Raw genomic sequence first — 115,343 nt, 5'->3', positions numbered from 1 at the left:
TCCTTCACTATCGCTGGCTGGTTCGCGATCCGATTAGCGACGTTTTCGACTAACTTGCGATTTAATACTCGCCCTTCTTCATCCTGCCATGGTTTGCAAGCCTCACTGGGCTTCCAGCGTGCGCGAATATCAAACGCCCCATTTTGGTCTTGATACGGGATCAATGCGTGCAGCGTGAAGTAATCTTTCGGAACAAAGTTTTCAATTTCTTCATCTCGACGGACGACAAGCCCTAGAACCGGAGTTTGCACACGCCCAACCGAGAGCACACCTTGGTAGCCAGCCTTTTGTCCCAGCAAGGTATAAGCGCGAGACATATTCATTCCATACAACCAATCCGCCCGTGAGCGCGCGAGAGCGGAAACAGACAGAGGAATAAAATCACGATTACTGCGCATTGAGTTTAGTGCGCGCTTCACCGCAGGTAAGTTCAAGTCAGAAATCAGCAAACGCTGTGTCGCTTCTTTCTTAGTTTTGGAAAGCTTGCAGTAGTCGAGAACCTCATCAACTAACAACTGCCCTTCACGGTCTGGGTCTCCCGCATGAATCACTTCAGTTGCTTCTTTGAGCAATTTACGAATCACGGTTAACTGCTTACTGGCACTTTTTCTCGGTCTAAGTTGCCATTGCTGAGGAACAATCGGCAGATCGGCCATGTTCCATTTTTTGTAGCGTTCATCGTAAGCGTCTGGCTCAACTTGCTCTAGCAAATGACCAATACACCACGTCACCACATCACCATTTCCACAACGGATAAAGCCTTGGTCTTTCTTTTGGGGATTAGGTAAAGCAGCCGCAATAGCACGACCTAGACTGGGTTTTTCAGCAATAAACAGACGAGACATAAGGATTTGGAAATCAAAATAATTAGGGCCACATTATCGAATGTAGCCCTAAGAAATCAAGGAAAAACTGTATAAATGAACAGTAATCGTTATCTAGGTATGTGTATTTATTGAAATTCAACAAACTTAGACAAATCGCGCTCTGGCACTTTCATTGGAGTACAACCTGGTGTACCAAGGTATAGAAATCCAACAATTTCATCTTCACCTTCTAGGCCAAATGCTTGATGTACCTCAGGGTGGAACATCCATTTACCTGAACGCCAAAAACCTTGGAAACCTTGCGCAACCGCCGCCATTTGCATTGCTTGAACAGCGCAGCCCGCAGAAAGATATTGTTCCAATGCAGGGACTTTCTCATGCTCGGTTACTTTCGCGATCACGGTAATGACCATTGGGGCACGAAACGGCGCATTTTTCACTTTTTCGATCACGGCTTCATCACTATGGTCTGCAATCGCGGCTTTCACCAAAATATCTGATAGCTTCTTCAAACCATCACCTTGAGCAATCACAAAACGCCAAGGGGTTAAGCCCGCATGGTCAGGAGCACGAAGACCTGCACGAATAATATTCTCCAACGCTTTGCCCTCTGGTGCTGGCGCAGATAATTTGGCGATAGAGCGACGGTTAAGCAAAAGATCGAGAGCTTCCATGAGCGAGTCCTTATTGAATCTAACTGTTATTTTCTTTGCTGCTCACTTTAGCATAATCCTCTCACTCGAATAACAATCTGTTTTTTAGGGATTATCGTGATAATTCACACAAACCGAGAGTGACAGAAACAAAAAAGCTGCGCATCACACGCAGCTTTTGGGTCATATCAAGCTCGATGTTATAGCTTCACAGCAAGTTTTACGCCTTGGCGAATTGCGCGCACTGCATCCAACTCACCGGCATGATCAGCGCCACCGATGATATGCAGTTTTTCACCAAGTTCAGACCACTTGTCTTCAAACGGACGTACTGATTCCTGTCCCGCACAAATAACGACTTTATCAGCCTCTACAAGCTGCGCTTTACCATCTATATGAATGTGTAAACCGTTGTCATCAATTTTGTCATAAGACACGCCACCAAGCAGATGCACTCCGCGTTTTTCTAATGTGCGTTTATGGATCCACCCTGTCGTTTTACCCGGTCCTTTACCAACACGACCTTTGCGACGTTGAAGCACCCACACTTCTTTGTCACTCACCGCGTCTGGGTAAGGATACAATCCACCTGGTTGCGACATTTCTTTATCAATGCCCCATTCATGCAGCCAATCATCCAACGTTTGCCCTGCTGGCTCGGTAATCATTGTTGCAACATCAACACCAATACCACCAGCACCAACAATGGCGACTTTTTCACCGACAGGCGTTTTGTCACGAATCAGCGTTTGGTAATCCACCACTTTTTCTGCATTATCAATACCTTCGATATTGACCTTACGCGGTTCAACACCAGAAGCCATCACAACCTCATCGTACTCTGTCAGCAAATCGTAGTTCGCTTCCGTAGACAAATGCAGATTTACACCCGTTTCATCAATTCGGTTGGCAAAGTAGCGAATCGTTTCTCTGAATTCTTCTTTACCTGGGATTTGCATCGCTAAGCGGAATTGCCCACCAATTCGGTCGTTCTTTTCAAACAGATCAACTTTATGACCACGTTCAGCTAAAGTCGTCGCACAAGCTAAACCAGCAGGGCCTGCGCCTACAACGGCAATATTTTTCTTCTTGAACGTTGGTTCAACCACAATTTCTGTTTCGTAACAGGCAAGTGGATTAACGAGACAGCTGGCGCGCTTACCTTTAAATACGTTGTCCAGACACGCTTGATTGCAGCCGATACAAGTATTAATAAGCTGCGCTTTCTCTTGTTCTGCCTTCGCGACAAAGTATGGATCCGCCAAGAACGGGCGAGCCATTGACACCATATCCGCCTGACCAGAAGCAAGGATTCGCTCTGCTTCATCAGGAGTGTTAATTCGATTACAGGTGACGATTGGCACAGAAACGTGCGGTTTCACCTTCTCGGTTACCCATGTAAATGCACCGCGAGGTACTTGCGTTGCAATGGTCGGAATACGTGCTTCATGCCAACCAATACCAGTGTTGATAATGGTGACGCCCGCGTCTTCCAATCCTTTGGCTAATTCAATCACATCTTCGAACGTGCTGCCCTGCTCGACGAGATCCAGCATCGAAAGACGGAAAATGATGATGAACTTCTCACCCACCGCTTTACGCACAGCTTTCACTATCTCCAACGGGAAGCGCATGCGTTTTTTGTAACTGCCGCCCCAATCGTCATATCGCATATTGGTGCGCTTACAAAGGAATTGATTGATTAAATAACCTTCTGAGCCCATTAATTCCACGCCGTCATAACCGGCAAGTTGAGCGAGTTCAGCGCTGTTGGCAAATGCATCGATGGTCTTTTTGATCTGACGCTCGCTCATTTCACTCGGCGCAAACTTCGCGATCGGCGCTTTAATGCCAGAGGCGCTCTGCGCAAACGGGTGCATCGCGTAACGCCCAGCATGTAAAATCTGTAGTGCAATTTTGCCACCATGCTTGTGCACCGCATCGGTAACTACTCGGTGCGCCTTTGCGTGTTTTGGCTTACTAAACTCCGCACTTAACGGGTGCAGACGACCGCGTAAATTCGGTGAAAAACCGCCGGTCACGATAAGCCCGACGCCACCTTTCGCGCGCTCTTCATAAAACGCGGCGAGCTTTTGCAATCCTTCCTTGTGCTCTTCTAGACCTGTGTGCATTGATCCCATCAGGACTCGGTTTCGTAATTGTGTAAAACCTAGGTCCAGTGGTTTTAATAAATTAGGGTACATGGCAGACATCACTAAACATCCATTTTTATTATCATGGTCTGACCAGACTACGTCCGGAAAACCAAAAAATCAAACAGGCGTTTACATTTTTGTAACACCGATCAATCTCGCGCGAAAATATGCCAATTGTTGAGTGAGCGTGATAAGCTAAAAAAATGTTATCTTTTGAGATCTTAGAGATAAGAACCCATACTTTGTAAGATTAGGGAAAGACTATCTCGTTATGGAGACAAGATGAAAAAACTCTTCAAATTTATTGGTTTGATATTTAAGGGGATATGGAAAAGCATCACCTTTATCAGACTCGCGTTGGCAAACCTGATCTTCCTTTTGATGATTGCCGTGTTTTACTTTGCGTTTACCTACACTGGCGAAGGACGACCTGTTATCGAGAAAGAATCTGCTTTGGTTATGAACCTTTCTGGTCCCATCGTGGAACAGCGTCGTTATGTCAATCCAATGGATTCAGTCGCAGGCTCTCTTTTAGGTAACGAGATGCCAAAAGAGAACGTTTTGTTCGATATCGTGGACACCATTCGCTACGCAAAAGACGATGCCAAAGTCTCTGGCTTGGTATTGGCACTGCGCGATCTGCCAGAAACGAACTTAACGAAACTTCGTTACATTGCTAAAGCGTTAAACGAGTTTAAGGCATCAGGTAAGCCAGTTTACGCGGTGGGTGACTTTTACAATCAGAGCCAATATTACTTAGCAAGCTACGCCGATAAAGTGTACATGGCGCCTGATGGTGGCGTACTGATTAAGGGCTACAGCGCTTACTCTATGTACTACAAAACTCTGCTAGAGAAGTTAGACGTATCCACTCACGTTTTCCGAGTCGGTACTTACAAATCGGCTATCGAACCGTTTATTCGTGACGACATGTCGGATGCGGCAAAAGAGTCTGCCACTCGCTGGGTCACTCAGTTGTGGAGCGCGTTTGTCGATGACGTGACGACTAACCGCAACATCAACGCCAAAGTGCTAAACCCAACGATGGAAGAACTGCTTACCGAGATGAAATCTGTGGATGGTGATTTGGCGCAATTGGCCGTCAAAATGGGGTTAGTTGATGAATTGGCGACACGCCAAGATATTCGTACCCTATTCGCCAAAGAATTTGGTAGCGATGGTAAAGACAGCTACAACGCCATTAGTTATTACGACTACCTAGCGACGATTCGCCCTGACTATACACTCGCAAACCATGATATTGCAGTTGTTGTTGCAAGTGGCGCCATCATGGATGGTCAACAACCTCGTGGAACAGTAGGCGGTGACACGGTTGCAAGTCTACTGCGTCAAGCGCGTAACGATGAAAAGGTAAAAGCAGTCGTGCTTCGCGTAGACAGCCCTGGTGGCAGTGCGTTTGCGTCAGAAGTGATTCGCAACGAAGTGGAAGCGCTAAAAAAAGCAGGCAAACCTGTTGTAGTTTCGATGTCGAGCTTAGCGGCCTCTGGCGGTTACTGGATTTCAATGAGCGCAGATAAAATCGTCGCACAACCGACAACACTGACAGGTTCTATTGGTATCTTCAGCGTTATTACGACGTTCGAAAAAGGCTTCAGCAAACTTGGTATCAACACCGACGGCGTTGGCACCTCACCGTTTTCTGGCGACGGCATTACGACTGGCTTGTCTGAAGGCGCGTCTCAAGCGTTCCAATTAGGCATTGAGCATGGCTACAAACGCTTTATCTCTTTGGTTGGTTCAAACCGAGATATGACGGTAGAAGAGGTAGACAAAGTCGCGCAAGGCCGAGTTTGGACAGGTCAAGATGCCTTATCGTTCGGTCTTGTTGACCAAATGGGTGACTTCGATGATGCCGTTGAGTTAGCAGCGAAGCTGGCGAACGTGACAGATTACGGTATTTACTGGGTTGAAGAGCCATTGTCACCAACAGAACTATTCCTTCAAGAGTTCATGAATCAGGTGAAAGTATCCCTTGGTGTTGATGCAACGAGCCTTCTGCCAAAGAGCCTTCAACCTGTGGCTCAACAGTTCGAACAAGATGCAAGTCTGCTTCAAAGCTTTAACGATCCGAAAGGACAATACGCTTTCTGTTTGAACTGCCAAGTACAGTAGATTTTCAGTAAGAAACACAAAGGGCATCTCTACGTGAGATGCCCTTTTTTATTGAGCTCAACATCTCCTCAGATGACTTTCATATGCTGTGCGCCGAGCCTCGCATCTCAAGGTTATTTAGGTATATAATCCCGCCTCTGTTCCCCTACATGAAAGAAAAAACGATGACTAGAAAACACATCTACATCGCTTACACCGGTGGCACCATCGGTATGCTAAAATCGGATCACGGTTACGTTCCTATCGCTGGCTTTATGGAAAAACAGCTTGCCAGCATGCCGGAATTTCACCGTCCAGAGATGCCGGAATACACTATCCACGAATATGATCCTCTTATCGACTCATCAGATATGACACCAGCAGACTGGCAACAAATCGCTGATGACATTCGTGACAACTACGACAAGTACGATGGTTTCGTTATTCTGCACGGCACTGACACGATGGCTTACACCGCGTCGGCTTTGTCTTTCATGCTAGAAAACCTGGGTAAGCCAGTTATCGTTACTGGTTCTCAAATTCCTTTGGCTGAACTGCGCTCTGATGGTCAAGCAAACTTACTAAATGCTCTGCATATCGCAGCAAACTACCCAATCAACGAAGTCACCTTATTCTTCAACAATCAGTTGATGCGTGGCAACCGCAGCACAAAATCTCATGCTGACGGCTTTAATGCATTTACGTCACCAAACTTGCCGCCACTGTTGGAAGCGGGCATCAACATTCAGATTAGCAACAGCATCAAGGTGAACGCGCAACCTGAAGGTGAATTCAAAGTTCACAACATTACTCCTCAACCAATCGGTGTGATCACAATGTATCCGGGTATTTCACATGAAGTTATCCGCAATACCTTGCTTCAGCCAGTAAATGCAATGATTTTGCTAACCTTTGGTGTGGGTAACGCTCCGCAAAACCCAGAACTACTAGGCCATCTTAAAGAAGCCTCTGAGCGTGGTGTTATTGTAGTCAACCTGACTCAATGTTTGGCTGGTAAAGTCAACATGGGCGGTTATGCGACAGGCTGTGCGTTGGCAGATGCAGGCGTAATTAGCGGTTACGATATGACGCCAGAAGCGGCGCTCGCAAAACTGCACTTCTTATTGAGCCAAAATCTGTCTTACGAAGAAGTAAAAGAGAAAATGCAGGAAGTACTGCGTGGCGAAATGAGCCTGTAATCGCTTCTTCGAATCTCTAACAATGCTTCGAATATAAAAAAAGCCCAATATTGATTGGGCTTTTTACTTTGGCATGAAGTGACAGAATCAATCGAGATTCGGGTTTACACGAACAATGTCACTTTCATCGGTATTGAACTGTTTTTTCAGTTCCTGTTTAGACTTAAAACTGATTTCACCACCAGCCGCAACCGTCATATGTTGCGCCTCGGTATTGTGTTTTGATTGATACAACATCACAGCTTGCATACACGAATCTCGCTGCTCTCTAGAAAGTGTTGTACCCTCAGGCCATCTTCCCGTTTCTACTGCATAAACCAAACGATCATAAACTTCTGGAGTTATCGCTTTTAATAGTTGTTCTGCGTCCATAATGTACCTTCTTATTACATTCTATTTACAGAACATAACGGGTTAAGAAACTGAGTCAAGAACACGAAAATGAATTGGTGTAACGGATCACAAGCAAAACCATGAAAAAAACATACTGGTTACTCGCCAGCCTCACTACCCTTACTTTGACGGGCTGTTTTGAAGGCAACGTTACAACAGAAGAGTTGTGTCAAAAAACGCCAGAGCTCCGTTGTGAAAACCTCAATATGGATGACGGCCAATGTCGAATTCCTAGAACCAAGTTAATTTGGCACCGTTTTGAGCTACTGAAAAACCCATCAGAAGCAAACCAAATTACCGAATACAGCATCGTTGCTGATTATCGCAAATGTTTGGAGCTCGCGTCTCAGATCACCCCTATCGATCAAAGTGAGCTAAAAAGGCAACGCTTTAATGCCTTGGTACACAGCATAGATGAACTCAAGCGTATCGTCGAAGAACTGAAAGGTTCTCAACAACCAGAGACACTCTATTTTCTTTGGTCACAAACGGGCGATACACAAGCACGTCGCCAATTTTTACAAATGGAAGGCACACCCCAGTTAAATACTGCAGAAATGCAGTATGCCTTAGCCACTTTCTATACCAATAGAGACGCAAAAAAAACGCTAGTCTTGCTCAATAATGCTTTGGCTCTGTCAAACAAAGACAACCTAAACCCTGTGATACTTAAATCACTGGCAAGCATTAACCAAGGTTTAGGCGAGAAAAAGCAGGCTTACTTATGGGCGATGGTTGCCAAACGATTTGATGTGCCTTTAGCGGATGAAAAGCAGTTGCAGCGTATGTACCACTTCGAGGATCCGAACCAACACGAAAAGTTAGATGAGTTGGCCGATACGATTGCAAAGGCAATACGCAAAGGCAGTTACTCGCCCGATATGGTCCCTAAAGACATGTAAACAAAAAACTCCCGCTTAGCCGGGAGTTTTTTTCCTATTGCTGGTGATTATGAGTGGTCTAACGGTACGATGAAAGGATAAAACACTCTTAACAGCAAAAATGTCATTATTCGTCAGATTTGTTGAAAATTAACGACACCGAATTTACACAATAACGCTCGCCAGTGGTCTTCGGACCGTCTTCAAAAACGTGACCCAAATGGCTATCACAGCTCGCACAACGAATCTCCGTACGAACCATTCCGTGACTTAGATCTTCCAAATAGCGTATTGCTTCATTATTAAGAGGTGCATCAAAACTCGGCCATCCACAACCAGAGTCGTACTTGTTATCCGAGATAAATAGAGGAGCATTACAGCACGTACAAGCGTAAACGCCCGTCTCTTTATTATGCAGTAACTTACCACTGAACGGCGGCTCTGTACCTTGCTCTCGACAGACACGGAACTCTTCGTCAGATAACTGCTCACGCCAATGTTCATCAGACTTCGTTACTTTTTTTCCGCTTTGTTCCACGAATTTCGGTTCCTTCTTTACTATTTTGGGCATTGACTTTTTTAGCAAAAAACTTGCTTCTCGTAACAGTTGTAGCACATACTTTCTCACCAGGACACCATGTGTAATGAATTTGATACGAGTACTTATCTCGCAAGTTATATTACGCCAACTGGACTACAGAAGATTCAGTAAAAGTTTAAAAAACGAACATTTGCGAAGAATTGTTAAAAAAAGCGTCGCTTTTTTTTGACTTTAAACAAGTTAAGTCCGATTATCTGTTGCAGATGTTTACTGGATTCTGTAATTTTACTACCAGTTATCTTTAATCAGAAATTAAGTTGTGGAGCAACTATAATGACTATCAAAGTAGGTATTAACGGTTTTGGCCGTATCGGTCGTTTCGTATTCCGTGCAGCGCAAGAGCGCGCAGACATCGAAGTTGTAGGTATTAACGACCTTATCGACGTAGAATACATGGCATACATGCTTAAGTACGACTCAACTCACGGCCGTTTCAACGGTACTGTTGAAGTTGAAGGCGGTAACCTAATCGTTAACGGTAAAACTGTACGTGTTACTGCAGAGCGCAACCCAGCTGACCTTAAATGGGACGAAATCGGTGTTGACGTTGTAGCAGAAGCAACTGGTCTTTTCCTAACTGACGAGACTGCACGTAAGCACATCGAAGCTGGTGCGAAGAAAGTTGTTCTAACTGGTCCTTCAAAAGACGCTACCCCAATGTTCGTAATGGGCGTTAACCACGCTACTTACGCTGGTCAAGACATCGTTTCTAACGCTTCTTGTACTACTAACTGTCTAGCGCCTATCGCTAAAGTTCTTAACGACAAGTTCGGTATCGAATCTGGTCTTATGACTACAGTTCACGCTACTACAGCAACTCAAAAAACTGTAGACGGTCCTTCTGCTAAAGACTGGCGCGGTGGTCGTGGTGCTTCTCAAAACATCATCCCATCTTCAACTGGTGCTGCTAAAGCTGTAGGCGTTGTTCTTCCAGAACTAAACGGCAAACTAACTGGTATGGCTTTCCGCGTACCAACAGCTAACGTTTCTGTAGTTGACCTAACAGTTAACCTAAAAGAAGGCGCATCTTACGAAGCTATCTGTGCAGCAATGAAAGAAGCTTCTGAAGGCGAACTAAAAGGCGTTCTAGGCTACACTGAAGACCAAGTTGTTTCTCAAGACTTCATCGGTGAAGTTCAAACTTCAGTATTCGATGCTAAAGCTGGTATCGCTCTAACTGATAACTTCGTTAAAGTTGTATCTTGGTACGACAACGAAATCGGTTACTCAAACAAAGTTCTAGACCTAATCGCACACATCTCTAAGTAATTAGAAATCGTGATTAGCTCTTAACTGAGTTGAAAAAGAGGCGGCTTGATAGTCGCCTTTTTTGTATCTGGAATTTGAGAAAAATCTCAGACGTACTTTCATAAATACTGAGAAGTGCGCCGAAATCTACCTCTTCCCCAGTGTAGGAAACAAGCACATGGATTTAAAAACTCTTCCTCCTCTAACCGTTCTTTCAGACAACGTAACTGTTGTCGAAATCGATAACGTAAAGATCGTTCGTATTATTCATGACAAAGCGACAGCAGGTATTGCTTTACACGGCGGTCATGTAGTCTCATATGCACCACAAGGTCAAGAAGACTTGATCTGGATGAGCGAAAAAGCCATTTTTGATGGCAAAGCAGCATTACGTGGTGGCATTCCTGTTTGTTGGCCTTGGTTTGGCCGTATTGCTGCACCAGCTCATGGCTTTGCGCGTACATCCGAATGGGAATTAGTTGAGCACCGCGAAAATGAAAATGGTGTCATCGTCGAGTTGGCACTGTTCCCAACCGAAGAAACACATCAAATTTGGCCACACATGTTTGATGCGCGTCTTCTTGTCGAAGTGGGTGACGAACTCAAAGTAACGCTGAAAGTTCTTAATATCGATGATGAAGCTTGGACGTTCTCAGGCGCATTACATACTTACCTAAACGTGAGCGATATCAAACAAGCGCAAACAACAGGTATGGGCAATGAGTACATCGACAGCTTGAAAAATAGCGAAGTGTATCAGGGTGGTGAGGTTCTTCAACTGACTGACACCATCGATCGCGTATACACGCAACCAGAAGCTCAAATTTTAGTGAAAGACCCTGTTCTTAACCGCACGTTGAGCGTAGCGAACCGCGGCCATAACTCCGCAGTACTATGGAACCCGTGGGCGGAAGGTGCACAAGGGATGGGAGATATGGCTGACAATGGCTATGAAACCATGCTGTGTGTGGAATCTGCCCTTCATGCGCCAAGTATTGAAGAAGGCAAGACTCTTGAGCCAGGCGAGAGCTACGAGCTCGTGACAGTGATTGCTGCACAATAATCTTCCTAGGCCGGCTCATCCGGCCTTTTTTTGAAATCATTTCCGTTCATCCTCGGTCACTTTCTAACTAACCCATTGGTTATCTGAGTTTTTTGACAATTTAATTAATAGATATCAAAAAAATTATTCATATAAACCGATAGCATGCCGATACAAAACTCATAAGTTATAAATATATCAGGAAGACATTCCATGTTAGAAAAGTACAGAAATCAAAGTGTTGGCTTTCAACTAAAGCTAGTCATCACTTTGTGCCTAGTAATTGCCTTTTCCAGCATTGCTGCGCTCGTTTATCGAAACGCATCTGGCGTGCTGCTAGAAAGTACGTTGAGAGAACATCAATCCAAAGTCGAGTCGATGGCAAAAACCATTGCCGGTCAGTTCGATGCTTACCTTCATACTGCTCAAGTACTCGAATCAACTTTTCGCAATGGTTACCTTGCAGGCGTTTATGTAGAAAACTACACGGTAGACTTCATGGGCCATGAAGTACCAAATATCACGCAATACAGCGAAAGTTTGATTAACGACACAAAGCTGGTCGACAGCTTCACACGTGATACCGGAGCAATCGCAACGTTATTTGCACCACTTGGTGATGACTTCATTCGCGTTTCAACATCATTAAAAGATCCGCAAGGTAAGCGTGCAGTAGGCACGACTCTTGGACGCAACCATCCTGGTTACCAACTCTTAAAGAGCGGAAAACCTTACTACGCGCAAATCAAACTATATGGCGAACGCTACATTACCTATTACGCGCCAATCAAAGACGCTAACGGTAACGTATCTGGCTTGTCATTTATCGGTTTGCCAGTAGACCAAGCCACACAAACTCTGTTTGATGCACTAGAAGAGATTAAGTGGGGCGACACAGGCTACACCATCATTGTCGATAACGACGAAAACAATCTTGGTAAGTACTTACTCCACCCGACTAAGAGCGCTACCGATCCTTCAATCGTAGAAGTTCGTGATTACGATGGTAACAAGCCTTTCCATAAGATTTTCGAACAAAAGAGTGGTCTGATCCGCTACCCATTCCAATACGGCTCAACCGTCGGTGAAAAATACTTAGTGTTCACCGAAGTACCCGGCTGGAACTGGAAACTACTGGGCGGTACATTCATCAAAGAAGTGACCAAAGGCAGCGACACGCTACTTAAACTGATAGCCATCATTTCTTCGGTAGCAGCGAGCATCACTTTTGTTGTGCTCACTCTGTTCTTAAACCGCAGCTTACAGCCTCTAACGGTGTTGAACTCTTACATGACGCGCCTAGCTAATGGTGAAGTCAGCTTACAAATTCCGTCGTCTCGTAAACGTTCTAAAAATGAGATTGTGAATTTGAATAACGGCGTTGCAAGCATGGCGAATCAACTGAATGAGTTAGTTGGCCAGATTCGTTCTACCAGCGATTTAGTCGAAAGTAACTCGACCAGTGTAGCAAGCGATGCTCATAGCAACTTAACCCAAGCGGATCGTCAGCAAGAAGAAGTTGAGCAAGTCGTAACAGCGATCGAAGAGATGGCCTCTTCCGCTCAATCGGTGGCGCAGCAAGTAGAAAGCATTGCTGAGAATGTCCGCTCAGCGAACTTAGATAGCCAATCTGGTTTGACGATTGTTGAAGGCGTATGTGTCGACGTGGCGCAGTTGAATGATCAATTGGATCAATCAGCCGAAGCCATCGAACAAGTCAACCGTGACAGTGAAAGTATCCAAACCGTCACAAGAATGATCGACGAAATTGCCGAGCAGACCAACCTACTCGCTCTCAACGCAGCAATTGAAGCGGCACGTGCCGGTGAGCAAGGCCGTGGGTTTGCTGTGGTCGCGGATGAAGTTCGCACATTAGCGCACCGTACGCAAAGCTCAGTGCAAGACGTAGTTGGGATTATCGAGAAGCTAAAAGGCTCAACACAAAATGCCGTAACCATGATGACTGACAGCCAACGCAGTGCGAATCAGGTGCTAGATAAAGCGCAAGACGCAGGCACCGCACTCGAAGCGATTGCCGTTCAGGTACAATCTATCGCCTCTCAAGCTGATGCCATTGCCGCGACCTCGGAAGAACAAGCTCAAGTTTCACAAGAAATTGCAGCCAACGCGCATTCAATCAGTGAGCTAAACCGAGAGAGCCGTAACACCAGCGCGAAAACATCACAAAGTGCTATCGAGTTACAGCAACAAGCGAGAAATTTAAAAGAGCAAGTGGACTTCTTCCATTAATCCCCAGCCCTTCTCCGCTTATCATTGTTCAAAACGTGTAAGAGGCACTCAAGAACCTAAAGAGCCGAAGATCTCGGCTCTTTTTGTTTCACTTAAAGCCACGCTTTTTGATAGAATTTGCCGCCCTACTTTCTGTTCGAGATCGTCATGAACTATCAATGCCCTCTATGTCACCAACCACTTTCGCTGACTGAAAAGACGTTTAAGTGTGAAAACAATCATCAGTTCGACCTAGCAAAAGAAGGTTATGTGAATCTGATGCCAGCACACCACAAACGTTCGAAAGATCCAGGTGACAACAAAGAAATGATGCAAGCTCGCCGCCGTTTTCTCGAAGGAAACCACTACGATCCAATGCGTCAAGAAGTGGCTCGACTATGTGCGAAATACACAGAAGGTACGACACACCAATTACTGGATATCGGTTGTGGTGAAGGTTATTACACCGATCAAGTGCAGCAATCTCTCTTCGAACAAGATCCACAAGCCACTGTTTTTGGTTTGGATATTTCTAAAGTGGCCATTCGTTACGCTTCTAAGCGCTACCCAAACTGCCAATTTAGTGTAGCGTCTAGCCATCGCTTGCCGTTTGCAGACCAATCACTGGATGCGATTTTGCGTATTTACGCGCCATGCAAAGCAGAAGAGTTGCAACGCGTCATCAAAGACAACGGCGTGGTGATCACGGTAACGCCCGCAGGTCGTCACCTTTACCAGTTCCGCGAACGCATCTATCAAGAAGTTCGCTTACACAATGAAGAACCAGAGAACATTGAAGGCTTTGAGCTAGAGCATCAACAAAAGCTGAACTACACCATGGACTTAGAAAATGGTGTTGCATTTGATTTGTTGCAAATGACTCCATTTGCTTGGAAGGCGACGGATGAACTTCGTGAAGAGCTAAAGTCCGCTACACTTTTCCTGTGTGAGGCCGACTTCATGCTACGCGTTTACCGCAAGAAGCCAGTTCAACAAGAGAATTAACAGAGAATAACGAAAATCATTCTCATTTATATTGATTCATTGCTCAGCCTCCATTAATATCACTCGGACATTTTTGGAGGCTTTTCAATGCGCTTTTCTATTTTAGGCCTTGCATTTGCAAGCGTACTTTCAGGGTGTGTTTCTACCACGCCAACCACATCGGCCCTTTCTTCAACAGACGTCACCACCTTTTACGATTACCAACTGCACTCTCCTTCTGGCAACGCCCTTGCTTTGCAGAACCTGCCAGATGAGTTAAAAAACGCTGACGTGATCTTGGTTGGAGAGTGGCACACTCATGCTGGTATTCATCGCTTCCAAACCGATCTACTGAGGCAGCTTTCTTCTGGCGAACGCCGTATTGCCTTATCTATGGAGCAAGTCACGCGTGACAAGCAATCGGTGCTAAACGCTTATCTAAAAGGCGAAATCGGTGAACAATACTTCATGTCACAAAGCAATGCGTGGCCAAACTATGAAAGCGATTACCGCCCACTCGTTGAGTTCGCCAAGCAAGCCAACTTACCTGTTATCGCCGCAAATGCACCCAAATACATCGTCCGCTGTATTGGTCGTCAAGGTGTTGATTACCTGAATAAGTTAGATGATGAAGAGCGCAACTTTGTGGCTGAAAACATCAATACCGCGAACAGTCCATATAAAGAAAAGTTCATGGCATCCATGCATCATGGCAAGCCAGAGCAAACTGAAAAGCAATACGCCGCACAAGTAACGTGGGACGAAACCATGGCGGAGTCGATTGTGAAATACCTCGCTCAAAACCCAAATGCTCAAGTTGTTCATGTCGCGGGGAAATTTCATACAGAAGCAGGTTTAGGTACCGCAGCATCCATTTTACAACGCAACCCTGAGCTTAAAGTGGTGGTGGTTAATCCAACGTCTGAAATCAGTACAAACAGCCCAGATTATCAGTTAGAAGTACTCGAACCGCCGGTTCGCTTCGTTCAAGACGTGAACCGAATGGCCGCGTATAAGCACCTATCTACACGTAATGACGATCTTCAATGTAAATAACGTGGCCTATCCTACATTTTAATCTACTTGTACGGTCTGTTTTTTGCTTTGCTATTTAAGAAACAATCTTGGCGGCAAAAACAGGCCCGTTTTCTCCTATCATGAGTTCCAACTTTTGATTCAGAATATCTGCGTCAAATTGGTACAAATTGATTCAAGAAATACCCTATGCCGTCGATATAGAGATAACTGCTTTTTACCCGCACTCAGTGAAAGAGTGTCGATGTTCCAAGGAGTATTCGATGAATCCAGTAGGAAGCAACCCAGTAAACTCTTATGCTAAGCAACCAGCAGTAGTGGTACAAAATCAAGACAATCACGTTGATACGGTTGCCGCGCCACTCAAAGTTGAGCAAAACAAAGTGACACTTTCTACGGAAGGTAAGGCACTGCTAGCGGCGTTGCAGCAAATTGACCATGAGAGTAAAAAGGTAGAAGCAGAAAACAAAACAATGGGTGAAAAAGTAGAATCTTTCACTCACGGTGCACTTGGCATGGATCATCCCGACAAGATTGAAGAAGAGGAAGACGGCTCATATTCTGCAGGGCAGTATCTTTCCGCGGCGCTCACTGTTGGTGGTATCATTTTAGCTCTCGTCTAGCCGCAAAATTCCTACTCGACACGATAACAAACCGTGTTTGAATCCGTACTGAAAAGCAGACCATAATTCCTTTCGCTTAAGAACAAGCCATCATACAACATGGATGAATCTTTCATCTATAAGGCATGGTTCTTACTGCATTCACTCGTTTATTGCTCCCTCAATCAAGTTTCTTATGAAGGCGCTAAATGGATGACTTTAGTCCATGCTTTCAACTCCTAAGCGTAATCCAAGCCCACTTCTGTGGGCTTTTTTATACCCCAACATCTGCGACCGAGTTGGCTAGCAACCCAAAATGACAATGCCGTGAATCTTTTATTACCGCCACAAAAGCGTCATAAACCGCTGCTTTAATTTCTGCGCTTTCAATAAACAAGGAAAATATAATGAAGCGTTTAGTTTCTCCGATTATTACTGCAGTGGCTGCATCTACACTTTCATTCAATGCGCTATCCGCTGAAATCAAAAACGTTATTCTGATGATTGGTGATGGTATGGGTCCTCAGCAAGTCGGCTTGCTAGAAACCTACGCGAACCACGCACCAAACTCGATTTACAAAGGCCAAACCACCGCGCTCTACAAGTTAGCGCAAGAAGGTGTGATTGGCTCATCTTTAACGAACCCAGAAGATGCAATCGTTGTCGACTCTGCATGTTCGGCAACAATGCTCGCAACAGGTATCCCAACCGCATCAGAAGTGATTGGTATTGACAGCCAAGGCAATCACGTTGAGACCATTTTGGAAAAAGCCAAAAGCAAAGGCAAAGCAACGGGTCTTGTTTCAGATACGCGCATGACTCATGCAACACCAGCCGCATTTGCTGCGCATCAGCCTCATCGCTCGCTAGAAAACAACATCGCTTCCGATATGCTAGAAAGCGGTGTCGACGTGTTGTTATCCGGTGGTCTGCGTCACTGGATTCCAAAATCGACTAACGACAAAGGTGAAACTTACCAAGCGCTAGAAAAACTTACGCAAGGCAGTGTTTACCTAAAATCTAAGCGTAAAGACGAACGCAATCTGCTTACCGAAGCGCAAGACCAAGGCTACAGCCTAGTTTTCAGCCGAGACATGTTGGCACAAGCAAAAGGCGACAAACTACTTGGCCTATTCGCTTACTCAGGTATGGATGATGGTATTGCTTACAGTAACAGCAAAAACGATCCAAAACGCACACAACCATCGTTGAAAGAGATGACGGTCAAAGCGCTTGATGTTCTTTCTAAAGACAAAGACGGCTTCTTCTTGATGGTTGAAGGCGGTCAAATCGACTGGGCTGGCCACAGTAACGATGCTGGTACCATGCTACATGAGTTGATTAAGTTCGACGAAGCGGTGAACTCTGTTTACGAGTGGGCGAAAGGTCGTGACGACACACTTATCATTGTTACCGCAGACCACGAAACAGGTTCTTTTGGCTTTAGCTACTCATCAGCAAATCTACCTAAACCAGAAAAACGCAAAGGTGAAGCCTTTGAAAAACGCGATTACGCGCCAAACTTCAACTTCGGTAAGTTTGAAATCCTAGATGGTTTATACAACCAGAAGAAAAGCTACTACGGCATGATCAGCGAGTTTGAAGCGCTAGATAAAGCACAGCAAACACCAGAAAAGCTAGCTGAAGTGGTGAATGCCAACAGCGATTTTTCTATCACACCTGAGCAAGCCGCTCATGTACTAGCAAGCAAACCAAACCCATACCGAGTTGCTGGCCACTCGTACCTAGAAGTAGAAACGGTACCAACAATTAACGACTTTGATGCGTTCTTCCCATACAACGACCGCGGTAACTTGCTCGCTCGCGAACAAGCGACCAAACAAAACACGGTATGGGGAACAGGCACGCACACTCATACACCAGTGAACGTGTTCGCTTGGGGGCCTGCAGAAACCATTCTTCCAGTTTCAAAAATCATGCACCACTCCGAGCTTGGTGAGTTCCTAAAGCAACAAATCAAATAATCATCTTGCACTTACTTCACGTCTTGTGATGTTCCAACGCTCTCTCACGAGAGCGTTTTTTTATCCGCAAAAACAGTTGACGTTTTAAGCAACAATACTCAATATTTGCACGTCTTAAATCATATCTACGAATACCATGTGCGAAATATTTGCTAAACAACCACAGGATAATTATCAGTTTATCACTCGTTCCATCCGCATTGACGGCCATGCCACCAGCGTAAAATTAGAGTCGAGTTTTTGGACGATTCTTGAAGAAATTGCCAGTGCGCAAGACATGACGGTTCCAAAGTTTATCAGCACGGTGTATCAAGAAGCACTGGAATACAATGGTGAAGTGAACAACTTTGCATCCTTACTGCGCTGCGCATGTCTCACGTATGCTCGCCAACCGGAAAACACACTCCATCAAGCTCTTGCCCAACTTAACGCTTAACACCTAACTATTCTTACCAAAATAATGGCATCGATGAGGCTTTACGCCTCAATCGTAAGCTATTGAGCTTATTCTTATTTGTCGTACTCTAGTACTACCCACACTCCTTTTGTACTCGCTAACCTATGCGGACAATTAAGGAGTACTCATGACAAAAATGATACACACCATGATCCGAGTACGCGATCTGGACCGTTCCCTACAATTTTACCGCGACGCACTTGAGCTAGAGATCAAAGACCAATACGTTTTTGATGGTTTCTCCCTAACCTATCTAGCAAATGAAGAAACAGGCTTTGAATTAGAACTTACCCACAACCACGACCAAAGCGAACCTTATACTCACGGTTCTGGTTACGGTCACCTTGCCGTTAGCGTGGACGACATCGAACAAGCTCACAAACGAATTAAATCTCTAGGTATTGAAGCAGGTGACATCAAAGCGTTTGACCACCAGCAAAAACACCTAGCGACCTTCTTTTTTGTCACCGATCCTGACGGTTACAAAATTGAGTTCCTGCAACGACAGGGACGCTACCTATAACTAAAACCGACAATTAAAACCGATAATTAAAAAAGAGTAAAAATTATGATTCACTTGACTGCTACCTTTCACGCACAACCGGGGAAAGAACAACAACTGAAAGAAGTGCTAACCCAAGCGCTTGAGCCAACTCGCAATGAAGACGGTTGTGTTCGTTATCAGTTGTTCCAAGATAAAGACAACGCGAGCCACTTCGTTTTTCAAGAGCAATTTAAAGACCAAGAAGCGTTCGAATTTCACGGTAAAACTGAGCACTTTGCACGTTTGATCAACCAGATTGAAAACTTGCTTGAATGCGAACCGAAGTTAGCGTTCTTTAACGAACTGTAAGACACAAAACTTACCGCAAATAAAAAGGCACTCTTTATCGAGTGCCTTTTCGTATTTGGATAACACGCAATTACGCGTCTTTTTTCTCCACCATGTGCAAATGCACATCTTGTTGTGGGAAAGGAATCGAAATGCCTTCGCGATCAAAGCGTAACTTCACTTCTTTCGTTACATCCCAATATACCTCCCAGTAGTCATCCGTTTTTACCCAAGGGCGAACGATGAAATCTACCGACGAAGTATTCAAAGTGTGCACTTTAATCATTGGCTCAGGCGCGCGAAGTACCGCAGGGTGTGAAGTCACGATATCCGTTAGTACCGATTCCGCTTTCAATAAATCGTCTGCGTAGCCAATACCAAACACCATATCCACACGGCGAATACGCTCATGGGTTACGTTCTTGATCACATCTCCCCAAATCTTACTGTTCGGCACAATGATGATCTGGTTATCGAAGGTGCGAATCGTGGTGTTCACTAAGCTCATGTGACTTACCTTGCCATCCACACCACCAGCGTAGACAAAATCCCCCACATCAAACGGACGGTAAATCAAAAGCATCATACCCGCTGCGAAGTTCGACAACGTATCTTGCAACGCGAAACCAATGATCACACCTGCAATACCGAAACCAGTCAGGATTGGCGCTAAGTTCAAGCCAATCTGCGACAGGCCAACCATAATACCAATCACCCACACCACTTTACCGGACATGGAGATAAAGAAGTCCTGCATTAGGTGGGAAAGTTTCAAGTTCTTAGAAGACACCGCTTTGCTCACCACTTTGCGCGTGAGTTTAGCTAGTGCACGAGCAATCAATAAGATCAGCGCGAACACGAATAGCTGGAAGATATGCTGTGGTGCGTTTTCCGCAAACCAATCCACCGCGGAGTTTGACCAGTGACTGATGATGGACCACACCACTTTGGTGTCTAGCAAGTCGTGCGTGATGCTGCCTGTGATTTCAAAGATCTGACGCTTGTACTCCGACGTCTCAATGCCCATTTTGTCGCCGATCGACATCAGGTTACGCAAACTTTCCGTTGCGATATTCAGTCTCTGCTTCACGATCAGCTGGCTAAGTTGCAAAGACGCTTTTTCTGATTCAGGGCTGGATGAAAGCTGCGTACCAATGATTTCTGCTTGTTGACGCAGATACGCCATCGATGCCGATAACAAACGCATGCGCTTATCTAGCTTGTCTTGCAATTCCGCTTCCGCACGCTCATTTTGAACGCCTAATTGCTTGAGCCATGCCAAATTCTGCCAGCTCGAATCAAAGCTCACATCCAAGTAATGTTGAAGCTCGCGGTAGTCGTTAATAAGTGCGAGCTTTTCTTCGTCTTTCGCTTTGTTTAACTCTTCAATGACTTCTTTGGTTTTGGTCGTCAGATAATCGGTCGCGTCTTTTGAATACTTTTCCTGCGTTTTGACGAGCTTAATCAGCTTGTCACGAGGGATGGACTCACGCTCAATCGCGGACGCTAATTGATTTCTCAACTCTTCATTTTTTTGGAAAAGTTGTAGCTGAAGCGCATCACGCTCGTCACCTGCCGTTTGAGATAGGCTTTGCGATAAATCGACAATGTCGATGTTCAAGCTATCTATAGAAGCTTCTGCTTCAGAGATAATAGGAGGCTCTGTGCTTTCTGTGGCTTGCACAAAAATAGGGGTCATCATCGTGATGAATAAAGCGAATATCGCTACCCAAGGTGTCTGGCGATTTTTCAGGGGGAAATGAAACGTCATTTTTACCTCGTAGGAAACGAATCCCGATCGGAGCGATCAAGAATCGGAATGTAAAGCCTTGAAATGATATGCCCTAAGTTTACATCACTAAATTGCAAACCGAGCAGCATTTAGTTAATTAAGCGTCAGAGTTCAACAATGACCGTCGTTTTGTCATCACTTATGAGAATCCGGTCTTTTATTGACCCTAAAAGCAAACAAGCCTTTCACTGTTGGTAAAAGGCTTGTTTCAATTTGGCTATGGGCGATTTGGGTGATTCAAAATGTGGTCTTCCCAATCCACCACATCAATTTCGTACACCACTTTGTTTCGGACACTTTCGCCCGCCGCGTGCATTGCGGATTTCGAGCCCGTAATCAACGGGTGCCATTCTGGTAATGGCTGATTTTCGGCTAACAGACGGTAAGCACACGTGTGCGGTAACCAAGTGAAATCGTCGATGTCTTCGCGTGTCAGCTTGGTGCACTCTTCGCCAGAGGTAAAGCGATTTGGGTAGTCCTTACATGAACATGTTTTGCTGTTCAGCCAGCTACACGCCACATTGGTGTAGTAGATTTCATCGGTATCTTCATCCATTAGCTTGTGCAGACAACACTTGCCACACCCATCACAAAGAGATTCCCATTCCTCTTCGCTCATGTGTTCTAACGATTTACTTTGCCAAAATGGAGTGCTCATACTTCAGGTCTCACCAAGGGAATTAGGGGCCGATTTATACTCTTCTCGCCGCAAAAGTTCAAGTTTTGAGACGATCTCCAATCGGCATCAAGTATCTAATACGATATTCAACCATTTTCAATTAACTGTTCTATCCTTATACGAGTTCGCATTATTTCATTGATCACGAAGGAATTAAGGAGTTTTCATGGGTATCATTTCTTGGATTATTTTAGGCTTGATCGCCGGGGCCTTAGCGAAATGGTTGATGCCAGGAAAAGATGGTGGAGGCTGGATCGCAACCATGTTGCTCGGGATTGCCGGTGCCTTTGTTGGTGGTTTCCTTGGCGGCATTCTTGGATTTGGTGGCGCGACAGGTGTAAACATCGGCAGCATCATTACTGCAACGCTGGGCGCGTTTATTCTGCTGTTTGTTTACAATCGCTTCTTGAGATGATCACAACGGTTTAAAAGCAAAAAGGAGCACTCTATTGGGTGCTCCTTTTTATTTTTTCTTAAGCGACTCTTCCAATCCACGTCAAAATGACCATAATTGCCCCCTCAATTTTTAAGAGGTTTACATTATGGATTGTCGATTAGGATGCGGAGCTTGCTGTATTGCGCCAAGTATCTCTTCACCGATACCTGGAATGCCCATGGGCAAACCAGCAGGTGTTCGTTGCGTGCAACTCAACGATGACAATTTGTGTAAGCTGTTTGGTAAGCCTGAGCGCCCTAAAGTTTGTCACGATTTTAAGCCGTGTCCGGTTGTGTGTGGCAAAACCAACCAAGAAGCGCTCGACAACATCACTGAGCTAGAGCAACTTACTTAATCTATTCAGAGCACCCGTTTAGTCGTTCCCAAGCTCTCGCAAATACAAGTAGATGGTATCGCGCGATATACCAAGATGGTTTGCAACCATTAAAACAGCGTCTTTGTATTTAAAAATGCCTAGGCCATGCAGGCGCGTCACCAGTTCACGGTTGCGTTTAGAAGGCGCAATGGCTTCATTTTCCCACACTTCTGTTTGCACGGTTTCTATCGTACTGATGATGGTTTCATCAATATTACGCGCAAACGTTTCTGGTGAGCGAGCTCCACCAACACAACACTCGGTGTGTTGCTGAGGCAACATTGCCTTTAAAAACGCCTGCATCGGTGCATCCATATCCACGTTGATACACAGCAAACCAATCGGTTTGTTTTTTGGATTTCTGACAATTGTCGTAATGGAGTGCAAGGTCTTTCCGTTCGACGTTTTCGTCAGGTACGAATCAGAAACGTCCTTGCCCTCTCTTAACTTCATTCTCGCTAAGTTGGTAATTGGGGCACCTTCACTGCGTTCCGTCACGTGCCCATTTGCGATTTTGATGATTTCCGGCGCTTCGGCATCTAAGCTGTGGAGAACCACTTCAGTGTGTTCACCATACATACGTGCAATGCCATCCACGACGTTTTTCATAGAGTTCAAAATATCGAGATCACTCTTGGTGAGTTTCTTTAGTAGCAATGTTACTTCCCTTAGCAAAAACTGGAGGTTAGGCCGACATAATATCGATAATAGATTTGTCAGTATACGGCATACCGAAACGAACCATTGAGCCAACATTTCTTATCGTTTGCTCAACTTCTTCGCCTACTATACCTTGATTCTTAACACTGTGGTTACCCATCGCCATCAAATATGAGCGCACCGCCGTTGTCGACGAAGTACACACTTTCATCGCACAAGAGGACTTCGCACCATCGCACACCATACCTGAACTGTCGCTGATGACGTTTTGAATGGCGTAGCATGATTGCTCGAATGTACCACCAGCTAAATATACCAGCGCCATAGATGCCGCCGCACTGGTAACAGTGTTGCCACAAAATGCGGATAACGGTGGGTAATAAGATTTGATGTAAATAGCCCCTAAATGGCTCATGATCAACGCGCGAGCCAACTGTTCTTCGTCGTTTTGGAATACTTCTGCCGCAACTACAACTGGCATTGTAGCGGCAATACCTTGGTTCCCACTGCCGAAATTGCTCATGGCTGGCAACGTCGCTCCTCCCATGCGAGCATCAGACGCCGCGGATGTCATCATCTGTATACGACTCATTAAGTCATTGCCCAATAAGCCTTGCTCGATGTTGCCTTTTAGCGTGCGTCCAATTTCGAGGCCGTAACCTCGGTCGATACCTTCTTGAGCCAGCAAGGTATTGAGCTCTGCAGCTTGGAGAATGAATTTGATCTCTTCAAAAGGCGCTTGAGTGGCAAACTCATAGATTTGTTTGATCGAAATATCCACACCTTCACAAACAGAAGCGGTTGCAACGCGTTGCTGCGGTGGAGCATCAAAAATCACGTCGCCATTGCGCATGATCTGGATAATGTTGGTGTGACCGCCACTGATCGTGACCGAAACAACATCGTCACCAGAGGTGAGCGTTACGCTGCAATAAATGAATTCTTGCGTATCCATGCGCGCTACAGTTACCCGCTCTTCATCTATCAATTGTTGCGCAGCAGCAACATCCTGCTTATTAATCCGAGCCAACACTTCCAGTTCTGCTGTTGGGTCACCGGCTAATGCACCAACTGAGGCGGCAATTTTGAGGCCTATCTTGCCCGTTCCAGGTACGAAAACACCCATCGAGTTTTTAAATAGGTTGTCTGAAACACGCACCTCTATCGCATCAATATCGGATGTGCCTAACTCTTTTCTAGCAACTGCTGCCGCGTACGCAGCAGCAATGGGTTCTGTACATCCTAATGCAGGTTTCACAACTTGCTTAATGATTTGGATATATTGTGTCCATTGCTGGTTCATGCTCTGTTCTCCGTATTACTTTTTATGAGCAATCGCTTCGACTTCAATTAACACGCCAAGAGGTAAATCTTTCACTGCGAAGCAACTGCGTGCTGGACAATCTTGTTGGAAAAACTCTGCGTAGACCTTGTTAAACTCGGCAAAGTCATTAATATTCGATAGGTAACACGTTGTTTTTAAAACAGTATCGATACTGCCACCACCAGCCTCTAAAACGTGCTTCAAGTTAGTAAGAGATTGATGACTTTGTGCACTGATGCCGCCTTCAACGACTTTTCCTGTTGCCTTATCAACGGGTAATTGGCCAGAAGTAAAAATCAAATCACCATAGCTAGTGCCATGTGAATAAGGTCCGATAGCAGCAGGCGCGTGTTCAGATGAAATCAATTCTTTCATTTTAAAATCCTCACATAAATTTTATTTTTTATTAAGAAGTTTCTAATTTAACTTCCGTATTAGCGTTATTTTTTCAATTAAATATGAATCAAACAACTAGAACAGATCACAAAATTCGTCAAAAAATCCAATTTGTTTGAACTTTTTCGCCAAGATCTCAAATTTATCTGAATTTTCCACAAAAAAATTGGTGATATATGTTTTCTCAATTAAATTTGAGAAAAATTCATACTAACAAGAGAAACAATAAAATGAGCGTGACAGCACCTACACAAACCTTACCTATCGGTAAAGAGCCACCGCACGTAAAAGCAGGCATGGCCCTAGACGAGTGGAAAGCCGCGACCAAGTTTGATAGCACAGACTGGGGATGGGTGATCATGAGTATCGGCATGGCAATCGGTGCCGGTATTGTCTTTTTACCAGTAAAAGTAGGCGTATTGGGCCTTTGGGTATTCTTGGCCTCTGCCGTGATCGGCTACCCAGCGATGTACTTGTTCCAACGCCTTTTCATCAACACTCTCTCAAGTTCACCAAAGTGCCAAGATTACGCTGGCGTCATTTCCGGTTACCTTGGTAACAAATGGGGGGCGTTATTAGGTGTGCTGTACTTCATCATGTTGGTGATTTGGGTCTTTGTTTACTCAACAGCCATCAACAATGACTCGGCATCTTTCCTACATAGTTTTGGCATCACAGAAGGTTTACTGTCTGAAAACCCGCTATATGGTCTGGCTTTAGTGTGCGCGCTGGTCGCTATTGCATCTCGTGGCGAAAAGATTTTGTTTAAGGTCAGTACTGGTCTTGTGCTGATTAAACTTTGTACCGTTGCATTACTTGGCGTCATGATGATCGAAAAATGGGATGTAGCGAATGTCGGTGCAATTCCAGAAACAGGCGCTGGTTTGAAAGATGCAATTGAGCTACTGCCGTTTACTCTAACGTCTATTCTCTTTATTCAAAGCTTGAGCCCAATGGTGATCTCATACCGCTCAAAAGAAAAATCGATTGAGGTTGCTCGCTTTAAAGCCATGCGCGCAATGAAAATTGCTTTCGGTATCTTGTTTGTGACGGTCTTCTTCTATGCGATTTCCTTTACGCTTGCGATGTCACATGAACAAGCGGTTAAAGCAGCAGAAGAGAACATCTCTGCTCTTGCGATGGTTGCGCAAGGTATGGATGGTACGACGCTAAAACTAATGAGTTTAATGCTGAATATTTTCTCAGTAATGACTGCGTTTTTTGGTGTGTACTTAGGTTTCCGCGATTCTTGCCAAGGTCTAGCGATGCTGGCTCTAAAAAAGGTCATGCCTGAAGAGAAGATCAATAAAGACTTGGTCACCAAAGGAATCATTCTCTTTGCGATTCTCATGGCGTGGGGTGCAATTGTATTGAATCTACCAGTTCTGAGCTTCACATCAGTATGTAGCCCTATCTTTGGTTTGATTGGCTGTTTGATTCCAGCTTACCTTGTCTATCAAGTGCCTTCTTTACACAAATACAAAGGCGCGTCGCTTTACTTGATTATTGCTACTGGTATTTTGCTGTGCGTATCGCCTTTCGTCGCATTTAGTTAAAACCTACGTTGCCTTGGCTGTTACTCAGGTAGTGATGGCCAAGGCAAACTGAAGATTCAACCTCTCTTCTCCCTGCTTTTATCTCATCCTTGAGAACTCTTGCCACATACCGTCCTATTTGCAGTTTTTACGCGATCTCCCTCACACTTTATTGACAATTCTCGACTATGTTCAGCGGGTCATTTAATTAGAAATTAGGAAATAACATGAACAAGTATTTGGCTGAGGCTTTTGGTACGTTCTGGCTAGTATTGGGCGGCTGCGGCAGCGCAGTGTTGGCTGCAGGTTTTCCAGATGTTGGTATTGGTCTGCTGGGTGTCGCTCTGGCCTTTGGTTTAACCGTTTTAACCATGGCATTTGCAATCGGTCATATTTCAGGTTGCCATTTGAACCCTGCAGTGACGGTTGGCCTTTGGGCTGGCGGTCGTTTTGATACAAAAGACGTTGCGCCTTACATCATCGCACAAGTGATCGGCGGGCTGATCGCTGGTGGCATTCTTTATGTCATCGCGACAGGACAAGCTGGATTTGATGTTGTTGGTTCTGGCTTTGCCGCCAACGGTTATGGTGAACACTCACCAGGTCAGTACTCAATGCTTGCTGCGTTAGTTTCTGAAATCGTGATGACGATGATGTTCCTTATCGTTATCATGGGGGCGACAGACAAACGTGCACCTCAAGGTTTCGCGCCTATTGCAATTGGTTTGTGTCTGACTCTTATTCACCTGATCAGCATTCCTGTGACTAATACCTCAGTAAACCCAGCTCGTAGTACAGCAGTCGCAATGTATGTAGGTGACTGGGCAGTTTCTCAGTTATGGCTGTTCTGGGTTGCGCCTATTGTGGGTGGCGTACTTGGTGCGGTTATCTACAAAAACCTGCTTGGTAAAGAATCGAACGATTAATCGTTCCCAACTCGTAAGATCAAAAAAGCCGCTGAATTCAGCGGCTTTTTATTAAATCTTATGTCGACCCAATAATGAGTGTGACAAGGTCGTGCCATCTACGAGCTCAAGCTCCCCACCTACAGGCACACCGTGCGCGATACGGCTAGCTTCGACTTGGTGCTCTCTGCACAACTCCGCAATATAGTGAGCAGTAGCTTCTCCCTCAACCGTTGGGTTGGTTGCAAGGATCACTTCAGAAATATCACCTCGACGTAGACGATAATCAAGCACGTCTAAACCAATATCACTTGGACCGATGCCATCAAGCGGAGACAAATGCCCCATAAGCACAAAGTATCGACCGGAGTATTGACCCGTCGCTTCAACTGCTGCGATATCTGCCGGGCTTTCTACTACACAAATTTGGCCGTTTTCTTGGCGTTTTGGGTTAGTACAAATGTGGCAAACTTCTTCTTCAGTAAAAGTTCGACATTCAGCACAGTGACCAATTTCGGTCATTGACTGACTCAGCGCATCTGCCAGTTGCAGACCGCCTTTTCTATCACGCTGTAACAAATGAAAGGCCATACGTTGCGCCGACTTGGGACCTACCCCAGGTAGACAACGTAAGGCCTCCATCAATTGTTCCAGCATATGACTGGTACGCATGAAAATCCGCTTAATTAGATGTCAGCAGATTAGAATGGCATTTTCATACCTGGTGGTAGTTGCATACCGCCAGTTACAGAAGCCATTTTCTCTTTTTGAGTTTCTTCAACGCGACGTGCTGCATCGTTGAATGCCGCAGCAATAAGATCTTCAAGCATTTCTTTGTCGTCTTCCATCAAGCTTTCATCGATGTCAACACGACGCACACTGTGGCTACCAGTGATTGTTACTTTAACTAGACCAGCACCAGACTCGCCAGTTACTTCCATATTCGCGATTTCTTCTTGAAGCTTTTGCATGCGCTCTTGCATTTGCTGGGCTTGCTTCATTAGGTTGCCCATACCGCCTTTACCAAACATGTTTATCTCTCTGGTTTAATTGGGTGTTGCATCAGTTAATGGGGTTCTCACTTGACGTTTTCAACCCCATTCCGTTTGTTAGTTAGATAGGGCGCACACTATCTTTATCAAGCTCTGCAGCAAAACGACGCTCGATAAAGTCGACATTCGGGTCGTTCTCCAAGCTGTTCAGCGCTTGTTGTAATTTCTCTTGATAGAGTCTGTCTCTCAGTTCAAGTGGTGTTTCGCCACTCTCTCCTACTTCGATACTCAAGTGACACTCTTCACCTAAAACCGTGTTTAGTGCGTTGAGCAGCTCACTTTGAGCTCTATCTGTATTTAAGTGTGCTTGGCTGCTTCTCAACTGTAAAGAAACGGTCGAGCCTTCTTTACTATAGTCAGAGTTTAGCGCAAGTTGTTCCACCAGCTTAGGCAGGTTCATCAAACTGATCATTTTCGCCCACTCGTTTTTTTCAAGTGACTCATCAATCAGCTTTTGTGCCATTTCTGGTGTTTTTTCATGCTCAAGCGCTTGCTTGAGCTGCGTAGGTGTCAGCTTGGTATTAACTTTCGTCTCAACAGGCTTACTTGGACGCCAGCGATACGCTTCTTCAACTTCTGGTTCAGTAGGCTTTGGCGTTGAGTTTGGCGACACCTGCGCAGAATTGCCATGCAATTGCGCTACTCGGTCGATGACCGATTCTGGTTTTGCAGATGCCGCTTTAGGCTTTTTTGTGCCACCATTTTGCGTTGTGTTTTGCTGTAAACCCTGCTTACGCTGTGAACGTAACTGATGACGTAAGCCTGCTGCTCCCATTCTTGATGGCGCAGGCGCGCTTTCTTGCTGAGGTTGAGCCTCTGGCGCTGGGTTTTCGCTCATTGGCGGAGCCATGTCGTACTGAGGAGGCGACATATCATAACCACCAGTCTGATAGTCTGGCTGATATTGTGGCTCTTCATTCATTGACGCAGGCTGATTCACTGACGGACGAACGGGCTGCGAAACAGATTGTTGTGCTTGCACTGGATTTGGGCGCGACTGCTGTTGTGCTACCGGAGCCTGCTGTGCTGGCGCTGAATTCGTTAGACTCGCATTTGGCATCTGACTCAACTGAGGTTGAGATCCTGCGGTAACGATATTTGCACCGTTATTCGCTGATGGACGAAAAGCCAACATACGTAAGACGATCATCTCCATACCAACACGGCCATTTGGAGACAGCGTCAGATCTTCACGACCTTTTAGCGCAATTTGATAGTAAAGCTGCACATCTTGTGGGCTGAGCGCTTTACTTAATAATTCGATTTTTTCTGCATCAGGCTGTGCTCGGTCTAGTGACGCAGGCAGTGCTTGATACATAGCGATGCGATGTAACTGCGTCGCGATTTGTTGCAATAAGCCGTCCCACTCAACACCATTCGCCGCCAATTGGTGGATTTTATCCATGGCTTGTTGAGGTTGTTTACTGCTGATCGACTCAAGCAAGTGAATCGCTTGATCCGTATCGATGGTTCCCAGCATGTGGCTAACGATGTCGGTTTGCACCGCACCATTGCCTAAAGCAATCGCTTGGTCGGTCAAACTCAGCGCATCACGCATACTCCCATCAGCTGCATGGGAGATCATACCGAGCGCTTTGGACTCTGCTGAAACCTGCTCTTGACCCAAAATGTAGTCAAGTTGCTGATGAATATCATCAACACTGATTGGCTTGAGATGGAACTGCAGACAACGAGATAAAATGGTAACTGGCAGCTTCTGTGGATCGGTTGTTGCGAGCAAAAACTTCACATACTCTGGCGGCTCTTCCAAGGTTTTTAATAACGCATTGAAAGAGTGACGCGACAGCATGTGCACCTCATCGATGAGGTACACTTTAAAACGTCCACGAGCGGGTTTGTATTGAACGTTGTCTAGCAGTTCGCGAGTATCTTCAACTTTAGTACGTGATGCCGCGTCAATCTCAAGCAAGTCAACAAAGCGACCTTCATCAATCTCTCGGCAGGTAGCACATTCACCACATGGTGTGGCGGTGATACCAGTCTCACAGTTCAACCCTTTGGCAAACAAACGGCCGATACTGGTTTTACCCACACCACGCGTCCCACTGAATAGGTAAGCATGATGTAAACGGTTTTGCGCCAATGCGTTTTCCAGTGCCGTTAGAACATGTTTTTGCCCTACGACTTGGTCAAACTTATTAGGACGCCATTTTCGCGCTAAAGCTAAATAACTCATTGAATGTATTAATGTCCTTCAAAATCGCAAATGCTGAATACGTTTAGGCCTAATGCTTCTAAACGCTTATCACCACCGATTTCTGGTAGGTTGATAACGAACGCTGCGTGTTCAACTTCACCACCAAGTTGGCGAATTAACTTTGTCGTTGCCTCAATCGTGCCACCTGTCGCCAGCAAGTCATCCACAACCAATACTTTATCGCCTTCTACGATAGCGTCTGTATGAATTTCTAGCGTATCAATGCCGTATTCTAGTTCATAAGATTGAGCAATGGTCGGGCGAGGTAGTTTGCCTGGCTTACGCACTGGAACAAAACCAACACCTAGCTCAAGCGCTAGTGGCGCACCAAATAGGAAACCACGTGCTTCTGTACCCACAACCTTTGTAAAGCCCATGTCTTTGTAGCGTTCAACCAGCAGACCGATGGTTGCTTGATACGCTTTTGCGTCTTCTAATAGGCTTGTTACGTCGCGGAAAAGAATGCCTGGTTTTGGGTAATCTTGGATGCTTTTGATGCTAGATTTGATCAGCGAAATTGTTTCTGTAGTCATAATACCGATTTACTTAGATTGGCTCATCACCCTCTATTCTAATCACAGTATCACGAGGGCAACGAACAATAGGTTTTCACCGCTATGTGCCTATTTTCTTAAAAGTCACAGGCGCTGAAAATACAAACGCCCACTCGAAGAGCGGGCACACTATTCTCTACAATCTTAGTGATTTTCTTCTCTGTCAGCAACCAACTCAATCACAGGTAGGCGCATAAACCAACTGAGTAAAACGATTAGCATCACTAAAAGAGCAATTTTTACCCAGATGATGGGGGCTACGATGATAGAAACGGTGAAACTAAGAATGATAAAAACCGCACCACGTTGTTTGACTTTAGGGCTCACCGCTCGATGACGATGCCAATTGTCTAAAATAGGGCCGAAGGTTTTGTGATTGTGTAACCAATGATGAAATGCAGGGCTGCCGCGCATAAAACAAGCGCTTGCTAGCAAGATAAAAGGAGTGGTTGGTAAGAGAGGAAGGGCGATGCCGGCAATGCCAAGCGCTATACAGAGTCCACCAACAATATTGAAGAAGTAACGCTTAATACGAATGGTGAACTCCAATACACAATAGCTAGATTAAAAGCCTGCGTAACCGTTCATTACACGAAGCCAGGTTAGCGTTGCAGGTAGAGTTGGGATCAAAAGTACTGCAATGAAACCTAAAAAGTAAAAAATATTATAAGGCTCTTTAAAATCTTTGTCTGCCATGATGTTTCTTCTCACTAGTTGACTTTGCTTCTCCCAACACGCAGCGTTAAATTAACGTTGCATAAATGGGTCATTATTGTTTTAGGCACTGACTATACCTTAAACAACTCCATCTAAACACCAACAAAAAGTAAGGTTATAAAATCATCAGTTATAGAACGACAGATTCAGGAAAGAAGAAAGCAGCACATTACATGCTGCTTTCACCATATTAATTAAAGACAAGATCCGAGTTTGGCTTTCTAAACAAGTCGATTCACTCGAGTAATATTCAGGCTGAAACTGGATGCACCTAAACAACCTATCGACAACTGACCTGTTGTCTTCAGCGGTAAATCTCGGGTGATGAAGTTTTTCATGCTCCCATCGCCCAGTCGATTGCCTGCCGCAATATGTTGATTTTCATGTCCATCCGCCCATTGGCTGTCCAAACCAGCAGGTAAAAGTGACACGGTTGAAGATGCTAAGTCCGCCACACCAAATACCGCCTTCACCGCACCAGCACAATCTGAGCACTCAATGCCCTTCTCCATGATGTTTACCATGTCTTTCAGATCCGCACTGAAACTTTTTAAGTTTCTTAGGTAATCATCAAACAAAGCTCTCACCAGTAGCGTTGTCGCTACACCTCCATTTTCTTGGGAAGCAGAGTCCACTAAGTAGAAAGCAAACTGTCCATTCATCAACCAGCGATAATCAAACACCAAAGGCATCAAATCTGCCGACTGTAGTAACCGATAAGAACAACGCCAGTCACCTTGAGAGGCGTCTTTGTCTGGCAACAACGCATGCAGCAGATCTCTCGCTGCATTTGGGTTTTGTTGCAAGTACTCTAAATGCCAGTGCAGCTCTTGCTCATCTGGTATTTCTCCACCGTCATCTACGCGAAACCACTGGCTTGAAAAGTCACGCTGTTCTGCAAAATGACAATCTGAGTCCTCAAGCGTATTGTCGATCGCTTGCGACAAATGCTCATAATTCCCTATCGGTTTTGGAAGAAAGTCTTTAATACCAAAACGCAACGCTTTCGCGACATCAGACATTTCATCTGTGCCAGACACCACAATAAGCGGTAACGATGGATACTCAAGACTGACTTCTTCTACGAATTCTATGCCATCTAATACGGGCATAGACAAATCACACAAGACGAGATCGGGTTGGCATTCCCTGAGTTGATGAAGAGCCTCTAGGCCATTTTCAGCTTCTACTACTTTGAAACCCTGACTTTCTAAATAAGCATTGGTTACGTTACGAAATATCGGATCATCGTCCACTAACATGATCAGTTTCCGATTAACCACTTCCTGTGCCGAGACCATTGCCGTTTGACTGTGAGTCTTGAACATACCTTTACACCTCACAAAGCTTAGTCAAAAAACAAAATTATTTAAGTTATTATTTTTGTTGTGTTTGCATAGGCAAAACGTTGCGCAGCAAGACTTGAAGCGGTTTCGCCTTGTTATAAAACGTAGCTTGAAAAAGTCATTTATACAAATTGTCAGTATTTACTCCAAGGCTCTTGCTGTGTTCAAATGATGCAACATGTTGACTTAAAGCAAGCTTTAATCACAAAGTTAATTATAAATTAGCCATAATTGGTAATTTAATGTGTCTGGAAATATGAAATTAGATGATTTGAACCTGTTTCGACTGGTTGTCGAAAATGGGAGCTATACCGCAACTTCGCGAAAAACCATGATCCCGGTGGCAACCATCACCCGACGCATTCAAGCGCTAGAAGACTCTGTCAATCTTCGACTATTGAACCGTCACGCACGTAAGCTTTCTCTGACTGAAGCCGGAGAACGCTTTTACCATGAATGCTCTCCCCTACTTCAAAGGCTGACATCAACCGCGGAAGAAATCACCGATGACTGCCGCGGTGCATCAGGCAAAATTAAAATTTCTGCGCCTTACAATCTGACCAAGCGCATGATGATGCCGATGTTTAATGACTTCATGAAGAAGTATCCGGATATCAATATCGAGCTGACGACAGAGAACAACGCTGATCAATTAGACCCAACGGAATGGGATGTTATTTTCCGTGTAGGTCCGCAACGAGATTCCAGCCTAATTGCTCGTAAAATTGGCGAAGTAAAAGATATTTTGGTTGCCAGCCAAGACTATCTAGCAGCCAACCCTGCGCCAAACCACGCAGAAGAGCTCTCAAACCACTCTTTGCTAAAAGGCTACCCACTTATCAAGTGGACACTGATCAACAGCAAAGGTGAGTCTGTGGTGAACGTAGAGCGTGGTCGTTTCCAAGCCAACGCACTCAATGTTGTTCGCAGTGCTTGTTCAGAAGGTCTAGGTATTACATTAATGCCTGATGTGATGATTAAGGAATACATCGAAAGTGGTGAATTGTTGCGAGTCTTGCCAGATTGGAGCGCAAACCCGCGCGACATCTACATGCTGTACAACCACAAAGATCACTTGCCAGAGAAAGTGCGTCTGTTCATCGACTTTGTGATTGCCTACAACATTCACTAAAAAATAAAAACCAGAGCCTAGGCTCTGGTTTTTTTAATCCCGATAATGATGGCGCAGATTTACGCGCCTTCGTTGTGCAGCTCTAGGTTCGCTAGATCTTGCTGAATTTCACGTTGCGTTTTTGCATCGTCATTACGCAAACCATCTAGGAAGTCGAGGTATTGTTGATCGATATCGCCAGTTACGTATTCACCATTAAATACTGATGTATCGAACTGCGTGATATCTTGGTTACCTAAACCTACCGCTTCAACTAAGTCATCTAGACGTTGGTAAATAAGCGCATCCGCACCAATCTGCTTACAAATGGTTTCGTTGTCACGACCATGAGCAATCAGCTCTGTCGCGCTCGGCATATCGATACCGTAAACGTTAGGGAAGCGAACTTCTGGTGCAGCAGACACCATGTACACTTTCTTCGCGCCGGAGTCGCGAGCCATCTCAATGATCTGTTCTGATGTCGTACCGCGGACGATAGAGTCATCCACCAGCAACACGTTCTTATCTTTGAACTCAGAGCGGATAGCGTTTAGCTTGCGACGCACTGATTTCTTACGTTGTTGCTGACCAGGCATGATAAACGTGCGGCCAACGTAACGGTTTTTAACAAAGCCTTGGCGGTAAGGAATATCGATCGCTTGAGCAATTTGTAGTGCGATATCGCAAGAGGTTTCAGGAATAGGGATTACGACGTCGATATCAAGATCGGCGTAATCTTCACGAATTCGCTCACCCAGCTTTTTGCCCATTTCAACGCGAGCACTGTACACAGAGATTTTATCGATGAAAGAATCAGGACGCGCAAAGTAAACAAATTCAAAAATACAAGGATTTAGCTTTGGATTGTCTGCACATTGCTTAGTGAACAGCTCACCTTCAAATGTCGCATACACCGCTTCACCCGGAGCTACGTCACGCACAAAGTCAAAACCGACCGCATCCAACGCAACAGACTCTGATGCAACCATGTATTCCGTGCGACCAGCGACTTCACGCTTGCCTAAACAAAGAGGGCGAATACCATGCGGGTCACGAAACGCAATCATACCGTGGCCGATGATCATCGCAGTTACTGCATAAGCGCCGCGAATAGTACGGTGCACATTGGTAACAGCGCGAAATACATCTTCAGCAGTTACATTGCCTTTTACTGTGTCAATTTCGTGTGCAAGTACGTTGAGAAGCACTTCTGAATCAGAAGTGGTGTTGATGTGGCGGCGATCTTTTTCAAACAGTTTCTGACGAACTTCGTGAGCGTTGGTCAAGTTACCGTTGTGGGCAAGTGTAATACCGAAAGGAGAGTTTACGTAGAAAGGCTGGGCTTCTGAGGCGCTTGAACTACCCGCAGTTGGGTAACGAACGTGGCCGATACCGACCTCACCTTGCAAGCGCTGCATGTGTCTTGCTTCGAATACATCCTTGACTAAACCGTTCGCCTTACGCAGACGAAAACGATTGCTTTCTATGGTACAAATACCAGCGGCATCTTGGCCACGATGCTGTAACACCGTTAACGCGTCATAAATAGACTGGTTTACAGGCGTTGTGCCCACGATTCCAACAATACCACACATGTCCTAATCCTCGATTTGCGACAGTAGCTGGCACTACTATATAGTGCCAGACAGAAAACTTGATGTTGCTTGTAAATGCTCGAAGAATGGGGCGATGATACGGCTGAACTCAGGGATCAACTGTGACTCTTTCCACCAATCCGAGCTTGGGAATGCAGTAAACGCATCCATAAAAAACAGCACCGCAGAAACAATTAAGACTCCGCGTAAACCACCAAATACAATTCCTAGAATTCGGTCAGTACCTGATAGCCCTGTTTTTTGTACCAGTTGACCAATGACGTAATTCACCACTGCACCAACTACCAAGGTTGCGACGAATAACGCCGCAATTGCGGCTCCGTTGCGAAACATATCATCTTTGATATTGGTGAAGTACACCGCCAATTTGGCGTAGTAGTTACTGGAGATAAAAAACGCTCCGAACCAAATAACCAAAGACAAAGCTTCTTTAGCAAAACCGCGAACTAAACTGATCAGAGCTGAAAATCCGATCACACCTAAAATGATAAAATCTATCCAATTCATGTTTTCTTCATCTTAAGTTGGCGCGCATTTTAACAGAAAAAATGCTGACGCAAACGTTTTCTTATGGATTTAATGGCTTAAATTTAAGCAATTGGCCTTTTGAACCGGTAATTTTTTGTAATTCTTGAACTTGTCGTTCAAGTTTACTTTTTGACACATCAGGGCCAACAATTACTCGAGTAAAGTCGTTCTCTTTTTTCGTATGAGCCTGGTAACCACGCTTCTGCAAATCCGCAACGAGCGCCTCTGCATTTTCGTGATTCTTCAGCGCCATCAACTGAATGATCCACGCAGAATCTTCATATTGATTCTTTTCTTCAACTGGACGAACAGCAATTTCAACCTGCTCTGGCTGTTTGGGTTGCTTTACTTCGACGGGTTGTGGCGTAGGTTCAGGTTTCTGCTCCGGCTGAGAGGCGTTAACCTGACGCTCTTCTGACTCTTGCACGACCGCCTCTACAGGTGATTCTGGTAGCGCAATGTCATCTTCTACTGGCTCTAAGATCTCGAAGTTTTCCACATCACTATCAAGTTCAGGTTTGATAGGAATGCTGGCAAATTCTTCTTTGTAGTGCAGTTTTTTACCATCTAGAACATCAGGAAGAACAATGACTCCCACTGCGACTAGAATGATGGTGCCGACTAAACGACTTTGGAATTTACTTGCCATCAAGTTACCTTTGATTACTTATTCTTTGATTGCCAATGCTCCAATACCTCACCTACGGTATGGAATGAGCCTGCGACCAACACAACATCGTTTGAAGCAGCGCTGCTTAATGCACTCTCAAACGCTTCAACCGGTGTTTGGAACTGAACTTGCCCTTGCGGTAGGTACTGGCATAATTCATCCGCCGTTGCAGCCCGTGGCCCAGTCAACGATGCTGGATACCAATGCGTCGCGATAGGCTTAAGCGCGGCCAATGTCGCTTTGATGTCTTTATCATGCAGCATTGCAATTACAACGTGGATAGTTTTCCCTGCGTACTGAGTTTTTACCTTTTCAACTAAATACTCAGCAGAATGAGGGTTGTGCGCCACGTCCAACACAATTTCTGGCTCGTGTTGAAGCACCTGCATTCGACCCGCGAGTCGAGCATTATTCAAGCCATTCACGATGTTTATGTCAGTGATTTGCAATTCCGACGCGCCTAGAGCCATTAAAGCAGTGGCAGCATTTGGAAGCGGTAGCGAAGGCAGAGGAAGATCCTCAAGCGCAAAAGCACCACTGCTCCACTTCCAACCTTTCTCAGTTAGAGCGTAGTCAAACTGGATGCCGACTTGGAAGAATTCAGCACCGATATCATCAGCATGGGCTGCAACCGTCGCTGGAGGCAATGGTTGACCACAAATCGCGGGTTTACCTGCGCGGTAGATGCCCGCTTTTTCAAAGCCGATAACATTGATGTCGTCACCAAGCCAATCTACATGGTCGATCGCCAGGCTGGTGATCACTGACACATCGTGATCAACGACGTTTGTTGCATCTAGTCGCCCACCTAAGCCAACTTCAAGAAGCACTACATCGACGTTTTCGACTTGGAAAATACGCAGCGCTGCAAGCGTGCCAAACTCGAACAGACTTAAACTGATGTCACCACGTTGTTTTTCTACATAGTCAAACGCTTCACAGTGCTTAGCATCTTCCACGTCTACACCATTAATGCGCACACGCTCGTTATAACGGATCAGATGAGGAGAACTGTAAACGCCTACTGAATAGCCAGCGTCGAGTAAGATTGCTTCCATTAGCGCACACGTTGAGCCTTTGCCATTAGTTCCGGCAACAGTGATTACGGTAGGAGCAGGTTTGGTGAGATTGGCTTTTGTCGCTACCTCTTGAACGCGGTCTAAGCCCAAATCGATAGCTGAGGAATGAATATTTGATAAATAATCAAGCCACATCGCTAGAGGAGATGTGGCTTGAGGAATTGGGTTTTGGGTCATCTAACTTTAACCATTAATTTCTTTGGCTTTATGTTAGTTGTTACTTTACCCTTTTTCGTCCACTTCTGGTACAGAATATGGTTCTTCATTTGGAGATTCGTTAACCGAAACCACCAATGGAGACTTGTGGTTAGTCATCTTAGCGATAAGACCACCCACACGTTGACGCATTTCACGACGGTCAACGATCATATCAATCGCACCGTGCTCAAGCAGGAATTCGCTACGTTGGAAACCTTCAGGAAGGTCTTCACGTACCGTTTGCTCGATTACACGACGACCTGCAAAGCCGATCAACGCTTTAGGCTCACCAATGTTGATGTCGCCCAGCATCGCCAAACTTGCCGATACACCGCCCATGGTTGGGTCAGTAAGAACCGAAATAAATGGCAGGCCTTTTTCTGACAGACGCTCAAGTGCCGCACTGGTTTTCGCCATTTGCATTAGAGACATCAACGCCTCTTGCATGCGAGCGCCGCCACTTGCAGAGAAACACACAAGTGCACAGTTATTCTCGATTGCGGCTTCTACTGCTTTAACAAAGCGAGCACCAACCACAGAGCCCATTGAACCGCCCATGAAAGAGAATTCAAACGCACACGCTACTAGAGGCATGCCTAACAGCTCACCTTGCATAACGATCAGCGCATCTTTCTCGCCACTGCTCTTTTGTGCTGCAGAGATACGTTCTTTGTATCGCTTAGAATCTTTAAACTTCAGTTTGTCTTGAGGCTCAAGCTCAGTGCCTAGCTCAACACGGTTACCTTCGTCCAAGAATGTTTCCAAACGACGACGCGCTTTCATACGCATGTGATGGTTACACTTAGGACAAACTTCTAGGTTACGCTCAAGTTCAGCATGGTAAAGAACCTGCTCACAAGAGGTACATTTCGTCCACACACCTTCTGGGATAGAAGCTTTACGTGAACTAACTAGGTTACTTTTCTCTAAAATCTTTTCAAGCCAACTCATGGAAGACCTTTTCTCTCAACTCTTCCGCTTCATTACGAAAGATATAAATTCGAAATAATACCGACGGATTAAACCATATCTTGCGACGAGTGTAGATAAAAAACTGGTTGTACCTATTTTCGATATCGTTAATTACTGATGTTATGCGGCTACACTACCGATATTTTGAAGCAAGTTTGTGAATTTAGTTCAAATTATCTGGCAAAAACAGCGGACCGATCGGCACGCAAGGCAATTCAAATTCTTCTGGATAATCGACATCGACTAAGTACAAACCTTCAGCCTTCGCTGTTGCACCTGCAAGTTTGCGATCTTTTGCCTCAAGCAACCACTTGATCCACTCTGGTTTTTCTTCACCACGACCAACTTTAATCAGGCTACCTGTGATGTTTCGAACCATGTGGTGAACGAACGCGTTCGCTTTAATATCGATAACAACATAATCACCATGACGAGTGACGTTTAGGTGCATCAAATTACGGCACGGACTCAACGACTGACAATGCGCTGCACGGAATGATGAAAAGTCATTTTCACCTAACAAATATTGCCCGGCTTCATGCATTTTCTTTTCATCTAGCTCGCCGTGATAATGGCTCACACCCGAGTTCAAAATGCCTGGGCGCAATGCGTGATTAAAAATGATGTAGCGGTAACGACGCGCTGTTGCTGAGAATCGCGCATGGAAGTCATCAGGAACTTCTTTTGCCCAGCGAACAGCGATGTCACTTGGCATGTTCGCATTTGCGCCCATAGTCCAAGCCACCATTTTTCGATTAACGTTGGTATCAAAGTGAACAACTTGTCCCGTACCATGTACACCCGCATCAGTACGACCTGCACACTGCACTTCGACAGGGTGGTTCGCAACGATGGACAACGCTTTCTCTAGTTCCTCTTGAACACTTTTCACTTCTCTTTGGCGTTGCCAACCAAAATAATTTGTACCGTTGTATTCGATACCTAATGCGATTCTCATCTTAACCTTCGAACTCTAAAATGGGGCGGGAAGTATATACTCAAGTCCCTTCAGATACAAAAAGGGCAGCTCTCGCTACCCTTTTTGATTTATCGACCGTTTATGGTATCGATGAGGTTTTTCGCTTCTCGGCGAATGTCATCTTCACCGTAAACTATCGCCTCTTCTAACAGTTTGATCGCACCTTGAGGATCGTTCATTTCAAGATAGATTTTAGCAAGGTCCAACTTACCTGCTGCTTCTGCATTGGTATCTACATCAACGTCACCGATATCACCAATCACATCAGGGAACTCATTCAAACCGACATCGAGCATCAGTTCTTGCTCTTCAAACTCACCACCTTCTTTGTCCACTTGAGCCATCAGTTCATCAATAGTCATAAACTGATTTTTCTTAGGGTCAAAGTCATCAAGATCTTCCTGCTCGGCCCAGTTCTCTTGCACGATTTCAGGTTGAGTCAGCGCTTCGCTCGAACTCCACACTTCTTGCTGATCTTCAGGGACTTCTTCCGTAACCGATGGTTCAGGCATGTCTGATGCTGGCTTAAAACCATCCCAGTCATCACCGACATCCAACATGGTTTCGAAATCCATGCCTGCACTTGCAATGGTGTCGCTGTCGAGCTTGCCATCAAACGCTTCAGCACTTGGCTCATCTGCAAGCAAGTTAGCCATCGTTGATTCATCAAAATCGTCTAACTCAGATGGAGATTCAATAGCAGTTGGCTGCGCTACCTCTTGATCAAAGCTGTTGTGAGCGAAGACTTCAAAAAGCGCATCATGGTCATTATCTGCCTGGAGAATTGGCTTAGGCGCAACTTCTGATTCTGATGAAGATGATGCTTCAGCCATAACCGCTATAGCATCTTCTTCACTGAACTCTGGCAGTTCAGTATCATCGAAGTTGAACTCTTCTTCCGCTTCGGCTGCTGGTGCTGCCGCTTCACGTTCAGATTCTGGTAGCTCAGGTTCATCAGCCATCGATGCCAATGCATCTTCTTCGTCGAACTCTGGCAGTTCCAGTTCGTCGAAGTTGAATTCTTCTTCCGCTTCGGCCGTTGGTGCTGCGGCTTGAACTTCAGATTCTGGTAGCTCAGGCTCGGCAGCCATGGATGCCAATGCATCTTCTTCGTCGAACTCTGGCAGTTCCAATTCATCAAAGTTGAATTCTTCTTCCGCGTCAGCGGTCGGCTCTGCAGTTTGAACTTCAGCTTCTGGTAGCTCAGGCTCAGCCGTCATGGATGCCAATGCATCTTCTTCATCAAACTCTGGCAGTTCCAGATCGTCGAAGTTGAATTCTTCTTCCGCGTCAGCGGTCGGCTCTGCAGTTTGAACTTCAGCTTCTGGTAGCTCAGGCTCGGCCGCCATGGATGCCAATGCATCTTCTTCATCAAACTCTGGCAGTTCCAATTCATCAAAGTTGAATTCTTCTTCCGCGTCAGCGGTCGGCTCTGCAGTTTGAACTTCAGCTTCTGGTAGCTCAGGCTCGGCCGCCATGGATGCCAATGCATCTTCTTCATCAAACTCTGGCAGTTCCAGCTCGTCGAAGTTGAATTCTTCATCCGCGTCAGCGGTCGGCTCTGCAGTTTGAACTTCAGCTTCTGGTAGCTCAGGCTCAGCCGCCATGGATGCCAATGCATCTTCTTCATCAAACTCTGGCAGTTCCAGCTCGTCGAAGTTGAATTCTTCATCCGCGTCAGCGGTCGGCTCTGCAGTTTGAACTTCAGCTTCTGGCAACTTCGGCTCATCGGCCATAGATGCCAATGCATCTTCTTCATCAACGTCAGTGGACGTTGCCGCGACAGGTTCTTGTTCAAGTTTGTTTTCAGCTTCAGACTCAACGTCGTCTAGTAACCAGTCTTCTTCTTGAGGAACGCCAAATTCATTCTCAACGGTATTCGGCGTCGGCGTGAATGCAGGTTCTTCCTCTTTACTGGTAATTTCTGGTTCAGTCTGTTCGTCGCGAGGTTGATACTCACCATTTTCAGAGGGCAGCTCTTCAGCCGATGGCATCAAATTCTCTTTGACAGATGAGTTTTCTAACTCTTCAGCAAAACCTTCTTTGCCTTCCAGAAGTGCGTCTAGCTCGGCGGCAAAATCTGCACTTTCTTGCTCAGTTTCTTCAAGAACGGTGTTGTCAGATTCAAACAGTTCATCCAGCTCAGTCATCAGAGGATCATGCTCTGGTGACATTTCCTCAAGATCACCTAGGAAGTCATTGCTATTAAACGGGACGCTTTCTTCTTGGAACGATTTCGTTAGTTCTGGTTCTGATGCAGCCGGTGGTTGTGGCTGCGCCTCACTCAGCAGAGCGTCGATATCTAAGCCAGATTCAAATTCTAACTCTGAGGCGTCTTCTTCAACCTGCGCGGTTAGCGGCTTCTCTTCCTCTGGCTCAAGCGCTTTATTTTGTTCCGTTTGAGGCTCGATCTCTTCAAAACCAAAATCAGCCACCAAGTCATCGTCTAACTGACTCTCATCAGCAGTGACTGCCTCATCCTCACGAATCAAATCATCGAATGGGTCGAGCTCGGTCGTGATCTCGTCTTCTAAAACGGGCTTTTCATCGTCGTCTTGCAGTAACTCATCGAGTAATTCAACGCTGTTTTCGTCGAGTTCCTCAATTACTTCTTCAGCCTCAAAATCAGATAGCGCTTCCAATTCGTTGAGCGGATCGAACTCTTCCTCGGTTTCGTCTTCATCGAAATCGATCAATTCGTCGAGTAGCTCAGTGCTGTTTTCATCGATATCGGTGTCATCAGTCAAACCCGCCAGACTTTCGAGTTCATCAAGTGGGTCAAGCTCACTTGATGTTTCTTCTGCTGGTTGATCGTATTGAGCTAATAGCTTATCAATATCGTCATCCGACGCCTCCCCTGCCGAGAAATCCTCGTCTGAGACTTGCGACTCTGGCTTGGTATCTTCAACGTCGAGATCTAAATCATCGTCGCCAAGTTCTGCGAATAAGTCGTCCAACATCGCTTGATCAACGCTGCCACTTGAAAGGTCTTCCGATGGTTCATCATCAGCAAGAAGTTTGGCAAATTCATCATCAGAAATAGCGTTATCGTCGTCGGACAAGTCGAAGCCTGTTTCGTCTTCGTCGAGCACTTCTAGTTCTGGCGTCACTTCATCAAGCGCACGTTCCATCTCTTCAAGGCCCAGTGCTTTCTCGTCGCCATTGACTTGAATACCGCTCGTTGAAGAATCAAACTCGTCAAATCCAACGTCTAAATCACCATCATCGCCGATACCGGCAAATGGATCTTCGCCGTCATCGCCTTCTAAGTTGAAGTCTAGTTCTTCGTCATCTAGGTTCGCGAAGACATCCTCTTCAAGCTCTGCTTTCTCATCCTGCTCTAACAGCGGTTCAGAGTCATCATCACCAAACAAGTCATCATCTAGGCTGAGCTCATCATCAAGTTGGTCAGCTGCGGCTAAACCAATTGGTGCCGCAAGTGGATCGATATCTTGTGTCTGCTGCTGCGCGGCTTCCTCTTCTTTCGCTTTCGAGCGACGACCAAGTAGCATGACAACCAACAATGCAAGCAGCGCACCTGGAATCAGGGCAGCGAGTCCGACTAGCCAACCATTGGATAGAATCTTATCCATCGTACTTGGCTGCATGCGTTGCTGCTCAGCAACACGTTGGCGCTCTTCTGCCAACAGCTTTTCCACTTCCGAACGAATGCGCTCTTCGTCGTTAAGCTCGCTTTTGAGTGTTTCAACTTCGCTCTGAACTTGAGACAGCATGAGGCGCAGACGATGGTTTTTCTCTTCTAGTGATTCAAGCTCACTTTGCGAGCCCTGCAGCTTGTCTTTTAGATCACTAACCTGCTTTTCACCTTGTGGTGACGTCGAAACTGGTGGCACGTTTGCTGTCGTTTCAACGGGTTTAACTGGTTCAGGTTTTGATGGAGTAACAACTGGCGGTTTTGGCGCAGTAGGCTCTGCAACAGGTTTAGGTTTAACCTCTATCTGTTTAACTGGAGCTGGCTTTTCTGGCTTGGGTTGTTTTAGTCGTAACTCATGCGCCTTCATAATGGCAACAGCTTGCTCAGTCGTCGCACTGCGAACTTGCTCTAATGAGGGAACACGAAGACGGCTGCCTGGGATAAGCTCGTGGATGTTTTGATTGTCAAACGCTTGAGGGTTGATTCGATAAATGGCGAGAAGCGTTTGTTGTACCGAGACATTACGTGACGGTCTTAGCTCAGAAGCTATCGACCACAGTGTTTGGTTTTCACCTGTAGGGCCGAAAAAGCGCGAAGGCTGAGTATTCTCAGGTGGAGTAGGTAATGCTCGTTCGATCTCTTCAGCATAGCTCGGAGATGATTGCACTTCACCAGACGGCCCAACGAGACGAATTCCTTCGGCTTGAACCACTGACGATGTCTGAGTCGCGCTCATCAACACAAGGGCTGCTAACAAACGCTTATAATTTTGACGCATAGAAGGCTCAGTTTTGTGCTAGAAACAATTTGAAATGGTGATCGGTTAAATATATCGGATATACCACGCAAAACTATAGCTTTGGGGATAAAAAATGTGTGGCTCTCGCCATATTCGTACTAATCTCACACAAATTTACATCGTTCGAACAAAAAAGCCTCGCTTAGTGCGAGGCTTTACGTTTCTTATACCACTAACTTAGTAGTAATCGCGGATCAGTACTTCGGCGATTTGTACAGCGTTCGTTGCTGCACCTTTGCGCACGTTGTCAGCCACAACCCATAGGTTTACGCCGCTGTGGTGGCTAATATCGTTGCGAATGCGGCCAACCATTACGTGATCTTTACCGCCCGCATCACGAACTTGTGTTGGGAAATCGTCACCGTGGAATACTTCTACACCTTCGGTTTGCTCAAGAAGGTTAATTACTTCTTGCGCGTCGATTGGTGAACGAGTTTCAACGTGAACCGCTTCTGCGTGGCCGTAGAACACCGGCACACGAACACACGTTGGGTTTACGGTGATTGAAGGATCGTTAAAGATTTTCTGAGTTTCCCACACCATTTTCATTTCTTCTTTGGTGTAGCCGTTTTCCATCATCTGATCGATTTGTGGAATACAGTTAAACGCGATCTGTTGTGAGAACTGCTTCTTGTCAGCTGGCAGACCATTTAGCAACTTAGCGGTTTGACCAGCCAACTCATCAATGCCCGCCTTACCTGCACCTGATACCGATTGATAAGTTGAAACGTTGATACGCTCAATACCCACGGCATCGTGGATTGGTTTAAGTGCGACTAACATTTGGATAGTCGAACAGTTTGGGTTGGCAATGATGTTACGGTTACGGAACTCAGCAATCGCTTCAGGGTTTACTTCAGGCACAACAAGAGGAATGTCGTACTCGTAACGGAAGTGTGACGTGTTGTCGATAACAATCACACCTTCATCAGCTGCGATTGGCGCCCATTTTGCAGATAGATCGCCACCAGCCGAGAACAGAGCGATGTGCGCTTGAGACCAATCAAACTCTTCTACGTTTTGTACGCGTACGGTTTTACCATTGAAACGGTAAGTCTTGCCTTCGCTACGCTCACTTGCCAATAGGAACAGTTCACCGACTGGGAACTTGCGCTCTTGAAGCACTTCTAAAATTGTTTCACCGACCGCACCGGTCGCACCCAAAATGGCAACATTGTATTGCTGGCTCATTGACTTACCTCAATCTGAAAACCTAGTTCTGCTAGTGGTGCAAGGTTGCATGTTTCATTTCCCACTAGCGTGACAGCGCTGTATTCACGGCGATCCCAGTAGTTTTTACGCATCAGGTCAAACGCACCTGGCTTACTGATTTCACGACGGAAAAGAGCGTCATCTTTACGCACATCATAGATTAACTGTGTGATGTTATGCAGTGTTGCTTCATCCCATGCTCTGTCCAACATCATCGTTGGAACAGGCGCAGTTGGCAATAAATCGCTGGCATGCGCACGTAATTCGTTATTTAAGAACTCGCAGTAGCTATTGAAAATCATTGTCGTACCGCGAGCTTTCCCTTCCAGACCATAGCCTGCAACGTGAGGGGTTGCGAATGCTAGCAGAGGCAGAAGCTCCATATCAACCTCTGGTTCCAATTCGAAGACATCCAATGCCGCAGTGAAACCATCTTGTTTCAATAAACGTTGCTTCAATGCTTGGTTATCAACCACAGGGCCACGCGCTGCATTGATAAGAATTTGATCACCACGAAGACCGTTCAGTACTTTCTCGTCAATCAAATGATGGGTTGGGTACGGCCCGTCTTTAGTGATTGGCGTGTGTAGTGTGATGATGTCTGATTGTTCGATAAGCTCAGCTAACGGAGTAAAGCTGCGAGGGTCACCCGCCTCTTGCTTGAATGGGTCGTTGATAAGGACGTTGATGCCCATGCCTTTCAAGCACTTCTCTAGATAGCTACCCACTTGGCCCGCACCAATAATACCTACGGTTTTATCAAAGACCGAAAAACCTTGTTGCTGCGCGAGTACCATCATGACGCTAAATGCGTACTCTGCAACACCCACTTTGTTACAACCTGGTGCTGCAGTAAAGAAAATGCCCTTTTCTTTCAAAAGAGCTTGGTCGACGTGATCCATACCCGCTGTCGCCGTACCAACAAACTTGAGCTTATTCGCTTTGCTGATCAGTTCAGCGTTTACTTTGGTTACCGATCGAATCATCAGAGCATCGATATCAATAAGGTCATCAGCAATCAGGGTACGACCCGGTTTTAGAATCACTTCACCAAGTTGGCTGAATAACTCTTCAGCGTACGGCATGTTTTCATCAACAATAATTTTCATAGCGCCAGCGTTTTTAAGATCCATTTTATGAGTTTGTTTATTCGCAAAAAGCGAAGCTATGGCGATTGTGCCCTTTTCGGGAAAAATCTCAAGATATAAACCCAATAAACCTTAAGGCGGAAACAGCTTGGTTTGTCGAGGTAGCAGCAATCGGCATCACGGACTTCCCAACAGGAAAAGTGCATGAGTAACACGAAAAAACGGAATGATGAGAAAAGAAAAAGCCCGACTAAATTAGCCGGGCAAAGTTCCAGAACAAAAGGATCCTATCCCGCTCTCCTTGGGATAGAGTCTGCGTCTGTTCGATCAGTTTGACTGATCAAGCTCTGGAAACTGGTTTATTGGCGTTCAAATCACAATAAACAACACCAACAAATTCAGTTAGCTTTGGTGTTGATTACGCTTGGTATTTTTTGATAACCAATGTTGCGTTGGTACCACCGAAGCCAAAGCTGTTTGACATGACTGTCGTTAGCTCTGCGTCGCGAGCTTCTGTCACGATATCCAGACCTTTTGCCGCTTCATCCAAGTTTTCAATATTGATGCTTGGCGCGATGAAGTTGTTGTCTAGCATTAGAGTCGAGTAAATCGCTTCGTGAACACCAGCCGCACCTAGAGCATGACCTGTCATCGCTTTTGTTGCAGAGATTGCTGGGCTGTTGTCGCCAAATAACTCTTGGATTGCGCCTAGCTCTTTCACGTCGCCAACTGGAGTAGACGTACCGTGAGTGTTAACGTAATCAATGCTGTCAACGTCTTGCATTGCCATCTTCATACAACGCACTGCGCCTTCACCTGAAGGTGCTACCATGTCGTAGCCATCAGAAGTCGCACCGTAGCCTACGATTTCGCCGTAGATTTTCGCGCCACGTGCTAGAGCGTGCTCAAGTTCTTCGATAACCAGCATGCCGCCGCCGCCAGAGATAACAAAACCGTCACGGTCTGCATCGTAAGTACGAGACGCTTTTTCTGGCGTATCGTTGTATTTAGTTGATAGTGCGCCCATCGCATCAAACATCATCGTTTGAGACCAATCTAGCTCTTCACCACCACCTGCAAACACGATGTCTTGTTTGCCAAGTTGGATAAGCTCCATTGCGTGGCCGATACAGTGTGCAGATGTCGCACAAGCTGAACTCATTGAGTAGTTCACACCACGAATTTTAAATGGTGTCGCAAGACATGCTGATACGGTAGAAGACATAGTACGAGGAACCATGTAAGGACCTACGCGTTTTACGCCTTTCTCGCGCATAATATCGGTTGCTACTGTTTGGTTTAATGCAGAAGCACCACCAGAACCAGCAACGATACCTGTACGATCGTTTGAAACTTGTTCTTCAGTTAGACCAGCGTCTTCAATCGCCTGCTGCATTGATAGGTATGCATAAGCAGCCGCATCACCCATAAAGCGCATCTGTTTACGGTCAATATGCTCCGCAGGGTTGATTTTTAGATCACCCCAAACTTGCGAACGAAGACCGTGTTCTTTGAACTGCTCAGACGCAGTGATGCCAGATTTGCCCGCTTTAAGAGACGCTAGAACTTCTTCGACGTTGTTACCGATACTTGAAACAATACCCATACCGGTGATTACGACTCGTTTCATTATGACATTCCTATAATTCAAAAATCCGCTAGATGATAACTAAGATAGTCAACAAAAGTGGTCAGCTTTCCCATAAATTCGTACAATCGCCCCATTCTTACCGCGCCAAATCACAAATTTGCACCATTATGACTTCAATTAAAAATGCTGAACTTGGTTGGAACGAAGCTGGCACGCCGGTTTCTGACCAATTTGATGATGTTTACTTTTCTAACGTAAACGGTCTTGAAGAGACACGCTACGTTTTCCTCAAACAAAATCATCTCCCAGAAAGATGGCAGGAATTTGACCAAAGACGCTTTGTTATCGGTGAAACCGGATTTGGCACGGGACTGAACTTTCTTGCTGTATGGCAATGGTTTAATGAATTTCGTCGTAACCACCCAGATGCAGCGCTAAAAGAGCTGCACTTCATTAGTTTTGAAAAATACCCGCTAAGCCTAGCGGATTTGAAAAAAGCACATGAAGCGTGGCCGGAGTTGGCTGAGTATGCAGAAAAGCTGCAAAAGCACTACCCTGCTGCCGTACCTGAGTGTCACCGCATTGTGCTTGAAGATGGCGCAATTACACTCGACCTTTGGTTTGGAGACATCAAAAACTGCATGCCGCAAGTCCCATACAACGAACAAGGTTTGATTGACGCTTGGTTTTTAGATGGATTCGCACCAAGTAAAAACCCAGAAATGTGGAACCAAAATCTGTTCAACAACATGGCTAAGTTAGCCAAGCAAGACTGTACAGTTGCCACTTTTACCGCTGCGGGCTTTGTGCGTCGAGGATTGAACGAAGCTGGCTTTGCAATGAAAAAAGTCAAAGGCTTTGGCACCAAGCGTGAAATGATCGCAGGTTCGATGGAACAACGCGAAAAGCAATCGAACCATCTTGCGTGGTTCAATCGCACGGCGTCCAGCAATCTTGATTCGATTGCCATAGTCGGAGGTGGTATTGCCAGCGCGGCGTTAGCGAAAACGTTGGTTCGTCGTGGCCAAAACGTCATGCTTTACTGCAAAGACACTCAACCAGCCGAAGGGGCATCTGGCAACCGTCAAGGTGCCGTTTATCCTCTGCTTAATGGCCCGCATACAGGTGTATCTCGTGTGTTTGCGCCAGCATTTTTGTTCGCACGTCAATTTGTCGAGCAAGCAGCGCAAGAAATCGATTTTGACCATGATTGGTGTGGTGTAACTCAGTTGATGTGGGATGACAAATCCACAGACAAACTAGAGAAAATGCTTGAGGGAAACTTCACTCCAGCGCTCATTCGTAAATTGTCTGCGGAAGAAACGGCGGAGACAATCGGCTTATCCATTGATATGGCATCGGTTCATTATCCAATGGGCGGTTGGTTGTGCCCTGCGGAATTAACTCGCGGGCTGATTACTCAACTAGAAAAAACCGATCTTTTTGAAGCAAAGTTCGAGCATCAAGTCGAGTCACTAACTTGGGACGAAGCGCGTCAGCTTTGGACATTAAAGGCGAACGGCCAGAACTTCGAACATTCAACCGTTGTAGTTGCTAACGGCAACGAGTTCCAAACACTAAGCCAAACTGAAGCCTTACCGATGGGACAAGTAAAAGGACAAGTGAGTCACGCGCCAGCAACGAAAACCCTATCTAAACTCAAAACTGTACTGTGTTACGACGGTTACATGACGCCTGTTAACCCAAATAACCAACACCTTTGCATTGGTGCCAGTTACGATCGCAGTCATTTAGACTATGAGTTTGATGAAAACGCACAACGAGAAAACGTAGAAAAGTTGGTCAAATGCATTCCAAATCAGGAATGGACCAAAGAAGTGGATACATCGGGCAATTTGTCACGCCAAGGTATTCGTTGCGTGAGTCGAGACCATCTGCCATTTGTTGGGAACGTAGGTGATTTCGAAACAATCAAAACGCAATATGCAGATTTGCAAAATAAACCAGAAGAAGAGGTTGAAGCGATTCACCAATTCCCTAACCTTTTCTGCTTCTTAGGTTTAGGCTCGCGAGGCCTAAGCTCCGCGCCTCTGTTGGCAGAAGTGTTGGCCTCGCAAATCTGTGGGGACCCGCTGCCACTCCCTGTCGATGTGCTGACAGAACTTCACCCAAGCCGTATGTGGGTACGCAAATTACGTAAAGGTAAAGCGATTACCGAGCTTTAAATCGGCACCAAGCAGACAACTACATGGATATTAAGTAGATAACGAATAAGAGATTCCCAAGCCCGCGAAATCACGCGTCGGGAATCTCTTTTTAATGGCGTATTACTTGAGCAATGCGACGGCTTGTTTCACTTGCTCTGCAATTTCTTGATTTACAATCTCACCCGACTCCAAGTCAAAGTTCTCGTAAAAACTTGGTACCGAAAGCGACGCTTTAACGTCCGCTCCAAAAAATGACGCTGAACCCGTTGCCGCCGCTAGCACGCTTTGTGCACCACCAGGGCCCGGTGACGTAGCAAGGTAAACTACCGGTTTATTTTGGAACACATTGCGCTCGATACGCGTTGCCCAATCGAACAAGTTTTTGTAAGCCGCAGCGTAAGAACCGTTGTGCTCTGCAAATGATACAACGATGGCATCAGCTTGCTCTAGCTCGCGTAAAAAAGCGATTGCGCCTTCCGCTTGACCGATTTCTTTCTCTTTGTCTTCACTAAACATTGGAACGTTGTAGTTGTTTAAATCCAACACGTTCACTTGCGCGCCTTCTACTTGTTGAGCGGCGTAAGTAGCAAGCGTTTTGTTGATTGAGGTTGAGCTGGTAGAAGCACCGAATGCGACAATTTTCATGGTTATATTCCTTTGTTCACGTTTTATGCTTTGCAGAATAAAAGTTAAACAGGCTGGCAACAACCACAAAAATCTTATGGAGAGATTCGAATATTTCGAAGGAGTTGATTTCAACTAAAAGGCGAGATAACGATAGAAAAGATATGCTCAGAAATAGCCAAGAAGCACGCCTAGAATAAGGTGACGTTTGATATAACCCGTTGAAAAAAATAGTCACAACAAGGTTAACAGGCTTTCATCCAGCTACACTGAGCACTCATTTACAGCAATTCGTAGATATTATGCTTGTGATTGCAGCTCTTGCCATAGATCACTAACAATCACGCGATCCGCAGGCGTCAGTTCTGCGCGAGCTTCTTCTAGGCTGTTCGCGATACGAGATTTTAGCTCTTCAACATCATTGATGCCGTCTTCTTCACAAGATGCGGCAGACAGAGAGATGTGACCACGTAGATAACCACCAGCAAACAGTTCATCATCAGATGCGTTTTCAATACGAGCATCAATCAGTTCTAGTAGTTTTTCTTCAAATTCAATAATCATGGAGTTTCTCTGAGGTTATTTGGGTTACTTAACGCTAAAATCAGACGCTTCCAGCGGCTTAGTTTGGTAAAACGCACGTAAGGCGTCCGAAAGCATTTTTACTCGCGGTGGCAAACCTGCTTCCAAAATACCTAATACTTCTTTATGCACTTTTTGCATAAAGCCAAGCCTATCTGGTTCAAAATCGCCGTGTAGATTGTCACAACTGACCGTAAAAGGGAAGCCAGCACTCGTGGCAAGAATCCATTCGTAAGCTTGAGGGCGAATTTCTACTTTTTCGAACTCAGCTTGTACGGCTTCGGTGCGTCCATCCGGCTCATACCAGTAGCCAAAATCTTCCATTAAACGACGTTCAGGACCAGCGACACACCAGTGCGCGATTTCGTGCAGAGCAGAAGCGTAAAAACCTCGAGCAAAAATAATACGATGGTGAGGATGCTCATCATCAGCTGGCAGATAAATAGGCTCATCACCACCAAGCTCTAGCGTGGTGTTGAATTGCTCAAGAAAAGTGTTATTGAAAATGGTGATTAGATCTTGGTATTCGTGGGTCATCGTCGAGTCTGTACTTCAAATTGACATGCGCTGCGCATTGTCGCTGTTTTTGCAAATAAGGTAAAGGCATCCCACAGTTTTGGTTATTAGTTGAATTTATCTGAACCGACCTTTCTCAATACAATTTCTCATTCGTCAGCGTACTCATTTACTAATACACTCTCGCCTTATTTTGGTGCCACTCAAATTGCTGTTTTTCAAGCAGTTTGATTATGAGCATGTTGCTGGTTTTAATCACTTTTTAAGACTGATTAAGCCGTTTGTAAGTGTTGTTACTGCCCTAACCATTTTGTAATGGATAAACGGTAACTTTTTACTTTGAGTGTTCCCCTATGTTGCTAAGTGTGTTGTATATCATTGGTATCACGGCTGAAGCCATGACAGGTGCGTTAAGCGCTGGTAGAAGAAAAATGGACTGGTTTGGCGTTATGTTGGTAGCGAGTGCGACAGCCATTGGCGGCGGCACAGTGCGTGACATTTTATTGGGCCACTATCCTCTTGGTTGGGTCAAAAACCCTGAGTTTCTGGCTATCACCTGTGTTGCTGGCGTACTAACGACTGGCCTCGCGAAATGGGTGATCAAACTAAAAGGCTTGTTCATTCGTCTTGATGCACTGGGTTTGATTGTATTTAGCATCATCGGTACCAAGATTGCGATGGGCATGGGCTTGCACCCAGGCATCTGTATGGTGTCTGCATTGGTGACTGGCGTATTTGGTGGCTTACTTCGCGATTTGATCTGTCGCCAAACTCCGTTGGTACTGCATGAGGAGCTATACGCTTCTATCGCGTTGATAGCATCCGGCCTTTACCTTGCGTTACTGGAATTCAGCGTACCAGACGTAACAGCAACCATTGTTACCCTTGTTGTGGGTTACGTACTTCGTATGGCAGCGGTTCGATTTAAGTGGCGTTTGCCTTCTTTCCAGTTGGAAACCGAAAGCTCGCTCCACTAAGTTAAGAAAAAGAACAAAAAAGAAAAGGTTGCTCCATGAGCAACCTTTTCTTGTATTTAGAGCACCAAACTTAAATCTTTGGTGTTTCTGTCGTTACGCCGTGGTTTTGCCCACGATGACGCAGTAAGTGATCCATCACAACAATCGCCAGCATGGCTTCAGCAATAGGCACAGCACGAATGCCGACACATGGGTCGTGACGACCTTTCGTGATGAGCTGAGTGGGTTCACCTTCTTTAGTGATCGTGTCACCCGGAACCGTAATGCTTGATGTTGGCTTAAGTGCAATATTCGCAACGATGTCTTGACCTGTTGAGATACCACCAAGGATGCCACCAGCATGGTTGCTACCAAAACCTTGCGGAGAAAGTGGGTCACGGTGCTGACTGCCTTTTTGGTTTACTACATCAAAACCATCACCGATTTCGACACCCTTCACCGCGTTGATGCTCATTAGCGCGTGCGCAATGTCTGCATCCAAGCGGTCAAACACTGGTTCACCAAGGCCAACAGGTACGTTGGTTGCAACAACCTGAATTTTCGCACCAATTGAGTCGCCTTCTTTTTTTAGGTCGCGGATCAGTTGATCAAACGCTTCCACTTTGTCTGCATCTGGGCAGAAGAACGCGTTGTTTTCAATTTCGTCCCAGTCGACTTTATCAATAGAAACATTGCCCATTTGTGACAAGTAAGCGCGGATTTCTACGCCAAATTCATCTTTCAGATATTTCTTCGCGATTGCACCTGCAGCCACACGCATCGCAGTTTCACGGGCTGACGAACGGCCGCCGCCTCGATAGTCACGAATGCCATATTTTTGGTGGTAAGTGTAATCAGCATGTCCCGGGCGGAACTTATCTTTGATATCTGAGTAATCTTTTGAACGTTGATCGGTATTTTCGATCAACAGGCCGATTGAAGTGCCTGTGGTTTTGCCTTCAAACACGCCAGAAAGAATTTTAACTTCGTCCGGTTCACGACGCTGTGTGGTGTAACGTGATGTGCCAGGACGACGACGGTCGAGATCCGTTTGCAGATCTGCTTCTGTAATTTCTAATCCCGGAGGACATCCGTCTACGATACATCCCAGTGCGATACCGTGACTTTCTCCGAATGTTGTCACTCGAAAATGTTGTCCGATACTGTTTCCTGCCATTACTTCCTCAAGTTATTGTCGCCACGCTCTCTGATTGAGCGCAACTGCTTTCCAATTCTTCGTGGATTCATAGTGGCTTTATTACGTTTTGATGTAAAGAGTTAATATCGATGAGTTATGCATAAAAAAACACCGAGCATCAGGCTCGGTGTTTTGAGGTTTTTGGGAAAGACGGATTAGTCTTTGTACAGTTTGAACTCTTCTGCACAATCAACCAGTTGCGCACGAGTCAGCATAAATACGCCGTGGCCACCGTTTTCAAATTCAATCCAAGTGAATGGAATTTGTGGGTACTGGTCCATCATATGGATCATTGAGTTGCCCACTTCACAGATCAAGATACCGTCATCAGTTAGGTAGTCTGGCGCGTTCGCAAGAATACGGCGAACCAATTTCAGACCATCGGTACCCGCAGCCAAACCTAGCTCAGGTTCATGCGTGAACTCTTGTGGCAGGCTGTTCATGTCTTCTTCATCCACATAAGGTGGGTTAGACACGATGAGGTTGTATTTCTCTTTTGGCAGATCACGGAACAGATCCGAACGGATTGGGAACACTTGTTGTTCCATGCCGTGATCTTGAATGTTTTGTTCTGCAACTTGAAGCGCGTCCGCTGAGATATCAATCGCGTCAACTTCTGCTTCAGGGAATGCGTGCGCACATGCAATCGCAATACAGCCACTGCCCGTACATAGATCCATGATTCGAGTTGGCTCTTCTACCAGCCAAGGTTGGAATTCCGCTTGAATCAATTCACCAATTGGAGAACGTGGCACAAGAACACGCTCGTCAACGAAGAACTCAAGACCACAGAACCACGCTTTGTTTGTTAAGTAAGCCGTTGGCGTACGCTCGTTAATGCGTTTTACTACTCGCTCAACAATGCGTAGACGCTCACTTGTAGTTAGGCGAGAGTTCAATACATGCGGAGGCACATCGATCGGCAAGTATAAGGTTGGCAGGATAAGCTGAACGGCTTCATCCCACGCGTTATCAGTACCATGACCGTAAAACAGGTTCGCTGCATTAAAGCGGCTAACCGTCCAACGAATCATATCTTGAAGGGTATGCAGTTCCGATACCGCCTCTTCTACAAAAATCTTATCCAAAATTGCCTCCGAAAAGCGCTACAATACTGCCAATAAAGTTTATTAATGAAATTGTTTACCTAATGAGCAAAAAAGACACCGAACATGATGACGATTTCGCCTTGTTTAAGGAAGCAGTACAGGGCGTAAAAAAGTTGCGACAGGATACCATAATCCAGCAACCAAAAAAAAATACTAAGCAAAAAGAAATCAAACGCTCAAACCGAGAAGCGAGTGATTCTGAGTTTTACTTTTCCGATGAGTTTGTGCCTCGATTAAACGAAGAAGGCCCAACTCGCTATGCTCGTGATGATGTTTCTACTTATGAAGTGAAACGTCTGCGTCGTGGTGTCTACGTGCCTGACGTTTTCCTCGATATGCACGGCATGACACAGCAAGAAGCTAAACGCGAACTTGGTGCCATGATCGCCTATTGCGTAAAAAACGAAATTCACTGTGCGTGTGTTCAACACGGTATTGGTAAACACATTCTGAAGCAAAAAGCCCCACTTTGGCTGGCTCAGCACCCTGATGTGATGGCCTTCCACCAAGCACCGTTAGAATTTGGCGGTGACGGCGCGCTGCTGGTTTTGCTCTCTATTCCAGAGAAGTAACACATACACTCTAAGAATAAGAAAGGCAGGATATTCCTGCCTTTTGTTTATCTATATCTAATTTTTAAATGCTCATTTTAGATGTCTGTCTATTGTGAGAGATCGATTTATCTTTAGATAACGATGACTTAGATGCTTAAGGCGTAATATGCCAAAGCACCTCACCACGCTGTGTTTGTGGTTCGTATTCGATGCACACTAAACCAGAGGTTGGGAACATTGGAGGCGTCATCTCTTTCACAAACTCAGACGTCAAATAACCAACTAACGGTAAATGAGAAACAAACAATAGAGACTCTAGTTTCTCGACTTCAATGAGCGCATTCGCAAAATCAAACACGCAATCCGATTGACCGTATGGTGTGATGTCGTCACTGGTCTCGATGCTTTTTGTCGAGAAAAACGTACTGATTTCTTGCCAGGTTTGCTGAGCACGGATGTAGGGGCTCACCAACACTTTGTCAAATTGAGCAAAACCTTGCTCAGCACAAGCTCGTGCAACAGCCTCTGACTCGGTTCTGCCTCTTTGGGTCAGTTCTCTTGCTGCGTCTGAATCTGCGAAATGCTCAGCTTCGCCATGACGCATGATGAATATTTTCATGTTATTTCCTAGGGATAGCTAACGCTACCAAAAGGTTGACTGCTATCTTTATAGATAACCGGGGCTAATTTTAATAATGACGAAACAAAAATACTGATATAATTATCTGTTCATTATACCAATTCGCTTGCTAAAGATAGCGACTTTCTTAACAATCTATTAAAAAGAATATACTCAGTTCATCACATTCTACGATGAAGTCATGAACTCAGTGCATTCCTTCAAACAGCTCTACCCCATACGCAAAAGCGATGGGCCCAATGCAGTACTCTTACGAATAACAAAAATGCGGCAAGCAGTATTTGTCGAACGCAACATTTGCGCTACCCCCTTTGGGGTTCATAATTAATGTAATGCGAAATCTGGAGACGCATCGTGCACCTAAGTCCAAACGATTCAAACCAATACCGCTACCTTACTTTGAGTAATGGCTTGCGCGTATTGCTGATTCATTCTGATACAGCTCAACAGTCGGCAGCCGCCCTAGCTGTGAACGTTGGACACTTCGACGACCCAGTTGATCGTCAAGGTCTGGCTCACTATCTAGAACACATGCTTTTTTTGGGTACGGAAAAATACCCTAAAGTGGGCGAGTTTCAAAGTTATATTAGCCAACATGGTGGAACGAATAACGCGTGGACAGGAACGGAGCACACCTGCTTCTTTTTTGATGTCACTCCAAGTGCATTTGAAAACGCACTGGATCGCTTTAGCCAATTCTTTACCGAGCCACTGTTTAACGAAGAAGCATTAGATAAAGAGCGCCAAGCGGTCGACTCTGAGTACAAGCTGAAATTGAATGACGACTCGCGTCGCTTGTATCAAGTTAACAAAGAGGTCATCAATCCAGAGCATCCATTTTCAAAATTCTCTGTCGGCAATTTAGATACGCTTGGCGACCGAGATGGTCAGTCTATTCGTGATGAAATTGTCGAGTTTCATCATTCTCAATATTCAGCCGATCTTATGACGCTGACGTTGTTTGGGCCTCAATCTCTTGATGAGCAGCAAGCTTGGGTAGAAGCCATGTTCGCCGACATCCCTAATCATCAATTAAGTGGCAAATCGATTGATGTACCGATTGGGACTGAAGGCAGCACCGGAATTTTGGTTCAAATTGAGCCCATCAAAGAGTTTCGCAAACTCATTCTCACCTTCCCTATGCCGGGAATGGATAAACACTACGGCGTGAAGCCTCTCTCTTATTTCGCTCATTTGTTAGGTTACGAAGGCGAAGGGAGCTTGATGCTTCAACTGAAAAGCAAAGGCTGGATCACGTCCCTATCAGCCGGCGGCGGGGCAAGTGGCAGCAACTATCGTGATTTTACGGTCAGTTGTACACTCACACCAGAAGGGTTAGACCACGTAGATGACATCATTCAAGCAGTCTTCCAATATCTAACCATGATCAAACAAGACGGAATGAATGAGTGGCGCTACCTAGAGAAGCAAGCAGTATTGGAGTCTGCATTCCGCTTTCAAGAACCTTCACGCCCTCTCGATTTAGTTAGCCATTTAGTCATCAATATGCAGCATTATCAGCCGCACGATATTATCTATGGCGACTACAAAATGTCGGGCTATGATGAAGATCTACAACGTTCTCTGCTGCAATATTTATCTGTCGACAATGTCCGCGTTACGCTGATCGCCAAAGGACTTGAGTACAATCGCACTGCGGAGTGGTATTTCACCCCCTACTCCGTCACTACATTCAGTAGCGAGCAAAAACGCTTCTTCCAACAAATTGATCCGCGTTGGCAGTTTGTTCTGCCAGAGAAGAACCCGTACATTTGTTACGACCTCGACCCAATGCCCTTTGAAAACGGGGGCTCACTACCGGAGTTGATTGAAGATCTCGAAGGTTTTCGCCTGTGGCATTTGCAAGATGATGAGTTCCGAGTGCCGAAAGGCGTAGTGTACGTTGCGATCGACAGTTCTCACGCGGTCGCGTCGCCTAAGAATATTGTGAAAACACGTCTTTGTGTCGAAATGTTTTTGGACTCACTAGCCAAAGAAACCTACCAAGCTGAAATCGCGGGCATGGGCTACAACATGTATGCGCACCAAGGTGGTGTAACTTTGACGTTGTCGGGCTTCAGCCAAAAACTGCCACAACTGCTTGAGATGATTTTACGCCGTTTCGCCGCGAGAGAGTTTAACCCAACTCGGTTTGAAACCATCAAACAACAATTATTACGTAATTGGCGAAATTCATCTCAAGATCGCCCAATTTCTCAACTGTTCAACGCATTAACAGGTTTGTTGCAGCCCAACAATCCTCCTTTCGCGACGCTTGCAGAAGCGCTAGAAGAGATTGAAGTCGATGAACTGTCGACATTCGTCGAGTCGATTTTGGCGGAACTCCACGTAGAAATGTTCGTTTATGGCGACTGGCAACGTCAACAAGCGCATGATATGGCAACAACCTTGAAAGATGCCTTGCGCGTAAAAGAACAGCGCTACGAAGAAGCACTGCGTCCGTTAATTATGCTCGGTCAAAATGGCAGTTTTCAGCGCGAAGTGCATTGTAATCAACAAGACTCAGCGGTGGTAATTTACCACCAGTGTGAAGACATCGAACCGCGCAGCATCGCACTTTATTCTTTGGCCAATCACCTCATGTCGGCAACCTTCTTTCATGAGATTCGCACCAAGCAGCAACTCGGCTACATGGTCGGCACTGGTAACATGCCACTGAACCGTCATCCGGGGATTGTGCTTTATGTGCAATCACCAAACGCAGCTCCTGCGGAATTAGTCACCTCTATCGATGAATTTTTAAATGCATTTTACATGGTGCTTTTGGAGCTCAACGACTACCAATGGCACAGCAGTAAGCGTGGCCTTTGGAACCAAGTCGCAACCCCAGACACGACTTTACGTGGACGAGCGCAACGCTTGTGGGTAGCCATAGGCAACAAAGATACCGAGTTTAATCAACGCGAAAAAGTACTAGCCGAGCTCAAAAAGCTAACAAGAGCAGACATGATTCGCTTTGTCGTTAACGAACTGAAACCGAGAACAGCAAACCGGTTAGTCATGCACTCGCAAGGCCAAGCACATGTCGACGCACCTCGAATTCACTTAGGGCAAGAAATTGGTTCTATCGAAGAATTTCAGTTACGACCAAAAGATTGCGGTCTGGGCTAAGACCATCACCGTAACGGATAAAATGGGCGGAAGTCGAGCTGTAAAATATGTGAGAAACCCATCAATTTACTAATACGACTTGGATAGTCTTAACAGAAAATTGAAATTACGCGATTGCCGCTTATGCTCTAATTACCGCACAAAAAACATGTAGATGAGGCACTCATGAAGAAACTATTACTACTTGCTGCAGTATTATTACCATTCGCATCCGCTCATGCAGAAATCACAGTAAAAGGTGACGATTTTGAGTTGAGCAAAGATTGTGTTCGCCTAAGCGGTGACAATATTTCCGTCAAATCCGACGATTGCTCTTCTAAAAACTGGGATGATAAAGACAAAAAAGGAAACGCTAGCGTGCATGGCGATGACAACCCAGGTAAAGGGCATAACAAAGATAAAAAAGACAAGAAGAAATAAACACTTCTGTTCGAAAAAAGGCTTGCGCGATGCAAGCCTTTTTAATGTTCAGCGTTTCAATCACTTAGTAGAAGGTACGACCTTCACCCGCTCTAGTCAGCAGTCCGTCGCATGGCGCATAACGATCGCCATATTTCGATGCAAATTCGTTCATTTTCTCAACCAGTTCTTTCAAACCGAATTGATCCATATAACGGAATGGCCCGCCAAGGAATGGAGGGAAGCCAATACCAAAAATCGCACCAATATCGCCATCGCGCGGAGAGCGAATAATACCGTCGTCCAAGCATCGTACTGCTTCATTAAGCATTGGCAGTACACAGCGCAACGCAATATCGTTATCGCTGAGCTTCGATTCTGGCGTCAGTTTGAGTAGCTTGTAGATGGATTTATCGACTTCTTTCTTCTTACCTTTGTAAGTGTAGAAACCTTTCCCGCTCTTGCGTCCTTTGCGACCGTCATTCAATAAGATATCGAATACATCAGGACCTTTGAATCGCTCGCCCAACTCATTGACCAGAATCGGCATGATCTTCGCGCCAATATCAACACCAACTTCATCAAGTAACGTGATTGGCCCAACAGGGAAGCCGAAATCCAACAGCGCACCATCTAACTTCTCAATCGGCTCATTTGCCAGCAAGATATGCGCAGCTTCATTCATGTAAGGCGCAAGAATGCGGTTTACGTAAAAGCCAGCTTTGTCCTTCACAACGATTGGGGTTTTACCCTGCTTCTTAGCCAATGCGACAACTGTCGAAATGGTTTCATCAGACGTTGTTTCATGCGGAATCACTTCCACCAGCGGCATTTTTTCTACTGGGCTAAAGTAATGTAAACCGACGATGTTTTCTGGTCGCTCTGCCTTTTCTGCAATCTTGTGGATTGGTAACGAAGACGTGTTCGTAGCAAAAATAGTTTCAGATTTTGCGTTTGCTTCAATGTCCGCAACCATCTGTTGTTTTAGATCCAAGTCTTCGAAAACCGCTTCGATCACAACATCAATGTGGTTGTAACTTGTAAAGTCTACGCCACCTGACAGTTGCAACATCTTCGCCTGTAAATCGGCTTTCGACAGGATGCGACGTTTGCGCTGCTTCTCAAACAACTTGTAGTTGTAGTTAAGTGCATTCAACACACCGTCATTGCTCACATCTTTGATTCGAACAGGCACTTTTGCTTTTGCTACCGTTACATGACTGATCCCAGCGCCCATTAAGCCGCCACCAAGAACACCCACTTTTTTCACCGCTGCAGGCTGTGCATCCGTGCCGTGTTCCTTCTTCATTTCAGTAGTCGCGAAGAAGATAGAGCGCAATGCCTTCGATTCGGAGCTCATCACAAGCTCACCAAATCGTTTCGCTTCTAGCTCTTGCCCTTGTGCAAAGCCTTTTTCCAGACCATGTTGAATCACTTCAAGAATCGCGACCGTTGCTGGATAGTTGCCACGGGTCTTCTGGTTGGTTTTCTTCGCAGCTTGTTCGAAAACAAGCTTACGACCTAACCCACTGCCCGACATCAACTTCTCTTTCGTCGATTGCTTTTTCTTGCCCTTGTTCTTGCCTTTGTCGATAAACTGTTTTGCTACGTCGAGCAAAATGGTGTCAGGGACACACGCGTCCACAACGCCCAGTTTTTTGGCTTTCTTCGCGCGAAGCTGTTTACCCGTCAGGATCAAGTCCAATGACGGTAACAGACCAATCAAACGTGGCAAACGCTGAGTACCGCCAGAACCCGGTAATAGACCGAGTTGAACTTCTGGTAAGCCTAAGCGTGTCTTATCGGAATCCGTACAAACACGGTAATCACATGCAAGCGCAAGTTCTAAACCGCCACCCAAACATGGGCCGTGAATAGCCGCAACCACAGGGTAAGGTAAGTCAGACAGTTGTTGGAACAACTCTTGACCTTGTTTTGCCAATGCTTGTGCTTCATTCGCTGTGGTACATGCCTCCAACATACGAACATCGGCACCTGCCACAAAATTGTCCGGTTTTAAGGAGTGAATGATCATCCCTTTGATGCCACTGGAGTCTTTTAGCTGAGCAAAAATTTCTTTCATTTCATCAGCAAAAGCTGCCTGTAGCGTGTTCATCTTTTCATTCGGTACGTCGATCGCTAACCATGCAATGTTCTGCTCATCAACGTTAAGACTAAATGCTTTTTGCTCGCTCATTACTCAACCTCCAGAATCATTGCCGCGCCAAGACCACCCGCAGCACAAGCGGTATTCAATGCAATACCACCACCACGACGTTTCAGTTCACGTAGAGTTTGCGTCATCATACGCGCACCCGTCGCCGCGAATGGGTGACCGTAAGCAATTGAGCCACCGAGCACATTGAATTTATCCATGTCGATTTCACCGATCGCTTTCGAACGACCTAGGTTTTCTTGAGCAAACTTATCTGAGGCAAACATTTTCACGTTTGCCAATGCTTGAGCAGCAAACGCTTCATGCATATCGATCAGAGTCAGATCCGACAGTTCCAAGCCTGTGTTTTCGAGCACTTTCGCAGTCGCGTAAGTCGGTCCCATCAGCATGTCTTTTTCCACACCAATCGCTGAGAATGCGTAGCCACGGATGTAGCCAAGAATTTCCATGCCCAACTCTTTCGCTTTACCTTCGCGCATCAGCATCACTGCCGCGCCGCCATCAGTCAGCGGCGTACTGTTTGCTGCGGTAACACTGCCGTACTGGCGGTCAAATGCAGGACGTAACTTTGCATAGCCCTCTAACGTCGAGTCGTGACGAACGTTGTTGTCTTCAGAAATCCACTTTTTGTAAGGTTCAGGAAAAGCGGTCATCACCTCACCTTGGATTTTGCCTTCTTTCCAAGCTTGGGATGCCAATGTATGAGAGCGATGAGCTAGCGCATCTTGTGCTGCGCGTGAGATACCGTGCGTCTTCGCCATTTGCTCTGCCGTTTGTCCCATCGACAACCCCGTCGAGTATTCCGCGACGGCTGGCGGAACAGGCATGAGATCTTTAAAACTCAGACTCTTGAGAATATTGAGCTTCTGACCCAATGTTTTGGTTTTGCTTAGAGCCAACAGGTTAGCAGCAAGTTTTTTGGACACACCGATAGGAAGTACAGAAGATGAATCCGCACCACCAGCGATACCAATTTCAATGGTGCCAGCCATGATGCTCTCTGCTACGTTTACCGCCGCTTGGAAGCTCGTCGCACAAGCACGCGTCACGCTGTAAGCGTCGGTATGGATGTTCATCCCCGTGCCCAATACGATTTCTCGTGCTATGTTTGGTGCTTCAGGCATTTGAACCACTTGTCCAAACACCACTTGTTCAATTAATTTCGGATCAATATCTGTTCGAGCAAGCATTTCGCTTACTACCATTTTCCCTAAATCGACCGCTGGCACTTGGCTAAATTCCGTGCTTTGACGAGCAAAGGGAGTTCGAAGCCCCGCGACAATAGCAACACGCTCACCATTGCGTGTTTTTACTTCCTGCTTGCCCATTGTTTCTCCTTAAATACAAGAGGTCTGACCTAATACATTGTAATCAATTTGTTAAATTTATCAAACGTGCGTTTAAATAAACGTGAAGCAAGTAGATCAATTGCTCTAGTTCATTGATTATATTGAATAACTATAGAAGCTAAAAACGGCAGAAAGTGTGTGGCAGGTAAAATTGAAGCAAAAAAAAAACCACACATAACTGTGTGGTCGGAATATCTATAAAACAATTAACTTACGCCAATTGAAAATTAATCAGTTTCCTGATTAGGAGAAAGTAAAGTCAGCCTTCAAAAGGAAGTGTCATCTTGCTCAACATGTTAGTCACAAGGACTAACGAGATGACAAGATGTACTATAACCCCTTCACTGCTTGAGATTTTGAAATAGATCAATTTTATGGTGATTTTACGATCTTTGAACGCATCTAAATGCCTCATCTATTCAAGTCCATTCACAAGCTTGCTACTCAAAATACGTATCAGATACATAAATCCAATGCATTTAACCAAGTCATTGATAACTAAATGATGATATTGTTAACAAGCAAAACTGCATCACTAAAGATAATATCGGTTATTTGTGTATACACTTTTATATACCGACTTAGCTTGTAACGAATGGATTTATCACTCGATACTGGCTTAGATTGGCTTAGCAATAAGTGATGGATTAGAAGTAAAGTCATGCTCAAAACGTATAAGAAATACACAGAGCGAGGATGGAGGCTCCTGTGGCCATATTAAAAATGTTTGGAAAGAAAAATTCCAACAGTCCGGTCAACTCTGATATGGACAAACAAAGAAAATATGAAGCGCTCGTCCGGGGCTATCACCGCGATTTGTACCGCTATGCATACTGGTTGTGTAAGGACAAAGCAATTGCGGAAGATTTAGTGCAAGAGACCTGCTTACGTGCATGGAAATCTCTCGATAGCCTTCAAGATGAAAAAGCTGCGAAATCTTGGCTTATTACTATATTAAGGCGAGAAAACGCACGTCGCTTCGAACGCAAACAATTTGATTTAGTTGATATCGATGACTACGGCAACGATGCTAAGGTCAGCGACGATCCGCATCATCAACAAGAATGGCTTCAAGCACAGATTATGAGGTTGGATGTGGAATATCGTGAACCTCTATTTCTTCAGGTTATTGGCGGTTTCAGTGGAGAAGAAATCGGCGACATTCTTGATTTAAATAAGAACACCGTCATGACTCGACTTTTCCGAGCTCGAAATCAACTTAAAGAGATGTTGGATTCTCAAGATACTAAGAGAGGACAAAAAAATGGATGATTTAGAATTTCGTCGTCGTATTTTGTCGGATCCAAAACAGAAGGATGAAGAGATTCTGCAAGCGTTGGCCGCTAGCGATGCCAACAGTAAGTTTGTTGATGACGTTTTGGATCTCGACGCGAAAATTAAGCAGGCCATGAATGTGGATGTGCCAGAGGATCTTGCGGATAAAATCTTGTTTAGCCAAACCTCTAGCGCACTTGACGAAAAAGTCGTCAAACCCAACTTTGTCCGCAAAGCCATGGCGCTTGCAGCTTCTGTTGCCTTTACCGCAGGTTTACTGGTGGGGCAAATCAACTGGGGTAACATTCTGGTGCCTCCTGCGCAAGCCAGTCTCGCAGATACAGCTATTAAACATGTCATTCATGAAGAGTCGTTTGTACGCCATTTAGATGAAAACGTGCCGAGTTCCCAGATCAATGCGAAGATGTCGCCATTTCATTATCAGTTTAGTGACAACTTCCCTTACCACGTTTACTACCTAAACCACTGTGGATTTGGTGAAGCTAATGCTTTACACATGGTTTTTCAGGGTGTAAAGGGCAAAGTAACGCTCTTTATTACGGGAATTTCTAGCCAACAAACGGCAGATTTTGAAAAGGATGGTATGACAGGTATCGTCCAACCCGTTGGTTCAACCAGCATGATTTTAGTCGGCGAACAAGGTGAAGACATTGACGCTATCGCCACTAAACTGGCGCCTATGCTAAAACCAATGTAACAACTTCACCAACTTTAGCTTAGAAACATTGAAATGCCGTCAAATACTCTCATTTGGCGGCATTTTTGTATTAATCGCTCACAAAACACTCACCACGCCGATTGCATTTAGAGCTTAAACTCTAAATTATGCAATTTAAGCGCAATTTCCCGTCTTTTAGACATCATTTCCGCAATTTTTATTCAATTTTATCTAATGGTCGGATTTGTCTAGCCCACTCTTGATACTACTATCTGCGCCACTGAGCAAAAGCTCAATTTATCGTCCAGAGAGACGAATCTAATAAGGAAAAACAAATGACTCAGAATACGCGTCTGTTTAAAAAGACTCTCCTAGCAGTAACGGTAGCTTTTGCCTCAGGTCAATCGATGGCAGCAGGTTTCCAAATTAACGCTCAATCAGCAACTGGCATCGGCCGTGCATTTGCTGGTGATGCAGTAATCGCCGATAACGCGTCAGTAATGGCTCGTAACCCAGCGGCTATGGCTCTGTTTGATAAAATGGAGCTGTCACTTGGTTTTGAAAGCATTACTTCAATGATTGAAGTGAAAGATGCGAAGTATTGTGATGCAAAATGCCAAGTAGCACCAACATTGTTCAAGCCTGTTGACTCTAACTATGACGACGCTGGCGATACTTCTATTGCACCGAACATTCATCTAATCGTTCCTGTAAATGACAAGTTTGCATGGGGCGTAAATGCGTACTCCAACTTCGGCACTAAAACAGAGTTCGACAACAGCTTTGCAGCAAAAGAATACGGCGGCCTCACTGACGTTAAAAGTGCAAACTTTGGCCTTGCAGGCTCTTACCGCTTAAATGAACAATGGAGCTTTGGTGCCGGTTTAGACCTAATCTACGGTCAAGGCACTATGAAGCGTGAACATGCTTTGTTAGGCACTCTCGTTGACGTTGATGAAGCAGATGGTTGGGCAGTCGGCTTTAATGTTGGTACTGTGTTTGAACTAGACGAAAACAACCGCTTTGGACTTGCATACCGCCACAGCCCAGAAATGGAAGCGAAAGACAACAAAGGTCAAAAAATCAAGCTACCTCTACCAGATATGGCTGAGTTTTCTGGCTACCACAAAATCCAAGACACTAAATTTGCCGTACACTACAGTATTCAATACATCGGCTGGGAAACCTTCGATCAAATTGAATTCACTAATCTAAGTGGTTCACCGTTGGGCTCATCCTACGATAAGCAGTACCAATGGCAAGATGGTTGGCACTACTCGATCGGCGGTACTTACTACCTAAACAACAATTGGACTCTACGTGCTGGCTACATGTACGACACCAGTGCTCAAGCTGACTTAACGTCTGTTTCTGTTCCAGATTCAGATCGTCAGTGGCTATCTACTGGTTTCACATACCATATCGACAGCAAATCTAATGTTGACTTTGGTTTTACATACTTAATGGGTAAAGATGTTGATGTAAATGAGTCTACACCAAACTCAATGTACGACCCAACAAACCCTCAAAGCCCTAAGAATATTTCGAGCTTGTCAGCAACGACACGCGCAGACGCTATCCTGTTTGGCTTACAATACAGCCGTAGCTTCTAAGAAAATTCCTTATATTTAATGTAAGTAAACTCTATATAAAAGGCTGGATTTCCAGCCTTTTTTCTTATCTAACACTTATCGTCCGCTCAATTTGAGTGAACACGTGTATCTAAAAATCACAATTAGACCTCACAGGTGTTCGCTGAGTTTTTTTCATTCTACTATCATGGTTAGATTATAAAACCATAAACAAACAACAAATTAGAACAAAACACCAAATACATTCATGTTACGGATTTTCATTTCTAAAGTAATAACTCTACCTTTAGACTTTTGCCCCACGTTATAATTAATTCAGCGAACATTAGAATGAAAACCAACAAGACTTTCCTATCAACAGCAGTAGCACTTAGCCTACTTGGCACTTCAGGCATGGCAAATGCAGCAGGCTTCCAATTAGCTGAATATTCTGCAACAGGTCTAGGTCGTGCTTACGCTGGTGAAGCAGCAATGGCTGACAACGCAAGTTCTCAATGGCGTAACCCAGCAATGCTGACTTACCTAGAGGGCACTCAGGTGTCTGTTGGTGCCATCTATGTAAACCCTAACATTGATGTTGATGGCACATCGACATTCGTAAATGGCCCTAATAAAGCAAGCTCACACGACTTTGCTCACGATGCTGTCATCCCTAACTTCTACCTGTCACATCAGTACAATGACAAATTTGCTATTGGCTTTGCCCTTGGCACTAACTACGGTATGGAAACAGACCTAGGAAAAGATTTTGCCGCAGCTAACTTTGGCAACCAAGCTAGCGTATTCTCAATGGAAGCCAACCTAAATGCAGCATACAAGCTAAACGAACAGCTTAGTGTCGGTGGCGGTATCCGCTACGTCATGGCAGATGGCAGCTTCGGCGCAGTTATGCCACCGCAGATGGGTGACAAGCTAGCAGGAACCACTCTTAAATACATGGAAGGCGACGATACGACATGGGGCTGGCAAGTAGGCACTGCATGGCAAATCAACGCTAATAACCGTATTGGTTTTGCTTACAAATCTGAAGTAAATCTAACGCTAGAAGGCTATGCGAAAGGTCTTGGTTTCAACCCAGCAGATCCAAATGCTCATAAAAATGGCTCGATGGACCTAGCTCTGCCTGCAACAGCGGAACTAGCAAGCTACCATCAGTTGAATGAACAATTAGCGATTCATGCGAGCATCAACTGGACTAATTGGAGTAGTTTTAAAGAGCTAGTAGCAGACTTCCCAGGTGAAGCATCAAATTTGATCAAAGAAGAAAACTGGGAAGATAACTACCGCTTCGCTGTAGGTACTACTTACAAACTCGACCAAAAATGGACGCTACGCTCAGGTGTCGCTTACGATACTTCTGCTGTTAATGATGAAAACCGTACAGCTACTATCCCTGAAACGGATCGTCTATGGTTAAGTATTGGAGCTGGTTACGAATGGTCTAAGAATCTAACGCTAGACGCTGGCTTTACCTATATTTTTGCGAAAGATGCTTCAATGTATGAAGGTCGCACTGATGGCATGCCACCAATGAAAGATCCTGCTACATTTGGTGGAGAATTCTCTGGTGAAGTAACAGGTAACGTTTGGCTAATCGGTGTTCAAGCGAACTACCGTTTCTAATTACTCGTTAAAAAATCGAGAGACAAAAAAGGCTTAGCACTTGCTAAGCCTTTTTTATTGCGTTCATTTTATTTGAAACATCAACGATTAGAATTCATCTAGATATTCGTCTAACAACGCTTCTTCTTCCGGATTCACTTCTTCTACCGTGTCGATTTCTGCTTTAAAGTTTTGACGCTGAATGTAGACATCTCGAGTCAGTACATAAGGATCTGGAGAACTATCAAGCTGTGCTTCTTGCGGAACAAGCAACGCTCGTTTTTCCAAACCTTCTAATGCCCACTTCCCTAAACCAGCCCAAATATTCAAGTAAGATAATGGGAGATACATACCATCGACGGTATCTGTCACTTCTCGCAAAGTATAAGGACCATAACCAGGTATCATAAAGTATGGGCCATTCCCTACGCCATAATGACCAACAGCACTGCTGAACTCTTTATTGTCGTACTTGGTGATACCCGCCGCAGTTGCGATGTCAAATACACCGAGAATACCGAACGTAGAGTTAATCCAAAAACGGTTAAAGTGATCCACCGCTTTGCTACCGTTACCCATCAAAAGGTTGTTCACCATGCTTGATGGTTCATCAAGGTTTGACAAGAAGTTGGCGATACCGGAACGAATAGGCACAGGTGTGTATTCAACGTACGCGATCGACACAGGACGAACCAAATACGGATCTAAGTACTCGTAGTTGATTTCCCACATCGTGCGGTTAAAGCCTTCTAACGGATCATACACATCAGAAGTCGTTTGATTTGTCTCTCCTTCACTTGTTACTGCCTCCTCAGGCGCACTCGAACAGCCAACAAGACCAAGTGCTAACAGTAACATTAGGTAGGATTTACCCTTGTTATACATTCTATGTTCCATAACGACTATTAATATACTTAAGCAACCTCATTTAAAAATGTATGACCAACGCCAAAAAGCAAATGCAGGAACAACCAACAAGCTCAATGTTAGCGATAAATACATTTTAAAAGTCACTTGAGTATATAAACAAAGGCCAGCAAATGCTGGCCTTGGTCATTTTACTTGATAGTTTAGAGTCATACCACTAAATGGGCCCGACATTGACTAAGTGTCATATATCAGAGACAACAACTAACTATTGATACTGTTTATCAATGGTCACTGCAACCGGTTGACCGAATTCAACCACATCGCTTTCGCCATGCCAATCTTGGTCGCGCGTTGCAACGTTGCCATCAGAATCAGCACGTACACGCACGATAAGTTTTTCTAACGATGATAGTTTTTGCCCTTGCATCATCGCGTTACCGTCATCTAGCACCACTGTTCGTGGGAACGAACCAAGTGGATAGCGAGCGGCTGCAACCGGCATTGGTGAACCATCAGCACGATGAATTGAGACAATTAATACCGCGTTAGGATCAAGTTGTGCTTCAGGTGCGACATTAATCGTTACTGCCACGCTTTTATCCGGAGAAACCACTTCACCCATTTGTTTGCGTGCATGGTCGATACTGCGTGAAAGGCTTTCGTAACGGCTATCGTCAGGACCGATCATCTGCTGCATAATGCCCCAGTATTTAATTGCTGCTGGGTAATCTTTACGTTCAAATGCATCAAATGCGAGCAATGAGAAAACGCGTAAATCCACGTAATCTTGTTGCATGAGCTTACCAAGTAAAGAACGAGCCGTTGCTTGGTCCATCTCGTCTTGAGAAAGCATTAACGCCTGAGCGTAACCTAACATGACGTCAGGATCTTTTGGCTCAAGAGCATACGACTTTTTCATAGAATCGATGGCTGTCGTCACATCGCGGTTCGCTAATGCAATACGACCGAGTAGCAACCAACCGGTTGAATCTTCTGGTTGATAATGCAGGCGCGTGCGCAGTGCCAACGTTAAATCAGCCATTTCATCATCGCTCAGAGGTTCAGAAGACGACGACATCAGCTTCTTAGAAAGCTCTGGCAAGTTAGACGTAACCTCTTGCCATTTCACAACATCTTGAGATGCGCCAAACTTGTAATAAAGCCCGTAACTTAACGCAACCGTAAGAATCACAGAAGGAATAAGCACTGCCATCGGCGAGACTTTGGTTTCCTGACTCATTTTCTGTGCAGGAATATCATCCAAAAGTGACTGCTTAAGATCAGAAATCAGATCTTCTTGACTCTCGACAAGACCTTCTTCTGTTTCTTCTTGAAGCTCAGAAAGACGATCTTTATAAAAAGCTTTGTTCAACTCATCACGTAAGATGTCGTCGTTGTTTGCTTTCTGCTTCAGAAGAGGCAGCGCAACTAACGCACAAGCAATCAACGTAAGAATAACGGTGGAAATCCAAAATAGAGTCATTACTTATTATCTCCGTTATTCTCTTCTTCAAGCAGTGCTTTTAAACGCGCTTCTTTTTGCTCGTCCCATTTCTCGTCGTTGTTTGCCGTGACTTTTGCTTTTGACTTTCGGCTACGGAGCACGATCAAACCAAAACCGCCCAAAACCACAGCCAGTGGACCAAGCCATAAAATCGCTGTCGACATAGTGAATGGCGGATTGTAAGTCACGAAGTTGCCGTAGCGCGCGATCATGTAATCGACGATCTCTTCTTTTGACTTGCCCTCTTTCGTCATTTCGTAGACCTTGTGGCGCAAGTCTTGAGCAAGTTCGGCATTCGAATCAGAGATGGTGTTGTTCTGACATTTAGGGCAGCGCAATGTGTGTCCTAGCTCTTTGAACTGTTGCTCCTGCTCTAAGTTGTCAAACTCATACACTTCAATTGCAGCATGTGCCGCCAACGAGAATGTTAGGGCTGCAAACACTGCTAAAATCACTTTTCTCATTGCTTCGCCTCCTCAACCAGCTGGTTGTACATTGGTGCTAACGTGTCAGCCCAATTTCGAGGGTTAACATCACCTACATGACGGTAACGAATGACACCATTCGCATCGATAATGAAGGTTTCCGGTGCGCCGTACACACCAAGATCCAGACCCAACATACCGCTGCCATCGAACAGACTAATTAGGTATGGGTTACCTAAATCGTTCAACCAACCGATCGCTTTGTTTCGATCATCTTTGTAGTTCATACCGATGATCTTCACGCCTTTACCAGCAAGTTCGTTGAGATATTTATGCTCTGCGTAGCAAGTAGGACACCATGTAGCCCACACATTTAACAGCAGAGGCTCACCTTTAAAAATCGACTGATCGTACTGTTTACCCGGTTCGGCCAAGTCTTCTAAGTGAAACTTAGGAACAGGTTTGCCAACTAAAACAGATTCCAGCTTTGTTGGGTCGTCCCCATCTTGGTTACGAACCAACTGTGTTGCGAAGATCCCCGCCAGAACTAAGAAAGCAACCAACGGGATAAACAAGATTTTCTTATTCATTTTATGCTACCTGCTCGTTTGACTTTGCGTTCTTTTTCGATGACTTACGGAAGCGGTAACGCTTATCAGAAATCGCTAGTGCGCCGCCTAATGCCATGATCAAAGAGCCAGCCCAGATCCAACGTACGAACGGTTTGTAGTAAATGCGCACCGCCCAAGAACGGTTGTCTTCCAAACGCTCCCCCATCGCGATGTATAGGTCACGAGTGATTCCACGATCAATGGCCGCTTCTGTCATCATCGACTTCGCGGTGCGGTAGAAACGCTTCTCGGCATGAAGTGTATTGATGTACTTACCATCGTGTGTGATTTCGAAATCAGCGATGTAACCATCGTAGTTCGGACCGTCTTTATCACGAAGACCCGAGAAGTAGAAATCATAACCTTCGATTTGGAAGTGTTCACCTGGCGCTAAACGCACATCACGCTCAATGCTGTAGTTTTGTACCATAGCGATACCAATGATCGTCACAGCAAGACCGATATGACCAAACATCATCGCCCAGTGGCTACGTTGAAGCTTACGAACACCTTCAGCAAAACTGTGACGGTGCGTCGCACGCTCATGCAATTCGAACGCATGCATTGCCACGATCCAAATCGACATAACCCAGCCGATGTACGCCATCACTGAGAAGAAATCAGCAAATAGGAATACACAAACCGCCGCCAACGCCAGAGACACAGTGCCCGACACAAGCATAGGCTTCACAATCGAAGATAACTGGTCACGCTTCCAACGGATAAGAGGACCGATACCTAGCAAGAAGGCAAACGGCATCATCAGCCATGCGAATAGCATATCGAAGAATGGGGCACCGATAGAAACCGAGCCCAAACCGAGCTGCTTGTGAACTAATGGCAACAGCGTACCAACTAAAACAACCACAAGAGCTGCAATTAGCAAGACGTTATTGGCAAGAAGTGCATTTTCGCGCGACACTAAATCAAAGTTACCACGAACACGTACCGCCGCACCTTTCACCGCGAATAGCAGTAAAGAACCACCGATAACGAAGACAAGGAAACCAAGGATAAACATACCGCGAGAAGGATCGGACGCGAACGCGTGTACTGACACCAAAATGCCCGAACGAACTAAAAAAGTACCTAACAAACTCAACGAGAATGCAGAGATCGCTAGTAATACTGTCCAAGCTTTAAATGTACCGCGTTTTTCCGTTACTGCTAGCGAGTGCATAAGTGCAGTACCTGCTAGCCAAGGCATAAAGGATGCGTTTTCTACTGGATCCCAGAACCACCAGCCGCCCCAGCCTAGTTCGTAATAAGCCCACCAAGAACCTAGTGCGATACCCAGAGTTAGGAATACCCAAGCCGCCGTTGTCCAAGGACGAGACCAGCGCGCCCATGCTGTATCAAGACGACCAGTCATTAAAGAAGCAATCGCGAACGAAAACGCAACAGAGAAACCGACGTAACCCATGTACAGCATTGGTGGATGCACAATCAGCCCTGGGTCTTGCAGAAGCGGGTTCAAATCTCGACCATCAACAGGGAAGAACGGTAACGTACGTAGGAATGGGTTTGACGTTAAGATAATAAACAGTAGGAAACCTACTGAGATCATACCCATTACGGCAAGTACACGTGCAACCGACTCTTGTGGCATACCGCGGCTGAATGTAGCAACCGCGACGGTCCAACCTGCTTGGATAAGCACCCAAAGCAATAGGGAACCTTCGTGTGCACCCCATACCGCTGTCAAACGGTAGTACCAAGGCAGTTGGCTGTTTGAGTTACTTGCTACGTATTGCAGAGTGAAGTCGTTAGTATAAAAACCCCAACACAAAATCACGAACGAGAAAAACAGCATGATGAACATCGACCAAGACAGCGGTCGAGCGGTATTCATCAGCATCGTATTATTGTTTGATGCGCCCCATAGCGGCAGTACAGAAAGCAGCACCGCCATCGCTAAAGATAAAATGAGGGCAAAATGGCCGATTTCAGCAATCATTCGCCGCTTCCTTGTTTTTGTTCACTGCTGTATTGCAATGGTTCATGCGTTTTCTTCATGGCTTCTGCAATTTCAGGTGGCATGTATTCTTCGTCGTGCTTAGCGAGAACTTCAAACGCTTCAACTGTCGTTGCGTCTTTTAGAACACCTTGCGCAACGATGCCCTGCCCTTCACGGAACAAATCAGGAAGAATACCTTCGTAAGTGATCGTTACTTTTGGACCCACATCATGCAGATCAAAGCTCACTTTAAGAGAGTTAGGATCACGACGAACCGAGCCTACAACTACCATACCACCAATACGAAGACGCTGACCAACCTCAGGTTTAGTACCATCTGGCTTACCGTTGACCAGTTCAGTCGGCGTGTAGAAAAGGTCCATATTTTGGTTAAGCGCATATAGCATCAAACCGATGGTGGCACTGATACCGATAAAGATCGCCAGAACAATACCTAGCCTCTTTTTACGTCTCGGGTTCATAAGGTGTTCTCCATATTCTTCGCTGCGTCAATACGCGCTTGACGGTCAATTTTCGCTTTCACTTCTTTCATTAATGCATCACCGCGACGTAGACTGGTGATTAGAAGGATAAGCATTGATAAAAAAGTAATGCCGAACGCGCTCCATACGTATGACGCATAGCCACCCATGGCAAAAAAGTCGCTCAGAGATTCAAAGTGCATCGTTAATTACCTCACTGAGTTTTGTCTGTTGCGAGATCGCGAACCCAAGGGCGATGACTTTCTTTACTGATGATTTCGTTACGGAAACGCACCATAGTCACAGCACCAAAGAAGAACGCAAAACCAAAGATGTTCAGCAACAGTGGCCAAAGCATGTCGGATGAAATTGAAGGTTGTTCGAATTTCGTAATTGTTGCGCCTTGGTGAAGCGTGTTCCACCACTCAACAGAGAAGTGGATGATTGGCAGGTTCACTACGCCAACAATCGCCAAAATACCCGCTGCTTTTGCTGCCGTTTTTTGGTCATCAAACGCGTGGTAAAGTGCTATCACACCAAGGTAAAGGAATAGAAGAATAAGTTCAGAAGTAAGACGAGCATCCCATACCCACCAAGTGCCCCACATCGGTTTGCCCCAAACGGCACCGGTCAGAAGAGCAATAAAGGTGAATACTGCGCCGATCGGTGCCATCGCAAGAGCGGCCATATCTGATAAGCGAACTTGCCAAACCAAACCGATAAAGGCAGCAATCGCCATCGACATGTACACGCCCATAGACCAAATAGCAGATGGAACATGAATATAAATAATTCGGAAACTGTCACCTTGTTGGTAATCAGAAGGCGCAAACGCCAGTCCCCAAACGGTACCTACCGCTAGGCATACGAGGGCCAATACAGAAAACCAAGGTAAGAACTTACCACTCAAACGGTAAGCTGCTTCTGGCTTGGCATAAGGATGTAGCCATTTCCACATGTTTAGTTCTCACTCTTACTTCAGGGACACTGTCTAAGGGGTTGAGACCGTAGCAGTGCTTTAATAATAATTCTTTGATCAAGCGTCGTGTTAATGACACTTTATTGAGTTAGTTAACACTAACTCGCAACGCGGCGCTGATTGCAAATGGCGTGAGAGTTATCGCGCCCATTAGCATTGCACCTAAAATCGCCAATTGACCGTTATACGCCATACCTAACGCAGCAGCATCAATCGCCGATGTTGCGAAAATCAGAATTGGGATATAGAGCGGAAGAATAAGCAAACTCAAAAGAACGCCGCCCTTTTGTAACCCAACTGTCAGCGCCACACCAATAGCACCGATAAAACTCAGTGTCGGGGTGCCAATCATTAATGTGAGCACCACAGACAACCAAGTGTTGAAATCCAGAGAAAGTAATACTGCCAATAGCGGGCTGATCAAAATCAGCGGTAATCCCGTTAGCACCCAATGAGCTATGACCTTAGATATCACCACAAGTTGCAAGGGAATTGGCATGAGCATCATTTGCTCTAACGCACCATCTTGAAAATCATCACGAAATAGACGTTCTAATGATAATAATGCCGATAGCAATGCGGCAACCCAAACAATGCCCGCTGCAATACGTGCTAACAAATTAGGTTCAGGCCCAATACTCAATGGAAACAAAGTAATAACAATAATAAAGAACCAAAGCGGGTTCAAAATGTCGGCTTGGCGACGAAATGCAATCAAGAGTTCGCGGCGAATAATAGTTGTCATGGCCGAAATCATATCAATCACCCAATTTTATTTTTCTAAGTTTAGGGCTGTCAGCAAACATATCTTGGTGCGTCGTTAACATCACAATGCCACCGTTATCGGCATGCTGAGCAAACAGAGCTTCAAGCACTTTGACACCTTGTTTGTCGATTGCTGTTAGTGGTTCATCCAAAATCCACAAAATCTGCTTACTTAGCCAAAGTCTAGCCAAAGCAACGCGACGCTGCTGACCCGCAGAAAGTTGTGCTACAGGCACATCTTCTCGCCCCGCAAGCCCCACTTGGGTTAAAGCAGTAAAGATTTCTTCATCGGAAGTGCTGTTATTTTGAATAGATTGGTAAAAACGTAAGTTTTCAAATGCGGTGAGTTCGCGCTTTACGCCAGTTTGATGGCCGAGAAATAGCAAGTCTTGGTGGAAGACATCACGAGATTTTTCAACCTCTTCACCTTTCCACTTGATCATTCCTTCTTCTCTATCGCCTAACCCTGTAATAATGCGCAGTAGCGTCGTTTTACCTGTGCCATTACGCCCTTCGATCTGGACTAACTCACCAGGCTTAATTTCAAATTGCAGGTTTTCAAACAGGACCCTTTCATCACGGATCGCAGTCAGGTTAGACACTTCTAACATAGGGCTTCAACTTCATAAGGAACGAAGGGCTATATTAACACAGCTTACTTGTGACAAAACAGGATAAGAAAGCAGGGATGTATGTAAGTTCATGTATTTTTGTTAACTTACTGTCACACTTTGATAAAATTAACCATAAGTGGCTATAAGTTTTTATTTTAGATATAAAAAAAGAAGCCGAAGCTTCTTTTTATTCTCTTTATCGTCGACGCCCACGTGGTGGGTAATTCGAATCATCGGAAGGTTGACTGCTTAGTGGCGGGATCTTCTCTTTTCCAGCCAGTTTTTTCTGCAAAGAGAGCATCAACTCTGCTTCTGCTTTTGGCAGTTCACACTCTTCGATTAGCTCGTTGATATCAGCCCCTAACTGCACCATTTTGGTTGCTCTACTGTATAAGCGACCATCAGTATCAGCGTGTTCTAGTTCGCGAATTCGCTCATTAAGATGTTGGATGATATCTTGCTGCTCAGTTACTTTTTGGCCAAGGCCAACTACAACCGAACGTACCTCTAGTAGCTGTTTGTTCAGCTTCTGCACTTCTTTATCCGCGTGTCGTGCCTGCGCTCGCTGTTGGTCCATTTGCTTTTGCAAACTAGCACGAATGCGCAGCTGCAACACAACCAACACCAATACAATAAACGCAACGCCACCCGCGAGGAATGGTACAGATAAAAAAGTCTCTTCAGCCATCGTCATTCAGCCAATTATAGGTGAGCCATCTCGTCCCATTCGTCGTCAGTTAGCAGCTTGTTCAAATCAACAAGGATCAGAAGCTTACCGTCACGGTTGCTTACACCTTGGATGAATTTCGCGCTTTCGTCTGTACCTACAGAAGGCGTAGTGTCGATCTCAGAAGAACGTAGGTAAACCACCTCAGCAACGCTATCTACCAAGATGCCGATAACTTGACGTTCTGATTCGATCACGATGATACGTGTGTTATCAGTTACTTCGCCTTCCATCAAACCGAAGCGTGAACGTGTATCGATAACCGTTACAACGTTACCACGTAGGTTGATGATACCTAGTACGTAATCTGGCGCACCTGGAACTGGAGCAATTTCAGTGTAACGAAGAACTTCACGAACTTGCATTACATTGATGCCGTACGTTTCTTCTTCTAGTTGGAACGTCACCCACTGAAGAACTTCGTCATTCGATGTATCTTTCTTCACTTCTACTTCAAAAGCTTGAGACATAGTTAATCCTCGTTAATGTCGTTCCCGACTTAAATCTAATTCAGTGATTTTACATCTAAACCGGCGTTTAGCATGTCTATAAGTGCTTGGACATGAATTAAAGCACACATTTTTTCTTTCACCATGCCCGCTAGCCAAGGGCGTTTACCCGCTTGTTCTCGCCAACGAACATTGTCGCCATTTAGGGTTTCAGTACCCAATAGTTGGTTACTGGCCAAACCCCACATGCTTTCACCAAGCATGACAACGTATTGGTAGTTATCTTTGTATTCATCCCCACGGAGTTTGTCTGCCATCACCCACTTTGCAGTGTCGACGACATCAAACTGCTGTTCGCGGTTCGTCTGTAAACCTAAGTACCAGGCTGGTCGACCAATAAGGTGGTTGAGCTCGGTAATGCGATGAATGCCACCCAATTCATCGAGCGGTACGGCAAATGTCACTTCGTTGACATCAAAGTAAAGCACTTGAAAATCTTCACTTCTTTGCGTGCCTTCCCACGTATTTGGGAGCGCAGGACTCGCCTCGGTTTCCAGTTGCGTTTCGGTTTGCTGCTCTATCGCGATGTCTTGTTCTATCTCAGGAACAACTTCTACCGCTTCGACTTGAGCTACCTCAGTTTGAATTACTTCAGAAACAGGCTCTTCTATCACCCATTCTTGAATTTCTTCAACCACTTCTATTGGTGACTCAAGAGCTACTTCAACGTCTGGTTGTATCGACCTTGCGTGAATCGCAATGTCGATGGTGTTCTGTTCCAAAATGTCGTCAATATCTAACTCGTCCACGACATTGGTCGATTCGAGTTGACTCAATAACCTTTGAACGTCTTCTAAATTCGGCGCTTCCAGTTGCGGTGCGTAGTTTTCGCGAAACTGGTAAGAGTCTGACTCTGCGTATTGCATCTGGAGCTCTGGCTCTGGCTCTGGCTCTGGCTCTGGCTCTGGCTCTGGCTCTGGCTCTGGCTCTGGCTCTGGCTCTGGCTCTGGCTCTGGCTCTGGCTCTGCAGAGGATAGCTCCTGAGCGAGCAAGTCAAGCTCATGTTCGAGATCAGTCACCTCAACTTCTTCACCGAGTAATGCGCTGAAGTAATCATCAAGCGCCTGCTCGCTGGAAAGTACGCTGTTACTGCTCATCGAACGCTAACCTCTCCAAGTAAATCAATAGCTGTTTGTACGCAAACACACCACGGCTACCGGATGCAAAGTGCGACGCTGGTAAGTGTTTCAAACTTGCGTCTCGGAACTTGGTATCAATCGGTACTGCGGAAGTCCACACTTGGTTCGGGTAGTCCTTTTTCAGTTGCGTCAAAGTCTGCAACGAAGCGCGAGTTCGCTTGTCGTACATGGTTGGTACGATGGTGACTTTGAACCCATCTGGACGTGATTTCTGCATGATCGTCAACGTACGAATCATACGTTCCAAGCCTTTCATCGCGAGGAACTCAGTCTGTACTGGGATCAAGATACGATCACTCGCCGCGAGTGCATTAACCATCATCACACCAAGGATTGGTGGACAATCGATCAACACGTAGTCGTAATCTTGCGAAACCGCTTGAAGTGCGCGCTTCAAAATCAACCCCATGCCACTGCGGTTACCCATTACGCGGTCTAGCGTAGCCAATGACATGTGCGCAGGAATGATGTCCATTCCTTCCAACTCGGTTTCTAAGATCAACGGCTTAACCGTATCGCGAGTGAACGTCTTTAGCTGAAACAGATCAAACAAGCTTGATGACACGGTATCTGAGTCGTAACCAAGATAAGTCGTCAGTGACGCATGAGGATCGGTGTCGACCATCAATACACGATGACCTTTCTGGCTCAACAAACCTGCTAGTGTCACTGTTGATGTGGTTTTACCTACCCCACCTTTTTGGTTAGCTACACTCCAAACGATCATGATTTATCCTACGCTAAACCCACTTCCACCATCATGCGTTCTGCAATTCGGTCAAGAGGTAAATCTTCAGAAGAAATGCCCGCTTTAGCAACAGCTTGAGGCATACCGTAAACCACACAGCTTTCTTCGTCTTGTGCCCAAATGGTTGAACCTGCCGATTTCAGCATACGTGCACCTTCTCGGCCATCTGCACCCATTCCGGTGAGCACCATAGAAAGCACTTTGTCGCCGTAAACTTTCGCCGCCGAGCCAAAGGTCACATCCACACACGGTTTGTAGTTCATGCGATCACCGCCATCAATGATGCGAAGGCGAGCAGCACCTGCACGACCATCAATCATCATTTGCTTGCCGCCTGGCGCTAGGTAAGCCACGCCAGCTTGTAACACATCACCGTCTTGTGCTTCTTTCACTTGGATCTTACACAACGTGTTCAATCGACTTGCAAATGCCGCCGTAAATGTCGCAGGCATATGCTGAATCAGCACGATTGGATGTGGGTAGTTCATCGGCAGACGAGTAAGAATTTTTTGCAAAGCAACTGGGCCGCCAGTGGATGTGCCAATCGCAGTTAACTGGTATTTCTTACCCGATGCGCGGAACTTGGTTGCTGCCGGTCGAGCCGGAGCCGATGCGGCAGGCGCAGCGGCTCTTGAAGCCAGTGGGCGCGCAGCACTAGTTGCAGCAGCTGGACGCGCTACAGGACGGCGCATGAAAGCACGCTTGGAGGCAATTTGAATGACACGTTGCTGAAGCAGCGAAACTGCTTCATCGCGGTTACGGGCAATATCTTCAAACTTCTTCGGTAAGAAGTCCAGAGCACCAGCGTCCAACGCATCAAGAGTTGCTTTCGCCCCATCATGAGTCAGGGACGAAAACATCAGAATTGGCGTTGGAGATGCGGCCATGATTTCACGCACAGCCGTAATGCCATCCATAACTGGCATTTCAATATCCATGGTGATGACATCCGGCTTGAGAGCTTTGGCTTTTTCGACCGCTTCTCTACCATTTACCGCAACGTCAATCACTTCTAGGCGCGATTCTGAGTTGATGATTTCGCTTACGCGACGACGGAAAAAACTCGAATCATCAACGACTAGTACTTTAATCGCCATTTTGTTCCTTTTCTTTACGTCAGCTTAGATGCGCGAAGCTGCTGCGTATTGCTTCAATAGATCTGGCACATCAAGAATCAATGCAATGTGACCATCACTGGTAATCGTCGCACCAGCCATACCAGGTGTACCTTGCAATAAGTTATCTAATGGCTTGATAACCACTTCTTCTTGGCCGATAAGCGTGTCGACGACAAAACCAACGCGTTGGCTGCCGATCTGCACAATCACAACATGACCATGACCGATGCGTTGCTCCACGCGAGGAGACTTAGACGCCAACCAGTTTTGTAGGTAGAACAGTGGAATAGACTTATCGCGAACGATGATGGTTAACTGACCATCTACCACGTTGGTGCGGCTTAAATCTAAGTGGAAAATCTCGTTTACTGACGCAAGTGGTAGTGCAAACGGATGACCGCCAACACCCACCATTAAGGTCGGCAAAATCGCAAGAGTCAGTGGCACTTTAATGGTGATCTTCGTGCCCTTGCCTAGCTCTGAATCGATGTCGATAGAGCCGTTTAGGGTGTTGATCGCCGTCTTAACTACGTCCATACCCACACCGCGGCCTGAAATATCAGAGATCTTCTCTTTACTTGAGAAGCCAGGGGCGAAGATAAGGTTGAAACACTCTTTATCCGATAAACGCGCTGCTGCATCTTCGTCCATCATGCCGCGTTTTACCGCAATGCCACGAAGTTTATTAGGATCCATACCGCCACCGTCATCAACGATAGCCAATTCGATATGGTCACCTTCTTGTGAAGCAGATAGGATGACTTTACCAGTGCGCGATTTACCCGCTTTTACGCGGTCTTCTGGCATTTCAATGCCGTGGTCAACCGAGTTGCGTACCAAGTGGATCAATGGATCCGCTAGCGCTTCTACCAGGTTTTTATCGAGATCGGTTTCTTCACCGCGCATTTCCAGCACGATGTCTTTATTTAGGTTACGCGCCAAGTCACGTACAACGCGAGGGAAACGGCCAAATACTTTCTTAATTGGCTGCATGCGCGTTTTCATTACTGCACCTTGAAGGTCTGCAGTAACAACGTCTAGGTTTGCCACAGCTTTCGACATTTCTTCATTGTCGCTGTTCAAACCAAGACTTAATAAGCGGTTACGTACCAACACGAGCTCACCCACCATGTTCATGATGGTATCTAGCGTTGATGTATCAACACGTACCGTCGCTTCTGCTTGTGGCTTTTTCACCGCTGGTGCAGACGCTTTTGACTCCTCTTTCACCGCCACAGGTTTTGCTGCTGGCTTAGGAGCAGAGGCTGGCGTTGAAACCGGAGCAGGCTGCGCAACAGGTGCTGGTTTTGGCGCTTCTGGAGCTAGAGCGGAAGCAGGCTTAGTTGCCATATCAAGCTCTTCAAGCGTTGGGCCTTTGCCCGCACCGTGTAGCTCGTCAAGCAGCTTCTCAAACTCTTCATCTGTCATCAGGTCGCTATCGCCTGAAGCAGCTGAAACCGCAGGAGCAGCAGGTTCTGGTGCTTTAGGCGTCTCTACAGGAGCGGCTGTTGCTGCTGAAGGGCTCTGACCAACACCATGCAATTCATCGAGAAGACGTTCGAATTCGTCATCGGTGATATCGCCATTGTCCAGAACAGGCGCACTTGCTTGAACAGGTGCAGCCGCTGCTGGAGCTGATGTCGATGCGCCTGGTGCAGCACCTTTACCGTGCAGCTCATCAAGAAGCTTTTCAAACTCGTCTTGAGTAATTTCGTCGACAGAACCTATAGAACCCGCCTCTGTTGTGTCGGCTGCAGGGGCAGCTGGCACTTCGTTAGCAGGTTCTGGGATAATTGGTTCTGGAGTAACGATAGGTTCTTCAACCACAGTAGCTACTTCGTCTTCAGACTCAGGCTTACATAGACGGTGCAGTTCATCCAGCAACGCAGGGTCTGCAGCTTCTAACGCTTCTCGATCTTGCACAGCTTGGAACTGGGTATTTACCGTATCCAACGCCTTCAACATGGTATCCATGAGACTTGGCGTTACAGAACGTTGGCCATTTCGCAACACGTCGAACACGTTCTCTGCACCGTGGCAGGTGTCGACCAGTTCTGCTAAGGATAGGAAACCGGCACCACCTTTCACGGTATGGAAACCGCGGAAGATAGCATTAAGTAAGTCTTTGTCTTCTGGATTGTTTTCTAACTCAACCAGCTGCTCAGAAAGCAGCTCTAGGATTTCTCCGGCCTCAATTAGAAAGTCCTGAAGGATATCTTCGTCTAAATCGTAGCTCATACGTTACCTTTAAAATCCAAGACTGGACAACAAGTCATCGACTTCGTCCTGCGATGAAACCGCATCTTCTCTCAGTTCTGGATGAAGAATAGGGCCTTCGGCTTCGCTTGATTGTTTAATCTTTTTATCTGCCGGTTCTGACAAAACTTGAACCTGTTCTGCTGGTTTTTGGCCAGAGAATACGGTGAGGATTTCCACCAAACGGCCTTCTACTTCGTTTACCAGCGTAATTACGCGACGAATAATTTGACCCGTTAAGTCTTGGAAGTCTTGCGCCATAAGAATTTCGGTCAACTGACCGCGCAATTCAGTGCTATCACCTTCGACCTGAACAAGCAGTTTGTCGATACGGTGACACAGAGCTTTGAATTCGCTTAATTCAATGCGCCCGTACATGAGTTCATTCCATTGAGGACGAACTTGTTGAAGGCAATCATGCAGGTTATCGGCGATTGGAAGGCAGCAATCTACTGCATCCATCGTCTTGTTTGCTGCCAGTTCCGTTTTCTCGATCACATAGTGCAGACGATCCCGAGCATTCGGGATTTCATCTTTAGCTATTTCGGTCATGCGTTGATCGAGGTTGAACTGCTTTAGTGAATCATGAAGGTCTCGAGTCAGTGTTCCGATTTCTTGCAAAACCGGATTCTCTGTACCTTCATATAGCGAGGCAACAAGCATGTTCGCTTGATCTTGTTCCCCGTTTTCTAGCATTTGAACGAGCGACTTCGCCTGCTCTAGTGAGATCATTCTGAATAGACCCTTTTACGTTTAGTTCTTCTTATCGCTTCGAAAACGTCAAACGAGTCATTTTATGTGTATGTATTATTTGGAATAAACGACTCGAATAACAAAGAGAAAGAGAGAGTTATAAACGTTCGAAAATTTTCTCTAATTTTTCTTTTAGTGTTGCAGCAGTAAATGGCTTAACAATGTAGCCGTTTACACCTGCTTGAGCAGCTTCGATGATCTGCTCACGCTTCGCTTCAGCCGTGATCATAAGTACAGGAAGGTGCTTAAGCTCTGCATCGGCACGGATGTGTTTAAGCAGATCGATACCTTGCATTCCTGGCATATTCCAGTCGGTTACAACAAAATCGAAGTCACCTTTTTTCAGCATTGGTAATGCAGTTAAACCGTCGTCGGCTTCTTGAGTGTTATTGAAACCCAAGTCACGAAGCAGGTTTTTAACAATACGGCGCATTGTTGAGAAATCGTCAACAATAAGGATCTTCATGTTTTTATTCAAAATTGCCTCCACTGAATCGTAAAATCAGTGTTTTTAGTCATTTTGTGTCCACGCACTGAGCTTGGTGCGTAAACGTTGCATCGCTTGGCTTAGTATTTGGCTTACACGAGATTCGCTTACACCTAATACATCACCAATTTCTTTCAAATTGAGTTCTTCGTCATAATAAAGCGAAAGTACTAAAGCTTCACGCTCTGGAAGCTGTTTTATTGATTCAACCAGTGCTTTTCTGAACGATTCATCTGCTACCCCCTTAAATGGGTTGCTGTCATCAGTTTCATCTGCTGGTGAAATCACATCATCAGAAACGCCTAAATCTTCAATACCAACTAATCTTGAGCAGTTTATATCGGTCAGAGCACTATGATATTGATCCAGTGACATCCCGAGATGTGCTGCTACTTCAGAATCTGTCGGATCACGATTTAACACGCCTTCCAGCTCTGCGACCGCTTGATTAATTTCGCGATTATTCTTATGAACAGAACGCGGTACCCAGTCACCTTTGCGCATGTCATCTAACATGGCGCCACGAATGCGGATACCAGCATAAGTTTCAAAGCTCGCACCTTTAGAACCATCATAATTCTGCTGAGCTTCGATAAGACCGATCATGCCGGCCTGAATTAAATCCTCTACCTGAACACTCGGCGGTAAACGGCCTAACAGGTGGTGAGCAATACGCTTAACCAACACAGAGTAGCGTTCAATGAACGCTTGCTGACTATTAAACTTGCCATGCTGGTCATAGGTTATCGCTTTATTCACCAAAAGGGTCCTCTGCGAATTCGGTACGATTTAGCAACCTTTCCACAAAAAATTCCAAGTGTCCACTTGGTGTTTTCGGCAGTGGCCACATCAGCGCTTTGTTTGCCAATGAGCTGATAGCTAAGGCCGCAGGAGAGCGAGGGAACGCATCAACGACAATTTTTTGTCTTTTTACGGCTTGTCGTACTTTATCATCTAATGGAATACATGCTACGAGCTCAAGGCTTACATTCAAGAACCGCTCTGTGACTAGCGTCAACTTTGCAAACAATTCTCGACCTTCTCGGTAGCTTCTGACCATATTTGCAACAACTTTAAAGCGTTGGACTTGGTGTTCTTTGCTCAAAAGCTTAATTAGTGCATAAGCATCAGTGATAGAAGTCGGTTCGTCACAGACTACGACAACTACATCTTGAGCTGCACGAGAAAAACTAATAACCATATCAGAAATGCCAGCTGCTGTATCAATTAGCAGGATGTCCATTTCATCTTCAAGACTACCAAATGCGCGGATGAGTCCAGCATGTTGAGCATGAGAAAGCTCTGTCATGCTTTGTGTGCCAGAAGTTGCAGGGATTATCTTTATACCATAAGGGCCTTCAACAATCGCATCTTTTAGCTCACATTCACCCGCTAGCACATGTCCCAGGTTACGTTTTGAACGAATTCCGAGCATTACGTCAACATTAGCCAGACCTAGGTCAGCGTCGAGAACCATCACCTTTTTGCCTTGGCGAGCCATGCAGATCGCCAGACCCAGCGTTACGTTAGATTTCCCCACACCACCTTTGCCGCCAGTAACAGCAATCACTTTTGTCAACGATGGTTGTGTTAAGCGACGGAGGCCGCTTGCTTGATCGTGTATCATATTCTCAGTCATAGTAGTCCGCCGCCCTAGAGTCCTTCGTTGTCACTGTTCCAAAAGTGAGGTTCGTTCTCTGTCGACTTCTCTAACAGTTCGTTTGCTTTCGCAAGCATGTATTTTGGTTGTGCTATCACAATGTCTTCAGGCACGCGCTGGCCATTAGCTATGTAAGCCACGGGCATTGCGTTTTGAATCACCACACTAATGAATTCACCTAAACTTAATGACTCATCAAGCTTAGTGAGAATACAACCCGACAGCGGAATGCGTCGGAAGTGATCCAGAGTTTCTTGTAGAACTCGACGTTGTGCGGTAGCTGGCAAAACAAGGTAGCTATGAATCACTTCACCACTCTCTTGCATTAGGGTATCGAGCTGCTCGGAAAGCCTCACATCTCTTTGTCCCATCCCTGCCGTATCGACCAAAATCAGTCTTCTGTTTCTTAGCTGATATATAACATCGGCTAATTCGTTAGAATCTTTAGCAACTCTTACAGGACAACCCATAATTCTCCCGTAAATGGAGAGTTGCTCATGTGCACCTATGCGATATGTATCTGTTGTCACAAGGGCCACATTGTCGGCACCGTATTCCATGGCTGCGCGTGCAGCAAGCTTCGCAACTGTTGTCGTTTTTCCGACGCCTGTAGGGCCAAGCAATGCAACCACACCACCACGTTTTAAAATATCTTGTTTTGGTATGTTAATTTGATCCGCAACGAGTGACAGCAACGCCTTCCACGCACGTGCAGGCTTGGTGTCTTCTGGGATGTAACATGCCATTTGGTCTGCAAGCTCAGGAGAAACGCCCATACGCTCTAAGCGTTTGATAAGCATGGCTCTTAATGGCTCACGACGTTCCACTTCTTGCCACATTAAGCCGGAGACTTGATGTTCCAGCAGACGACGAATCGAAGTCATCTCTTCGCGCATGTTCTCCAGCTCTTTTGCTGACTCGTCACGCTCTTCAGAGGATGGGCGACGACGGTCATAGCGCGTAGGATCTAACTTCGGCGTTGGTCGCTCAAAACGGTTATCTTGAGCAATCAATTTCGCCAAAGGAGAGTCCGGCTGGTATGGCACGGGCTTTTCTTGGTTGTAGCTTTCGCGGTGCTTATTTTGGCGTTGCAATAGGGCTGATAACGAATCTTCGTTTTCCGCAACATGATCGTCAGATTCTGCTGCGCCACCACTGTATTGCTTCAGCATGTTCGCGAATCGCTGTGTCATCGAGCCTGATTTTTCTTTGCTGTTTTGTAGGCTAATTTTATCTTCATCTAAACTGCGATCTTGAAAACGATCGGCCGCTGATGACGACATTTGACGATGTTCGTTATAGCGATTCGATTGAGAAGCACCACGATTTGATTGCGAAGAAGCACTGGATGAAGACGGATTGGATTCATTATCCACTGCAGCAACAATCGCTACACCGCCTGCCACTTTCTTGTTTGACATGATCACCGCGTCTGCACCCAACTCCTCTTTCACTTGGAGCAGCGCTGATCGCATGTCTTTGGCAAAAAATCGCTTTATTTTCAAACTATGAATCCATTAATGATGCGTGAGATTAATTACCCACGGCTTGCACAATTCTGATCTGTTTTTCATCCGGTATTTCTTGATAAGACAGTACCCGGAGATTAGGTATTGTGTTCTTCACAAACTTAGCCAGTGTGGATCGCAACACGCCAGACGTAAGTAGAACGGCAGGTTCGCCCTTCAACTCTTGCTCTTGCGTTGCATGGCTTAGTGAAGACTGCAAACGTTCAGCGAGTCCTGGCTCAATGCCAGCAGATTCGCCTCCCGAGGCTTGCATAGTTTGATGCAATATTTGTTCCAGCTCAGGAATCAGGGTAATCACAGGCAGTTCTGGCTCTATACCATTGATTTCCTGAACAATTAGGCGTTTCAGACTGATTCGAACCGCCGCTGTTAATATGTCAGGTTCTTGACTCTTACTTGAGTACTCAGCCAAGGTTTGTACGATAGTACGAATGTCGCGAATAGGAATGGCTTCATTCAACAAGTTCTGCAACACTTTCACCACCACACCTAATGGGAGTTGATCCGGTACGAAGTTCTCCACCAATTTCGGTGCACTTCGGCCTAGCATCTCCAATAAATTCTGTACTTCTTCATGACCAATCAACTGCGATGCGTTGTTGGTTAATAACTGACTTAGATGCGTTGCCAATACCGTCGATGAATCCACCACGGTATAACCGAGAGCCTGAGCGTGCTCGCGCTGCTCTTCACGAATCCACACGGCTTCTAGGCCGAATGCCGGGTCCATGGTCGGTTCGCCATCAATCATGCCGTAAACCTGACCAGGGTTAATCGCCAATTCTTGGTCTGGGCGAATTTCCGCTTCACCCACCGCAACGCCCATCAGGGTAATTCTGTAGCTGTTTGGCGTCAGCTCAAGGTTGTCGCGAATGTGTACAGCTGGGATCAAGAAACCAAAATCTTGTGAGAGCTTTTTACGAACGCCTTTCACGCGCTCTAATAACTCTCCGCCTTGGTCACGATCCACCAGCGGGATTAATCGATACCCCACTTCTAAACCAATAATATCAACAGGTTGAACGTCATCCCACGACAACTCACGTTGAGAAATCGGCTCGCTGCCATCTTCTGCTTTCGCAGGTAATGCTGGTTCTTTTGCTTTTTGCTTCTGACGCTTGTCAATTAAGTAAGCACCCGCGCCAGCAGCAACGGCCAACGTTAAGAAAGCAAAATGCGGCATGCCCGGTACGATACCCATCACGCCCAAAATTGCCGCCGTGATCATCAACGCTTTCGGATTGTCGAACATTTGGAAAACCAACTGCTCGCCCATGTCTTCATCGGTGTTTTGGCGCGTTACCATCATCGCCGCTGCAATTGACAGCAATAGCGATGGAATTTGAGCAACCAAACCATCACCGATCGTTAGCAAGGTATAGATTTGGATCGCTTCACCAAAGCCTAACCCGTACTGCGCCATACCAATCGACAGACCGCCGATGATGTTGATAAACAGAATCAAAATACCGGCTATCGCATCGCCTTTTACAAACTTAGACGCACCATCCATTGAGCCGTAGAAATCTGCCTCTTTGGTCACTTCAAAACGACGCACGCGCGCTTGCTCTTGGTCGATAAGGCCTGCGTTTAAGTCCGCATCAATCGCCATCTGTTTACCAGGCAACGCATCAAGGGTGAAACGAGCGCTCACCTCAGAAATACGCCCCGCACCTTTGGTCACAACCATAAAGTTAATGATCATCAAGATGAGGAAGACGACTAAACCGACTGCGTAGTTACCGCCAATTACAACGTTACCAAACGCCTCGATAACGTTACCTGCCGCATTGCCCCCTTCATGGCCGTGAAGTAACACGACACGGGTGGACGCAACGTTCAGCGCCAAACGCAACAACGTCGCGATCAGCAGCACCGTTGGGAACGCGGCGAAATCTAACGGACGGCGTGTATATACCGTCACCAACAACACCACCATGGCTAAGGCGATGTTAAAGGTGAAGAACATATCCAGTAGGAACGCGGGTATCGGTAATACCACCATCGCAAGGGTGGCCAAAACCATGACAGGCGCGCCAATAGCTGGCATCTCACGCTGACGAATTCGTGGCAATTTATCTGCAAACGGCAGGCTTAACTTCATACTGCGAGGTATCTCAATCGAATTGAAGCGTCACGCGAATACGCACTTTAATACGTATGTCTAATGTTTATACGCGACCACTTTCGCCTAAAAGTTTAGGTATAGTTGATAATTAGTCGACTTAAGCAATCTATGTACCAAAATCAACGCCAAAATAATGACTCAAAGCTAAATAACAGCACAATCCATTGATTGTTTTATATTTTTCTTAATTTCGCTTGTTGCACGATTAATGACGATGTTCCGGCGGGATTGGCAAGTCATAATCTTGAATTTTCGGTCGCTGACCACCACGTTTTCGGTACTGTTTTAACTGGAACACAAACGCCAGCACTTGCGCGACCGCGGTAAACAGACCGTCAGGAATTTCTTGCTCCAACTCAGTGGTATGGTAAAGCGCACGTGCAAGTGGTGGAGCAGGCACAATCGTAATGTCGTGCTCGCGTGCCACTTCTCGAATTTTCATCGCCATATGATCCGTACCTTTCGCTATCACGACTGGCGCACGATCGGTTTTCTGCTTATAACGCAGCGCCACTGAATAGTGCTCCGGGTTGGTGACAATAACGTCAGCTTGAGGCACATCGGCCATCATCCGGCGTTGTGCCGCTTCCCTTTGCAGCATACGAATACGACCTTTCACCTCTGGCTTACCTTCGGTTTCTTTGTATTCGTCTTTCACTTCTTGCTTGGTCATCTTCAACTGATCAGCGTGCTGCCAAATCTGGAACGGTATATCGATGGCCACAACAATCAATAACGAGCAGCTGATCAACAAGATGAAGTTGAGCAAAATATCCAGCGCGTGGAAAATATTCTGCGGATAAACATCCATACTAAGTTGGATCAAATCTGCTTGCGATGCTTGGATCAAATACATGGCAACACCTGTCACCAACACCACTTTCAAGATCGATTTGATCAGTTCAACCCAACTTTGCATGCCCACCATGCGTTTTAAACCGCTCAGAGGGTTCATTTTGGACAGCTTCGGCATTGCCGCTTCGGCAGAAAAGCTAATGCCCCCAACCCCTGCTGCACCAATCGTCGCCGCCACAAACAACGTGATAAGGATGAGAAACAGTGGAAAAAGCAAATCTGTCATTGCGCCTAATGCGATATCAAACAGCTTTGTAGTATCGAAGATTTCGTCACGTTTGAGGTCGAACAAACGACTCATAATGGAAAACAGCGAACGTGCGAGTGACTCGCCAAACCACATCAGAGCGATAGCCCCCACAATCAGCACTGACGCCGATGCGAGCTCTTTTGAGCGTGCGACCTGCCCCTTCTCTCTGGCTTGTTGTAACCGTCGGGGCGTGGCTTCTTCGGTGCGTTCCTGACCGTCTGACTCTGCCAAACCAGCCTCCTAACAATCCAAGCGAATGAGGCTACAAATCTGCTCCTCACCCAATGCCCAATACAATTCATAATGACTGTATAGACCAGCCAAGATGTACCAGCAAATCAATAGACCCACCATCAATGCAAACGCAAAGCCGAGCGAGAAAATGTTCAGCTGAGGCGCGGCACGCGTCATTACACCAAACGACAAGTTGATAGTAAGCAGCGCGATGATGCCTGATAGCGACATACTCAGAGCAGTTTTGAACATAATGCCAAGCCAACCCGCCATATCACGAAAATCCACCGCGGTAAGCGTGCCCGACCCTATCGGTAGGGTTTTAAAGCTGAACACCACTAGTTGCAGCATTTTTAAGTGACCATCGGTTGCGAGGAAAAACATGGTGGTCAAGAACATGAATAATTGACCAAGCAATGGCGTGTTCTGACCATTGGCAGGATCGACCATCGACGCAAAACCCAAGCTCGATTGCATACCAAGGATTTGCCCGAGCAACACAAACGTTTGGATCATAAATTGCGTCACCATGCCCATCGCGACGCCAATGATCATCTGCTCTGCGATGGTCATAAAACCACGAAATGAGAGCAGTTGAATGTCTTGCGGAACGGCAGGAATAGCGGGCATCACGGCAAAAGTAATCGCAAGGCCGAGATACAAACGAATACGAGGAGAAACAAAGCGAGCGCCAGTAACGGTCATTACCATCAACATCGACGAGATACGAACGTACGGCCAAAAATAATTGGCTATCCAGTCTAAGATGATTTGAGTGGGATACTCCATACCAGCCTCTAGTACAGAACCTGAGGCAAGCGCTCAATCAAGCCGAAGAAATATTCCATCAGCATTTGGGTCATCCAGTGACCAAACAGCATCAAAGCTAACAAAGTCACGATCAAACGAGGTAAGAAGCTTAACGTCTGTTCGTTAATTGACGTCGCGGCTTGAAAAATCGCCACGACCAAACCGATGAGCAAACTGGGGATAATAATGGCACAGACCATGATCAACACCATCCACAGTGCTTCACGGAAAAGCTCGACAAACATTTCAGGAGTCATGTCTTACCTCTTTTCTCTGTGCCAATCTAAAGGGCGAAACTGCCGGCTAAGGTCGACAATATCAAGTTCCAACCATCCACCAACACAAACAGCATCAACTTAAACGGTAGCGATACAATCATTGGCGATAGCATCATCATACCCATGGCCATCAAAACCGATGCCACCACCAAGTCGATGATCAAGAACGGCAGAAACAACATAAAACCGATTTGGAACGCCGTTTTCAGCTCCGAGGTGATAAAAGCGGGAATCAACACCGCCATCGACACATCTTCTGGATTGGTTACTTGCTCGCCCGACATATTTACGAAGGTTTCCAAATCCTTAATGCGCGTTTGCTTAAGCATGAAGGCCTTCATCGGCACTTGCGCTGCATCGAATGCTTCGCGCGCTGTCACTTGTTCGTTGAGGTATGGCTGGATAGCCGTGTCATTGATTTCGTTGAGCACAGGAGACATGACAAAGAAGGTCAAGAAAAGCGCGATGCCAATGATCACCTGATTCGATGGTGTTTGTTGTAAGCCCATCGCCTGACGCAGAATCGACATTACCACCACAATTCGGGTGAAAGACGTCATCAAAATCACCATTGCTGGCAAGAAGCCCAGCATGGTCATTAAGGCGAGAATTTGCAACGTAACAGAATAGTCTTCACTGCCATCCGGATTGGTGGTCATGGTGAAAGCTGGAATACCAGCACCGTTGCCAACCGACATAGAGCGACTGGCTCCGGTATCGCTTTGCATGGCCTGAACCGTCACACTGCTCCCTTCTGCTAAATTCGCAGGCAGCGGTGATTCCTCTGCCTCAGCAAACGAAAATGAAGAAAACAGCACGCCAACCAGTAGCACCAAAGTGCTAAAAAGCAGACGGATTGGATTACCCTTTGTCATTTTTCTTGATCAGTTGGCTGAACTGACTGGCAAAAGCATTGGTCGCCAACTCTTCCTCTTTCAATGGCTTTTCTAGCTTGGCTAAGGTTTGGATCGATTGACTGGTGATGCCCACCAAAAACTGCTCTTCTCCAACCTGAACCACAGCGATTCGCTCTTTGGTGCCGACAGGTAATTGGCTCACGATGCGTAAACCTTTTTGCTGCCCTAACGCCGGCACTTGCATGCGTTTAAGCAACCATGCCAACAGCAAAATGACACCAATAACCAGCACAAGTGAACCCAAGGTGGTCGCTAAATCGAGATTACTTGGTGCAGCCGCAAATGCATAAGGAGCACTCAGCATTAAACCGAGTGCTCCTGTGATTTGCTTCAATCTCTTTGTGATTGAACTTGTCATATTAACGCAGCTTTTTGATGCGTTCAGTTTGGCTGATCACATCAGTCAAACGGATACCAAACTTGTCGTTCACTACCACGACTTCGCCGTGCGCAATCAACGTACCGTTAACCAATACATCAAGCGATTCACCCGCTAGGCGGTCTAGCTCTACGACCGAACCTTGGTTCAATTGTAATAGGTTACGAATGCTGATTTGCGAACGTCCCACTTCCATCGAGATGGTAACGGGAATGTCCATGATGGTATCGAGTTTACGACGTTCATCGTCGGTAATTGGTCGAGAAGTATCTTTCAGCTCTTCCAGTGGCGCTGCCAATACTTCATCTACATCAATAGAAGGTGCAGACGGGTCTTCGCCAAGAGCGGCTGCCCATTCGTCTGCTAGCTTTTGATCGTCACTTGGTTCCATTTTTCTATCCTGTGTTAAGCCTTACTCAATCAAATCAACGAGTAAGGAGTCTTAATCATCTCTATCATCGTCATTCTCAAGCTCAGACATGATGTCTTTGCCCAAGAAGGCTAAATCAGTTTTCACTACGTGTGGTCGTTCAATCTCTTGAGAGACTTGCACTGCAAGCTTGTCTTCAGAGCGACCCATTTTTACGCGGTAAGTCGGTAAATCTTCGATGAACATGGTTGCGTGCTCAGGCATTTCAATCGGAATAATGTCGCCTGGTTGCAGCTCCATCAAATCGCGCAACGATATGTCTTTTTCCAGCAAGTTCACTCGGAAGTTTACCGGACAGTCCATGATCTCTTCGCGCAGCGCTGAACTCCAACGTACGTCGGTTTCCATCTTGTCCGACTGAACACCAGCATCGAGCAACTCGCGGATTGGCTCGACCATGGAATACGGCATTACGACATGGAAGTCACCGCCACCGCCATCCACTTCAATATGGAATGAGCTCACGACAATCACTTCGGTTGGGCTCACGATGTTTGCCATGCTTGGGTTTACTTCAGAATCGAGGTATTCAAACTCGACACCCATGACTGGCGACCACGCTTCTTTGTAGTCTTCAAATACGATTTTCAGCAGTAGCTGGATAATGCGACGCTCAGTTGGCGTAAATTCACGGCCTTCGATTTTGGCGTGGAAGCGGCCATCGCCACCAAAGAAGTTTTCTACCAGAATGAAGACAAGACGCGCTTCCATGGTAATCAATGCCGTACCTTTAAGAGGACGGAAGCGAACCATGTTCAAACTGGTTGGCACGTACAACGTATTTTGGTACTCGCCAAACTTCATCATCTGTACGCCGTTGATCGACACTTCGGCCGTTTTGCGCAGCATGTTAAACAGACTGATCCGCATGTGTCGTGCAAAACGCTCGTTAATCAGTTCGAGCGTTGGCATTCGACCACGGACAATCCTGTCTTGAGACGAGAAATCGAAACTGACGGCACCTTCCGTGTCGTTATCTAAGGGCTCATCAATGTCATCAACATCATCAACCCCGTGCAGTAGCGCATCAATTTCGTCTTGGCTTAATAGATCGGTCACGTTTTACCTATTGAATAACAAAATCTGTAAACAGTACTTTTTCAATCACTGGCTTGCCGACCGCAGCATTTAAAGCTGCTTTAATATCTTCGGAAGCTCGGTCTCGCAGTTCCACTCGACCCGTTGGAGAACGAAGCTGCTCTACCGTTGCCGATGCAAATGTTGATAACAAAGAGCTCTCAACCAACGGAGAATGGTAACGCGCCAACTGCTCATTCTCAGAGCCACGTACCATAAGCTGCGCTTTGATTTGCACCAGTCGATCGCGACGGTCACCCGTCACGTTAAAAATGAACGGTTGCGGAAGATTCACGTACGCAATTGGGTTAGCCGCTGCGGCCTGTGTTTGCTGTGACTCTGCCTCTGCGGCTTGAGCCGAATCATCCGATCCCATTAAAAAGAACGCCGCCGCGCCACCACCACCGAGCAGAACCACGACTGCAATAATGATGATCAGTAGCTTGCTTTTACCTTTTGGTGCATCGGCACCTTGTAGCTGTTCTTCTGCCATTGTTTTCTCTAATTATTTGTTCTTGTTCAAGATGGTTGAGGTTACGACATTAGGCGTAAAAACTAATTCCATCACGCTTTGAAACCACATTCAAATCAAGATTCACGTCGGCATCAAAGTTTTCGTCTGACTGGCCAGAAAAACCGCGTCCAGACGTGCCTTGGCCATTTTGTTCAGCCGCTGCGTAACCACTTTGCTGTTGTCCACTGCTTTGCTGCTGAACCGAGGAATCCGCCAGTTGCATCCCTTGTTGAGCCAACATTTCACGTAGACGAGGCAACGTTTGTTCAATAATGTCACGCGCTTGTGGGTTGGTAACCGTAAAATGCACGTTGGCCAAATCGTTGTTCATCGTCATGCGAATTTGCATACGGCCAAGCTCTGGTGGGTCAAGTCGGATGTCGAGGTTCTTCAAGTTCTTCGACATCATCATTTGTACTTTTTCCGCCACTTGCTCATTAGCGAGCTCTTTTGTTAATTGCAGAGGCAGTTGTGCTTGCTGAGCAGCTTCCGTTCGGGTTTGCTGTTGGGCTGTTACGCCTTGTTGACCTGCTGCCGCTTGCAGCTGTCCTGCTAATCCGTATTGCGACTCTGGCTTATCTTGCTGGCTCGCCGTAGCTTTCAACGCACCTGCACTTAACGCGGCATTGATCGCTTTGTGGCTCACTTCCCCATTAGCAGTCATTTGAACTGCTGGGTTGAAATTATTCGCCACCAGCGCATCCGGCATTGGTGCGGACGCAAGTTTATCGGCATGTTGAGCCATTGGCGCTTGCGCAGCGACGTGCTTCATCTCTTGCGCGTTCACGTATTGTGCTTGTTGCCCCATCGCGACTGCAGCGGCTGTTCGTTCGCTGCCGTTTCGTACATTGTTATGCTGCGTTGTATTTTGTTCCGCAAGAATGGCTTTCACGTCCGTTGGCAGCGCAACCAACTGGGCTAGCTCTTGCTCAGGAATATCCGCGACGACGTCACCCGTTCTCAAACCTTCAATGACATCGATTTCTTGTTCGCTCAGAGGTTTGCCTTGCGCCAACTTGGTATCGATGACTTCCAGCTCATCAATTGAAACCAGCTGAACCGCCTTACCTTCAAAGCCGACCGTCGCAGGGTCAAGTGACACCGAACCATCCAATGCACCTAAGGTGTTCGCCTGAGCTTGTTGCATTGCTGAAGCATCCATTACAGGAGGTGCAGTCAGGTTTTGCCATTCAGTTGATTGAGATTGTAGCTTCTCAATATCAATCGGCTTTCCATTGGCATCTAAGATTGGTTCCAGTTGCTGCTCGGCCGCCAAATTCACTTGCTCAACAGAAGGCGTCGATTGCAACGCTGCTAGCGCTTTTGCGTCATCTGTTTCGACCAGTTTCGACACTGGAGCAGAGAAAGAGGTTGCTTGCGTCGTCTGTAGAGGCAAACCCTTGCCGCTATCAACAAAAGCATCATTGGTTTGCAATGCTTGATTCGCTTGTTCAATCCGACCGAGTAGTTGCTGACCTTCTCCCATCGCACTGGCCACCGCTATCTTATCTTGCGAGTCTGTGTTCTGAGCGCTTTGTTTTGAATCCAACAGAGCCTCTGACTCCATTGGCGACAAAGCTTGCTTCGCTACGACGGGGGCTTTACCTTCTTCTTGAAGTGATTCCGAAGTTTGCTCTGATTCGTCAGTAACGGCTTTTGCGCCTTCATGCTCTAGCAATGCATCAGCCGCTTTTCCGTCGACACTCTCACGGTTCGCGACTGATTCTTGGCTCTCGCCATTCTTCTCGACCGTTTCACCTTCTGTGGCGTTAACGTCGGTCTTTGCATCTGTACTTGCTGTGTGAGTGACCGCTTTTTCTGCTTTTTGTGAACCTGTAAAAACTCCCGCTAAGGTTTCAAAAAAACCTTTGCTTTCAGAGCTTTCTGTAGGTGCTTTTGCGGAAGACTCAGAAACCGAGGTCTTGCTAGTCGCAGAAACATTAGACAAATTCACATTCATAAAAACTTTCTCGTTTTTAGCTACGCCTTTTTATGGCGTGACCAGATTGCCCATCAGAGGCAAAATTAGATAATTAAACCATGAATTTGCAAAAATCACGCCAACGCATAAGGCTATTTTCCTGACGAACAACGCACACGAAAAGAGTGGAAGCGAGATCAACTTCAACAAAAATTAGAACGGCTTGGCCTTACGGCTAAACAACAGCGTGGAAAACTCATCCATTTGCTTTTGCTCACGTTTGGCTTCCGCGATTTGCTTTTCTTTCGCTTTCTTTTCGATCATCCACTCGTAAGACATGCGTTCTTGGCGCATCTTGAGCCAGTAGTCTTTGCAGTTTTCGACTTGTTCTTTGAAGTGATGCTCTGCTTGCTTTTGCTTTGATAGTGTCTCGTCAAGCTGACATAAGAATCGGTTGAGATGCCCGTATTGGCTGGCGGTTAAACCCGCTTGGCCACGATCTACCAACTGCTGGCAGTAATCGAGACGATATTTTTCGATTTGCTCAACCTGACGGTAATAGTCTTCAAGCTCAGAGCGCGCTTTGTTCAGCGCAAGTACGGCTTGGTCTTCGCGCTCTTTGGTCTGCTCAAGTAGGAATTCCATAGCATTATTCATACGCTATTACCCACCCAAAATATTTCTGAGCATATTGACGCACATGTCGTATGGCACCGATTCTTTCATACGCTGCTGCAAGTATTCGTCTAGCTTCGGCTTTAATGTAAATGCGCCATCGATAGCCGGATCGGTGCCCGGCTTGTACGCACCAATCGACACCAAATCTTGATTTTTGCGACAAATAGACAAGACCTGACGTACCGCCTTCGACATCAACACATGTTCTTCGGTGGTGATCTGAGGCATCACACGGCTGACCGATTTCTCGACGTCAATCGCAGGGTAATGACCCGCGTCTGCCATTTCACGCGACAAAACAATGTGACCATCGAGAATGGCACGAGACGCATCGGCGATCGGGTCTTGCAGATCGTCACCTTCAGTTAAAACGGTAAAGAAAGCGGTGATCGAGCCTTGCTCTGGGCTGCCATTACCCGCACGTTCCACCAGCGCAGGCAGCTTGGCAAATACCGAAGGCGGATAACCTTTGGTGGCTGGCGGTTCACCAACCGACAAGGCAATCTCACGCTGCGCTTGAGCAAAACGGGTCAGTGAATCCATCAGCAACAGCACATCCAAACCTTGGTCGCGGAAGTACTCGGCAATCGTAAGTGCCGTTTGACACCCCTTCAAACGCATCAACGGAGATGCATCAGCTGGTGCAGCCACCACAACTGAGCGACGACGTCCGTCTTCGCCTAAAATCTCTTCAATAAATTCTTTAACTTCGCGTCCACGTTCACCAATCAGACCTACCACCACCACTTGCGCCGTAGTGCCTCGTGTCATCATGCCTAGCGTGACCGATTTACCCACACCAGAACCCGCAAACAAGCCAATACGCTGGCCTTTGCCTACCGTCAACAAACCGTTGATCGCTTTTAAGCCAACATCGAGTGGTTCAGATATCGGTTTTCGTGCCAGTGGGTTGATGGGTTCCGCATTAAATGACGCACGGTGCTCAGTGTAAATCGGGCCAAGTCCATCCAGCGGATTACCCACGCCATCAATAACGCGGCCAAGCAGCTCCATACCGACAGGCAAACCTGCTTCGCTGGTAAGTGGCGTCACTTTTGCACCGGGCAAAATACCGGTGATTTGCTCACTCGGCATCAAATACAAGTTGTCACCAGAAAACCCAACTACTTCGGCTTCCATGTGACCAGACATGGTTTCAACCAAACATAGACTGCCGATCGGCGCACGACAGCCCGTTGCTTCTAAGGTCAAACCAACAACGCGCACTAATTTGCCAGAAGCGACCGGGCGCGTGGTTAAGCCTTCGACTTTGTAGTTTTTGAGACGATCGGCCAAAGCTTGCATGGATTACTCACCCTCTTGGTGACGGTTCGCGCCACAAAAGCTGTGCAGCACACTCTTGATGCGCTCTTCCATGCGGTAGTTAATGCTCGATTCGCCTGCTTCGATTTGCACATCGCCACGATTAAGTGATGGCTCAGAAACCAGTGTCCAGTTACGGCAATCTAAATCTTCTTCACCATACGCAGAGCGAATGATGGCAACATCTTCAGGGTTGAGATGCAATGTGATTGGATGGCCAGAAATCGGCAGCGCTTCTACCGACTGCTTAACCGTATCGAGAATAATTTGTGGATTGGTTTGAACCTCGACATGCACCACTTCTTTGACTAAGCACAGCACCATGTCCACCAGTTGCTTCTCTACCTGAGCATTCATCAGCTCCAAAGGTTGAGCAAACTGGTTGGCGAGATTCATAAACACTTCAACCTGCTGTTGAATAAACTCTTGGCCAGCAGAAACGCCTTCTGCTTTACCCAGCTCTAAACCCTCGGCATGGCCTGCTTGCAAGCCTTCTTCTTTGCCTTTGTCGTACCCTTGCTTAAAGCCAGCTTCTTGACCTTGGTACAAACCTTCTTGATAAGCGCCTTGCTTGATCAGTTCGATCTGTTCTTCTGTCAGTTCAAGAGCTTGTTCTTCTTCTGGCTCGTCAAAGTTTGGCACCCAGCTAGGATCGTAGTTAAACGCAGTCTGTTTGGCTTTTTTTTCCTTTGAATCGCCATAGTCGGGTAAACCCCAACGTTGCGGTTCGATCAGCGCATCATCTTCATCAGGACGGATAAATCCACGTTTTCTATCGCCAGCCATGGGTTACCTACTGTGTATTAGATTTGAAGTGAAGGTGCCCCGCGACAAGAAGGTCGCAGGGCTATAGAGATTATAAGAACTCGTCTGCGCCGCCAGAAAGCATGATTTCACCAGCGTCGGCCATACGACGAGCAATCGCCAGGATTTCTTTCTGCGCCGCTTCTACGTCTGCCACACGCACTGGTGGCATCGCTTCGATGTCGTCACGCATCATCTCAGCGGCACGCTTAGACATGTTCTTGAAGACTTTCTCACGTAGAGAATCATCGGCACCTTTGAGTGCTTTTTGTAGAACGTCTTGCGGTACATCACGCAGCAATTTCTGAATACCTTGGTCGTCCACTTCGACCAAGTTCTCGAAGACGAACATAAGATCTTGGATTTGCGTCGCCATGTCTTCGTCTTGGTCGCGGATTTGTTCCATCAAGATACCTTCGACGTTGTTGTCTAGGTAGTTCATGATCTCGGCTGCTGCCTTCAGGCCGCCAATTTTGGCTGCTTGTGCACCCGCTTGACCCGCGAACTGCTTCTCCATGATCTCGTTTAGCTCTGCCAATGCTGATGGCTGAACCTCTTCAAGGTTGGCAATACGCATCATCAGATCCAAACGCACACGCTCTGGGAACTGAGAAAGAATTTCCGCCGATTGATCCGCTTCCAAGTACGACAATACGATGGTTTGAATTTGCGGGTGTTCGTTGACAATAATGCTTGCCACTTGGCGTGGGTCCATCCATTTCAATGAATCCAGACCTTTCGAACCGGTACCCAGCAGAATTTGATCAACCAAGTTGTTCGCTTTGTCTTCACCCAGCGCGGCCACCAAGGCATTACGCATAAAGTCTTCGCTGCCCATACCAATGTTGGTGTATTTCTGGATATCTTCCAAAAACGTACGGTGCACCGCCGATACTTTCTCTTGGCTTAAATCTTTAGCACGCGCCATTGCACTACCAACGCGCTGTACTTGCTTCGGTTCTAAATGACGGATGATGCCAGCCGCATCTTGCTCATTCAGACTTAATAACAAAATGGCCGCTTTCTCTTCACCAGTAATGGTGGAGGCATCAAACTCAACTGGCATGCCTGCGCCGTTTTCATCTTGAGGTACGATATCGTTAGCCATTTTCGTTCATCCAGTTTTTCACAACTTGAGCCGCTAGCTCTGGTTCGTTCGCTACAAGTGCACGAACCGCTTTCAGTACGTCTTCATCTTTATGAAGGTTAGGCAGATCGATACTTGAACCAAATTCAAACAGCTCACTGCTTTCAATGTCGCTACCAATTAGGCTGGTTTCGCCATCGGCACCAATTGGCAAGCCGTCTGGGCCGTACATTTCATCGTCGTCATCACCAGCTGGGTTAAGCAGTTTCTTCATTGCAGGGCGAACCAGTACAAGCACAACCACGATGATAACTAAAGCGCTGGCGAACCAACGAACCCAATCGTTGAAGTTCGGGTGTTCCCAAATCGGTTGGTCAACAAGCTGCTCGGTTTCTGGCTCGGCAAACTTGACGCTCAATACGTTAAGTAAATCACCACGAGATTGATCAAAGCCGACGGTGCCAATCAACACCTGACGAATCGCGTTGATTTCACCTTCCGACATTGGTGTGTAAGTCACTTCACCTGTATCTGGATTAACTTGGCGACGGTCTTTGATGGCAACTGAAACAGTTTGGCGCGCCACGGTGCCCGTTTGCTTACGCTCATGGCTAATCGTGGTGTCTAGCTCGAAGTTGCGGGTCGATTCTTTACGTACAGAGCCTTGCCCCATTACCGAGCCGTCTTTCATTTGCGCGACGTCTTGCGGAATAGAAGCATCCGCCGGAGGCTGATTACTAAGCGCACCCGGAATGCCTGCTACCATGTTGCCGTTGTTGTAATCTTCTAGCGCGTACTCGCTGCGGGTCGATGGCGTATTTGGGTCGAAACGTTTACGAGTTTGCTCAACCGCACTGAAATCCATTTGGATATCCACTTGCGCGGTGTAGTTACCAAAACCAAGAATAGGCAACAGAACAGAGTCGATTTTTTCACGCAATGCTTGTTCTTGGCTGCGTTCTAACTCTTGCTCTTTACGACGCGCGGCAGACGCCGGATCTTGCGAACCAGAGCTCAACAAACGTCCATGCTGATCCGTGACGGTAATGCGCGATGTCTTCATGCCTGGAACAGCACTCGCGACCATATCGACAATCGAGTCCACTTCTTGCTGCTTGAGGTTGGCGCCTGTCGATAGCGTCAAAAATACTGAGGCGGAAGCTTCTTGGTTATGACGCACAAACACACTGTGTTTCGGCAACGCCAATAACACTCGCGCTTTGCGAACCTGCTTCATTTCTTCAATGGCTTGAGCTAGCTGACGCTCACGGCTGAGCTTAAGACGTTCCTGCTCTAAGCGCTGAGAAACGCCAAAGCCCATGTCTTGCAGCAGAATGTCATCACCCGCTTCGGTCGCTTGATTGACGCCCGAACGCACCATGCCTAATTTGATTGAGTTGTACTCGCTCGACTCCACCGAAACGGTATTACCATCGAGTTTGTAATTGATTTTTTGCTGGTCAAGGTAATCCAGAACAGGGATCAGTTCTTCAGTGTCGTAAGCGCCAAGCGGACGCATTTCTGGTTCTTTTACCCAGAAGAACAACATCACGATTAACGCAACACAGATAGAGATCGATAGCACAAGCACGACCTGTCGAAGCAAATCGAGGTCGCCCACGGCCATATCGAATTTTGATGCACTGCGCTCTTCTAAATCTGGATTTTGACTTTCCACATCCATATCGGAGCTAGAAACCAGTGCGCCATCTGAGCCGCCATCAGTGACGGTTAAATCTGTAGACTTGTCTGCCACACTTATTACCTAAATTACACTGGCATGTTCATGAGGTCTTTGTAGGCCTCAACGAGCTTATTGCGGATTTGAACAGTGGCTTCAAAAGCAACACTGGATTTGTTACGAGCAATCATGACGTCAGATAAGGAAACATCGGCATCACCACGATCAAAACGCGTTTGTAGATCGCCAGATGATTTTTGAAGTGAGTTCACGTTATTGATGGCTTTGGTTAGGAGATCATTGAAATCTGCACCCACTTTCGCACCCGTTCCTGTCGGAGTGGTGTTGGTCGCTTCAACCATCATGGCGCGCATTTCGGCCTGAATACCATCAACTTTCATTATCACCTCTGAGCCAAAAGTTTGACTATCTATTTAAACTAAATATTGACACAGCAATTTATGTGCCATAAGACGCCAGCAGTATAGTTTACTCACACTTTTGTCTTATGGCTACGCGTGTGAAACCTAACTCGGAATATCTATACCCGCGTCACGCATTTTGGCAAGTTTGTAGCGCAGAGTACGTGGGCTTATGCCCAATTTCTCTGCCATTTCTTTGCGTCGGCCATTACATTCCACCAAGGTTTCTAGAATGATTGCGTACTCTTGATCGCGCAGCTCGCCACCCAACCCCTCGCCGCCAGTGTTAACGCGGTTGACGGATTCAGCTTGAGCAACAGGCTTGACATCAGGGACCAATGTTTCTGCACTTTGCACAACGTATTGCAAGCTGTTGGCATCTTGCCAATCCACACCTTCTAACAAGATGTGCTCTGCACCGATATCGCCGTTTTCACTCAAAATCAGCGCGCGTTGTACAACGTTATCCAGCTCTCGAACATTACCTGGCCATGGGTACTGCAATAGTTTTTCCACTGCAACTGGCGAGAACTGAGGAACAGGCATACCCATTTTGCTACAGTGACGCTCGGCAAGATGCTTCGCAAGTGGCGCAATGTCCCCTTTACGCTCATTCAGCGCTGGCCATGCGATTGGGAACACATTCAGGCGGTAGTACAAGTCTTCACGGAAATTACCTTCCGACACATACTGTTTGAGATCACGGTTACTGGTCGCTAGCACACGAACATCTAGCTTGATGCTCTTACGGCTACCAAGACGCTCTACTTCGCGCTCTTGCAAAACACGCAATAACTTCGCTTGCAGGTTTAAGTCCATCTCGCTGATTTCATCAAGTAAGATTGTGCCGCCTTGCGCTTGCTCGAACTTACCCGGACACGCCTGAACAGCACCAGTGAATGCACCTTTTTCGTAACCGAATAGCGTCGCTTCCAGCATGTTGTCAGGAATCGCCGCACAGTTAATCGCAACGAATGGGCCGTCTTTACGGTTTGATGCTTTGTGAATGTAACGCGACATCACTTCTTTACCCGAACCACTTGGGCCTAAGATCATCACGTTCGCATCAGTGCGAGCCACTTTGTCTGCCAAAGCAAGTAAGCGCAGACTCTTTTCATCAGCAACGACAGCATCACCGTTGTCATCACTTTTGATAGGAGCATAACGGCTTACCATATTAAGCAGCACTTCTGGTGCAAATGGTTTCGCCATGTAATCAATCGCGCCATCTTTCATTGCAGAAACGGCATCTTCGATATTGGCGTAAGCCGTCATTAGCAGCACTGGTAAGTTCGGCCAATTTTGTTTGATGTTACGCAGCAGCGCTAAGCCACCCATACCTGCCATTTGCACGTCAGATACCACGATATCAACCGCATTTGATTTCAGCTTTACTAATGCGTCTTCTGCACTATCGGCTTCTAACCATTCATACCCTGCCAGAGCCAGAGTATCCACGAGGGCTTCACGAAGACCTTCGTCGTCTTCTACGATCAGCACTTTGCTTTGCGCCATTCTGATTCTCCAGTAATTGTCATTACCAGAAGCCGCTTATTGCGCTTCTGATTGCACTCGCTCCAGCGGAATGCACATGGTGAAGCAGGCTCCATCACCCTGCTCTGAAATAAGTTCCAATCGGCCGTCATGGGCACGGCAAACCATTTGAACGACAGCCAGCCCTAACCCGGTTCCTTGAGAACGCGTGGTAAAAAATGGCTCCATAATTTTGGCCTGTAGTTCTTGTGGTACACCCGGGCCGCTGTCTTGCACAGAAATGCGCAGTTCACCGTTCACCGGGCGGAAAAAGATGTCGATTTGCGACTCTTTGCCTGACATTTGAATCGCGTTCATCACCAAGTTACTCAGTGCAGAGGCGATAGCATTCGCGTTGCCAAGCAGTTCGGTCTGTTCTTCTTCTACTTCGAGGAAGTAATCAATGTTGTTGTTTTTAAGAGCGGTTTCGACCATTGGTTGGTATTCAGCAACCAATTGAGCAATCGTAAATGGCTTAATGACTTTATTATCACCACCTTTGGCAAAAAGCAGCATATCATTAACCTGCTTCTCCAAATCGTGCAGTCGATCCATTAATTTACTTTGGAAGCGCTCTCTCGTCGCTGGCGGAAGATTAGGCGCGCCCAAATTAGAGGCGTACAACATTGCGCTCGACAGCGGCGTTCTTACTTGATGCGCTAGCGATGCAACCATACGCCCTAATGAAGAAAGACGTTGTAGATCACTCACACGAGCTTGCAGTAAACGGGTTTCGGTTAAGTCGGTGATGAGGATCAGTTGCCCTGTCGCGGAGGCAGAAATCGCCAAACGCACTTTGCGACCATTACGCAGTGACACTTCGTGGCCATCATCTTCACGCGGATCAAAAGCCGCTTGAATGATGTTGAACCATTTCTCGTTAACCAGTGGGATTTCTAGAATTCGGTGCGCCTCGGGGTTGGCTTCTCGCACAACACCATACGTGTCGAGCAAAATAACCCCAGCGGGCATCACATCCAATACCTGCTTATAGCGCTCAACTTGGTTTTCTACTGAGTCTAAATGGGATTGGTTGGTGTTATTGTCCATTCACTGCCTGTCGAAATATCGCCACTAAAAAGTAAAATAGCTTGGTAAGCAATTAGCGTACCAAGCTATTTTTTATATTTATCATGACGTTATGTTATCGACAATAAGTTGACACCGAGAAATGTCTGATTTTAATGTCAGAAAAGATAACTTTTGTGATTAAACTGAAGCTCGATCTAACGCTGCAAATTATACTTGCGCATTTTCTCAACCAACGTTGTACGGCGCATACCCAGCATATCTGCAGCCCTTGCAACGACCCCACCTTGCGCTTCTAACGCTTGGCTGATCATGTTGACTTCCAAATCTGCTAATAGCTCTTTTAGGTTCACCCCTTCTGGTGGCAACGCTTGAGGCGCATTCATGTTGTGATCCAGATCGCTTTGCTCGTCAAAGCTGAAATCTTCCGAGAAGATGTCTTGGAACACATCGCGTTCTTGCTCTTCAATCGAAGTGAACGGATTACCTTCAGGTTGGAACTCTGGAATATCACTGTAGCGATATTTCGTCGGAAGATGGTTCACATCAACCAGACTGTTTGGGTACAAAATGATCATGCGCTCAACAAGGTTAGCTAACTCGCGCACGTTACCCGGCCAGTGGTGTTCCATCAAAGAGTTGATCGCACGCGGCGTGAAACAGATTGGCTGGCCGCCTTCGGCTTCCAGACGTGTCATCAGCTCCTGCAATAACAATGGGATATCTTGCTTACGCTCTTTTAGCGCTGGCATTTCGATTGGGAAAACGTTCAAACGATAGAACAAATCTTCACGGAACGTGCCTTCTTCGATCATGCTTTCCAAATTACGGTGTGTCGCAGCGACCACACGCACGTTGACTTTGATTGTCGAGTTTCCGCCAACTCGCTCAAAACAACGCTCTTGAAGTACACGCAATAGCTTCACTTGCATCGACATTGGCATGTCACCAATCTCATCAAGGAAGATCGTGCCACCGTCTGCTAATTCAAATCGACCTTTACGCGCCGTTAACGCACCAGTAAACGCGCCTTTTTCGTGGCCAAACAATTCGCTTTCGAGTAGCTCCGGTGGGATTGCACCACAGTTAATTGGCACAAACGCACCATTGCGGTATGACGAATGGTAGTGAATGTTACGTGCTACCACTTCTTTACCCGTACCCGATTCACCAAGGATCAAGACATTGGCTTCTGTACCCGATACTTGCTCAATAAGATGACGAACTTCTTGAATACCGCGACTCTGCCCTACTAAGCTACGAAACAGCGTGTTTTTACGCGCACTAGCAACAACATTGACCCCTTTACGGCCAAGAAAATCTTTGCAGTGACGTAACGCTTCACTAAGCTGTGGGTAATTTAGCGGTTGCTCTAATTCGCCAACAAAGTTTGGGAGATCGTCCACAGGCAAAGGAAAGCTGCCCAAGACAAGAAGTGGGATATGGTATGCATCGTTGAGACGAGCCATCACGGCAGTTGCCGCTCGACCTGCTGAGATATTGCCAACGATACAGCCTGACCATACGCTAGACCAATCAACATCGCCTAGCTGTTCAGAACTGACAGCTTCGCAACTTTCTCCAACAAATTCCAATATATTGCTTAAATTCAAACGACTTGATGCGTCATCATCAATTACAAGCAGCTTTGCCAAACCTTGCATAAGTAAGAATGATTGCCTTTATTTTAGGTGCGTTGCGGCCAAACCTGGATTTGCGCAATTGGGTGCTAAAGAAGGCGGAAACACCACACTCAATTTACGATCGACAAAATAGGAAAATCAGCAACAAAAAAAGCCATTAGGGCTACTAATGGCTTCTATTTTATTTGAATATGAAAATAAGGCAACCAAGCAATATAGAGGTGTGAGCTCGATTGTAACTTTCATGCGCAACTTGTTGCTAATGCAGTCTTAATGTTTTAAGTCGATCCTAAAGCATTGTTTTGATTATTAAATGCCGACTTCTGCTGCCGTCAAGTTGTGGAACTCTGTTGGGATCTGATCCCAAGCGGATTTAATCTCACGAATAATGTCAATAACGTCGTCGATCGGCTGTGGATCATTCTGGTGGTTTGCCGCAGAAATCTGCGTGATCATAAACTCATACAATGAATCTAAGTTTGAAGCGATGTCACCACCATCTTCCATCGACAAACAGCTGCGTAGCGCAATAATAATGTCGAGTGCTTTACCTAAACGCTCGCCTTTTGCTGGGATATTGCCTGCTTGCATGGCTGCTTTGCCTTGAATAAGGCGCTCAATTGCACCAGCCATAAGCATTTGAATGACTTTGTGCGGAGAAGCCGCGCTCAGCTGGCTGTCGACTGATACTTTTTTGTATGCTTGCAAAGAACCGCGCATAGTAATCCTCTTTTAAATAAATTTTTTGTACTGCTGAAGCGAACGTTGGCCATAACGGAATTTGTGAAGCTCTTTTCCGACCTTTGACGTTTCTGATTGCATCAGCTCGACAATTCTTTTGGTACGAGTCAGCAAGTCTTGCCACTCTGCATCCTGCTTTACCAAGGGATTTTGTTGAATAATTGGTAACAGGTTTTGCAATAACCGTTCCCTGATATCGACCAAGCGAAGAATTTCTTCAGTATTAAAGTCAACTTTTTCCAGCTCTTGCGTAATTAGTTGATCTATATCACTAATTTCTATGAGTTCATTCTGCATTTATTAACCTAACGCACTCATAAGAGCCCCAAGTTGCCCCTGCATCTTACCTGTCGCGTCTTGCATCGCGGTAAATTTCGCATGGGTACGCTTTTCCAGCCCTTCCATGCGGCGATCTAATGCCGCTTGGTCATCATTCAAACGGTAGTTTTGTTCTGTGAGACTTTTCTCTCGCGTACGAATGCTGCCCGTAATACCGGTGATGCCGTGAATCGCATCTTCGATACGCTTCGCAAAACCAGTGTTACCACCGAAGAATTTTTCTAACTCGTTGAAGTTATTGTTCAACTGACGGTCAAGCATGTCATAGTTGATTTCAAGCGTGCCTTGACGTGTCGTGGTAATGCCAAATTCTGTCAATGATTTCAGATTTTCTGGTGCTTGATCGATTCGGCTTGAAAAGACGGCTTTCAATCGTGAATCGGCACTTCGCACCGTGCTGTCACCAGCTAGCGGCCCTTTTTGGCCGGTAGTTGGGTCCACACTCGAGAGTGCTTGCGAAGTTTGGTAAAACGAGTTGTACGCCGAAACAAAGTTTTCGATGTCGCTGCGTACACTTTGACGGTCGTACTCGACACCGATTTCTGCCGGCGGCTTGTTTGGTTCTGACTTGCCTTTAAGTGTCAAATCTACGCCTTCAATGGCATCTTCAATTACGTTGTTATGGCTTGAAAGTTTTGCCACGCCGTCAAGCAGCACTTCAGAGTCTTGCCCCGCTTGTACCTCTGTCATACCAAGGTATTCTTCGAATGAGGATTGCGCTTTTGCGATTTTGGCTTCTGCTTCGTCGATTTTTTCTAGACGTTCACGCTCTTGAGGATCGAGTTTCGCACGATGAATTTGCTTGGCTTGCTCTTCGGAAAGCTCACCACGTTCGACTTTTGCGTCGAGTTCTTGCTTTTCATCCGCAATTTTCTGCTCGATTTCTGCTTTTTCTTGTTCTAGGAGCTGCTTAGCTTCTTTGGTCGTAACGTAAGAATCCGTCAATGTGCCTGAGGCGGCATTATTCCAACCTGGAACATCCGGCGCTTTCTCTATCGCCTTTTCGTCCAGTTCCAGTTCTGGCTCTTCGTATGAATCCAGCAAGGTGCCTGACGCAGTTTCTGTCCAACCTGGAATGCGCTCTTCAGGTCGCAAGCTCGAACGTTGATTGGCCTTATCAATGGCTTCTTGTCCGGCTTTAGCAGCCTCTGCACCAGCAGCAGAGATCGGCTCTTGCGATGCATCATCTTGTGCATTCTCTGCCGCTTTTTGCGCTTCTGGAGGTAGAGGGTTGCCGTTCTCATCCAGAATTTCTGGTTGATCCGGTTGTTGCGGTGCTTGTAGTGGCCCTAACACTTCTTCTGCCGCAGCACGTGCTTCTTCAAGCGCGTTAACTCGGTCTTCAAGTGTTTGGTATTCGAAATATTTCAGAGGGTTGCCTCTTTCGGCTTCCACGCTGACTTTGATTTGATGATCCTTACCAGAAAGGTTTGAGGCAAGGATGAGACGCGGTCCTTCGACATCATTAATGACGGAAGCACGAACGCCAGGGTTGTCTTTAGCGCCATTGATGCCGCGTACGACATCGATGAGCTTAGATCGAGAACGAACCTCGATATTAAAACGGTCATCACCAAGCGAAATCTGCAGCTTACCAGGACCAAATTTTGCGTCTTCTGGCAATACGTCAGAAGCGACTTTGTGGCTCTGTGCAAGCTGCAACACATCGATAGCATACTTACCGGCTATAGCGTCAGTGGTTGCGGTGGCCGATACGATATTGTCGTCCGTGGTTTCAACCGTGCGGACGGCAAACGCTTTCTCCTGACGAAAGTTCGCCATGAGATTTTTCATCGTATCCAACGATTCTCTGAGTCGCCCATAGGCACTGATACTGGCATTGATTGTCGTGCGATCGTTGTCGATGCGTTGCTGCTTAGGCACACGTTCCGCATCCACAATTTTGCTGACCATGGAATTAATATCCATGCCGCCAGACATCCCCACAGGGCCTAAACTCATTAAATCACCTCAAAAACGACTTACACTTTTTCAACTAACAAACCGCTGTTAGCTGTGTGCTCAGCTAGGCGACGCAATACCACTAGCAGTTCTTCATCAGGAAATTGACGAATCACATCACCAGTATTGGTTTCGTAAATCGTCACAACGTCTCTGCCGGATTCTTCATCCACACGAAACGCTACTCCTTTGTTGATGGACGAGACAAACTCATTCATTTGTTCGACCATTTTTTCACGTTCTTCTCTGTTTAGCTCCTGACGGCTTTCCGCCATCTCGATTGCCGCTTGAACAGAGAAGTCGTGCTCGGTGCCTTTCGCTTTTTGCGGCGAAACGTCACCGGTTGAACTTGCTGTACTAGGCGTACCTATGCCGTTGCCATTTTTATTTGCAACATTTGTGCCATTCGGTGTGCCGTAAGGCTGGATGTTCGATGCGTAGGAGGATATTTCCATTACAATCTCCCTTCCACCTTATGAGCTAACGATAGGATCTATCGTTTTGGTGACCTAAGCACTAGGCTGGGTCGACCTTGTTAGCCCAACAAGCTTAGCGCTGCAGATGGTGACTGCTTCGCTTGAGCCAGGATTGAAGTACTTGCTTGCTGAAGAATTTGCGACTTAGTCATCGCTGTTGTTTCTTTCGCGTAATCAGTATCTTTAATACGGCTGTTAGATGCATTAACGTTTTCGTTAATGTTGTCTAGGTTGCTGATTGCGTGGTTGAAACGGTTCTGGAAAGCACCTAGTGACGCACGTTGGCTGTCTACTGATTTAAGTGCACCGTCGATAACTGCTACAGCTTCTTGAGAGCCTGCAACCGTTGTTACGTCGATGTCTTTAACCGTTACGTCTTTCGCATCACCAAAACCGATCTCGCCAGCTAGGTTGCCAGAGAACTCAACTTCACCATTTACTTTCTGAGTAGAAGCAAATACTTGTAGCTTGCCGTCTTCACCAACAGACGCTTTTACATCTTCGCTTTGACCGTTGATGTAAGTTGCTAGCTGTTCGATGTCGTCGCCTTGCTTAGCCTTGATGGTAAGTTCTTTCTCTTCACCTTGTTTATTGGTGTAGCTCATTTTAAGCTCAGTTTTATCACCAACTGTCCAAGATGCATCTTTACCTTCTTCTGCTGAGTAGCTCTTACCACCCATTGCTGAAGTATCAGAACGTAGGCTGCCCATAGAAAGCATTACAGCTTCGCCAGAGTCCGCACCGATTTGGAAAGATTGAGTACCGTACGTACCGTTAAGCAGTTTGTTGCCACCGAAAGAGGTTGTTTCAGCGATACGGTTTAGTTCGTCGTTTAGCGCTGTTACTTCTTCTTGGATCGCTACACGTTCTGCTTTTGAGTTAGAACCGTTCGCAGATTGAAGCGATAGGTCACGCATACGTTGTAGGATGTTGGTAGATTCATTCATTGCACCTTCAGCAACCTGTGCAATGGAGATACCGTCGTTCGCGTTTTTCACCGCCATGTCTAGGCCACGGCTTTGAGCGTTCAAACGGTTTGAAATCTGTAGACCTGCAGCATCATCTTTCGCGCTATTGATTTTATAACCCGAAGACAAACGCTCCATTGATTTTTGTTGACCTTCAGCCGCGTGGTTTAGGTAACGCTGTGCGGTCATCGCAGAAACGTTAGTATTAACGTTAATCGCCATAATTGATCTCCTTAAGGCTTAGTGAATGTACCGTCGTGTCTCTCACCTCACTTAGGTACATCTCATTTCTCTCAGTCCCTTTAACGGCGACGTATGCATATCCTTTAGGAGAAATTTTCAATTTTTTGCGATTATTTTCTTTGGCTTACTGAAGTGTGATGAAGCTCTAATATTGTCTTTGATGAATACCTTCGCTCTTTTAAAGGCAGAAAAAAACCCAGCCGAAGCTGGGTTTACTCGCTCATCTCTCACCACGAGCCAATGAGGTTCTCGTCTTAGGTTTAAAATTAACCTAGAAGACTTAGCGCTGAGTTTGGCGCTTGTTTCGCTTGCGCAAGGATTGAGCTTGACGCTTGCGATAGAATTTGTGACTTGGTCATTGCCGTCGTTTCTTTCGCGAAGTCGGTATCTTTGATACGGCTCTTCGACGCGTTCACGTTTTCATTAATGTTGTCCAAGTTGCTGATTGCATGGTTGAAACGGTTCTGGAATGCACCCAGCTCTGCACGGTGGCTGTCTACGTATTTCAGTGCCGCATCAATGATTGCTACTGATTCTTGTGCGCCGCCAACTGAAGTTACGTCGATAGTATCAACCGTAACGTTTTTCTTGTCGTCGCCTAAGCCTAGTTCACCAGACAGACTGCCAGAGAATGACACTTCGCCTTCTACTTTGTTGTTACCAGCAAAGATTTGCAGTTTGCCATCTTGGTCTACTGACGCTTTCACTAGGTCTGTTTGACCGTTGATGTACGTTGCTAGCTCTTCGATGTCATCGCCCGCTTTCGCGTTGATGTTGATTTCTTGCTCTTGACCAAAGCTGTCAGTTAGGCTGATTTTTAGGTCGTTTTTGCCTTGTGCAACGTTCCAGTCTTTACCTTTACCGCTTTCAGCTTGGTAGCTCACACCGCCCATCATTTTGTTGTCTGAGCGCATGTCTTTAAGCTCAAGCATTACTGCTTCACCGTTATCAGCACCGATTTGGAACGATTTCGCACCATGTGTGCCGTTTAGTAGCTTGTTACCACCAAAAGATGTGGTTTCTGCGATACGGTTTAGTTCGTCGTTTAGTGCTGTCACTTCTTCTTGAATCGCAACGCGCTCTGCTTTCGAGTTTGAGCCGTTTGCTGATTGTAGAGATAGGTCACGCATACGTTGTAGGATGTTGGTTGTCTCGTTCATTGCACCTTCAGCAGTTTGTGCAATAGAGATACCGTCGTTCGCGTTGCGAACAGCCACATCCAGGCCACGGCTTTGTACGTTCAAACGGTTCGAGATTTGTAGACCCGCAGCGTCATCTTTTGCGCTGTTGATTTTGAAACCTGAAGACAAACGCTCCATTGAGGTTTGTTGTGCTGAGTTTGCGTTGTTTAGGTAACGCTGAGCGGTCATCGCTGATACGTTAGTGTTTACATTCACTGCCATGGTGATTTCTCCAATTGATTTTCCGATGTAGCGGTTTCCGACGTCTCGGAAAACCAAGTAGTTCTCTCAAAGTTACTTTTATTAACGGCGCTCAACCTGATTTCTTTAGGGAATTTTTTGGATTTTTTTGAAAAAAGTTCGTTTGGAAAGGGAATCGTGATGAAGCAGATAAAAAAGTAAAAAAACTTCAATTTTTCGCTAAAGCTTCTTTTCGAGCTGTCGATATAACCTGATTTTGCGTTGAAATTAAGAATCCAAATCGCCTAACCAAGCAAGGTAAGTGCGAGGTTTGGCGCCTGTTTAGCTTGGGCTAAAATAGTGGTACTGACTTGTTGCAAGATCTGCTGCTTCACCATTTGCGTGGTTTCTTTGGCGTAATCAGTATCTTGAATACGACTGTTCGATGCCGCTAAGTTTTCGTGGATGTTATCTAGATTATTGATCGCATAATTGAAGCGATTTTGATATGCACCTAACTCAGCACGTTGACTATCGACAAATTTCATCGCCGTATCTAGTACAGCGACAGCTTGCTGCGCCCCACCAACGGTTGTGATGTTCAGGTTATTGACCGCATCATAACCTTTCAACGACATCCCAAGCTCACTCGCAAGATCTCCTGAGAATGAAATCGTTCCGGCGGTTTCTTCTCCTGCCATAAAGATCTGTAACTGACCTTTTTCATTAACAGAAGCCTTCACTTTGTCGGTTTGGCCATTAATGTAGGTCGCGAGTTCTTCAATATCATCACCGGCTTTGGCATTGATTTGGATTTTTTCCGTCTCGCCAGAACGGTTGGTGAAAGACATC

The 115,343-nt window shown here is 46.1% G+C and carries 109 protein-coding genes (2 of these 109 running past the window's edge); 27 read left to right on the top strand and 82 right to left on the bottom strand.

Features of this window, described 5'->3' with window-relative positions:
- The 3 genes from ACYJZR_RS04895 to ACYJZR_RS04885 all read right to left on the bottom strand — a co-directional run.
- On the bottom strand, positions 1–845 hold the start of the coding sequence (locus ACYJZR_RS04895) for a DNA topoisomerase III (RefSeq protein ID WP_406966008.1). It extends 1,120 nt beyond the left edge of the window; 845 of the gene's 1,965 nt are visible here — the first part of the coding sequence; it begins with the start codon at positions 843–845; the stop codon falls past the left edge of the window.
- A gap of 107 nt (positions 846–952) precedes the next feature.
- Positions 953–1,501: an NAD(P)H nitroreductase gene (locus tag ACYJZR_RS04890; RefSeq protein ID WP_005461733.1), complete on the bottom strand. Its 549-nt coding sequence runs from the start codon at positions 1,499–1,501 to the stop codon at positions 953–955.
- Positions 1,502–1,680: 179 nt separating this feature from the next.
- The gene (locus ACYJZR_RS04885) at positions 1,681–3,693 is read right to left on the bottom strand and encodes an NADPH-dependent 2,4-dienoyl-CoA reductase (RefSeq protein WP_172403953.1); all 2,013 of its coding nucleotides are present in this window, start codon (positions 3,691–3,693) and stop codon (positions 1,681–1,683) included.
- A gap of 225 nt (positions 3,694–3,918) precedes the next feature.
- Here ACYJZR_RS04885 and sppA point away from each other — a divergent pair, with 225 nt between their 5' ends.
- Together sppA and ansA are read left to right on the top strand one after the other, a co-directional pair.
- Positions 3,919–5,769, top strand: coding sequence for a signal peptide peptidase SppA (gene sppA, locus ACYJZR_RS04880; protein WP_005494455.1), 1,851 nt, complete (start codon positions 3,919–3,921; stop codon positions 5,767–5,769).
- 164 nt (positions 5,770–5,933) lie between these two features.
- A complete protein-coding gene (gene ansA / locus ACYJZR_RS04875) occupies positions 5,934–6,947 on the top strand; it encodes an asparaginase (RefSeq protein WP_005479567.1) in 1,014 nt (337 codons plus the stop codon).
- Positions 6,948–7,034: 87 nt separating this feature from the next.
- On the opposite strand, the gene ACYJZR_RS04870 is transcribed toward ansA, so the two are convergent.
- Positions 7,035–7,319, bottom strand: a complete 285-nt coding sequence (locus ACYJZR_RS04870; protein ID WP_005461780.1) for a YeaC family protein — start codon at positions 7,317–7,319, stop codon at positions 7,035–7,037.
- Between the two features lie 101 nt (positions 7,320–7,420).
- Between ACYJZR_RS04870 and ACYJZR_RS04865 the strand changes: the two genes are divergently transcribed.
- Positions 7,421–8,242 carry a DUF2989 domain-containing protein gene (locus ACYJZR_RS04865; RefSeq protein ID WP_005461738.1) on the top strand — a complete coding sequence of 274 codons (822 nt, stop codon included), beginning with the start codon at positions 7,421–7,423 and terminating at the stop codon, positions 8,240–8,242.
- Between the two features lie 106 nt (positions 8,243–8,348).
- Here the strand turns inward: ACYJZR_RS04865 and msrB are convergent, their stop codons facing one another.
- Complete coding sequence (msrB, locus tag ACYJZR_RS04860) at positions 8,349–8,792, bottom strand: peptide-methionine (R)-S-oxide reductase MsrB (RefSeq protein ID WP_136676708.1); 444 nt, start codon at positions 8,790–8,792, stop codon at positions 8,349–8,351.
- 303 nt (positions 8,793–9,095) lie between these two features.
- Here msrB and gap point away from each other — a divergent pair, with 303 nt between their 5' ends.
- The 10 genes from gap to ACYJZR_RS04810 all read left to right on the top strand — a co-directional run bounded on the left by gap (position 9,096) and on the right by ACYJZR_RS04810 (position 19,257).
- Positions 9,096–10,091, top strand: a complete 996-nt coding sequence (gap, locus tag ACYJZR_RS04855; protein WP_005479552.1) for a type I glyceraldehyde-3-phosphate dehydrogenase — start codon at positions 9,096–9,098, stop codon at positions 10,089–10,091.
- A 157-nt stretch (positions 10,092–10,248) separates the two neighbouring features.
- A complete protein-coding gene (locus ACYJZR_RS04850; protein WP_406966015.1) occupies positions 10,249–11,133 on the top strand; it encodes a D-hexose-6-phosphate mutarotase in 885 nt (294 codons plus the stop codon).
- Between the two features lie 192 nt (positions 11,134–11,325).
- Complete coding sequence (locus ACYJZR_RS04845) at positions 11,326–13,362, top strand: methyl-accepting chemotaxis protein (RefSeq protein ID WP_005460086.1); 2,037 nt, start codon at positions 11,326–11,328, stop codon at positions 13,360–13,362.
- A gap of 147 nt (positions 13,363–13,509) precedes the next feature.
- The gene (rlmA, locus tag ACYJZR_RS04840) at positions 13,510–14,346 is read left to right on the top strand and encodes a 23S rRNA (guanine(745)-N(1))-methyltransferase (RefSeq protein WP_025611868.1); all 837 of its coding nucleotides are present in this window, start codon (positions 13,510–13,512) and stop codon (positions 14,344–14,346) included.
- Between the two features lie 87 nt (positions 14,347–14,433).
- On the top strand, positions 14,434–15,381 hold the full coding sequence (locus ACYJZR_RS04835; protein ID WP_406966017.1) for a ChaN family lipoprotein: 948 nt from the start codon (positions 14,434–14,436) through the stop codon (positions 15,379–15,381).
- A gap of 242 nt (positions 15,382–15,623) precedes the next feature.
- Complete coding sequence (locus tag ACYJZR_RS04830; RefSeq protein ID WP_021449877.1) at positions 15,624–15,983, top strand: hypothetical protein; 360 nt, start codon at positions 15,624–15,626, stop codon at positions 15,981–15,983.
- A gap of 386 nt (positions 15,984–16,369) precedes the next feature.
- Positions 16,370–17,947 (top strand): alkaline phosphatase, encoded by a 1,578-nt coding sequence (locus tag ACYJZR_RS04825; RefSeq protein ID WP_149150512.1) that lies wholly within the window; start codon positions 16,370–16,372, stop codon positions 17,945–17,947.
- 136 nt (positions 17,948–18,083) lie between these two features.
- Entirely contained in the window at positions 18,084–18,383 is a 300-nt protein-coding gene (locus tag ACYJZR_RS04820) for a ribbon-helix-helix domain-containing protein (protein ID WP_005460130.1), read from the top strand.
- A 148-nt stretch (positions 18,384–18,531) separates the two neighbouring features.
- The gene (locus ACYJZR_RS04815) at positions 18,532–18,927 is read left to right on the top strand and encodes a VOC family protein (RefSeq protein ID WP_005460098.1); all 396 of its coding nucleotides are present in this window, start codon (positions 18,532–18,534) and stop codon (positions 18,925–18,927) included.
- A gap of 45 nt (positions 18,928–18,972) precedes the next feature.
- Positions 18,973–19,257 (top strand): putative quinol monooxygenase, encoded by a 285-nt coding sequence (locus tag ACYJZR_RS04810; RefSeq protein WP_015297084.1) that lies wholly within the window; start codon positions 18,973–18,975, stop codon positions 19,255–19,257.
- 70 nt (positions 19,258–19,327) lie between these two features.
- On the opposite strand, the gene ACYJZR_RS04805 is transcribed toward ACYJZR_RS04810, so the two are convergent.
- Together ACYJZR_RS04805 and ACYJZR_RS04800 are read right to left on the bottom strand one after the other, a co-directional pair.
- Positions 19,328–21,007, bottom strand: a complete 1,680-nt coding sequence (locus ACYJZR_RS04805) for a mechanosensitive ion channel family protein (RefSeq protein ID WP_005479510.1) — start codon at positions 21,005–21,007, stop codon at positions 19,328–19,330.
- A gap of 238 nt (positions 21,008–21,245) precedes the next feature.
- The gene (locus ACYJZR_RS04800; RefSeq protein WP_005460092.1) at positions 21,246–21,686 is read right to left on the bottom strand and encodes a YcgN family cysteine cluster protein; all 441 of its coding nucleotides are present in this window, start codon (positions 21,684–21,686) and stop codon (positions 21,246–21,248) included.
- A gap of 187 nt (positions 21,687–21,873) precedes the next feature.
- Between ACYJZR_RS04800 and ACYJZR_RS04795 the strand changes: the two genes are divergently transcribed.
- Positions 21,874–22,122: a GlsB/YeaQ/YmgE family stress response membrane protein gene (locus ACYJZR_RS04795; protein ID WP_005397239.1), complete on the top strand. Its 249-nt coding sequence runs from the start codon at positions 21,874–21,876 to the stop codon at positions 22,120–22,122.
- 127 nt (positions 22,123–22,249) lie between these two features.
- Positions 22,250–22,498, top strand: a complete 249-nt coding sequence (locus ACYJZR_RS04790) for a YkgJ family cysteine cluster protein (RefSeq protein WP_017447809.1) — start codon at positions 22,250–22,252, stop codon at positions 22,496–22,498.
- A gap of 18 nt (positions 22,499–22,516) precedes the next feature.
- Here the strand turns inward: ACYJZR_RS04790 and ACYJZR_RS04785 are convergent, their stop codons facing one another.
- From ACYJZR_RS04785 to ACYJZR_RS04775, 3 genes are read right to left on the bottom strand one after another with little or no spacing between them, the layout of a single operon-like run.
- Positions 22,517–23,176: a helix-turn-helix transcriptional regulator gene (locus ACYJZR_RS04785; RefSeq protein ID WP_005397228.1), complete on the bottom strand. Its 660-nt coding sequence runs from the start codon at positions 23,174–23,176 to the stop codon at positions 22,517–22,519.
- A gap of 28 nt (positions 23,177–23,204) precedes the next feature.
- On the bottom strand, positions 23,205–24,482 hold the full coding sequence (locus ACYJZR_RS04780; protein WP_031429678.1) for an L-cysteine desulfidase family protein: 1,278 nt from the start codon (positions 24,480–24,482) through the stop codon (positions 23,205–23,207).
- 15 nt (positions 24,483–24,497) lie between these two features.
- Positions 24,498–24,878, bottom strand: a complete 381-nt coding sequence (locus ACYJZR_RS04775) for a RidA family protein (RefSeq protein ID WP_025505090.1) — start codon at positions 24,876–24,878, stop codon at positions 24,498–24,500.
- Positions 24,879–25,195: 317 nt separating this feature from the next.
- Between ACYJZR_RS04775 and ACYJZR_RS04770 the strand changes: the two genes are divergently transcribed.
- The gene (locus ACYJZR_RS04770; protein ID WP_005494432.1) at positions 25,196–26,455 is read left to right on the top strand and encodes an SLC5/6 family protein; all 1,260 of its coding nucleotides are present in this window, start codon (positions 25,196–25,198) and stop codon (positions 26,453–26,455) included.
- Positions 26,456–26,661: 206 nt separating this feature from the next.
- Complete coding sequence (gene aqpZ / locus ACYJZR_RS04765) at positions 26,662–27,360, top strand: aquaporin Z (RefSeq protein ID WP_005460095.1); 699 nt, start codon at positions 26,662–26,664, stop codon at positions 27,358–27,360.
- A 51-nt stretch (positions 27,361–27,411) separates the two neighbouring features.
- Here the strand turns inward: aqpZ and recR are convergent, their stop codons facing one another.
- The 7 genes from recR to ACYJZR_RS04730 all read right to left on the bottom strand — a co-directional run bounded on the left by recR (position 27,412) and on the right by ACYJZR_RS04730 (position 33,208).
- A complete protein-coding gene (gene recR, locus ACYJZR_RS04760) occupies positions 27,412–28,011 on the bottom strand; it encodes a recombination mediator RecR (protein WP_005460088.1) in 600 nt (199 codons plus the stop codon).
- Positions 28,012–28,040: 29 nt separating this feature from the next.
- Positions 28,041–28,370 carry a YbaB/EbfC family nucleoid-associated protein gene (locus ACYJZR_RS04755; RefSeq protein WP_005460082.1) on the bottom strand — a complete coding sequence of 110 codons (330 nt, stop codon included), beginning with the start codon at positions 28,368–28,370 and terminating at the stop codon, positions 28,041–28,043.
- A gap of 82 nt (positions 28,371–28,452) precedes the next feature.
- Entirely contained in the window at positions 28,453–30,588 is a 2,136-nt protein-coding gene (gene dnaX, locus ACYJZR_RS04750) for a DNA polymerase III subunit gamma/tau (RefSeq protein ID WP_025499568.1), read from the bottom strand.
- A gap of 8 nt (positions 30,589–30,596) precedes the next feature.
- Positions 30,597–31,142 carry an adenine phosphoribosyltransferase gene (apt, locus tag ACYJZR_RS04745; RefSeq protein WP_005460112.1) on the bottom strand — a complete coding sequence of 182 codons (546 nt, stop codon included), beginning with the start codon at positions 31,140–31,142 and terminating at the stop codon, positions 30,597–30,599.
- Between the two features lie 165 nt (positions 31,143–31,307).
- Positions 31,308–31,655, bottom strand: coding sequence for a YbaN family protein (locus tag ACYJZR_RS04740; RefSeq protein WP_023585236.1), 348 nt, complete (start codon positions 31,653–31,655; stop codon positions 31,308–31,310).
- A 72-nt stretch (positions 31,656–31,727) separates the two neighbouring features.
- Positions 31,728–31,859: a hypothetical protein gene (locus tag ACYJZR_RS04735; protein ID WP_005380608.1), complete on the bottom strand. Its 132-nt coding sequence runs from the start codon at positions 31,857–31,859 to the stop codon at positions 31,728–31,730.
- 242 nt (positions 31,860–32,101) lie between these two features.
- Positions 32,102–33,208, bottom strand: a complete 1,107-nt coding sequence (locus tag ACYJZR_RS04730; RefSeq protein WP_024702571.1) for a response regulator — start codon at positions 33,206–33,208, stop codon at positions 32,102–32,104.
- A gap of 274 nt (positions 33,209–33,482) precedes the next feature.
- On the opposite strand from ACYJZR_RS04730, the gene ACYJZR_RS04725 reads away from it, so the two are divergent.
- Positions 33,483–34,358 (top strand): LysR family transcriptional regulator, encoded by an 876-nt coding sequence (locus ACYJZR_RS04725; RefSeq protein WP_005460107.1) that lies wholly within the window; start codon positions 33,483–33,485, stop codon positions 34,356–34,358.
- Between the two features lie 59 nt (positions 34,359–34,417).
- Here ACYJZR_RS04725 and purF read toward each other — a convergent pair whose 3' ends face one another.
- The 10 genes from purF to fabB all read right to left on the bottom strand — a co-directional run bounded on the left by purF (position 34,418) and on the right by fabB (position 48,763).
- On the bottom strand, positions 34,418–35,932 hold the full coding sequence (gene purF, locus ACYJZR_RS04720; protein WP_005484378.1) for an amidophosphoribosyltransferase: 1,515 nt from the start codon (positions 35,930–35,932) through the stop codon (positions 34,418–34,420).
- A 36-nt stretch (positions 35,933–35,968) separates the two neighbouring features.
- The gene (locus ACYJZR_RS04715; protein WP_005484550.1) at positions 35,969–36,460 is read right to left on the bottom strand and encodes a CvpA family protein; all 492 of its coding nucleotides are present in this window, start codon (positions 36,458–36,460) and stop codon (positions 35,969–35,971) included.
- Positions 36,461–36,521: 61 nt separating this feature from the next.
- A complete protein-coding gene (locus ACYJZR_RS04710; protein WP_015297091.1) occupies positions 36,522–37,130 on the bottom strand; it encodes an SPOR domain-containing protein in 609 nt (202 codons plus the stop codon).
- Positions 37,131–37,144: 14 nt separating this feature from the next.
- The gene (gene folC, locus ACYJZR_RS04705; protein WP_193303929.1) at positions 37,145–38,407 is read right to left on the bottom strand and encodes a bifunctional tetrahydrofolate synthase/dihydrofolate synthase; all 1,263 of its coding nucleotides are present in this window, start codon (positions 38,405–38,407) and stop codon (positions 37,145–37,147) included.
- Between the two features lie 45 nt (positions 38,408–38,452).
- Positions 38,453–39,379: an acetyl-CoA carboxylase, carboxyltransferase subunit beta gene (accD, locus tag ACYJZR_RS04700; protein ID WP_005460141.1), complete on the bottom strand. Its 927-nt coding sequence runs from the start codon at positions 39,377–39,379 to the stop codon at positions 38,453–38,455.
- A gap of 184 nt (positions 39,380–39,563) precedes the next feature.
- Complete coding sequence (gene truA, locus ACYJZR_RS04695) at positions 39,564–40,358, bottom strand: tRNA pseudouridine(38-40) synthase TruA (protein ID WP_005479529.1); 795 nt, start codon at positions 40,356–40,358, stop codon at positions 39,564–39,566.
- An 89-nt stretch (positions 40,359–40,447) separates the two neighbouring features.
- A complete protein-coding gene (locus ACYJZR_RS04690) occupies positions 40,448–44,812 on the bottom strand; it encodes a FimV/HubP family polar landmark protein (RefSeq protein ID WP_406966037.1) in 4,365 nt (1,454 codons plus the stop codon).
- Between the two features lie 198 nt (positions 44,813–45,010).
- Positions 45,011–46,024 carry an aspartate-semialdehyde dehydrogenase gene (locus tag ACYJZR_RS04685; RefSeq protein WP_005460137.1) on the bottom strand — a complete coding sequence of 338 codons (1,014 nt, stop codon included), beginning with the start codon at positions 46,022–46,024 and terminating at the stop codon, positions 45,011–45,013.
- The gene (locus ACYJZR_RS04680) at positions 46,021–47,154 is read right to left on the bottom strand and encodes a 4-phosphoerythronate dehydrogenase (protein WP_053301166.1); all 1,134 of its coding nucleotides are present in this window, start codon (positions 47,152–47,154) and stop codon (positions 46,021–46,023) included. The genes ACYJZR_RS04685 and ACYJZR_RS04680 overlap by 4 nt, the downstream gene beginning before the upstream one ends.
- A gap of 397 nt (positions 47,155–47,551) precedes the next feature.
- Entirely contained in the window at positions 47,552–48,763 is a 1,212-nt protein-coding gene (gene fabB, locus ACYJZR_RS04675) for a beta-ketoacyl-ACP synthase I (RefSeq protein WP_005460738.1), read from the bottom strand.
- A gap of 128 nt (positions 48,764–48,891) precedes the next feature.
- Here fabB and mnmC point away from each other — a divergent pair, with 128 nt between their 5' ends.
- On the top strand, positions 48,892–50,910 hold the full coding sequence (gene mnmC, locus ACYJZR_RS04670) for a bifunctional tRNA (5-methylaminomethyl-2-thiouridine)(34)-methyltransferase MnmC2/FAD-dependent 5-carboxymethylaminomethyl-2-thiouridine(34) oxidoreductase MnmC1 (protein ID WP_065780003.1): 2,019 nt from the start codon (positions 48,892–48,894) through the stop codon (positions 50,908–50,910).
- 102 nt (positions 50,911–51,012) lie between these two features.
- Here mnmC and ACYJZR_RS04665 read toward each other — a convergent pair whose 3' ends face one another.
- The 3 genes from ACYJZR_RS04665 to ACYJZR_RS04655 all read right to left on the bottom strand — a co-directional run bounded on the left by ACYJZR_RS04665 (position 51,013) and on the right by ACYJZR_RS04655 (position 52,635).
- The gene (locus ACYJZR_RS04665; RefSeq protein WP_021453296.1) at positions 51,013–51,537 is read right to left on the bottom strand and encodes an NADPH-dependent FMN reductase; all 525 of its coding nucleotides are present in this window, start codon (positions 51,535–51,537) and stop codon (positions 51,013–51,015) included.
- A gap of 279 nt (positions 51,538–51,816) precedes the next feature.
- Positions 51,817–52,080 carry a YfcL family protein gene (locus ACYJZR_RS04660; RefSeq protein ID WP_005479532.1) on the bottom strand — a complete coding sequence of 88 codons (264 nt, stop codon included), beginning with the start codon at positions 52,078–52,080 and terminating at the stop codon, positions 51,817–51,819.
- Positions 52,081–52,104: 24 nt separating this feature from the next.
- On the bottom strand, positions 52,105–52,635 hold the full coding sequence (locus ACYJZR_RS04655; protein ID WP_229614116.1) for an elongation factor P hydroxylase: 531 nt from the start codon (positions 52,633–52,635) through the stop codon (positions 52,105–52,107).
- Between the two features lie 332 nt (positions 52,636–52,967).
- Here ACYJZR_RS04655 and ACYJZR_RS04650 point away from each other — a divergent pair, with 332 nt between their 5' ends.
- Entirely contained in the window at positions 52,968–53,591 is a 624-nt protein-coding gene (locus ACYJZR_RS04650; RefSeq protein WP_005457667.1) for a trimeric intracellular cation channel family protein, read from the top strand.
- A 70-nt stretch (positions 53,592–53,661) separates the two neighbouring features.
- On the opposite strand, the gene aroC is transcribed toward ACYJZR_RS04650, so the two are convergent.
- Together aroC and prmB are read right to left on the bottom strand one after the other, a co-directional pair.
- On the bottom strand, positions 53,662–54,747 hold the full coding sequence (gene aroC / locus ACYJZR_RS04645; RefSeq protein WP_025500549.1) for a chorismate synthase: 1,086 nt from the start codon (positions 54,745–54,747) through the stop codon (positions 53,662–53,664).
- A gap of 176 nt (positions 54,748–54,923) precedes the next feature.
- On the bottom strand, positions 54,924–55,856 hold the full coding sequence (gene prmB, locus ACYJZR_RS04640; protein ID WP_005457652.1) for a 50S ribosomal protein L3 N(5)-glutamine methyltransferase: 933 nt from the start codon (positions 55,854–55,856) through the stop codon (positions 54,924–54,926).
- A gap of 62 nt (positions 55,857–55,918) precedes the next feature.
- On the opposite strand from prmB, the gene smrB reads away from it, so the two are divergent.
- Positions 55,919–56,449 carry an endonuclease SmrB gene (gene smrB / locus ACYJZR_RS04635; protein WP_005457721.1) on the top strand — a complete coding sequence of 177 codons (531 nt, stop codon included), beginning with the start codon at positions 55,919–55,921 and terminating at the stop codon, positions 56,447–56,449.
- Between the two features lie 136 nt (positions 56,450–56,585).
- On the opposite strand, the gene sixA is transcribed toward smrB, so the two are convergent.
- Entirely contained in the window at positions 56,586–57,050 is a 465-nt protein-coding gene (gene sixA, locus ACYJZR_RS04630) for a phosphohistidine phosphatase SixA (RefSeq protein WP_005457775.1), read from the bottom strand.
- 375 nt (positions 57,051–57,425) lie between these two features.
- On the opposite strand from sixA, the gene ACYJZR_RS04625 reads away from it, so the two are divergent.
- Together ACYJZR_RS04625 and ACYJZR_RS04620 are read left to right on the top strand one after the other, a co-directional pair.
- Positions 57,426–60,203 (top strand): insulinase family protein, encoded by a 2,778-nt coding sequence (locus ACYJZR_RS04625; RefSeq protein WP_406966045.1) that lies wholly within the window; start codon positions 57,426–57,428, stop codon positions 60,201–60,203.
- 165 nt (positions 60,204–60,368) lie between these two features.
- Positions 60,369–60,623: a hypothetical protein gene (locus ACYJZR_RS04620; protein ID WP_005457697.1), complete on the top strand. Its 255-nt coding sequence runs from the start codon at positions 60,369–60,371 to the stop codon at positions 60,621–60,623.
- Between the two features lie 64 nt (positions 60,624–60,687).
- On the opposite strand, the gene fadJ is transcribed toward ACYJZR_RS04620, so the two are convergent.
- Both fadJ and fadI read right to left on the bottom strand, forming a co-directional pair.
- Complete coding sequence (fadJ, locus tag ACYJZR_RS04615; protein ID WP_005457741.1) at positions 60,688–62,799, bottom strand: fatty acid oxidation complex subunit alpha FadJ; 2,112 nt, start codon at positions 62,797–62,799, stop codon at positions 60,688–60,690.
- Positions 62,799–64,106 (bottom strand): acetyl-CoA C-acyltransferase FadI, encoded by a 1,308-nt coding sequence (fadI, locus tag ACYJZR_RS04610; protein WP_406966048.1) that lies wholly within the window; start codon positions 64,104–64,106, stop codon positions 62,799–62,801. The genes fadJ and fadI overlap by 1 nt, the downstream gene beginning before the upstream one ends.
- A gap of 717 nt (positions 64,107–64,823) precedes the next feature.
- Between fadI and ACYJZR_RS04605 the strand changes: the two genes are divergently transcribed.
- The 4 genes from ACYJZR_RS04605 (at position 64,824) to ACYJZR_RS04590 (ending at position 69,296) form a co-directional block, all read left to right on the top strand.
- On the top strand, positions 64,824–65,399 hold the full coding sequence (locus ACYJZR_RS04605) for a sigma-70 family RNA polymerase sigma factor (RefSeq protein ID WP_005479482.1): 576 nt from the start codon (positions 64,824–64,826) through the stop codon (positions 65,397–65,399).
- Positions 65,392–66,120, top strand: a complete 729-nt coding sequence (locus tag ACYJZR_RS04600) for a DUF3379 domain-containing protein (protein WP_025574821.1) — start codon at positions 65,392–65,394, stop codon at positions 66,118–66,120. The genes ACYJZR_RS04605 and ACYJZR_RS04600 overlap by 8 nt, the downstream gene beginning before the upstream one ends.
- Positions 66,121–66,416: 296 nt before the next feature.
- Positions 66,417–67,694 (top strand): outer membrane protein transport protein, encoded by a 1,278-nt coding sequence (locus ACYJZR_RS04595; protein ID WP_208893410.1) that lies wholly within the window; start codon positions 66,417–66,419, stop codon positions 67,692–67,694.
- Positions 67,695–68,003: 309 nt separating this feature from the next.
- Entirely contained in the window at positions 68,004–69,296 is a 1,293-nt protein-coding gene (locus tag ACYJZR_RS04590) for an outer membrane protein transport protein (RefSeq protein ID WP_025506240.1), read from the top strand.
- A gap of 87 nt (positions 69,297–69,383) precedes the next feature.
- On the opposite strand, the gene ACYJZR_RS04585 is transcribed toward ACYJZR_RS04590, so the two are convergent.
- The 47 genes from ACYJZR_RS04585 to ACYJZR_RS04355 all read right to left on the bottom strand — a co-directional run.
- Complete coding sequence (locus ACYJZR_RS04585; RefSeq protein ID WP_011106038.1) at positions 69,384–70,160, bottom strand: MlaA family lipoprotein; 777 nt, start codon at positions 70,158–70,160, stop codon at positions 69,384–69,386.
- A 250-nt stretch (positions 70,161–70,410) separates the two neighbouring features.
- Entirely contained in the window at positions 70,411–71,628 is a 1,218-nt protein-coding gene (ccmI, locus tag ACYJZR_RS04580) for a c-type cytochrome biogenesis protein CcmI (RefSeq protein WP_005479509.1), read from the bottom strand.
- Entirely contained in the window at positions 71,628–72,113 is a 486-nt protein-coding gene (locus ACYJZR_RS04575) for a cytochrome c-type biogenesis protein (protein ID WP_005457737.1), read from the bottom strand. The genes ccmI and ACYJZR_RS04575 overlap by 1 nt, the downstream gene beginning before the upstream one ends.
- Positions 72,110–72,664 (bottom strand): DsbE family thiol:disulfide interchange protein, encoded by a 555-nt coding sequence (locus ACYJZR_RS04570; protein WP_005457723.1) that lies wholly within the window; start codon positions 72,662–72,664, stop codon positions 72,110–72,112. Before ACYJZR_RS04570 ends, ACYJZR_RS04575 begins: the two co-directional genes overlap by 4 nt.
- 1 nt (position 72,665) lies before the next feature.
- Positions 72,666–74,642, bottom strand: coding sequence for a heme lyase CcmF/NrfE family subunit (locus ACYJZR_RS04565; RefSeq protein ID WP_005484508.1), 1,977 nt, complete (start codon positions 74,640–74,642; stop codon positions 72,666–72,668).
- Positions 74,639–75,124 (bottom strand): cytochrome c maturation protein CcmE, encoded by a 486-nt coding sequence (gene ccmE, locus ACYJZR_RS04560; protein WP_005457727.1) that lies wholly within the window; start codon positions 75,122–75,124, stop codon positions 74,639–74,641. Before ccmE ends, ACYJZR_RS04565 begins: the two co-directional genes overlap by 4 nt.
- The gene (gene ccmD, locus ACYJZR_RS04555) at positions 75,121–75,327 is read right to left on the bottom strand and encodes a heme exporter protein CcmD (protein WP_005457743.1); all 207 of its coding nucleotides are present in this window, start codon (positions 75,325–75,327) and stop codon (positions 75,121–75,123) included. Before ccmD ends, ccmE begins: the two co-directional genes overlap by 4 nt.
- 11 nt (positions 75,328–75,338) lie before the next feature.
- Positions 75,339–76,082 (bottom strand): heme ABC transporter permease, encoded by a 744-nt coding sequence (locus ACYJZR_RS04550; protein WP_005457654.1) that lies wholly within the window; start codon positions 76,080–76,082, stop codon positions 75,339–75,341.
- A gap of 109 nt (positions 76,083–76,191) precedes the next feature.
- Positions 76,192–76,860: a heme exporter protein CcmB gene (ccmB, locus tag ACYJZR_RS04545; protein ID WP_005457672.1), complete on the bottom strand. Its 669-nt coding sequence runs from the start codon at positions 76,858–76,860 to the stop codon at positions 76,192–76,194.
- Position 76,861: 1 nt separating this feature from the next.
- Complete coding sequence (gene ccmA, locus ACYJZR_RS04540) at positions 76,862–77,479, bottom strand: cytochrome c biogenesis heme-transporting ATPase CcmA (protein WP_005457758.1); 618 nt, start codon at positions 77,477–77,479, stop codon at positions 76,862–76,864.
- 199 nt (positions 77,480–77,678) lie between these two features.
- The gene (locus ACYJZR_RS04535) at positions 77,679–78,170 is read right to left on the bottom strand and encodes a DUF2802 domain-containing protein (RefSeq protein WP_005479536.1); all 492 of its coding nucleotides are present in this window, start codon (positions 78,168–78,170) and stop codon (positions 77,679–77,681) included.
- Positions 78,171–78,184: 14 nt separating this feature from the next.
- A complete protein-coding gene (locus tag ACYJZR_RS04530; protein WP_005438733.1) occupies positions 78,185–78,679 on the bottom strand; it encodes a chemotaxis protein CheW in 495 nt (164 codons plus the stop codon).
- 35 nt (positions 78,680–78,714) lie between these two features.
- Positions 78,715–79,815 carry a chemotaxis protein CheW gene (locus ACYJZR_RS04525; protein ID WP_461715843.1) on the bottom strand — a complete coding sequence of 367 codons (1,101 nt, stop codon included), beginning with the start codon at positions 79,813–79,815 and terminating at the stop codon, positions 78,715–78,717.
- A complete protein-coding gene (locus ACYJZR_RS04520) occupies positions 79,805–80,584 on the bottom strand; it encodes a ParA family protein (RefSeq protein WP_005479466.1) in 780 nt (259 codons plus the stop codon). The genes ACYJZR_RS04525 and ACYJZR_RS04520 overlap by 11 nt, the downstream gene beginning before the upstream one ends.
- Before the next feature lie 8 nt (positions 80,585–80,592).
- Positions 80,593–81,702, bottom strand: coding sequence for a protein-glutamate methylesterase/protein-glutamine glutaminase (locus ACYJZR_RS04515; RefSeq protein ID WP_140391458.1), 1,110 nt, complete (start codon positions 81,700–81,702; stop codon positions 80,593–80,595).
- Positions 81,703–81,726: 24 nt separating this feature from the next.
- Positions 81,727–83,961, bottom strand: a complete 2,235-nt coding sequence (locus ACYJZR_RS04510; protein ID WP_053315876.1) for a chemotaxis protein CheA — start codon at positions 83,959–83,961, stop codon at positions 81,727–81,729.
- Positions 83,962–83,970: 9 nt separating this feature from the next.
- The gene (locus ACYJZR_RS04505) at positions 83,971–84,711 is read right to left on the bottom strand and encodes a protein phosphatase CheZ (RefSeq protein WP_005457755.1); all 741 of its coding nucleotides are present in this window, start codon (positions 84,709–84,711) and stop codon (positions 83,971–83,973) included.
- Between the two features lie 118 nt (positions 84,712–84,829).
- Entirely contained in the window at positions 84,830–85,198 is a 369-nt protein-coding gene (cheY, locus tag ACYJZR_RS04500) for a chemotaxis response regulator CheY (protein WP_021451399.1), read from the bottom strand.
- 45 nt (positions 85,199–85,243) lie between these two features.
- Positions 85,244–85,978, bottom strand: coding sequence for an RNA polymerase sigma factor FliA (locus ACYJZR_RS04495; RefSeq protein WP_005457739.1), 735 nt, complete (start codon positions 85,976–85,978; stop codon positions 85,244–85,246).
- Entirely contained in the window at positions 85,971–86,858 is an 888-nt protein-coding gene (locus tag ACYJZR_RS04490; RefSeq protein ID WP_005457698.1) for a MinD/ParA family protein, read from the bottom strand. Before ACYJZR_RS04490 ends, ACYJZR_RS04495 begins: the two co-directional genes overlap by 8 nt.
- 14 nt (positions 86,859–86,872) lie before the next feature.
- Complete coding sequence (gene flhF / locus ACYJZR_RS04485) at positions 86,873–88,384, bottom strand: flagellar biosynthesis protein FlhF (protein ID WP_005457694.1); 1,512 nt, start codon at positions 88,382–88,384, stop codon at positions 86,873–86,875.
- 28 nt (positions 88,385–88,412) lie between these two features.
- Positions 88,413–90,512 carry a flagellar biosynthesis protein FlhA gene (flhA, locus tag ACYJZR_RS04480; protein ID WP_005457662.1) on the bottom strand — a complete coding sequence of 700 codons (2,100 nt, stop codon included), beginning with the start codon at positions 90,510–90,512 and terminating at the stop codon, positions 88,413–88,415.
- A gap of 229 nt (positions 90,513–90,741) precedes the next feature.
- Complete coding sequence (gene flhB / locus ACYJZR_RS04475) at positions 90,742–91,872, bottom strand: flagellar biosynthesis protein FlhB (protein ID WP_005457645.1); 1,131 nt, start codon at positions 91,870–91,872, stop codon at positions 90,742–90,744.
- A 9-nt stretch (positions 91,873–91,881) separates the two neighbouring features.
- Positions 91,882–92,664 (bottom strand): flagellar biosynthetic protein FliR, encoded by a 783-nt coding sequence (fliR, locus tag ACYJZR_RS04470; RefSeq protein WP_005481059.1) that lies wholly within the window; start codon positions 92,662–92,664, stop codon positions 91,882–91,884.
- Between the two features lie 8 nt (positions 92,665–92,672).
- Positions 92,673–92,942 (bottom strand): flagellar biosynthesis protein FliQ, encoded by a 270-nt coding sequence (fliQ, locus tag ACYJZR_RS04465; RefSeq protein WP_005457784.1) that lies wholly within the window; start codon positions 92,940–92,942, stop codon positions 92,673–92,675.
- A gap of 26 nt (positions 92,943–92,968) precedes the next feature.
- Positions 92,969–93,838: a flagellar type III secretion system pore protein FliP gene (gene fliP / locus ACYJZR_RS04460; RefSeq protein WP_005494365.1), complete on the bottom strand. Its 870-nt coding sequence runs from the start codon at positions 93,836–93,838 to the stop codon at positions 92,969–92,971.
- Positions 93,825–94,238, bottom strand: coding sequence for a flagellar biosynthetic protein FliO (gene fliO, locus ACYJZR_RS04455; protein WP_005457659.1), 414 nt, complete (start codon positions 94,236–94,238; stop codon positions 93,825–93,827). Before fliO ends, fliP begins: the two co-directional genes overlap by 14 nt.
- A gap of 1 nt (position 94,239) precedes the next feature.
- Positions 94,240–94,650 carry a flagellar motor switch protein FliN gene (gene fliN, locus ACYJZR_RS04450; protein WP_005457660.1) on the bottom strand — a complete coding sequence of 137 codons (411 nt, stop codon included), beginning with the start codon at positions 94,648–94,650 and terminating at the stop codon, positions 94,240–94,242.
- A gap of 51 nt (positions 94,651–94,701) precedes the next feature.
- On the bottom strand, positions 94,702–95,748 hold the full coding sequence (gene fliM, locus ACYJZR_RS04445; RefSeq protein WP_005457756.1) for a flagellar motor switch protein FliM: 1,047 nt from the start codon (positions 95,746–95,748) through the stop codon (positions 94,702–94,704).
- A gap of 7 nt (positions 95,749–95,755) precedes the next feature.
- The gene (gene fliL / locus ACYJZR_RS04440) at positions 95,756–96,259 is read right to left on the bottom strand and encodes a flagellar basal body-associated protein FliL (protein ID WP_005457696.1); all 504 of its coding nucleotides are present in this window, start codon (positions 96,257–96,259) and stop codon (positions 95,756–95,758) included.
- 49 nt (positions 96,260–96,308) lie between these two features.
- Positions 96,309–98,240, bottom strand: a complete 1,932-nt coding sequence (locus tag ACYJZR_RS04435; RefSeq protein ID WP_406966072.1) for a flagellar hook-length control protein FliK — start codon at positions 98,238–98,240, stop codon at positions 96,309–96,311.
- Between the two features lie 174 nt (positions 98,241–98,414).
- Positions 98,415–98,858, bottom strand: coding sequence for a flagellar export protein FliJ (fliJ, locus tag ACYJZR_RS04430; protein WP_005457733.1), 444 nt, complete (start codon positions 98,856–98,858; stop codon positions 98,415–98,417).
- 6 nt (positions 98,859–98,864) lie between these two features.
- A complete protein-coding gene (gene fliI / locus ACYJZR_RS04425; protein WP_005457757.1) occupies positions 98,865–100,184 on the bottom strand; it encodes a flagellar protein export ATPase FliI in 1,320 nt (439 codons plus the stop codon).
- A 3-nt stretch (positions 100,185–100,187) separates the two neighbouring features.
- Complete coding sequence (gene fliH, locus ACYJZR_RS04420; RefSeq protein ID WP_005457705.1) at positions 100,188–100,988, bottom strand: flagellar assembly protein FliH; 801 nt, start codon at positions 100,986–100,988, stop codon at positions 100,188–100,190.
- 70 nt (positions 100,989–101,058) lie between these two features.
- Complete coding sequence (gene fliG / locus ACYJZR_RS04415) at positions 101,059–102,114, bottom strand: flagellar motor switch protein FliG (RefSeq protein ID WP_005457745.1); 1,056 nt, start codon at positions 102,112–102,114, stop codon at positions 101,059–101,061.
- Positions 102,107–103,849, bottom strand: a complete 1,743-nt coding sequence (gene fliF / locus ACYJZR_RS04410; RefSeq protein ID WP_005457713.1) for a flagellar basal-body MS-ring/collar protein FliF — start codon at positions 103,847–103,849, stop codon at positions 102,107–102,109. The genes fliG and fliF overlap by 8 nt, the downstream gene beginning before the upstream one ends.
- Before the next feature lie 14 nt (positions 103,850–103,863).
- Positions 103,864–104,175: a flagellar hook-basal body complex protein FliE gene (gene fliE, locus ACYJZR_RS04405; protein ID WP_005457685.1), complete on the bottom strand. Its 312-nt coding sequence runs from the start codon at positions 104,173–104,175 to the stop codon at positions 103,864–103,866.
- 126 nt (positions 104,176–104,301) lie between these two features.
- Positions 104,302–105,711 carry a sigma-54-dependent transcriptional regulator gene (locus ACYJZR_RS04400; RefSeq protein ID WP_005457658.1) on the bottom strand — a complete coding sequence of 470 codons (1,410 nt, stop codon included), beginning with the start codon at positions 105,709–105,711 and terminating at the stop codon, positions 104,302–104,304.
- A 36-nt stretch (positions 105,712–105,747) separates the two neighbouring features.
- Positions 105,748–106,779 carry a sensor histidine kinase gene (locus tag ACYJZR_RS04395; RefSeq protein ID WP_005457625.1) on the bottom strand — a complete coding sequence of 344 codons (1,032 nt, stop codon included), beginning with the start codon at positions 106,777–106,779 and terminating at the stop codon, positions 105,748–105,750.
- 176 nt (positions 106,780–106,955) lie between these two features.
- Positions 106,956–108,422 carry a sigma-54 dependent transcriptional regulator gene (locus tag ACYJZR_RS04390; RefSeq protein ID WP_029847860.1) on the bottom strand — a complete coding sequence of 489 codons (1,467 nt, stop codon included), beginning with the start codon at positions 108,420–108,422 and terminating at the stop codon, positions 106,956–106,958.
- A 288-nt stretch (positions 108,423–108,710) separates the two neighbouring features.
- Positions 108,711–109,121 carry a flagellar export chaperone FliS gene (fliS, locus tag ACYJZR_RS04385; protein ID WP_005433081.1) on the bottom strand — a complete coding sequence of 137 codons (411 nt, stop codon included), beginning with the start codon at positions 109,119–109,121 and terminating at the stop codon, positions 108,711–108,713.
- Positions 109,122–109,133: 12 nt separating this feature from the next.
- The gene (locus ACYJZR_RS04380) at positions 109,134–109,439 is read right to left on the bottom strand and encodes a flagellar protein FliT (protein WP_005457717.1); all 306 of its coding nucleotides are present in this window, start codon (positions 109,437–109,439) and stop codon (positions 109,134–109,136) included.
- Positions 109,440–109,442: 3 nt separating this feature from the next.
- The gene (gene fliD / locus ACYJZR_RS04375; protein ID WP_020841155.1) at positions 109,443–111,443 is read right to left on the bottom strand and encodes a flagellar filament capping protein FliD; all 2,001 of its coding nucleotides are present in this window, start codon (positions 111,441–111,443) and stop codon (positions 109,443–109,445) included.
- A gap of 20 nt (positions 111,444–111,463) precedes the next feature.
- The gene (flaG, locus tag ACYJZR_RS04370) at positions 111,464–111,898 is read right to left on the bottom strand and encodes a flagellar protein FlaG (RefSeq protein ID WP_005457768.1); all 435 of its coding nucleotides are present in this window, start codon (positions 111,896–111,898) and stop codon (positions 111,464–111,466) included.
- 80 nt (positions 111,899–111,978) lie between these two features.
- Positions 111,979–113,109, bottom strand: a complete 1,131-nt coding sequence (locus ACYJZR_RS04365) for a flagellin (protein WP_005457770.1) — start codon at positions 113,107–113,109, stop codon at positions 111,979–111,981.
- 287 nt (positions 113,110–113,396) lie between these two features.
- Entirely contained in the window at positions 113,397–114,533 is a 1,137-nt protein-coding gene (locus ACYJZR_RS04360; protein ID WP_193298006.1) for a flagellin, read from the bottom strand.
- A 263-nt stretch (positions 114,534–114,796) separates the two neighbouring features.
- Positions 114,797–115,343: the end of a flagellin gene (locus tag ACYJZR_RS04355; protein WP_406966423.1), read on the bottom strand. The gene runs 587 nt beyond the window's last position; the window shows 547 of its 1,134 coding nt (coding positions 588–1,134); the start codon falls outside the window, past its right edge — the gene reads right to left on this strand; its stop codon occupies positions 114,797–114,799.

This window comes from Vibrio sp. RC2502 (genome assembly GCF_054850435.1).
This window is presented reverse-complemented; position numbering and strand designations above follow the sequence as displayed.

Bases quoted from the DNA above. Each gene is read 5' to 3' on its own strand.
- ACYJZR_RS04890 (WP_005461733.1), bottom strand. From the start codon at position 1,501: ATGGAAGCTCTCGATCTTTTGCTTAACCGTCGCTCTATCGCCAAATTA.
- ACYJZR_RS04885 (WP_172403953.1), bottom strand. From the start codon at position 3,693: ATGTCTGCCATGTACCCTAATTTATTAAAACCACTGGACCTAGGTTTT.
- sppA (WP_005494455.1), top strand. From the start codon at position 3,919: ATGAAAAAACTCTTCAAATTTATTGGTTTGATATTTAAGGGGATATGG.
- ansA (WP_005479567.1), top strand. From the start codon at position 5,934: ATGACTAGAAAACACATCTACATCGCTTACACCGGTGGCACCATCGGT.
- ACYJZR_RS04870 (WP_005461780.1), bottom strand. From the start codon at position 7,319: ATGGACGCAGAACAACTATTAAAAGCGATAACTCCAGAAGTTTATGAT.
- ACYJZR_RS04865 (WP_005461738.1), top strand. From the start codon at position 7,421: ATGAAAAAAACATACTGGTTACTCGCCAGCCTCACTACCCTTACTTTG.
- msrB (WP_136676708.1), bottom strand. From the start codon at position 8,792: ATGCCCAAAATAGTAAAGAAGGAACCGAAATTCGTGGAACAAAGCGGA.
- gap (WP_005479552.1), top strand. From the start codon at position 9,096: ATGACTATCAAAGTAGGTATTAACGGTTTTGGCCGTATCGGTCGTTTC.
- ACYJZR_RS04850 (WP_406966015.1), top strand. From the start codon at position 10,249: ATGGATTTAAAAACTCTTCCTCCTCTAACCGTTCTTTCAGACAACGTA.
- ACYJZR_RS04845 (WP_005460086.1), top strand. From the start codon at position 11,326: ATGTTAGAAAAGTACAGAAATCAAAGTGTTGGCTTTCAACTAAAGCTA.
- rlmA (WP_025611868.1), top strand. From the start codon at position 13,510: ATGAACTATCAATGCCCTCTATGTCACCAACCACTTTCGCTGACTGAA.
- ACYJZR_RS04835 (WP_406966017.1), top strand. From the start codon at position 14,434: ATGCGCTTTTCTATTTTAGGCCTTGCATTTGCAAGCGTACTTTCAGGG.
- ACYJZR_RS04830 (WP_021449877.1), top strand. From the start codon at position 15,624: ATGAATCCAGTAGGAAGCAACCCAGTAAACTCTTATGCTAAGCAACCA.
- ACYJZR_RS04825 (WP_149150512.1), top strand. From the start codon at position 16,370: ATGAAGCGTTTAGTTTCTCCGATTATTACTGCAGTGGCTGCATCTACA.
- ACYJZR_RS04820 (WP_005460130.1), top strand. From the start codon at position 18,084: ATGTGCGAAATATTTGCTAAACAACCACAGGATAATTATCAGTTTATC.
- ACYJZR_RS04815 (WP_005460098.1), top strand. From the start codon at position 18,532: ATGACAAAAATGATACACACCATGATCCGAGTACGCGATCTGGACCGT.
- ACYJZR_RS04810 (WP_015297084.1), top strand. From the start codon at position 18,973: ATGATTCACTTGACTGCTACCTTTCACGCACAACCGGGGAAAGAACAA.
- ACYJZR_RS04805 (WP_005479510.1), bottom strand. From the start codon at position 21,007: ATGACGTTTCATTTCCCCCTGAAAAATCGCCAGACACCTTGGGTAGCG.
- ACYJZR_RS04800 (WP_005460092.1), bottom strand. From the start codon at position 21,686: ATGAGCACTCCATTTTGGCAAAGTAAATCGTTAGAACACATGAGCGAA.
- ACYJZR_RS04795 (WP_005397239.1), top strand. From the start codon at position 21,874: ATGGGTATCATTTCTTGGATTATTTTAGGCTTGATCGCCGGGGCCTTA.
- ACYJZR_RS04790 (WP_017447809.1), top strand. From the start codon at position 22,250: ATGGATTGTCGATTAGGATGCGGAGCTTGCTGTATTGCGCCAAGTATC.
- ACYJZR_RS04780 (WP_031429678.1), bottom strand. From the start codon at position 24,482: ATGAACCAGCAATGGACACAATATATCCAAATCATTAAGCAAGTTGTG.
- ACYJZR_RS04775 (WP_025505090.1), bottom strand. From the start codon at position 24,878: ATGAAAGAATTGATTTCATCTGAACACGCGCCTGCTGCTATCGGACCT.
- ACYJZR_RS04770 (WP_005494432.1), top strand. From the start codon at position 25,196: ATGGCCCTAGACGAGTGGAAAGCCGCGACCAAGTTTGATAGCACAGAC.
- aqpZ (WP_005460095.1), top strand. From the start codon at position 26,662: ATGAACAAGTATTTGGCTGAGGCTTTTGGTACGTTCTGGCTAGTATTG.
- recR (WP_005460088.1), bottom strand. From the start codon at position 28,011: ATGCGTACCAGTCATATGCTGGAACAATTGATGGAGGCCTTACGTTGT.
- ACYJZR_RS04755 (WP_005460082.1), bottom strand. From the start codon at position 28,370: ATGTTTGGTAAAGGCGGTATGGGCAACCTAATGAAGCAAGCCCAGCAA.
- dnaX (WP_025499568.1), bottom strand. From the start codon at position 30,588: ATGAGTTATTTAGCTTTAGCGCGAAAATGGCGTCCTAATAAGTTTGAC.
- apt (WP_005460112.1), bottom strand. From the start codon at position 31,142: ATGACTACAGAAACAATTTCGCTGATCAAATCTAGCATCAAAAGCATC.
- ACYJZR_RS04735 (WP_005380608.1), bottom strand. From the start codon at position 31,859: ATGGCAGACAAAGATTTTAAAGAGCCTTATAATATTTTTTACTTTTTA.
- ACYJZR_RS04730 (WP_024702571.1), bottom strand. From the start codon at position 33,208: ATGTTCAAGACTCACAGTCAAACGGCAATGGTCTCGGCACAGGAAGTG.
- ACYJZR_RS04725 (WP_005460107.1), top strand. From the start codon at position 33,483: ATGAAATTAGATGATTTGAACCTGTTTCGACTGGTTGTCGAAAATGGG.
- purF (WP_005484378.1), bottom strand. From the start codon at position 35,932: ATGTGTGGTATTGTTGGAATCGTGGGCACAACGCCTGTAAACCAGTCT.
- ACYJZR_RS04715 (WP_005484550.1), bottom strand. From the start codon at position 36,460: ATGAATTGGATAGATTTTATCATTTTAGGTGTGATCGGATTTTCAGCT.
- ACYJZR_RS04710 (WP_015297091.1), bottom strand. From the start codon at position 37,130: ATGGCAAGTAAATTCCAAAGTCGTTTAGTCGGCACCATCATTCTAGTC.
- folC (WP_193303929.1), bottom strand. From the start codon at position 38,407: ATGACCCAAAACCCAATTCCTCAAGCCACATCTCCTCTAGCGATGTGG.
- accD (WP_005460141.1), bottom strand. From the start codon at position 39,379: ATGAGTTGGCTTGAAAAGATTTTAGAGAAAAGTAACCTAGTTAGTTCA.
- truA (WP_005479529.1), bottom strand. From the start codon at position 40,358: ATGAGAATCGCATTAGGTATCGAATACAACGGTACAAATTATTTTGGT.
- ACYJZR_RS04690 (WP_406966037.1), bottom strand. From the start codon at position 44,812: ATGCGTCAAAATTATAAGCGTTTGTTAGCAGCCCTTGTGTTGATGAGC.
- ACYJZR_RS04685 (WP_005460137.1), bottom strand. From the start codon at position 46,024: ATGAGCCAGCAATACAATGTTGCCATTTTGGGTGCGACCGGTGCGGTC.
- ACYJZR_RS04680 (WP_053301166.1), bottom strand. From the start codon at position 47,154: ATGAAAATTATTGTTGATGAAAACATGCCGTACGCTGAAGAGTTATTC.
- fabB (WP_005460738.1), bottom strand. From the start codon at position 48,763: ATGAAACGAGTCGTAATCACCGGTATGGGTATTGTTTCAAGTATCGGT.
- mnmC (WP_065780003.1), top strand. From the start codon at position 48,892: ATGACTTCAATTAAAAATGCTGAACTTGGTTGGAACGAAGCTGGCACG.
- ACYJZR_RS04665 (WP_021453296.1), bottom strand. From the start codon at position 51,537: ATGAAAATTGTCGCATTCGGTGCTTCTACCAGCTCAACCTCAATCAAC.
- ACYJZR_RS04660 (WP_005479532.1), bottom strand. From the start codon at position 52,080: ATGATTATTGAATTTGAAGAAAAACTACTAGAACTGATTGATGCTCGT.
- ACYJZR_RS04655 (WP_229614116.1), bottom strand. From the start codon at position 52,635: ATGACCCACGAATACCAAGATCTAATCACCATTTTCAATAACACTTTT.
- ACYJZR_RS04650 (WP_005457667.1), top strand. From the start codon at position 52,968: ATGTTGCTAAGTGTGTTGTATATCATTGGTATCACGGCTGAAGCCATG.
- aroC (WP_025500549.1), bottom strand. From the start codon at position 54,747: ATGGCAGGAAACAGTATCGGACAACATTTTCGAGTGACAACATTCGGA.
- smrB (WP_005457721.1), top strand. From the start codon at position 55,919: ATGAGCAAAAAAGACACCGAACATGATGACGATTTCGCCTTGTTTAAG.
- sixA (WP_005457775.1), bottom strand. From the start codon at position 57,050: ATGAAAATATTCATCATGCGTCATGGCGAAGCTGAGCATTTCGCAGAT.
- ACYJZR_RS04620 (WP_005457697.1), top strand. From the start codon at position 60,369: ATGAAGAAACTATTACTACTTGCTGCAGTATTATTACCATTCGCATCC.
- fadJ (WP_005457741.1), bottom strand. From the start codon at position 62,799: ATGAGCGAGCAAAAAGCATTTAGTCTTAACGTTGATGAGCAGAACATT.
- fadI (WP_406966048.1), bottom strand. From the start codon at position 64,106: ATGGGCAAGCAGGAAGTAAAAACACGCAATGGTGAGCGTGTTGCTATT.
- ACYJZR_RS04605 (WP_005479482.1), top strand. From the start codon at position 64,824: ATGGAGGCTCCTGTGGCCATATTAAAAATGTTTGGAAAGAAAAATTCC.
- ACYJZR_RS04600 (WP_025574821.1), top strand. From the start codon at position 65,392: ATGGATGATTTAGAATTTCGTCGTCGTATTTTGTCGGATCCAAAACAG.
- ACYJZR_RS04595 (WP_208893410.1), top strand. From the start codon at position 66,417: ATGACTCAGAATACGCGTCTGTTTAAAAAGACTCTCCTAGCAGTAACG.
- ACYJZR_RS04590 (WP_025506240.1), top strand. From the start codon at position 68,004: ATGAAAACCAACAAGACTTTCCTATCAACAGCAGTAGCACTTAGCCTA.
- ACYJZR_RS04585 (WP_011106038.1), bottom strand. From the start codon at position 70,160: ATGTATAACAAGGGTAAATCCTACCTAATGTTACTGTTAGCACTTGGT.
- ccmI (WP_005479509.1), bottom strand. From the start codon at position 71,628: ATGACTCTATTTTGGATTTCCACCGTTATTCTTACGTTGATTGCTTGT.
- ACYJZR_RS04575 (WP_005457737.1), bottom strand. From the start codon at position 72,113: ATGAGAAAAGTGATTTTAGCAGTGTTTGCAGCCCTAACATTCTCGTTG.
- ACYJZR_RS04570 (WP_005457723.1), bottom strand. From the start codon at position 72,664: ATGAATAAGAAAATCTTGTTTATCCCGTTGGTTGCTTTCTTAGTTCTG.
- ACYJZR_RS04565 (WP_005484508.1), bottom strand. From the start codon at position 74,642: ATGATTGCTGAAATCGGCCATTTTGCCCTCATTTTATCTTTAGCGATG.
- ccmE (WP_005457727.1), bottom strand. From the start codon at position 75,124: ATGAACCCGAGACGTAAAAAGAGGCTAGGTATTGTTCTGGCGATCTTT.
- ccmD (WP_005457743.1), bottom strand. From the start codon at position 75,327: ATGCACTTTGAATCTCTGAGCGACTTTTTTGCCATGGGTGGCTATGCG.
- ACYJZR_RS04550 (WP_005457654.1), bottom strand. From the start codon at position 76,082: ATGTGGAAATGGCTACATCCTTATGCCAAGCCAGAAGCAGCTTACCGT.
- ccmB (WP_005457672.1), bottom strand. From the start codon at position 76,860: ATGATTTCGGCCATGACAACTATTATTCGCCGCGAACTCTTGATTGCA.
- ccmA (WP_005457758.1), bottom strand. From the start codon at position 77,479: ATGTTAGAAGTGTCTAACCTGACTGCGATCCGTGATGAAAGGGTCCTG.
- ACYJZR_RS04535 (WP_005479536.1), bottom strand. From the start codon at position 78,170: ATGGCTGAAGAGACTTTTTTATCTGTACCATTCCTCGCGGGTGGCGTT.
- ACYJZR_RS04530 (WP_005438733.1), bottom strand. From the start codon at position 78,679: ATGTCTCAAGCTTTTGAAGTAGAAGTGAAGAAAGATACATCGAATGAC.
- ACYJZR_RS04525 (WP_461715843.1), bottom strand. From the start codon at position 79,815: ATGAGCAGTAACAGCGTACTTTCCAGCGAGCAGGCGCTTGATGATTAC.
- ACYJZR_RS04520 (WP_005479466.1), bottom strand. From the start codon at position 80,584: ATGATCGTTTGGAGTGTAGCTAACCAAAAAGGTGGGGTAGGTAAAACC.
- ACYJZR_RS04515 (WP_140391458.1), bottom strand. From the start codon at position 81,702: ATGGCGATTAAAGTACTAGTCGTTGATGATTCGAGTTTTTTCCGTCGT.
- ACYJZR_RS04510 (WP_053315876.1), bottom strand. From the start codon at position 83,961: ATGAGCTACGATTTAGACGAAGATATCCTTCAGGACTTTCTAATTGAG.
- ACYJZR_RS04505 (WP_005457755.1), bottom strand. From the start codon at position 84,711: ATGATCTCACTAGAGCAGGCGAAGTCGCTCGTTCAAATGCTAGAAAAC.
- cheY (WP_021451399.1), bottom strand. From the start codon at position 85,198: ATGAAGATCCTTATTGTTGACGATTTCTCAACAATGCGCCGTATTGTT.
- ACYJZR_RS04490 (WP_005457698.1), bottom strand. From the start codon at position 86,858: ATGACTGAGAATATGATACACGATCAAGCAAGCGGCCTCCGTCGCTTA.
- flhA (WP_005457662.1), bottom strand. From the start codon at position 90,512: ATGAAGTTAAGCCTGCCGTTTGCAGATAAATTGCCACGAATTCGTCAG.
- fliR (WP_005481059.1), bottom strand. From the start codon at position 92,664: ATGGAGTATCCCACTCAAATCATCTTAGACTGGATAGCCAATTATTTT.
- fliQ (WP_005457784.1), bottom strand. From the start codon at position 92,942: ATGACTCCTGAAATGTTTGTCGAGCTTTTCCGTGAAGCACTGTGGATG.
- fliP (WP_005494365.1), bottom strand. From the start codon at position 93,838: ATGACAAAGGGTAATCCAATCCGTCTGCTTTTTAGCACTTTGGTGCTA.
- fliO (WP_005457659.1), bottom strand. From the start codon at position 94,238: ATGACAAGTTCAATCACAAAGAGATTGAAGCAAATCACAGGAGCACTC.
- fliN (WP_005457660.1), bottom strand. From the start codon at position 94,650: ATGGAACCAAGTGACGATCAAAAGCTAGCAGACGAATGGGCAGCCGCT.
- fliL (WP_005457696.1), bottom strand. From the start codon at position 96,259: ATGGCAGAAGAACAGCTACAAGGTGCCGATGCACCAAAAGGTAAAAGC.
- ACYJZR_RS04435 (WP_406966072.1), bottom strand. From the start codon at position 98,240: ATGAATGTGAATTTGTCTAATGTTTCTGCGACTAGCAAGACCTCGGTT.
- fliJ (WP_005457733.1), bottom strand. From the start codon at position 98,858: ATGAATAATGCTATGGAATTCCTACTTGAGCAGACCAAAGAGCGCGAA.
- fliI (WP_005457757.1), bottom strand. From the start codon at position 100,184: ATGCAAGCTTTGGCCGATCGTCTCAAAAACTACAAAGTCGAAGGCTTA.
- fliH (WP_005457705.1), bottom strand. From the start codon at position 100,988: ATGGCTGGCGATAGAAAACGTGGATTTATCCGTCCTGATGAAGATGAT.
- fliG (WP_005457745.1), bottom strand. From the start codon at position 102,114: ATGGCTAACGATATCGTACCTCAAGATGAAAACGGCGCAGGCATGCCA.
- fliE (WP_005457685.1), bottom strand. From the start codon at position 104,175: ATGAAAGTTGATGGTATTCAGGCCGAAATGCGCGCCATGATGGTTGAA.
- ACYJZR_RS04400 (WP_005457658.1), bottom strand. From the start codon at position 105,711: ATGGCGCAAAGCAAAGTGCTGATCGTAGAAGACGACGAAGGTCTTCGT.
- ACYJZR_RS04395 (WP_005457625.1), bottom strand. From the start codon at position 106,779: ATGGACAATAACACCAACCAATCCCATTTAGACTCAGTAGAAAACCAA.
- ACYJZR_RS04390 (WP_029847860.1), bottom strand. From the start codon at position 108,422: ATGCAAGGTTTGGCAAAGCTGCTTGTAATTGATGATGACGCATCAAGT.
- fliS (WP_005433081.1), bottom strand. From the start codon at position 109,121: ATGCGCGGTTCTTTGCAAGCATACAAAAAAGTATCAGTCGACAGCCAG.
- ACYJZR_RS04380 (WP_005457717.1), bottom strand. From the start codon at position 109,439: ATGCAGAATGAACTCATAGAAATTAGTGATATAGATCAACTAATTACG.
- fliD (WP_020841155.1), bottom strand. From the start codon at position 111,443: ATGAGTTTAGGCCCTGTGGGGATGTCTGGCGGCATGGATATTAATTCC.
- flaG (WP_005457768.1), bottom strand. From the start codon at position 111,898: ATGGAAATATCCTCCTACGCATCGAACATCCAGCCTTACGGCACACCG.
- ACYJZR_RS04365 (WP_005457770.1), bottom strand. From the start codon at position 113,109: ATGGCGATTAACGTTAATACTAACGTTTCTGCGATGACCGCACAGCGT.
- ACYJZR_RS04360 (WP_193298006.1), bottom strand. From the start codon at position 114,533: ATGGCAGTGAATGTAAACACTAACGTATCAGCGATGACCGCTCAGCGT.